Below are 94268 nucleotides of genomic sequence, written 5' to 3'. Positions count from 1 at the left end.
CCAACTCGGCCGTACCGACCAAACCCTTCGTCAGCAGGCTCTCAGCCCCGGATGCCTTCCTAACCGCTGCGGTCGGCCGCGACCGGGTGGTAGCGCAGGTTCACCACCGCCGACGGATCGTCGCCGTTGAGGAGCTCGAGGCGGACGGGGGCGCCCCCGGGGTTGTCGAACAGCCGGACCCCGTCGCCGAGCAGCACCGGCGCGACGTGCAGGTCGATCTCGTCGATCAGTCCGCGCTCGAGGAGCTGCCGGCCGATCGTGGGCGAGAAGACCTCGAGGTTCTTGCCGCCGGCGGCCTCCAGCCCGATCCGGACCGCCTCGGCCACATCGCAGTTCAGGAACGTCGCGCCCGGAGCGGGCTGAGCGTCCTCAGGATGGTGCGTCAGGACGAAGAGCGGACCCTGCCACGCGCCGCCGTAGATGCTGCCGGGATCGGGGAAGGCGTCCCAGCCCTTCCGGCCGCCCAGCACGGCGCCGGTCGTCTCGGCATATTCCTCGATGAGGCCGGGGCGGGAGGAGAAACCCGTCATCCAGTCCATGGCATGGTCCGGTCCTGCCACGAACCCGTCCAGCGACATGGTGAAGTGCCAGAGCACCTTCCCCGCGGCGGTCTGCCGTTCCGTGTCCGGCAGCGACGGGGTGGGCGTGATGCCGATGCTCTCGGGGGTCCCTGCGCTGTCCATGACGTTCCTCTCGTCGGTCTCGTGCCTGAGTCGACCCGTCTCCTGCTCGGAACTCATCGCTGGGCCACCGGAATCTGCCCACCATGACGCCGGTCCGGCCAAGACGAATGCGAGCGCCATAGGCCGCTCAACGCGGCCGAAGATCGCTAGGCTGCGATGATGGAACGCACAAGCGACGGGCCCGAGATCTTCACACCGCGGCAACCTGACTGGGTCTCGCCCGCGACCCGGCCCGCGGATCCGGCCCAGGCGAACGACTACGACAGCTTCGCCGAGGCGTACTCGGCGGAAACCGAGAACAGCCTCCTGAACGCATACTTGGCGCGGCCCGCGATCCTGGCCCTCGCCGGGGACGTGGCCGGCCGCCGGATCCTGGACGCCGGGTGCGGCTCAGGCCCGCTGTCCGCCGCGCTACGCGACCGCGGCGCCGTCGTCACCGGCGTCGACGCCGGCGCCGGGATGCTGGCGCTGGCCAGGCGGCGGCTCGGTGACGACGCGGACCTGCACGTGGCCGACCTGCGTGATCCGCTGCCGTTCGCCGACGGCACGTTCGACGACGTGGTCGCGTCGCTGGTGCTGCACTACCTGGAGGACTGGGGGCCGACGCTGGCCGAGATGCGCCGCGTGCTCAGGCCCGGCGGCCAGCTGATCGCGTCGGTGAGCCATCCTTTCGTGGACCACCTGTGCCAGAGTCCTCCTCGGCCCAGCTATTTCGCGACCACCAGCAATACCGACGAGTGGACGTTCGGCGGGCGGTCCTTTCCGATGGTCTTCTGGCGCCGGCCGTTGCAGGCGATGACCGGCGCCTTCACCGCAGCGGGCTTCCGCCTTGCCGTCATCAGCGAGCCGCAGGTCGACCCGGCCGCCCGCGAGGTGTTCCCCGACGACTTCGATGACGTGTCGACCAAGCTCAGCTTCCTGTGCTTCGTCGTGGAGGTTCCGCCGTCGGCTGCCGCGGGCTCGGACGGCTAGCCAGGCGCCTCACTCAGGAATCGCCGTCGCCTGCACAATGGTCGCCGTGGACGAGAACACGCAGAGCGCAGAGTGGTGGGAGCGGCAAGCCGCCGCGCAAGTGGAATGGTGGCGGAAACGGACGGCAGGGCAGGTGGAGGAGACCCTCCGGCAGGACAACCTGATGTACGGCGGCCTGATCGGCATCGGGGTCGTCTTCGTCCAGCCGTTCCTGACGCCGGGAACCGCCCCCCTCGATCTGTCCGCCAAGATCTGCGTGATCGCGTTCTCGCTGGCCATCCCGCTTCTGGCCGCTCTTGTCGTACTGAACCGGCAGGAGACCTACCGGCGACGCGCGACGACGTCCGTTTTCGTGCGCGTGGCGAAAGGCTCGGCGCTCGGGCTCGGCTTCATCGGGGTGGTCGCCGGTTTCTGGCACATCATGATGATCGCCGGAGTGGTCGTCCTGGTCGGCGGGATCCTGGGTCTGGCCGTTCATTCGGTGGGCTTCGTCCGGGTGGAGGAGGAAGACGACGCCCAGACCACACATCGGGCCGGCTCACGGGACGGAGAAGTCATGACGTACGAGATTCTTCCCATCGGAGCCGTCGAGTCGCCGTTGACGGATCGCGCGAGCGCTCCGAAGCAGGGTGTGGAGGGCGCTCCCGAGGCTTGGCTGGCGTTCGACCCCGCCGTGGCCGATGGCATCCGTGATCTTACGGTGGGCGATGAGGTGTTCGTCCTCACGTGGCTGCACCTCGCCGACCGATCCGTGCTGGCCGTACATCCGCGCGACGATCCACGCAACCCGCTGACCGGTGTCTTCAGCACCCGTTCCGCCGACCGGCCCAACCCCGTCGGCCTGCACCGAGTCCGGGTGCTTGAGATCGACGGGCTTCGGGTGCGGGTGGCCGATCTCGAGGCCGTCGACGGCACCCCGATCGTCGACGTGAAACCGGTCCTGGACGCGACCCGCTAGGAAGTCCCGTGATCGCCGTCAGGAGGGCGGGCGCGCCAAGGCTCGCGATCGTTGTGTCCCGCTGAATGTGAGCCGTCTGATCGTTTGTCCCGCCCGCAACACCCGAAGGAGGCCCTCCAGTCCTGTCGATCCTGTACGGCGGGCCGCGACCTGGTGTGGCTCCCGGATCAGAAGCCTTTGCCGTTATAGGGAGGCCGCCTCCCACACGAAGCCGTCCGGGTCGGTGAAGGGCCCGGCGTCGCTGCCGATGACGAGCCGGTGCGATCCGGTGCCGTCGGAAGCGACGCCGGCGACCTTGGCCAGGGCACGACGCTTGTAGAGCGTCAGCTTGACGGGACTCGACGGATCGGCGAGCTCCACGTACCTGCGGCCGAAGCTCCTCGTCACGGTGAGGCCGCGGCCGACGTAGAACCGCTTGCTCGCGGCCACGTCCGCGACTCCCAGCTGGAGCACGACCTCGTCGATCCGCCGGGTGGCCGGGCCGGTGTCCTTCTTCGCCGAGGTGGCGACCGTCCAGATCGTCCCGTCCGGGGCCTGCACGACGCCGCCGTAGCCCCACAGCGACTTCGCGGCCGGCTTCAACGCCGTGGCGCCGGCGTCGAGGGCGGCGCCGATGAGGCCGTTGACGGTGGCCGGCTGGGACACGATGAGCGACATCGTGAACCCGCGGAAGCCGGTCGTCGGCGCCTCCGAGGCCCGCAGGCGCAGCCAGCTGTCCAACCCGAAGGCGGTGGAGTAGAAGCGCTTGGCGGCCTCGACGTCGGCCACCTCAAGGGTGACGAATTCGATGGTAGCCATGGCTGTCACGCTAGGTGCGGCCCGGTGATCCGCGCTTCTCGATTCCTGACGGCCTGCGGCCGGGCTTCCGGCCTGGGCCGGCCCTGTGGAAGACCGCCGACACGCTCCCGCGCGCCGCGTCGTCGGCGCGCGGGAGCGTCGAGGCGTTCCGGAAGCCGGGTGGCCGGCGAGGCGAGGCCGAGCACCGCTGCCCCGGCTCACCCGGCGACCGGAACCCGGATCAGCAGGTGTATCCAGATGGGAGCCGCGTGTCGCCGTTCGGACGGCTGGCCTGGAAGCCGAAGGACGCCTTCGCCCCGGGCGCCAGCGTGCCGTTGTAGGAGAGGTTGCGCGCCGTGACCGTGTCGCCGGACACCCTGACCTCGGCGCTCCAGTGTCCGGTGATCGTGTGCCCGGCGGGCAGCGTGAACGTGACGGTCCAGCCGTTCATGGTCGTGCTTCCCGCGTTGGTGACGGTCGCCTGGATGACGTAGCCGTTGCCCCACTGGCTCTGGGTGGCGGCGGTGACCTCGCATCCGCCGCCGCCTCCGCCGCTCTGCGTGGTCACGGTGACGGGGTCGGACGGCTGGGAACGGTTGCCCGCGCCGTCACGCGCCCGCACCTGGTAGCGGTACGTCGTCGCCGGAGTGAGACCGGAGTCCGTGAAAGAGGTCGTCGTGGAGGTGCCGACCTGGGTGAAGGCGCCCGATCCGGTGGCGCGGAGGATCTCATAACCGGCCAGCCCGCTGCCGCCGGTGTCCGTGGAGGCGTTCCACGACAGCGTCGCGCCCGTGGCCGTCACGTCGCTCGCCCGCAGGCCGGTCGGGGTGCTGGGCGGGGTGGTGTCGCCGCCGCCCGAGGTGGAGAAGCTGAAGGAGTTCACCGCCAGCCCCGCGCCGCCCACCCAGGGCTCGAACCCGGCCTGGACGCTGGTCAGGTACCAGGACCGCTGGCCGTACCCGCGAGCGACCACGTCGGCGTAGAAGGTGTCGACGGTGAAGTCGATCGACGTGGCCGGGCTGGTGCGCACGTAGGAGATGACGTTCCAGCCGATGTTGCCGAACCACACCTGCCAGGTGGCCCCGGCGAGGTTCACGGTGCCGACCTGGGAGCCGATGGGCTGGATGGAGCCCTGCTTGTTCAGCCAGATCATCAGCTCGGCGCCGGTGTTCTGGCCGTCGGTGCGCGGCGTCGGGTCGAACCACAGGTCGTAGGCGGCGTTGTAGGTGCCGCTGCTCGGATACGTCATGCTCACCGAGCTGCGCAGGGCGGCGAAGCCCGCGGCGTCGGCGCGCATGGGCAGGCCGCTGCCCGTGGTGCAGTTGCCGTAGTGGCAGCCCGCGAAGATCGAGGGGTAGGCGGCCGGGGCGCCGTTGGTGGGGTTGTTGTGGGCGGCCTGGGTGACGGTGAAGCCGCCGGCCTGGTTGACGTCGATGCACTGGGCGGTGTCGGCGCCCCAGACGTTGTTCTGGACGATGTAGCGGCCGTTCTGGATGGCGGTCGAGCCATACTTCTCGCAGATCACGGGCGCGGCGTGGGCCGGGACGGCCGTGGCGGCCGCCGTCGCGACGATCATGCCGAGCAGGGCCAGGATCGCTCTGATCATGCCCTCTTCCTTCCGTTGCCGGTGGACGGTTGGGAGCGCTCCCAGAAGCCGGAGTGTCGTCCTCGCCCCGGCCGTCCGCAAGCTCACGGCTCCCGCGCACCCGCGCCACCTGGGCGAACAGCCCCATGGTCGTGAAAGTTTCACAGCGGTTTGCCGACCCTGTGAAGGTCGTGTTTGACTGCGCTCACTCGTGCGGGGTCACCGCGAAGCGCCGGGCGGGCGGATCGTGAGTGCGGTACGGCATGCCGTACCAGACGCGGAAAGGCACATCCCCCGTGACCATGAGACTCCTTCGCCGCATGGTGTTACTGGCGGCGATGCTCATCGCGACCTGCGTCGTCGTCGGGCCGTCCCCGGCCCAGGCCCACGGCGTGACGATGTTCCCCGGCAGCCGGACGTTCCTGTGCTGGCAGGACGGCCTGCGGGAGAACGGGCAGATCATCCCCTACAACCCGGCCTGCGCGGCGGCGGTCGCGCAGAGCGGCACGACGCCGCTGTACAACTGGTTCGCCGTGCTGCGCTCCGACGGCGGCGGCCGGACCACCGGGTTCATCCCCGACGGGCAGATCTGCAGCGGCGGCACCGGCGGGCCGTACGACTTCACGCCCTACAACGCCGTGCGCAACGACTGGCCGCTGACCCACCTGACGGCGGGCAGGACCATCCAGGTACGGCACAGCAACTGGGCGGCGCACCCCGGCTCGTTCGTCGTCTACATCACCAAGAACGGCTGGAACCCCAACGCGCCGCTGAGGTGGGCCGACCTGGAGTCCATCGGCAGCGTGGCCAACCCGCCGCAGTCGGGCGGGCCGGGCGAGCTGAACTACTACTACTGGAACCTCCAGCTGCCCTCCGGCAAGACCGGCCGCCACATCATCTTCATCCACTGGATCAGGTCCGACAGCCAGGAGAACTTCTACAGCTGCTCCGACGTGGTCTTCGACGGCGGCAACGGCGAGGTGACCGGCGTGGGCCCGGGCGGCTCGACCCCGTCGCCGTCCGTCACCCCGACGTCGACCCCGACCTCCACCCCCACCTCGACGCCCACGTCGACGCCGACCGCCACGCCGACGGGCGCGGGCTGCACCGCGACGTGGCGCACCGTCCCGACCACCGGCTGGCCGGGCCACTTCCAGGCCGAGGTGACCGTACGCAACACCGGGGCGGCGGCGATCAACGGCTGGACGGTCCGCTGGACCTACACCGGCGGCCAGGGCTTCGAGGGCGCCCCGTGGAACGGCGTGCTCGTCGGCCAGCCGCCGGAGGTCGCCGTGCGCAACGCCTCCTACAACGGCCAGCTGGCCCCGAACGCCAGCACGACGTTCGGCTTCAACGCCACCGGCACGGCGCCGTCCACGCCGCCGGCGCTCACCTGCTCGAGCCCGTGATCCCCGTGCCGGGGCGTGCTCGCCCGCGCCCCGGCCGCCCGGGCTTGAGCCCCGCACGCCGGTGGGTCCGCTGGGGGATCCCGGGCCCACCGGCCGGGGCGCCCCGGCGCCCCGGAAGCCGTCTGGCCCGGAGCCCGTCTGTCCCGGAACCCGTGGAACCTCCGGGAACCCGTGGAGGCGATCGCCCCGATACCCGACCCGAACGACGAGCGGAAAGGCGGTCCACATGACCAAAGTCCGCGCCGGCCTCATCCTGGCGCTCCTCGTCGCCGCCGGATGCGTGCTGGTGGCGCTGACGCGGGAGGGCGACCAGGAGCGCGTGCGCCGCCAGCTGGCCGACCGCGTGACGGCGGTCCTCGAGAACGCCTCGCTCGCCGAGCACCACGCGCACGGCCACGGCTTCACCGAGAAGGACGGCCGGATCGTCTGCGCGGTGGAGGTCTTCGGCACCGACCCCGCCGACGTGGCGAGCGTCGCCGAGGTGGAGTGGGTCTACGCGCACCACATGTGCGCGGTGACGGGCGCGGGCGGCACGTGGGCGCGCTCGGTGCGCGCGGCCGGGCCGCTGGCCGTACGGCTGGGCCATCATCCGCAGGTACGGCTCCCGCGCTCGGGCGCGAACTACCGCGAGGAGATCGCCCGCATCATCCCCCGGCGCTACCACGAGCGGGCGTTCGAGGGCTTCGCCGACACCGGCGTGATCGAGGCGGCGCGGCGGCGGTTCGGCGACCGCTGACAGGCGCCCGCTGACAGGCGCCCGCTGACAGGCGCCCGCTGACAGGCGCCCGCTGACAGGCGACCGCTGACAGGCGTGTCCGGCCGGGGAGCCGAAGCCCCCGGCCGGCATCCGGGCGGGATGGATTGCCAAGACAACGAGGTGCGGGTCACCGAGTCGACGGCCTCACCTCCTTCGTCCACAACGCGGCCGTGACGGCTCGCCAAAAGCCGGGAGCGCTCCCACCAAGAGAGCCACCCAACCGGCCCCGCTGTCAACATGCTTGAAACTTTCAACAACCTCGCGGGCATCTTCCCAGCATGCAGCCTGGAGCCCTCACTCGAACCTGGACACCCCTGTGAGTCCCGCCCACTATGGGAGCGCTCCCAACCATTCCCGTTCTCCACTGGAGGGGATGACCCGTGACACAGCATCGCGGCCTGCGCAGATGGGCCGTGACCGCGGCCACCGCCTGCGTGGCGGCCCTCGGTCTCGTGGGCGGGACGTCCGGCACGGCGCACGCCGCCGTCGCCTGCGACGTCACCTATACGGCCAACTCCTGGACCTCGAGCCCGGGCCAGGGCGGCTTCACCGCCAACATCACGCTCAAGAACCTCGGCGACCCGCTCAACGGCTGGACGCTCACCTTCGACTTCCCGACGAGCGGCCAGCGGTACACCCCCGCCGGCTGGGGCGCCGAGTGGAGCCAGTCGGGCACCACCATGACCGGCCGGAACATGCCGTGGAACGGCACCCTGGCCACCGGCGCCTCCACCAGCATCGGCTTCAACGGCACCTGGACCGGCAGCAACCCCAACCCGACCTCGTTCAAGGTGAACGGCACGACCTGCGGCGGCACCCAGGAGACCCCGTCGGTGGTCGTGTCGGCCAGCTCCGTGGCCGTCAATGAGGGCGGCACCGCGACCTTCACGGTCAAGCTCTCCTCCGCCCCGGCCGCCAACGTCACGGTCGTCACCACCCGCAACAGCGGCGACGCCGACCTGTCGGTGAGCTCCGGAGGCTCGCTCACCTTCACCCCCAGCAACTGGAACACCGCCCAGACCGTCACCCTGGCCGCCGCGCAGGACTCCGACACCACGGCGGGCACCGCCGCGTTCACCGTCGGCGGCGCGGGCGTCACCTCCGCCACGGTCAACGCCACCGAGGTCGACGACGACAGCACGCAGGAGCAGGCGATCGTGGTCACGCCCACCTCGATCGTCGTCCCCGAGGGCGGCACCGCCACCTACGGGGTCAAGCTGGCCGCCAGGCCGTCCGCCAACGTGACGGTCACCTCCACGGCGGGCAGCGGCGACGCCGACCTGACGATCAGGTCCGGCGCCTCGCTGACGTTCACCCCGGACAACTGGAACACCGCGCAGAACGTGACGGTCGGCGCGGCCGAGGACTCCGACACCACCGCCGGCACCCGGACCTTCTCCGTCGCCTCCACCGGCCTGACCGCCAAGTCGGTCACCGCGACCGAGGCCGACAACGACGGCAACCCGGGCGGCGGCCACGTGGAGAACCCGTACGCCGGGGCCACCGGGTACGTGAACCCGCTCTGGTCGGCCAGGGCGGCCGCCGAGCCGGGCGGCGCCGCGGTGGCCAACACCTCCACCGCGGTGTGGATGGACCGCATCGCCGCCATCGCCGGGCCGAGCGGCGGCATGGGCCTGCGCGCCCACATGGACGAGGCCGTACGGCAGGACGCCGCCAACGGCGCCGCACCGCTGACGATCCAGGTCGTCATCTACAACCTGCCCAACCGCGACTGCTCGGCCCTGGCCTCCAACGGCGAGCTGCTCATCGCGCAGAACGGCTTCGCCCGCTACCAGAACGAGTACATCAACCCGATCGCCGACATCCTGGACGACCCGCAGTACGCCAACCTGCGCATCGTCACGATCATCGAGCCCGACTCGCTGCCCAACCTGGTCACCAACATCAACTCCTTCGAGAAGTGCCGTGAGGCCAACGGCCCGGGCGGCTACGTCGACGGCGTGCGGTACGCGCTCAACAAGCTCCACGCGATCCCCAACGTCTACACCTACGTGGACGCCGCTCACCACGCCTGGCTGGGCTGGGACAGCAACTTCGGCCCCGCGGTGAACCTCTTCTACAACACCGTGTCCGGCACCACGGCGGGCGTGGACAGCGTGGACGGCTTCATCGTCAACACCGCGAACTACTCCGCGACGAAGGAGCCGTACTTCACGATCAACACCACGGTCAACGGCGTCTCGGTGCGCCAGTCCAAGTGGGTGGACTGGAACTGGTACGTCGATGAGACGTCCTTCGCCCTGGCCCTGCGCGACGCCCTCGTCGCCAAGGGCTTCCGCCAGGGGCTGGGCATGCTGATCGACACCTCGCGCAACGGCTGGGGCGGCGCCGCCCGGCCCACCGGCCCGAGCACCAAGACCGACATCAACCAGTTCGTCAACGAGTCGCGGATCGACCGCCGCATCCACGCCGGCAACTGGTGCAACCAGAGCGGCGCGGGCATCGGCGAGCGGCCCAGGGCCAACCCCGAGCCGGGCCTGGACGCCTACGTGTGGATCAAGCCGCCGGGCGAGTCCGACGGCGCGAGCAGGGACATCCCGAACGACGAGGGCAAGAAGTTCGACCGGATGTGCGACCCGACCTACCAGGGCAACCAGCTCAACGGCAACAACCCGACCGGCGCGCTGCCCGACGCGCCGCTGTCCGGCCAGTGGTTCTCCGCCCAGTTCCAGGAGCTGGTGCGCAACGCCTACCCGCCGTTGAACTGACGCTCCCGTGAGAGCCGGTGAGCGGTACGGCCCGGCCGTACCGCTCACCAGGCCAGCAGCCCGATCCCGACCAGCACCACGCTGGCCAGGCTGAACACCGCACGCGCCGTGTTCCACCTGGTCCAGCGTGGTGCGTAGGCGCTCCAGGGCATGGTCCCCGCGTCGAGGGCGTTGTTCATCGGCACGTTCACGATCATCGTCACGAGGAACGAGCCGACGGCGTTCACCCCGGCGGCCAGGAAGAGCCACAGCGGGTTGCGGCCCGCCAGGAGCATGAACACACCCGCCAAGACGGCCAGGACCGGCGTGCCCATGAGCGCCAGGAACAGCCACGGATTGATGATCTTCCGGTTGACGCTTCGCATGGCGGCCTCGGCGTCGGCGGGTGCGACACCGCTCAGGCCCGGCATCACCGACATGGAGAACGCGTAGTACAGCCCGGCCAGCGCGGCCCCGGTGACGAGGGCCGCGAAGGCGGCGATCAGCGCGAGGGTTTCCATGTCGCCTCCACGTAGTCGGAGAAGTCGCGGGGCGGCCTGCCCAGCGCCCGTTGGACGCCGTCGGCCAGGCTCTCGTTCCGCCCGTCGAGGACCTGGGTGAGTAGGTCCGTCAGCAGCTTGGCCTCCTCGGGGGGCATGCCGTACTGCTGGAGCATGTCGACGTAGTCTTCGGGCTCCATCGGACGGTAGCGGATCGGCCTGCCAGTGACCGCAGCGATCTCCGCGGTCACGTCGGTGAAGGTGAGCAGCCTCGGTCCGGTGAGCTCATACAGCTCGCCCACGTGCCGGTCCTCGGTGAGAGCCGCCACCGCGACGTCGGCGATGTCCTCGGCGTCCACGAACGGCTCGGCCACCTCGTCGGCCGGCAGCGCGAGTTCCCCACCGGCGATCATGTCGGCGAAGGCGCCCTCGCTGAAGTTCTGGTTGAAGAAGGCGCACCGCAGGATGGTCCACTCCAGCCCTGACCGCTGGACGGTCCGCTCACTGACGGCGGCCTGCTCCTCGCCGCGGCCGGACACCAGGACCAGCCGCCGCACGCCGCTGTCAGCGGCCAGGCGGGTGAGTTCCCGGATGGCTTCCGCGGCTCCCGGGAAGGTGATGTCGGGCTGGTAGGCCACGTGGGCCGCGGTCACGCCCCGGAGCGCGGCTGGCCAGGTGGCCCGGTCGTTCCAGTCGAAGGGGATCTCGGTGGAGCGGGAGACGGCCCGCACGGGCAGGCCACGCTCGGTCAGGCGGGTCACGACGCGGCCGCCGGTCTTGCCGGAGCCGCCGATCACGAGGAAGGTCATGGCCTCAGTCAACCGGCGACCCCGTGAGACTCTCCATAGTTGAGAGGCTCACCCGCATGTCCTATCGTCTAACGTCGTGGACGCGTTCACCGGCCTGCTCGACGGGCCCCGCGCCCGCGGCGCGTTCCTCCTGCGGGCGCTGCTGGACCCGCCGTGGTCGATCCGCGTGCAGGACGAGGCGCCGCTGAGCGTGGTGATCATGCTGCGGGGCGACGCGTGGATCCTGCCCGACGTACGGCTCCGCCAGGGCGACATCGCGATCACCCGCGGCCCCGACGCCTTCACCTTCTGCGACGACCCCGCCACGCCCGTCCAGATCGTCGTCGACCCCGGCCAGCACTGCCGCACGCCCGACGGCCGGCCGCTGAGCGAGGAGCTGGGCCTGGGCCTGCGTACCTGGGGCACCTCGGTCAAGGGGTCGGTGTGCATGCTGATCGGCACCTACCAGCTGGACTCGGAGGTGAGCAGGCGGCTGCTGCGGACGCTGCCGCCGCTGCTGATCTCGCGCGGGGTGGACAGCCCGCTCATCGCGCTGCTCGACCAGGAGATCGACAAGGACGAGCCGGGCCAGGAGGTCGTCCTGGACCGGCTGCTCGACCTGCTGGTCATCGCCGTGCTGCGCGGCTGGTTCGCCGAGCGGGGCGACAGGTGGTACCTGGCCTTCGGCGATCCGGTGGTGGGCCGGGCGCTGCGGCTGCTGCACAACGACCCCGCGCACCCGTGGACCGTCGCCTCCCTCGCCGAGCGGGTGGGCGTCTCGCGCGCCACCCTCGCCCGGGCGTTCACCCGGCTGGTGGGCGAGCCGCCGATGTCCTACCTCACCGACTGGCGGCTGACGCTGGCCGCCGACCTGCTGCGCGAGCCGGGCGCGACCGTCGGCGCGGTGGCCAGGAAGGTCGGCTACGCCACCCCGTTCGCGCTCAGCGCCGCCTTCAAGCGGGCGCGCGGCCTCAGCCCGCAGGAGTACCGCACCCGCGAGAAGATCTCCCCGTGAAGGGACGCCCCTACCGCGAGGAGGACCTGCCCGGTCTCATGGCGGCGATGGCCGCTTGGATCGCCGCGGCCGGCCGGTGCGCCTACGACCACGTCGGCGAGCTGGCCCACCGTATCCACCAGATCCACCGTATCCACCAGATCCACCAGATCCACCGGAGCCCGCCGGCCGGCGAGCCGGTCCAGGTGTGGGAGGACGCCTCCGGCCTGGCCGGGGTGACGATCTCGGGGCGCTTCGGCAACGCCTTCGACGTGTTCGCCGCGCCCCGGGTCCGCGGCGGCGAGGCGGAGGAGAGGATGATCGAGGCGGCCGCCGAGGCCACCGCGCGGGGGACGCGGGAGCCGTACCTGCTCACCGACGTCTTCGACTGCGAGCGGACCCGCATGGAGGTGCTGGAGCGGCTCGGCTTCGCGCGGTTCCGGGTGTGGGACCACGTCAACGAGCGGCCCCTCGCCGAGCCGGTGGCCGAGCCGGTCGTGCCCGGCGGGTTCACGGTACGCGCGGCCACCGCGGCCGACGCCGGCGGGCTCGACGCCGCGCACGCCGCCGCCTTCGGGGAGGGCTGGACGTTCAGGGCGGACTCGCCGGGGCGCCCGAGCGTCGTCCAGGCGCCCGACGGGCGGATCGCCGCGTTCGCCGTCGCCTGGACCGACCCGGTCAACCGCGCCGGCCACTTCGAGCCGGTCGGGACGCACCCCGCCTTCCAGCGGCGCGGCCTGGCCCGCGCCGCCATGCTGCACGCCATGCGCGGGATGCGCGAGGCCGGGATGGAGACGGTCACGGTCAACCACGACGCCGAGAACCGGCCCGCCGCCAGGCTCTACCGCTCGCTCGGCTTCGCCGTGACCCACGAGACGTACGGCTACCGCCGCCCGCGGTAGCCGTACGCCCCTCAGGTCGTCGCCAGGGCCACGGTCGGCGACATGCGGGCGGCCCGCATGGCCGGGTAGATCCCGGCGATCGTGCCGATGACCAGCGTGGCCCCCACGGCGCCGCCGATCGCCCACGGCGGCACGACGGGCGGCCAGTCGCGGGAGACGGCGTAGGCGACGGTGGCGAGCGCGCCGAGCACGGCTCCCACCACGCCGCCCAGGCCCGACAGCAGCAGCGACTCGGCCAGGAACTGCAGGCGCACCTGTCCCCGGGTGGCGCCGAGCGCCCGCCGCAGGCCGATCTCCTTGCGGCGCTCCAGCACCGAGATGACCATCGTGTTGGCCACGCCCACGCCGCCGACGAGCAGCGCGACCGCGCCGAGGCCGAGCAGCAGGTTCGTGAACGCGCCGGCCGCCGCGGCGCGCGCCGCGAGGGCGTCGGAGGGCCTGCTGACCTGCACCTCGTTGGGGTTCTCCGGGTTGACCGTGCGGGCCAGGACGCCGCGGACGGCCTCCACGGACTCCTCGGTGGACCGCTCGTAGATCGTCGTCGGGTGGCCGTCGAAGCCCAGGTACTCCTCCGCGGCCGGGAAGCCGACCAGCGCGGACCGCTCGATCTCCGGGGCCAGCGGCATCGGGCCCAGGATGCCGATCACGGTGAACCAGCGGTCCCCCAGCCACACCCGCACCCCGGTCCTGGTGATGCCCAGCCGCTTGGCCGCCTCGGCGCCGAGGACGACGGCGGGCCGGCGTTCGGTGGCGGCGTTCAGCCACGTGCCGCTGACCACCTGGCCCTCCAGCGTGGTCAGCAGCTCGGTGGTGGCGGCCTGGACCGCGATGCCGCCGGTGACCGCCTCGGGGATGTGGTCGGTGCGGCGGATCGTGGCGTCCACCGTGCCGGTGGCCGAGGCCGTCTTGACCGGGCCGATCCGCTTGACCATCTCCAGGGCGCTCGTGGGCAGCTTGGCCTCCTCGCCGAACAGCGTGGTGCCGGGCGCGACCGTCAGCAGGTTGGTGCCGAGCCGGTCGAGCTGGCGCAGCAGCTGCTCGCGCGAGGACGACGAGATCCCGATCACCGCGATCATGGTCGCGATGCCGATCGCGATGCCCAGGGCGGACAGCACGACCCGGGTGGGGCGGGCGCGCAGTCCCGCCGCGCCCACCCGCAGCACGTCGGCGGCGCTGAGCCGGGCGGGCCGCATCCGGGCGCCCGCCGCGGTCGTCGCGGTCGTCATACGATCCTCCCGTCCCGGACCCGGATCTGGCGCGGGCACCATCCGGCGATCTCGTTGTCGTGCGTGATGATCGCCACCGTGGTGCCGGACTGGTGCAGCTCGCTCAGGATCCGCAGCACCTCGGCCCCGGACGCGGAGTCGAGGTTGCCGGTGGGCTCGTCGGCCAGCAGCAGCGGCGGGTCGCCCAGCACGGCCCGGGCCACCGCCACCCGCTGCTGCTCGCCGCCCGACAGCTGGAAGGGCTTGTGGTCCAGCCGGTGGCCCAGCCCGACCCTGGTCAGCGCCTTGGCCGCGCGCTCCCGGCGTTCCTTCAACGGCACGCCCGCATACAGCAGGCCGTCGGCCACGTTGTCCAGCGCGCTCACCCCCGGCGCGAGGTTGAACTGCTGGAAGACGAAGCCCAGGTGGCGAGCGCGCAACGCCGACAGCTCCCGGTCGGACATCTGGGCCACGTCGTGCCCGGCGATGCGCACCGTGCCGCTCGTCGGCTTGTCCAGCGTGCCGATGAGGTGCAGCAGGGTCGACTTGCCCGATCCCGACGGCCCCACGATCGCCACCAGCTCGCCCTGCTCGATCGTGAGGTCCACGCCGCGCAGCGCGTGCACGTGCCCGTTGTAGACCTTCGTCACCGCTCGCAGCTCCGCGACGCTCGTGCCCGCGCTCATCCGGCCGGCACCCCGACCTTCATGCCCTCGCTCAGCCCCTGGCCCTCGACGGCCACCCGGCCGCTGCCGAACGCGCCGAGCTCGACCGGCACGATGCGGGTGCGGCCGCCCTCCACGACCTCGACGCCGAAGCCGCCCTCCCGCAGCGCGAGCAGGGCCTCCACGGGCACCGACAGGACGTTCTCGTGCCGCTCGCTCTCCAGCTCGACCTCGACGGGGGCGTGGTCGAGCCGGGTCTTTGGCCGCTTGTCGAGGGTGATCTCGACGTCGATCGTGGTCGACTCCTCCTCGCGGCTGCCGCTGGTCTCGGCCACCTTGCCGACCTCGGTGATGCGGCCCGCGACCTGCTCGCCTCCCGGCAGCTCGACGCTCACCTTCGCGCCCTCGCGCGCCAGCGCCTGATCCTCGGCGTCCAGGTCGACGTGGATCCGCAGGTCCGTGCCGCTGACCGTGAGGACCTGCTGCCCGGGCCGTACCTTGTCGCCCACCTCGGCCTTGACCTCCTTGACGCGGACGGCGGAGGGCAGGAACACCACCTGCGCGGCGGTGATCCGGCCGGTCTCCGCCAGCCCGCGGTCCTCCTGCCACTCCAGGACGGCGGCGTAGGTGGCGTAGCTGAAGTGGTCGTCCACGTCCAGGTCGTCGCCGTAGCCGAGGGCCTTGAGGTTGCGCTCCAGCTGCGTGACGTCGGGGCCGTCGGACACGCCCCAGTACAGGTCGCGGTAGAGGGGCAGCGTGCCGTACATCAGCGTGACCGGCTCGCGGTCGACCTTGAGCAGCGAGCGGCCGCGCCTGACGACCGCGCCCTGCTCCGGCGCCCAGGTGACCGTCCCGGAGGTCTCCGCGGCCACCCGCCGCTCGTCGGAGTAGGTCAGCGTGCCGTCGACGGTCTTGGTGTCGACCAGGTCCTCCCTGGTCACCTCGGCCGTGGCGAGCGGCCGCGCCGGCGAGGGGGTGGCGGCGTCCGTGCCGCTGTCCTGGAGGAGTACGGCTGCCGCCGCGCCCGCCCCCACGACGACGATCGCCGCGGCGGCGGCCAGGCCGCGCCTCACCCCTTCCTCCCCGGCGCGAACTCCTTGCAGGCCTCCTCCGCCGCCTTCATCTTGCTCTCCATGCCGGGCCTGACCTTGATCTGGAGGCCCTTGCCCGGCTGGGGGTCGTCGATGTCGATGCCGTGCTGGCGCAGGCACTGGGCGTACTTGACCATCTGGTCGTACGCCTTGGGGTCGTTGCGGCCCATCTCGCCCATGGCGCCCTGGAGGTGCTTCTCGCAGGCCTTCTGGGCCTCCTCCATCTTGGCCTGGTCGCCCTGGCGGCCTCTGAACATGAAGCGGCCGCTCTCGTCGGGGTCGGGCATGTCGATCCCGTGCTCGCGCATGCACTGGGCGAACTTCAGCGCCGCGTCGCGGGGATCGGCCGAGGTGGAGGCGGAGGGGGAGGCGGTGGGATCGGCGGTGCCGCCGCCGGCGCTGGCGATGCCGTCGCCCTGGGGGGCGCCGGCGCCGCACGCGGTGATCGTCATGGCCAGCGCGAGGGCCGGCAGGAGCCTGGTCGTCGTCTTCATGGGGGACACTTCAGCGGGCGCGGTGCTAAACACGGGTAAGCGGTGCCGGCTCATGGGGCATGCCCGCTTATCCGGGTCTAACGCCTGCTCGGCGAGGCTTGCCGGTATGCGAGTGCTTGTGGTCGAGGACGAGGAGCCGCTGGCGGAGGCCATCGCGCGGGGGCTGCGGCTGCACGCCATGGCCGTCGACGTGGCGTTCGACGGGCGGGAGGCGCTGGAGCTCGCCTCCTACGTGGACTACGACGTCGTGGTCCTCGACCGCGACCTGCCCGAGGTGCACGGCGACGAGGTGGTGCGGGCGCTGCGGCCCGGCGGGCGGGTGCTCATGCTCACCGCCGCCGGGCTGATCCGCGACCGGGTGCACGGGCTCGGCCTGGGCGCCGACGACTACCTGGTCAAGCCGTTCGTGTTCGCCGAGCTGGTGGCCCGCGTCAGGACGCTGGCCAGGCGGACGCCCCGCCGTACCCTCTCCCCGCTGGAGCGCCGCGGGATCGTGCTGGATCCGGCGCGCCGTACCGTCCACAGGGACGGGCGGGAGATCGCGCTCAACCGCAAGGAGTTCGACGTGCTGCGGGAGCTCATGCTGGCGGACGGGGCCCTGGTCAGCGCGGCGGACCTGCGCAGGAAGGTGTGGGACGAGTACGCGGACGCGGCCTCCGGGGTGCTGCGCGTCACCATCGCCTCGCTGCGCAAGAAGCTCGGCCCGCCGGCCGTCGTCGAGAACGAGCCCGGCAAGGGGTACCGGCTGTGAAGCGGCGGCTCACGCTGCTGTTCACGGGACTGTTCTTCCTGGCCGGGTCGGTGCTGCTGTGGGTGGTCTACCTGCTGGTGGCCAGGGCGCTGGAGCGGCAGTTCGTCAAGGTCCTGAGCACCGGTCCCGTTCCCGGGGGCCGGCTGCCCACGCCGGAGAACGCCGACGTGCTGTTCCGGCAGATCGAGGTCGACGTCCAGCACCGCGCCGACTCCGTGTTGCAGGAGGTGCTGCGCTCCTCGCTGATCGTCATGGTCGGGATCGGGCTCATCGCGCTCGTGCTGGGCTACCTCATCGCCGACCGCGCGCTGCGGCCCCTGGAGCGGGTGACCGAGACCGCCGAACGGCTCTCGGAGAGCAACCTCCACGAGCGCATCGCGCTGCGGGGGCCCAAGGACGAGGTCAAGCGCCTGGCCGACACCTTCGACGCCATGCTGGACCGGCTGCACCGCGTCTTCGAGGGGCAGCGCCGCTTCATCGGCAACGCCTCCCACGAGCTGCGCACTCCCCTGGCCGTCAACCGCACGGTGCTGGAGGTGGCCCTGGAGGAGCCCGGCACGTCGGAGGACCTCAAGGCGACGGCGCGGTCGCTGCTGGGCGTCAACGCGCGCTACGAGCGGCTCATCGAGGGGCTGCTGCTGCTCGCCCAGTCCTCCCAGGAGCTCGACGTGCGCAAGCCGGTGTCCCTGGAGGAGGTCGCCCGCATGGCGCTGGAGCAGGTGGCCGTCAAGCGGTCGGTGACCGTCCACAGGGACCTGCGCGACGTCGTCGTCGAGGGGGATCCCCTGCTGCTGGAGCGGCTGGTGTACAACCTCGTCGAGAACGGCGTGAAGTACAACGTCCGCGACGGGCACGTCTGGGTCCGGGTGCGCGAGCCGGGCGTGGTCGAGGTGGAGAACACCGGGCCCGTGGTGCCGGCCTACGAGGTGGAGGACCTGTTCGAGCCGTTCCGGCGGCTGCACGGCGACCGGGTGCGCTCGGCCACCGGCGCGGGGCTCGGGCTGTCGATCGTGCGGGCCATCGTCGACGCGCACGGCGGCACGGTCGCCGCACGGCCGCGCCCCGACGGCGGGCTGGCGGTCACCGTGCTGCTGCCGGAACCGCCCTAGACTGGCCGATCGTGGAGTTCCGTCCGATCGAGCGCCCGCCCGGCGCCTTCCAGCAGCCGGTGACCGAGCCGCAGCTCGTCGAGATGTGCAGGCGGGCGTTCGGGCAGCGGACCGGCGTGGTGTCGGCGGTCGAGCTCGGCAACGGCCTGTACAACACGACGTACCTGGTGGACCTGGGGTCGTTCCGCTCGATCCTGCGGGTCGCGCCCTGCTCCGGCAGGCAGTTCGCGAGCGAGCGCGGGCTCATGCGCAACGAGCACGCGGCCGTGCCGTACTTCGCGCCCATCGCCTCCTTGCTGCCGCGCACGCTGGCCATCGACTTCACGCACGAGATCGTCGAACGCGACTACATGTTCCAGTCCGTGCTGGAGGGCGTCCCGGCCCCCGACGGCCTGCCGGCCTATCCCCGCTCGGCCTGGGACGGCTTCTACCGGCAGCTGGGCGAGATCGCGCGCACCGTGCACTCGGTGCGCGGCGAGCGCTTCGGGCCGGTGGCCGGGCCGGGCTTCCCGTCGTGGAGCGCGGCCGTCATCGCGGCGCTGGACGAGATCGCGGACGACCTGCAGGCCTGCGGGCTGGAGTCGTCGCTGGTGCGCTCGATCGCCACCTGCGCCGTGTCGGACTCGGCGCTGCTGGATGAGATCACGACGCCGCGGCTGCTCCACGGGGACCTGTGGACCGTCAACGTGATGATCGCTTCCGGTACGGCGGAGCCGACGATCACCGGGGTGTTCGACTGCGACCGGGCGCTGTGGGGCGATCCGGCGGCCGACTGGACCATCTTCCTGGCCTCGCGCAAGCCACGCGCGGCCTTCTGGGAGGGGTACGGCCCGCAGCCGGACTCGCGGCGGTCGCTGTACTACCGGGCCCGGCACGTGGCGTCGATCATCCTGGAGCGGCATCGGCTGGGGAACGCCGACCTGGGCGAGGCCTACCGGATGCTGAGAGAGGTGCTGGCCGAGCTGGAGGCGTGAGCCCTCAGCGGTAGGGGTCGGTGATCTCACGGAGCTTGGTGAGGATGCGGCGCAGGTGGTCCGCGTCGCGCTTGCCGAGGTGGCGCGTCCACTCGGCCTCGACCTCGGCCTCGGCCTTCCTGGCGACCTCGACCGCCGCCCTGCCGCGCGGCGCGATGCGTACGAGCCGGGCCCGCGCGTCGCCCGGATCGGGCACCCGCTCGACGTAGCCCGCCCGCTCCAGCTGGTCGACCAGGAACGTCGCCGTCTGCTTGCTCACCCGCGCCTGCTCGGCCAGGTCCGTCACCCGCGTGCCGTCCGGCCCGATGCGCTGGAACACCCGGCTCTGGGCCAGCGTGATGTCGTCGAACCCCGCCTTGACGACGGCCTCCATGACCCTGGCCTCCATGGCGCGGGCGGGGATGAAGCACAGCATGCCGAGATTCACGAGACCTCTTGACTTTAGACAGATTATCGAACCATTATTGTTCCATTCTCGTACTAGTTTAGCCCCGGCGGCAGGAGCGCGCGATGGACGGCGACGAGGTCTGGCAAGCCATCGACCGGGAGCGGGCCGGCCTCGCCGACTTCCTGGACGACCTTTCCGAGCGCGAGTGGGAGACCCCGTCGCTGTGCGACGGCTGGCGGGTGCGCGAGGTCGCGGCCCACCTGACCCTCGCCCACACCGGGCCGGGCCGCGCCCTCCTCGACCTCGTCCGGGCCCGCGGGAGCTTCGACCGCATGATCCGCGACACGGCCGTCCGTCAGGCGCGGCTCCCGGTCGACGGCTACAGCGGCCTGCTGCGCGCCATGATCGGGTCCCGCAGGACGGCGCCCTTCGTCACGCCCATGGAGCCCCTTCTCGACGCCCTCGTCCACGGGCAGGACATGGCGATCCCGCTGGGCCGCGAGCGCCCGATGCCGGTGCGGGCGGCGGCGGCCTGCGCGGACCGCGTGTGGACGATGGGCTGGCCGTTCCGGGCGCGGCGCAGGCTGCGGGGATTCCAGCTCGCCGCGACCGACTGCTCGTGGTCCGCCGGGGAGGGACAGCGGGTGGAGGGTCCCGTCTCGGCGATCCTGCTGCTGCTGACGGGGCGCACCGCCGCGGTGGCGCAGCTGTCCGGCCCGGGCGCGGCCGATCTGCGCAGGCACGTGGGCTTGGCCGTGGGTCAGGCGTAGCGGCGGACACCGCCGGATGCCGAGGCCGGCGCTCACTAGGGTGATGCCGTGACGTCCAAGCCGCCTGGATGGATACTTCTCCTCGGTTTCTCCGCCACGGCTTTAGCCGTGCTCTATTGGGCCAGCGTCCCGTACCCGTACGGCATCGAGATCATGCTCGTCGGTCTCCTCCTCGGCTTCCCGCTGCTGGTGACCTGGCTCGTCCGCCTGGCCCTGGCCGCGGCCGACGGCACGCTCTCCGCTCATCGCCGGCGCTGGTCGCTCCCCTGCCTCATCGTCGCGGGGGTCGTGCTCGCCCTCGTCACCGATGCCCCCTTCCGCTTCCGGTTCACGGTCTCCGAACCGGCCATGGAGGCCTTCGCCAGGACCGTGGCGGTGCGGGAACCGCCTGATGGGTCCTGCCGGTGGCTGGGCCTGTACCGGGTGTGCTGGGCGTGGCCGTACGAGACCTTGGACGGCAGGCGCGTTCCCGGCAGCGCCGTCATGACGTCGCGGGAATGGGCGATAGAGAGCAACACCGGCTTCGTCTGGCTGCCCGAAGGCCGGCCCGAGGGCACCATGGACGACAGCTACCGGCACATCACGGGACACTGGTACGGCTGGCACGGCTGGGACAGCTGGTGACCTCCCGCACCGGGTGGCCGCAGCGGCTGGGATCTCAGGGCGCCGGCCTGCGGGCCAGGACATAGCCGTGCGGGGTCTTCTCCGTGAGCTCGGGCTGCCGCACGACCGTAGCGACGATCTCGAAACCGGCCTCGCGCAGCAACTCGGCGACCTCATCCGGCCGCTGCCGGTACCAGTCGAGGCGGATCGGCACGCCCCATGCCTCGTCGCGATGGTGCCGCTCGTCACCGACCTGGAAGCCGAGCATCAGTTGCCCGCCGGGCGCGAGCACCCGGTGGAACTCGGCGAACAGCCGGGGCCGCAGCTCCCACGGGATGTGGATGATCGAGTAGCCCGCCGAGGCAGGCGTCGGGAAGGTCCATGTCCAGCATCGACCCACCTCGCACCGCAGCTCCGGATAGGCACGGCGAGCCTCGGCGACCATCCCCGGCGACAGGTCGATGCCGAAATGGGAGCGTCCCGGCCCGCGCGGCTAATGTGCGGCCCATGCACCGAAGCCGCGTCTACGCCATCCTGATCGACACGCCCGAAGCCGAGGCCGCCGACGCGGCCGCCTTCTGGTCCGCCGCCCTCGGCGCCCGCGCCGAGCGCCTCCCCTCCGAGCCGCAGTTCACCACGTTGCACGACGCCATCCCCGGCCTGGTCACCGCCGTCCAGGCCGTCGACGACGCGCCCCGCGTCCACCTCGACATCGAAACCGACGACGTCGAGGCGGAGACCGCGCGCCTCATCGGCCTCGGTGCCACGCAGGTGTCGCAGTGGCAGGAGTGCCGTGTGCTGCGCGTGCCCGGCGGGCACCTGGTCTGCGTCCTGCCCGTGGAGAGCGACAAGGAGGTTTTCGAGGCGCAGGCCAAGACCTGGCCGTGACCGGTTGTCTCCCCGGCGGTGGCACGCGGACCGCTTGCCGTACGGCAATCCGCCGGAAACGGCCGCGCTACACGGAGTCGGCGGGCAGTTCGCCACGAAGCAGCCGGACCACCACCGCCGCGCGCTCGGCCTGCTCAAGGGCCGCTCCGAGGACGGGGTGATCGGCGCACCCGCCAGCCGGCACTGCCGTCGGACGCGGGGGACAGGGTCAGGACACGCGCCGCGCGGTCACGGCGTGCCCCGACCACACCATGCTGATCTCCCGCGCGGGCTCGCCGACGAACGTCAGCTCCACCTCCCCCTTCATCCGAGCGAAGTACCGCGTGCGCGACATCGGCCGCAGCTCGGTCTTCGCCAGGCCCTGGACCTCCACCATCAGGCGCTCCCCCTCGGCGGTCACCCGCATTTGCGAGGTGCGCCCCATGAAGCTGCAGGTGTACAGGCCCACATAGGAGTCGAAGACCTCCGGGTCCGCCGGAACGAAGACACGAGCGGTGGGCATCTCGTACGGCTCGCCGAACGCGATCGCCGCCAGGCCCGACTCGATCTCCGCGTACGCGGCGTTCTCGACGTTCGACAGCACGACGATCGTGAGATCGTCGTCGGGATAGGAGGCGGTGACGCTCACGTAGCCGATGGTCCCTCCCGAGCTCTCCACCCTGGCACGGCCGCCGGTTCCCCGCCCGACGGCGAAACCGTAGGCCGGTTCGCCCAGCAGCAGATCGGTGGCGGCCCGGCTCAGCACCGCACACGAGCGCAGACCCCGGCTCCAGCGGAACATGTCTTCGGCGGTCGAGTGCAGGGCGCCGGCCGCGTGCTGGTTGGAGTTGTCCAGGTACGGCGTGCGGATCATCTCTCCGTCCTGCGACATGTAGCCGTCGGCGTGGCCGGGGAGCACGTCGCCGTACCGCCCGAGCCCGCTGCGCTCCATGCCCAGCGGCTCGAGCAGACGCTCGCGGATGTGCTCGCCGTACGGCCGGCCGGAGACACGTTCGATGACCGCACCCAGCAGGACCCAGCCCGAGTTGCTGTAGCTGACGCGCTCCCCGGGCGTGAAGAGGAGCGGGCGGTCTTTGAAGGTGGCGATCAGCTCCTCCGTGGTCCTGGGCAGGCCCATGGTCCGCGTGAAGTCGTCGGTGGTGATGTAGTCGGGAATGCCCGACGTGTTGGTCAGCAGATGGTGCAGCGTGATGCGGCCGCCGTTCAGGTATCCCGCCAGGAAGGCGCTCAGCGGCGTGTCGACCGAGAGGACGCCTTCCTCCTGGAGCCGCAGGATCGCCATCGCGGTGAACGCCTTGGTCTGCGACCCGATCCTGAAGGCCGTCGTGGGGGTGTTGGGCACGCCGTGCTCGTAGCTGGCCATGCCGTACCCCTGGGACAGCAGCACGCGGTCGCCTCTCGCGACCAGCACCGCTCCGCTGAACCGGCCGAGCCTGGTGTACGCCTTCACCAGCGCGGCCATGCGTGATCCGATCCGCCGGAACATGTCGCCTCCCGATACTCAACGTTGACTATCACTATAGTCAACGTTGAGTATTCGCCGTCCAGGGGAGAGTTGCGTTGACCTCCAGCACCCGCATGCTCGTTCTGGGCCTGCTCCAGCAGCGGCCCATGCACGGCTACGAGATCACCCAGCTCGTCGCGGAGAACGAGCTCGACCGCTGGGCCCCCGTCCTGCCCGGGTCGATCTACCACGCGCTCACCACGCTGGAACGCGACGGCCTCGTGCGTGCCGAGGCCGAGGAGCGGACGGGCGACCGGCGGAGAAGGATCTACGCGATCACCCCGGCGGGGCGGACCGAGCTGGAGGGCCTGCTGCTCGACGTGCTCGCCCAGCCGCCGCACGGGCTCCAGTCGGCGCTGCCCCTGGCCCTGGCGTGGATCGAGCTGCTCCCCCGCGAGCGGGTCCTCGCCCGGCTGGCCGTGGCCATGGAACGGCTGACCGCCGCACGGCAGCGCTACCGGCAGGGCAGAGAGCTGAAGTCGGGCCTGTCACCGCTGGCCGAGGCCGTCTTCGACAACGCGGAGGCGATCATCGACGCCGACGAGTGTCTCCTGCGCCGCCTGCTCGACCTGCTGAGCTGACGAAGCAGGCCGCCGTCGGCGAGCTCAGGCAGGCGGGTCCTCGCCTGCCGCCAGCAGCCGCTGCCCGAGGACGCGGGCGGCCTTCCGCAGCTCGGGGCATTCGACGATCCGGTACGGCGCAGGCAGGACCACGAGCTGCTCGGCGTACCACACCGGGTTGCTGGTGCTGCCGGACAGGCGGGTGGTCCGCTCGTCGAGCGGTTCGAGCAGCCCGAGGGCGCGGGGCAGGCAACGTGCCACGACATCGGCGGGCGCGTCGATGACGACCTCGACCTCGTACTCCCATCCGACGGCCAGGTGCTCTTCAAGCATGGCCACCGGGTCGAGGCCGGCGGGCGGGCTGAAGGTCTCCTCCAGCACCTCCACCGCGCGGACCCGGTCGATCCGGTAGGCCCGCCGGGCGTCGGCGGAGTGGGATCGGCACAGCAGGTACCACCGGCCGTGCCGGACCACGACCGCCCACGGGTCGACCTCCATGTCCCACTCCGATCCGGCCTCCGATCGGTAGCCCAGCCGTACCCTCCGGTGGAGGGAGCAGGCCCGCACGAGGGCGGTCGTGGTCTCGGGGTCGGGGCGGGCGGCGGCGCGGTCGGGGGCGGGAGCCGTGGTGCGGCGGATGGCCTCCACCTGGGCGGCCACCGGCTCGGGAAGCGCCCGCACGATCTTGCCGAGCGCGCTGCCGACCGGATCGGCGGCGTCGCCCGCGTCGTGGTGACCGTCGAGCACGGCCATGACCAGGCCGAGAGCCTCGGCGGCGCTGAACATCAAAGGCGGGAGCCGCAGGCCGCGGCCGACGCGATAGCCGCCGTACGGCCCGCGGACCGACTCGACCGGGATGCCGGCGTCGCGGAGCACGCCGACGTACCGCCGGACGGCCCGCTCCGAGACGCCGAGCCTGTCGGCGAGCCGGTCCGCGGTGATGCCCGGGCTGCCCTGGATGAGTTCGAGGGCCAGCAGCGCCCGTGCCGCAGGGCTCCCGTCGTGCTTCACAGCACCTCATAATCCGGATGGAGAACGTCCGGAACGGACCCTAGCATGCGGGGCATGACCAAGGATTCCGTTCCGGGCAGGCTCGCCCAGCCGTACCGGCCGCGGCGATGAAGGCGGCCGCGGAGGGGCCGGTCTCCGCCGAGCAGCTGACCGTCGTCCCCGCCAACGAGGCGTCCTGGGACGACCTCGCCGCGATCTTCGGCAGGGCCGACTATCCGAGCCGCTGCCTGTGCCAGAAGTTCAAGGTCGTCGGCTGGATCTGGCGCGACTCCACGCAGGAGGGGCGGACCGCGATGCTGCGGGCGCAGACCGCCTGCGGCGACCCGGACGCCACGGCCACCAGCGGACTGGTGGCCTACGTCGACGGGGAACCGGCGGGCTGGGTCGCGGTCGAGCCGCGGACCGCCTACCCCAAGCTGCGCACCCTGCGCGTCCCGTGGAGCGGCCGGGAGGAGGACAAGGACGACGACGACGTCTGGGCGGTGACCTGCTTCGTGGTCCGCAGGGGCTACCGCGGTCGCGGCCTCACCTACCACCTCGCGCGGGCCACGATCGGCTTCGCCCGGGAGCGCGGCGCCCGGGCGCTCGAGGCGTATCCGATGATCACCCAGCCGGGCAAGGAGATCACCTGGGGCGAGCTGCACGTGGGCGCCCGCCAGGTCTTCGAGGAGGCCGGGTTCGAGGAGGTCCACCGCCCCACCCTGCGGCGGGTGGTCATGCGGATCGACTTCGGGCCGCCCGGGGCGGGCTGACGGGAGCGTTCGCGATCCGGCCTTCGAGCCTCGCACGGCCGAAATCACGTTGCGGGTGAAGATCGAGATGCGGAACGCTGGTCGGCGTGAAGATGCACGCCGACCAGCTCACGGTGCCGCTTGAGACGGTGCGCGCGCTGGTAGATGAGCAGTTTCCCGAGTGGCGGAGCCTGCCCGTCAGGAGCGTCGCCGCCCACGGGACGGTCAACGCCATCTTCCGCATCGGCGACCGGCTCTCGGCCCGGTTCCCGCTCCAGCCCGCAGAGGTCGACTCGGTACGGCGATCGCTGAAGGCCGAAGCGGAGGCGGCACGCGAGCTGGCAGGCCGTACCCGGTTTCCCACGCCAGAACCGGTCGCGCTCGGCGAGCCCGGGGCGGGCTACCCGCTTCCGTGGTCGGTGCAGACGTGGCTGCCCGGGACCGTGGCCACCGACGAGGACCCGGGCGAATCGGTCGCGTTCGCGCACGACCTGGCCGATCTCATCGGCGACCTGCGCGCCGTCGACACGCGCGGCCGTACGTTCTCCGGCACCGGCCGGGGAGGCGACCTGCGATCCCACGACGCATGGCTGGAGACCTGCTTCCGCCGCAGCGAACACCTCCTGGACGTGCCCCGGCTCCGCCGGATGTGGGCGGCCATGCGGACCCTGCCGCGCACGGCCGCCGACGTGATGACCCACGGTGATCTCATTCCCGGCAACGTGCTCGTGTCCGCAGGCCGGCTGGCCGGAATCCTCGACGTCGGCGGCTTCGGACCGGCCGACCCCGCCCTGGATCTCGTGAGCGCCTGGCACCTGCTCGAAGCGGGGCCGCGGAAGGCGCTCCGCGACCGCCTCGGGTGCGACGACCTCGAGTGGGAGCGCGGCAAGGCGTGGGCCTTCGTGCAGGCGATGGGCCTGGTCTGGTACTACGTGGACGGCAATCCGGCCATGAGCCGCATGGGCCGCCGTACCCTGGAGCGCATCCTGGCGGACGAATCGCCTGGAGGAATCCAGGGGTCAGGTCAGCGCGGGTCGTAGGCCTTCGGCAGCCGCATGCCGCGGCCGGCCATCGACCGCCTGCCACTGACTGGCACTTATCTTGAGGCAGGCAAGCCGAGGCGGATCACCATGAAGACCGCGCACAGCACCGCCCCTGGACCAGGTCGACAAGGCCGAGATGCTCCGCGCCATGCGAGCCGCTGCCGCGGCCGCCTGGGACCGGCGCCGCCGACCCCTGATCTTCGTCGAGCACCGCCTGGAGAAGCCGGGCCCGATCACAGCATCGAGCCGGTCCAGTCCTCCCTGGCGGCGGCGTAGACCGCGGCCAGTTGGCCGTCGAAGTACGGGGAGACGCTCGTGTCGTAGCGCAGGTCGCCGTCGGTGTCGGAGACGCTGATGGTGATGCCGTTGAGATGGCCGCGGCGAGAGCCGCCGTCATAGGAGGCCAGCCAGGATGAGCCGAGGGAGCCCTCACCGGTGAACCGGGAATCGACGCCGATGGGATGGTCCGCGGGCAAGCCGGTGAGCCTCATGGCGAGCGTCGAGCCGCTGGACGATTCGATCGTCTCGCCCGTGTAGGGCTGCTTGCCGTCCGGGTGGGGGCCGGCCGGGTAGCCGAAGACGTCGACCGAGGTGTCCAGCGTCAGGTTGTAGGCCAAACCCTGTCCGCCGACGTTGTCGCCCAGCCTGCCGATGTCGGTCAGCCCACCCGAGGGAGAGGAGACGACGCCGTTGTAGACGTTGACGAAGGCGTAGTCGCGGTCGTAGTCGCTGTACCAGCGGAAATCGTAGTGAGTGAAGGCCTGCTCCCCGACGTAGAGACCCCATGGGGTCGTGCCCGCGGAGTAGCCGGGAACGAAGACCCACTTGTCGAGTGTGATGGCGCTGCTCTGGGTGTCGTACACACAGTGCCCCGCGGTGGCGACCACGTTGCGATAAGTCGACTGCATGGCGGTGCCCGTGCACCAGTGCGGCTGGCCGTCGGCGCCGACGAAGAACACCTTGCCTGAGGTGACGGGCGTTTTGGTGTTCGGTGAACCGGAGACGCTCGGCACCAGGGGCGGGATGTAACCGGGCTTGGTGTCGGCCGGGACGTCGGTGGCCGAAACCCGCTCACCGACGACCGCGGTCTGGACGCTGTACGGCGTGGCGTTCCTCAGGTTGGCCCCGTCGTCTCCAAGCCAGAACGCCGCGACCTGCTGAGCGGCCGCCACATCAGCCACCAGCTTGTCCGCCGCCTCATTGGCGGCCCGAGCCGGTGCGGCCACGAACCCGGAGGTCAGCAGGCCGGCAGCCAACACAACCAAGACACGCTTCATTCATCATCTCCAGGTCTGTTCCTGTGAAGGCGGATTGATCAAGCCATAGGAACAGATGTTCGGTCAAGCTCCACGGCGAGTGATCATGCAGCCGTCCCGAACACTCGACCAAACCCCGGAAGCGCCGTCCACGTGGGCATTGACCGCATGTAACAGCAGGCCCAGGGCTCAAGAGATGTCACTCTGAGTGATCACCACAGGCGCGGCGGCGATAATTCACAGGGAACTGTAAGACGAGTCGGTACAGCCCGCCCGTCCGATATGACGTCTCTGCCGATCATGATCGCGAACAATGTCACGCGTACGCTTTCGCGCCACCCATCATCACGTACACCCCGGAAATCCCGCTTCCCCGAGATCTTCGGGAACCACCGCCGGTATGGCTCGGCCTTTCCGGAGTCGACGTCGATCCGGCAGACACTCGGCCGTAGGAGATCAACGTCTGTTCAAGATCTACAAGTCAGACCATAAGGTAGATCAGAACGATCATTCACCGCGGCGAGGACGGGCGACTCGTTGAAGCGGCGGAGACGTTGCTGTCAGCGCTGCTGTCACCAAACATCAAAAGCCCCGAACGAAGATCCGTTCGGGGCAACACACCTGATGAAGAGCGGTGGTCAGGGGCGGGCTCGAACCGCCGACCTTCCGCTTTTCGGAAGTTGCGATCATCCATCTGAGACACTCCGACCACAGGCCAGATGGCGGCATGCGCCGATCTCCGTGTGGACTGGGTGCCGGACGTTGCCGTCACTGTTGCCGTCACTTCTCGATCAGTCTGCACATGGACGGTCTGAGATGCGAGAGAGATCAAGTACATGCCACGTCTTGTGATTCTGAGTGTTCCAGTACAGAACTGGCTCACCTCCTGGCACCGCCGCTCCCCGGAAGACTTCGGGGATCGCACTATCCTCTCGGAGCCCGCCGATTCGACCTGACCTGTTGGTGCATCGGTCGTAGAGGATCGGCTGTGGAGCTGGATGGGTGTTCGTGAAGCTTCTCTCACCTGCACCATACACATACGGCGGTTCGAACAGACCGAAGCGGTCGTTCATCAGAGCCTCACCGGAAGCCGCGGCGATCTCCCGCCTGCCCGACCCATCTTTGCGCTGAATGACGAGCTTGGTCATCTCGAATCTGCGAGCGGCAACGCCGGCCACACACCATTCAGGCCCACACGAGCTGTCACGGAGCCCCAGCACGGACACGAGCTTGGCTTTCGGACGCACAGGAAGAGGCACGGCAGCCCCACTGTCCAACGACACCCGATATGCCCGGCTGCCACCAGACCAGACTGCGTGATCATCAATAATTGAGAGTTCATCGCTGAACGGGAGCTCACCGTGACCTGTTAGCCAGGCCACCAGCTCCATGGGGCCTCCGGAGCGCGGCATCGTCCACAGTTCCACGTGGCGCTTACCTGAATTCCAAGGTTCCGATCGGTAGACCCCCGCAGTCCACACGATCCGGTTCTCGCTTACCCCGACGCTCATGACTTCAAAGCATGAACCGCATTCAGCCCACTCGGGCGCTGTAGCCAGGACGCGAAATTTCTTTTTTCGTAGATCGTATGAATAGAAGATAGGACGCCACTCGACCGAGGTAATCATGAGCGCCTCATCCTCGCCAAGCATCGCCAGTGGCTGAACCTCCGTTCCCCCCGGCCCCCTTGCGGGCAGAGTTATCATTGCCTCTGGCCACAGGTTGGCCGCCGGCTCCAGCCGAGGAGGTTCCGGAAGGTTTTTCGGGGGCGGAAGCGGCCGTTGATCGGTATCCGCGCCTGCGCACGAAACGGCAAGTGAGACCGCGATTATCAACCCCACAGCGATCCTAGGGTCGCGAACTCGCGTCATATCACACTTGACCGATCACGATGCCACTCCATCGGGGAGTAGCCCTCGGCTTCACCGCTCGGATTGTCTAACCGCATGATCCCGCAGCATATCCTGGGCTTTGTCAGGACTCCAGCCGCACTTCGAGATCCGAGCTGGTCGAAGTCCCGAACATGAGACGGCCACCGCCGAGACCATGGGGTTGTGAAGCTCAAAAGTGATCGGACAGTGGCTGTGCCGTCCGCGGTAGCCCAGGTCGTTTCGACATGTTGGGACGGTCCGCTGGATGAGCTGTCCTCTCAGGTGCTGGCGCCGTACTTCGTGCGGCGCGAGCCGCGATTACGGGCGCGGGCGGCCCTGGAGGGACTGCTGAGCGATCCGGAACGGAAGAACGGCTGGTCGCCCGGCCGAGACGCCGGAGCTGAGCCCCCGCTTGCCGTCAACGAGATCCGTCGCCTCCGCGCTCGTCTTCATCGACCCCAGCACCCTGCCGGGCATTATCTGGTGATCGCGGTCTCGTCGACCTCGGTGATCTTCCAGTCGGTCGTGAAGTGGACCGTGCGCCGGGTGGCGTTCAGCCCTTTCATCCGTTCGGCCAGCTCATGAGTGGCGTCCGCGCCGTCGCGTTCAACGCTGGACTATGTGGCCGGGATCATCCGGCGGCACCGCAAGGCGAGCGGCTTGCCCTGGCGGCGACTCAACCCCAACCGACAGACCCTGCCGGGTGTGCTGGGCTACCTGCGCAAGGGCCAGGCCTCCTCGGAGTTGGCGCCGGAGGCGAGCGCGGTTTCGCCCTTCTTGCCGAACGCTGGACGGCCCTATGACACACCACGCTCAGCCCCAGCCGGATCGGCGACCTTGTACGCGCCGCGCTCGCCCTCGTCCACTTCGAACACAGACGGATCAGTTGAAACCCATTGAGAAAACGTCGATCATGAGGATAGGGGAGTGCATATGCTCCCTCTTTGCAACTTAGGGGGACACATGGATGACTTCATCAGCAACGCAGCCGCCAATCTGGTGGGCACATTTGTAGGTGCCGGGCTTGCTTTTCTTACTGCATGGGCAGTGGCGCGACGCCAGCAGGCGTTGTCGGAGATCAGCAAACTCCAGCGCCTGATCGACAGAATTTACAGAAGCCGCGCATTAAGGAAAGTCCCGAGAACTGCAGCCCGATCGGCGGAACTGAATGAATACGAGCGCGCCGATTGCGAGCGGGTAACGCGCTCCATCTTCACTATACGCAGTCTAATTGAGGACGCAGCGAACACATTCAATGCAGGAGCATCCACAGTGTCGGTGCTCGACGATATGTATGGAGCGACTCTCGATTATTTGAACGCGATCGAGATCGACGATCGCAATTATATAAATGAAGTCATGCGGCTACGGGAAGCGCTTCTTGAAGGAGAGAGAAGACTCAAGCAGCTACACCCAAAACTAGTTCTTCGCGAACCGGGCGGCATCGAGCCTGAGGTCGCATAGAAAGAAGAAATCTCGACATCACGTGCGACAAGGAAGCTGCGCAGTGACGCGGCAACCTGTGATGCTGGCATGCCAGCGAAGATCTCACAGGTTTGGCGTCGAAGTCGAGCAGGAACACACTCAGCCCTTTTTATCCTCTGGGCGGGAGTCTGCTGATCACGGCATGATCGCGAAGTCCGCGTTTACCTGATAACGTAGAGAAGCCCCTGGTAGACGGGTTGATCAGGCTATTACGGCCTGACAAGCCCAGGGCGTCGTCGCCCTCGTCTTCCAGCTGCTCGCGTTCTTTCTCTCAGGCCGCTTTCTCCCGGGCGTGCTGCTTGACCAGCTCGGCCTTCTCGGCTCGCATCCGGGCCAGCTCCTCCTGCTCCGACTCCTCCAGCGTTCTGCCCCCGTTGCCGTTGCCCTGCTCGTCCAGCCGATCCATCCGCACCCACTTGTGCAGCGTGTACGGGCTGATCCCCAGATCCCGCGCCACCTGGGCGACAGGCTTGCCGGCCTCCTTGACGATACGCACCACGCCCGCCCGGAACTCCGGATCAAAGCGCCGCCGCCTGACTGCTGCCACGACCAAACCTCTCCCGGTTCGATCTCCACACTACGAGGGAAGACCAGAGGACGTTGCCGTCAGCGCTGTCGTCAGAGCAATGAAAACGCCCCGGAGCGATGATCGCTTCGGGGCATTCGTGCTGGTCACGAGCGGTGGTCAGGGGCGGGGTCGAACCGCCGACCTTCCGCTTTTCAGGCGGACCAATCACCCTGCTCAGATAGCGGCAACCCTGATCAGAAGGTGGTGGACGGTAGCCGAAGTGAGCCCGTGTGCAGGGACGTTGCTGTCAGCGCTGCTGTCATCGCCCTTGCGGGATCACGACCTTCGTCCGCTACTGTCGCCCGAGTCGATCTACCAGCAAGCGGGGAACGGAGAGGCCGTCGTGACGCAGGCATCTCATGCGGAGACGCGCCTTTCTGCAGAGGCACTCCGCGTCGGGGCGGTCCTGGCCGCCTCCGGGCCGGTCATCCTGAAGACCTCCAGGGTCAGCGCGGCAGAGCTGAACGTCGGGATCTGCTGGGGAGCCGACTCCGTCGCTCCCTTCCGCATGACGACGAGCCCGTGGTGGCAGCTGCTGTCATGGGGCGAACTCCTGCTGCCGGTGGTCCTGGCCGGTCTCCTGTTGTGCGCCTCGCGCCGGACCACGCTCCTCGGGAGCGCGGCGGTCTGTGCCGTCCTTGTGTTCAGGCTGCTCGCGATCTCCCTCCCGTCCGTTACCCACCCCCTCACCGACCGGCCCCTTCCCGTCGATGAGCCCTGGCCGTCGATCGTCTGCTACACCGTGGCCATCGTGGCGCTGCTTGTGGCGGCACGTTCGCCCCTGCCTCCGGTGCGGAAGGGCATCGTGCTCTGGGCGGCGGCCATCGTGGCGGCTGCGTGGACGGTCGGCCGGCTCTCTCTTCCGACCGGTGAGTCCACCTCCTTCGGCTGGTTCGCCTCCACACCGCCGGCGGAACTGCTGTGGAAGCAACCCGGGGCGTGGTCCTGCAAGGCCGACGTGGACGGTGTGCTGATCGTGCTCATCGCCTTGGCCGCGGCGGCCGGCGGCGTCATGGCAGGCCGGACGCGGCACCGGGTCGCATGGGGAATCGGTGCGCTCCTCCTCCTCGCCGCTGTCGAGGGGTTCGTGACGGTTCTCATCGTCGCGGGCGGCGAATACCTCGCATACGCGACCAAGATGACCCGATGGCACCTCCTGGTCGCAGCGGCGCTCGTCATCGCGACCACTTTCTGGGATCGACCACCAGCGACCGAGCTTGAAGAGCCTCACCCGCTGTAGAGGCGGACCGGGAACGGTGGAGACCCCTTCATTACGAGTACTGAGCAATCTTGAGGTAGGGATCGTTCGGCTTGAATACCTCGGCTGGCTGTGGGTGCCCAAGTGTGATCGCGTAAGAGGGTGTTGCTGTACAGCAACGAGTTACTGCTTCTCGTTGTCAACGCTGCTAGCCAGCGCCTCTTCCACCGCAGCGAGATTTCTCTGAGTGGCTAACGTGTCGGGATGCTCCTCCCCCAGCACCCGACGCCGCTCCTCCAGCATCGCGATCACCAGCGCGGGTTTGGTGGCGAAGGCCACCTGCTCGGGGACATGCGCCTGCGTCCGGCGCGCCGGGTCGGCGGCCCAGGCTTCGGGCAGGTACAACCGCCGGTTGATGAAGGCGTGCCCGGCCGGGCCGGCGTAGGTGAGCATGGGCATGACCTGGCAGTTCTCCACCTGTCCGGTCAGCCCGCAGTACTGGCGGGCCACCCCTGCCGACTTGACGCCCTTCTTGATCGCGGCCGTGTCATCGGCGATGAGCACACCCTCGCCGCAGCCCAGATGCTCGATCACGCAGCGCGTCGGCCTCCCACACCGCCCGCGACAGCAGGTGCTCGAACCGGTTGGCGGTGGGATGGCCGATGTGATCGGACAACTGCCAGGAGTTCTTCCGCGGCACCTCGCCCAGCAGCGCCCGGACCAGGTCGGCGAAGACCTGACGCGGCTCGGGCCGCTTGAACAGCGGGCCGGCGATCCGATCGGTCACCGCCCGCAGGTCGGCCTCCCAGGACATAACGAGATCGTAGGTCAGCAACAAGGTCACACACCGACTATCCGCCGATCACCCCCGTTGCGCAGGCAAACCCCAAGATCTACAGATGTAGTACCGGCTACCTACGAGAACGACTCGACCTCCTCAGATTCGAGACTAGCCAACATCAGTAGGCGGTTGGCCTAGCTCTTTGGCGCCTCGATTTGATGAACTGATTTGGCCAGCCTCCCCACTGCATAGACTTGCACGAGCGTACCGACATCCGATTTGCCGTAAAATTGAGTGGCACGCTGTCGATCGAAACATTCGCTCCGCTGACGGGCATCAGGCGGTTGATTCACCGTGATACAAATTTGCGTAGAAGTTATGGTTGAGATCCGCCCAACAAGGGTGCGCTCGACCGCAGTACTTGTGCACCCAGACACAATGACTATGCCAATAAAAAGAGCCATTCCAGCTGCATGTCCACTCTTCACATTCCACCTCAGGAATTATATATGAGATTAGCTGTGGCTGAACTTTATATATTCAGCCACAGCCACATCTCGCTTATTGGCCCGGGAAGTTCAGCTCCCACTCTTGGAGCACCTTAGTATATTCACCAGGAGCCTTTTGTTTAACCCCTATATTCTGCTTTGTGATGTCGACCTGGTCGGGCGATGCGGGGAGCTTGAATATTTCTCGAGAATCGATCGTCACCATATTTCCGAGCTTGTCTCTAACCGGGCGCCCGCTTGCACCTACCACCGGAAGCCTCTTGGGCACCGCAGCGAGATTGATCGTCCCGTCTTGGTTAACCCATGCGGGCGACGTTGGGGGCTCACCAAGGGTGACTGGCTCTGAGCCTGCCAAGGCCATCGAAACATGGCCGCTCCAGTTCCAGCCGCCATGCCATTCGCCGTTATATACATAAGAACCGGTACTATTGCCTATGGATCCACTCCCACATCTCCTCATTATCCGGAGATATGATAGAGTTATCTCCCAACTATGGGAGTAAATAGTATTATAGTAAAAGCCGGAGTCCGAGCAGACGGCCCAATCGGAGCCTGTCCATTTGAATAGCGTCATCGCAACCGCAATATTCCCTGCCGACTTATTTATTCGCTCCCAGCAGTGGAGGGGATACGGTACGCTCACTACATAATCGGCAGATGTGTAAGACCGCGCTAACGGATCTGCGCCAGAGTTTGAGATGATTGATTCGGACCAGGTGCAGTCAGTGTCGCTTCGGTACACATGGGTGTATACCGCAGCAGTCTCAGCCGCTGCCGGTGACGCCGCGATAATCACCAGGAAGATTGCGAGAATCGCGGAAAGCGAGACCTGTCGCCGTAACGTAACTGCGAGCTGCATCTTTCGTTCCCTTTCACAAGGAGGGCTGTTTCGCCCTCTGGCGGCACCTGCGATCACATGAATTCACTTAAACTCGCACAGACGACGCCGTCAAGCCAATAATAGGAAACTCCAGTTTCCTATTGCTTCTTCTGCACATGGCGATCCGGGTTGTCACCACATAGGACCTCGTGGGGCATCACCTCGTACGCCGTCGACCCACCGCGAAGCGGCAGCGGCCCGGCGACGGAGCGTCAAGCCCGGCTTGGCGTGTCCGTGCACCGGCCGCCGTTCCCCGATCATGTGTTGCCCTACCGGTTACAGCCGGGCTTGAGGCGCAGGAGCCGGGCCGCTGGGCTTGCCTGGGTCGAGGGCGTACGAGGTGATCAGATTCCACGTCAGCCACTCCGCACGCTCGGCCATCGCGAGATGATCACCTCGGGGCCGGAGATCCCCGCCGGAGGCGCCGTTCTAACCGGCATCGGCTGCGGCGGGTATGGCTGCCGCCGGCCGTACCCGTGGTGAGCGTTGATCGGTTCAGGCCTGTTCGGTGTGGCGGGTCAGCGCGTGGGCGGCGCGGGCCGCGACCGGCCGGAGAGCCGCAGCGCGGCCCGCTGGCCGCCCCGACGCGCGCCGGGCCGCCGCAGGCGGCACGGCCTTGAGACTGTAGAGAAAGTTCTCATTCACTCGGGTCGGGCTGAGGGCTGACGATCGAGCCTTTGCCGGGCTTGGTGGTGATCAGGCCCTGTTCCCGTAGGGACTCCATGGCCTTTCGGACGGTGACCCTGGCGACGTCGAACTCCTCCTGAAGCTTCACTTCGGAGATGAGCGTGAGGGGCGGATAGGTGCCGTCCTTGATCCGCTTGGCTACGACGTTCGCTATCTGCTCCCACTTGTAGAGCCTCGGGTCCCAATCGATCACAAGACGACTGTAGGTAGCCCTCTACCTGCGAACATAGAACAGGAATTCCTAGGAATGGTGTAGACAGGTTAGGACAGGTTGGCTTACGCTCAAGGCATGGCGTCGGTGAGCGATGGTTGGGCGGCCCTTCGGGTGGGGTCCCCATGGAGGACTCGCTCGCCGATGCCGGCCTATCACGACCTTCATCCACTACCCCCGCGAGAGGACAGCATCCACCTGGACTGGCGCCCCGAGACCCAACGCGCCGTGCGCGTCAGGGTCATTGAGTACACCTGCGCGTGCCTGCCGGTGGTCTATGAGCTGTGCGGGGCGGGCGGATTGTTCTTCGTACGGCGCAGCAGACACCGGAGGGGCACAACGGAAATAACCGAATCGGCCTGGGCAATATGGAGGGAAACGGAAGACCTCTGGCGCCGCATTCTGGCTGGTCAAGCCCGATAGACGGCGTGTCGCGGTAGCCGTACAAAATCGCGGACAACTCCATCACCACGCATTTCCGCAGGCCATCGGACGGCCTGCCTTTTGGCGTGCCTGTGCGCTGGCAGTTTTTCTGCCAGTGGGCCGCATCCCCCGCCTTATCGTCGAAGCACGGCGACGACGAGAAGGAGGGGTGGAGACCATGGCAACCGAGCTGCTGACCACCGGCCAGCGGATCGCGCGGGCCCGCCACCGCAAGGGCTGGGATCAGGCCACCCTCGCGGCCAAGATCGGCCGTTCGGTCTCGTGGTTGTCCAAGGTCGAGAACGGGCGCCTGCCGCTGGACCGCATGAGCGTGCTCGGCCAGCTCGCCGAGGCGCTCGGCGTGGAGGTGCCCGAGCTGACCGGCCAGCCGTACCGGCACGAGACGGAAGACCTCGACTCCGGCCACTCGGCCATCCCCGGGCTGCGGCTCGCGCTCCAGCAGGCCACCATGCCGGGCGGGGCCGGCCTGCTGCGGGACCGGCAGCCGCGGAGCCTGGAGGAGCTGGAGGCCCACGTCCGGCTGGCGGAGCGGCTGCGCCAGGACGCGAAGTTCACCGCCCTCGGAGAGGTGCTGCCCGGCATCATCACCGACCTGACCCTGATCACCGCCGACAGCTCAGCCGACCGGGACCGGGCGGAGGCGTTGATGCTGCGCGCCTGCCACATGGCGCGCGTGTCCTCCAACCTGCTGGGTCATCACGATCTGGGCTGGACGGCGGTGCAGCGGGAGCTGGTGGCCGCGCAAGCGGTCGGCTCGCCGGACCTCATGGCCGCGGCGGCCTGGGATTTGTGCGGCGTGTGGCTGCACGAAGCACAGCTCGACCCAGCCAAGAACGCGGCGCTGTCCGCGCTTGACCAGCTAGAGCCGTACGTCGGTACGGATGACACGATCAAGGCGATGTGGGGCGCGCTGCACCTGCGCGCGGCCGTCGCCTACTCCCGGCTGTGGGACCAGCGGGAAGCCGAGAGCCACCTTGCCGAAGCGAGACGAGTCGCTGAAGTTCTCCCGAGAGACGGGAACGTCTTCCAGACCCAGTTCAACCGGGTCAACACCACCATTCACGCCGTAGAAGTCAGCATGGAGCTGGGGCGGCCCCGTGATGTGATCACGCGGGCGGAGCATGTAGAGATCGCCGAGATTGCCTCCTCGGAGAGGCAGGCGCATTACTGGACCTGCGCAGCAGCGGGATACCACATGAACCGCAAAGACAACGAGGCGGTGGACGCGCTCCTTCGCGCGGATCGCATTGCACCTCAGCACGTCCGTAACCGCCCTTTGGTCCGCAACATCGTGCGTGACCTGCGAGAAAGCGGGCGGCTTCTGCGCCGGCGCGAGCTGCTGAGCCTCGCCAAGGCGATGAGGCTGCCTTGATCGAATCGTCGGTGAGCCTTCCCCGCGCAAGGGCTCCCCATCCACCAGCCACCCGGAACGAATGGGGACGTACTCGTGGGTCTCAGTGAGATCGAACGGCAGATCTTGTTGCGTGAGCTGGCGGAGCTGGCGGCCGACCTGGCCGAGCTTCAGCGGCGCACGGTCGAGATCACTGCCCGGATCGAGTCCGAGCGTCTAGCTCGTCCAGCCTGATCGCCAGCTTCTCCACGTGCTGGCGGATCTCGCGGATCTGCTCCGACAGGATGCGGAACTCCTCGCTGCGCTCGGTCTCGGCGGGCGGCGCGGCGTCGGGGGTCCGGATGACGAAGCTTCCGGACCCCTGCCGCGTCTCGATCAGTCCTTCGTCGCGCAGTACGGCCAGCGCGTTGCCGATGGTCATCATGGCCACGCCGTACCTGTTGGCCAGCTCGCGTGCGACGGGAAGCTGCTCCCCCACGGCGTACCGGCCGGCCGCGATGTCGCGCCGGATGTCGTCGGCGATCCGTAGGTACGGCCTGCGCCGGTCGGTGGGTGCCATAACCACACGATATCGGTTCTAGATGTCTAGGTCTCCAGACAACCTGTAACGAAGTTGAAGAGGCAACCAAGCTGTGTCGGTTTACATAGCCAGATATCTAGGTATCTTTATAGCTAGCACTGTCACTCTCGAAGGAGATCACCTCATGCGCACCGTCCCGATCCCCGTGGACACCAGCAAGCTCACGATCACCTGCGTCAAGGCGCCCCGGCCGCGCCTGGTCAACAAGGACACCGGCGAGATCAAGACCGACAAGCACGGCAACACCGTCTACGAGATCACCGCCTCGGTGGAAGACGAGTTCGGCCGGATCGAGCTCGTCAAGATCGCCACTACCGGAGAGCCGTCCATCGCCGCCGGAGACCAGATCACCCCGGTCGGCCTGCTCGGCTACGTCTGGGAGATCTCCGGCCGGTGGGGCATCTCCTACCGCGCCTCGGCGCTCCTGCCCGCAAGGGAGACCGCCGATGCGTGACCTGATGCTCTGGCTCGCAGTCCTGGCCGCCACGGCGGCCGGGCTGTGGGCCTGGCGCCGCTGGCACTACCGGTCCTTCTGGCTGCTCGTCGGCTACCCGATCACCGCCATCTCGGTCCGCGCTTCCTGGCGGCGGGTGGCGCTGGGCTGCGGGCTGACCAAGAAGCGGCAACGCTGGTGGTTCACCACCGTCCCGGGCCTGGTCGAGTCGACCGGCGTCGTCCGCGTCAAGCGCCGCTTCCAGCGGGTCGCCGTCGACACCAAGCCGTTCATGTGGCTGCCCAAGCCGACCCGGTACGGCTGGCGCGTCACCCTGCACACCCTGGAGGGCCAAACACCCGGCGACTACGCCGACGCGGCCGAACGCCTCGCCCACTCCTGGGGCGTGCATGCGGTCCGGGTCTCCTCCCCGCGCCCCGGCCGGGTGGTCCTCATGGCCACCATGCGCGACCCGCTGGTCAAGGTCGACCGGCTCCCGGCCGCTGCCGAGCTGCTGCGGGTCACCGTTGGCCGCCTGGAGACCGGCGCCCCGTGGGTCGTCGACTTCCGCGTCATCCCGCACTGGATGAACACCGGAGCGACACAATCGGGCAAGTCCAACCTGGCCAACGCCCTGATTCAGGGCCTCGCGCCGCAACCGGTGGCGCTGGTCGGCTTCGACCTCAAGGGCGGGGTGGAGTTCACGCCCTACTCGCCCCGGTTCTCCGCCCTGGCCACGACCCGCCGCGAATGCGTCGCCCTGCTGGAGGACCTGGAAGAGGTCATGGCCGACCGGATGACGCTGTGCCGTACGGCGGGCGCCCGCAACATCTGGCAACTCCCCGAGCAGCGGCGGCCGGTCCCGATCGTGGTCCTCATCGACGAGCTGGCCGAGCTGTACCTGATGGCCGACAAGAGCGAGAAAGACGAGATCGCCAAGACCTCGACCGCGCTGCTCCGGGTCGCGCAGCTCGGGCGGGCGTTCGGCATCTACCTGTTCTGCTGCGGCCAGCGGATCGGCTCCGACCTCGGCCCCGGCGTCACGGCGCTGCGGGCGCAGTGCTCGGGGCGGATCTGCCACCGGGTCAACGACCCGGAGACCGCCACCATGACCCTCGGCGACCTCGACCCGGCCGCGCTGGTCTCGGCCCGCGCCATCCCGGCCGACACCCCGGGCGTGGCCATCGTCGCCCACCAGGACGGCCAGTGGTACCGCGCCCGCTCCTTCTACGTCTCCGAACAGGACGCCGAGCACGCGGCCCAGACCTACGACCACCTCGCGCCGTCCTGGGCGGAGATCACCGGCGCCGACTACGCCGAACTCCTCGATACCGTCCCCGAACCACGAAAGGGCTGAACCCGCCATGCGACGCCTCGCCGCCTGGCTGCTCAACAGCGGCCCCGTCCTGGTCCTGGCGCTCATCGCCGGCGCGGGCTCCTTCGCCCACATCCGTGACACCGCCGCCGAGCACGGCCAGACCGGCTGGATGTCCTGGGCCGTGGCCGTCTGCATCGACCTGACCTGTGTCATGGCAGCGCGGGAACGCCAGCGGGACAAGCAGAGCGGGCGGGTACGGCGCGGCCCGGTCTCCTGGCCGGTGCTCGTCCTGACCGGCGGGATCGTGTTGTCGCTGGCGGCCAACCTGGCCCAGGCCGAACCCACCGTGTGGGGCTGGATCACCGCCGCGACACCGGCGGGCGCCTTCCTGGTGGCGATCTCGATGCTGGAACGGCGCGCCTCGGCAAGCCGTCCCCAGGACGTCCCGCAGACGTCCCCCGCCACCGTGACGGCGTCCTGCTCTGTCCCCGAGACGTCTTCGGCCGTCCCGGACCGTCCGCAACTCGTCCCCGGCAGCGAGGACGAACCGCAGGACGAACGGCAGGACGGTCCCGCTGCGGCCCTGGTCGACTACGCCCGCCGCGTCGCCGCCGAACACCACGCCAAGCACGGCAAGCCCATCACCCGCGACGCCCTGCGCGCCCGCCTGGGCGTGTCCAACCAGCTCGCCTCCGACCTGCTCCGCGCCCTGCGGACCGCCTGAAGGGATCACCTGATGTCCGACCGTCGTACCGCCCTCATCACGGGACTGCGGGACCTGGCCGACTTCCTGGAGGCCAACCCCGACGTGCCCGCCTCGCCGTACTCGCTCACCTTCAACACCTTCCCCGCCAAGGGACCCGACGCCGAGATGTGCGCCGAGGTCGACAAGGTCGCCGCCCTGCTCGGCTCCGAGATCGACCCCGATCACCTGCCGCACGGCCACTACACCACCGTGCGCTGGTTCGGCCCGGTGGAGTACCGCTTCACCGCCATCCTGGCCGCCGCCCGCGCCCGCTACCGGGCCGAAGACAGCTACCGCGGCTGCATCCAGCCCGACACCGACACCGGAGGTACCTGATCATGCGTATCCGCCTGGAGGGCAACCGCGCCGAGATCGCCCTCGGCATGGCCTATCTGCGGGAGGTCTTCACCGTGACCTCGATGTCGCGGGCCTACCCCGACCGGGCCCGGCCCCGCGTCTACCGCCTGTACGTCACGATCACCCCGCGCAAGAGGTGATCACCATGCTGACCTACTTCGCCTGCTGCACCTGCAACGGCACCGGCCTCGACGGCGACCGCGAGACCTGCCGCGACTGCCAGGGCACCGGCGTCGACAACCACGGCGCATAGCCGTGAGCCCGCTCACCTGGCTGCACAACCGCCAAGTTCCGCGCCAGGTGAGCGGCCATCCCACCAGACCGGATCCGGATAGGACGGACACCATCATGCCCCACCGTGCCCACCAGCACGCCATCGCCGGGATGATCACCCGGCTCCACGATCCCGACTACGACCGCTGGGCCGCCCAGATCAAGCGCGCCGGCGGCTGCCGACAGCCCATCCACCTGCGCGGCAAGGTCGAGCACTACGACCGCGCCACCGGCGCCCTCCTGCACTGCTACAGCACCGCCCTGGAGCCCGGCGGCGTGCTGCGCGTTCCGTGCAAGACCCGCCGCGCCTCCCGCTGCCCGGCCTGCGCCGAGGTCTACCGCGCCGACACCTTCCACCTGGTACGCGCCGGGCTGGTCGGCGGCAAGGGCGTGCCGGAGACGGTCAGCACGCACCCGGCCCTGTTCGTCACCCTCACCGCGCCGTCCTTCGGCGCCGTCCACACCCGGCGCGAGAAGGGCGGCACGGTCCTGCCCTGCCACGCCCGCCGCGACGCCCCCGTCTGCCCACACGGGCGGGTCCTGTCCTGTACGGCACGGCATGCGGGGGATGACTCCCGCCTGGGCGAACCGCTCTGCCCCGACTGCTACGACTACACCAGCTCGGTGCTGTTCAACGCCCTCGCCCCGGAGCTGTGGCGCCGCTTCACCGAGGCCCTGCGCCGGCGCTTCGCCCGCACCTCCGGCCTGACCCTGCGCGAGCTGCACGACCAGCTCACGATCTCCTTCGCCAAGGTCGCCGAATACCAGCGGCGCGGCGTCGTCCACTTCCACGCCGTCATCCGCCTGGACGGACCCGGCGGCCCCTCGGCCGCTCCCCCGTCCTGGGCTACCGCCGACGCCCTGGCCGATGCCGTACGGCACGCCGCCGCCGCGGTCACCGTCTCGGCGGCCGGGCACACGCTGCGCTGGGGTGCCCAGCTCGACATCCGGCAGATCGCCCTGGACGGCGACCTCACCGAGCAGGCCGTCGCCGCCTACATCGCCAAGTACGCCACCAAGGCGGCCGAATGCGTCGGCACCCTGGACCGGCGCATCACGCCGCTGGAGAACCTGGCCGCCCTGCCTATCCGGGAGCACGCCCGCCGCCTCATCGCCGAGTGCCTGCGCCTGGCCGCCCGCGAGGACCTGGCCGACCTGCGGCTGGCCCAGTGGGCGCACATGCTGGGCTTTCGCGGCCACTTCGCCACCAAGTCCCGCCGCTACTCCACCACCTTGGGCGCCCTGCGCGCCGCCCGCGAGGAACACCGGCGCACCGAACAGATCACTACCGGCCGCCTGCCGCTCTTCGAGGAGGACACCGTCCTCGTGATCGCCCATTGGGAGTACGCCGGGCGCGGCCTGTCCGCCGGTGACCAGCTCCTCGCCGCCGCCCTCACCGGAACACCGCTTGGAGGCTCCGCATGACCGACCTCGTGCTCACCGTCGACGAGGCCGCCGAGCGGCTCCGCGTCTCCCGGTGGACCCTCTACACCCTCATCCGCTCCAAGCAGCTCCGCACCATCAAGATCGGCCGCCGTCGCCTCGTGCCGGTCGACTCGCTGACCGAATGCATCCACAACCTTGGGGAGGTGGCCTGATGCCCAAGCCCATGCTCGGCACTCCCGGGGAAGAGCCCAAGCCTTCCCGTAAGGGCCGCCGTATCCGCAAGCGCGCCAACGGTGAGGGGAGCATCTGGCCGCGCAAAGATGGCCGGTACGGCTACGCCGCCTTCGTACCGACAACCGCGGGCACCGTCAGGCGTGTGCAGGGTTCGGCGCGCACTCAGGAAGAGGCCCGCAAGAAGCTGACCGAACTCCTCAGCAAGGCCGACGAGGGCATCCCCGTATCCTCGGAGAACTGGACCGTGGCCGACTTCCTGACCTACTGGCTCAAGCACATCGTCAGCCAGGAACGGCGCCCCAAGACGTACCAGGGATACGAGAGCGTCGTCCGCCTCCACCTCATTCCCGGCCTGGGCAAGAAGCGTCTCGGCAAGCTCAACGCTCAGGACGTCCGTCTCTTCATCAACCGTGTCCGCTCGGAGTGCCAGTGCTGCCGGAACGGCTGGGACGCCTCTCGCGAGAAGCCGGTGTGCTGCGCTCTCAAGGGCGGTCAGTGCTGCGAGTCCCGGCTCTCGACTCGGATGGTCCAGTCGATCCACGCTGTGCTGCGGAATGCCCTTGAGTGCGCCGTCCGTGAGGAGATCATTGCTCGCAACGTCGCCAAGCTCGTCAAGGTGCCGGTGCCGAAGTACAAGGTCAATCGCGGCCTCACCGTCCCGCAAGCGCGGGCCGTCCTCAAGGCGGCCAAGGATCACCGGCTCTACGCGCTGTACGTCCTGGCGCTGTGCCTCGGCCTGCGGCGTGGAGAGCTCCTCGGCCTGCGCTGGGAGGATGTCGACCTCGACGCCGGCAAGCTGGAGGTGGTTCAGAGCCTCCAGCGGGTCGGCGGCCGTCTTCAGTTCGTCCGCCCCAAGACCTCAGACTCCGAACGTACCGTGCCCCTGCCGCCAATCTGTGTGGAGGCTCTTCGGGAGCACCGCAAGCAGCTCTTCGCCGAGCGGTCCGAGCGGTGGCAGCAATGGCAGGAACACGGCCTGGTCTTCCCCTCGCGCGTCGGTACCCCGATGGAACCGGACAACCTTCGGCGAAGCTGGGAAGCAATCCGCAAGGCCGCCGGCCTCGGCGACATGCGGTTTCACGACCTCCGCCACACCTGCGTGACGCTCCTGCTCAATCTCGGCACGCCACCCCAGGTGGTCCGCGATATCGTCGGCCACAGCGACATCGAGGTCACCATGACGATCTATGCCCATGCATCCCTCGACGACAAGCGCAATGCCCTCAGAAAGCTGGGCGACACCCTGATATAGGGACCCCTCCTGGTCCGCTACCGTTCCAACCGCTCCGGCTACCAGCTGGAGCGGTTGTCGGTTTCAAGAGTCACTCTCTCGTCAATGGACAGCGAACTCAGAATGGAGGTTCGTCTGGAAATGAGTCGACTTTAGGCCAGGTCTCGCTAGGAAGTGGCAAGTTGGTGACCACATACAGGTTAAGGATATCCTCGCGGTCCATAAACATAATCTGACTACGCTTCGTAGCATCCAGCCTGTTCCCAAGCCAGTTACGAGCAGCCTTCGTGATCTCGCCGCCAGCAACTATGAACGCATGATCCACCAGGACGCGTTTGCCTATCTCCGGGTCAAATATCTCATGCCCAAGCATCATTAGTGCCTGATTAAGGATTTCGGCAATATTTGCATTGCCGTTCTTTGTGGCCCCGGACGAATCAAGCTTCCCCTTCTTGGCTTGGATCCCAAAGTATAGAACGTGTGTAGTCGGCAATGTGTACTTCATCCACACATCCTTGCCGTACTCAAGAGCCTTGTCCTTGTGACCGGCGACGGTTACACGGTGGAACCCGAGCTGACGGAACAGTGGTAGCAGGATCTCCTCGATAAGCGAGTCCTCAGATGCCGCTTCGAGGTACGTAACCAGTTGCTCACGCCGCTTAATCTCTGCAGGAGAGAGCGCACGATGGGGATTGGGTACTGGAGCAGCGACAGAGTTAGAGGGAACGTGACGTAGATAGCATTGCCCATCGGATGCATAAAAGGCTTCGAACCCCTCATGACGGAGCACGACATTAAATGCTTCGAGAGCCTTCGCACGATCAGGCCCTTCGTTCGTCGCATCCGCGGGGTCCATGAGCCTGCGGATGACCCTCACGAAGGTCTCGGGGAGCTTGTTTGGGCCAGGCCGCGGTTCCTTCAGTATCTCAGTGAGAACGTCTGCGACCCATCGCGCCCGGGTAGATCCATCGTGGCGATATTCAGTTCCAACGTCTTCAAAGAACTGAGTGAGGTAATAGCTACTTCTATATTCAAAGTAGCATTCCTCTTCCCCTTGAGAGTTGCCGCAGATCATTTCCGCGATCTGAGAGATCGTCTTCCGCCTGAACTCCATCGACAACTCCCTGCATAGATCAACACTGCCGAGGGCATCTGAAGATCATGGGTGGCAGCGTCCGGCTGGCGCGCTGGTCCAGCTGATGTGCTTCGATCACGGTAACCAACGATGCCGACAGTCTGAGCCGTAATCATCAGAGCTCTGCTCATGATCCGACGGTAGGCAACGAACGTTGCTGTCAGCGTTGCTGTCACCAGAGATCAAAAAGCCCCGAACGGTGATCCGTTCGGGGCAACACACCTGATGAAGAGCGGTGGTCAGGGGCGGGGTCGAACCGCCGACCTTCCGCTTTTCAGGCGGACGCTCGTACCAACTGAGCTACCTGACCCGGAGCGGTCCTGACGGGACTTGAACCCGCGACCTCCACCTTGACAGGGTGGCGAGCACTCCAAACTGCTCTACAGGACCTTGCTTGTTCGCTTGGCCTCACCGGCCTCGCTTAGCTTACCAGCTCTCCGGAGGTCTTCGACCATCCGTTTTCCCCGGTAAACCGGTGCCCCCAACGGGATTCGAACCCGTGCCGCCGCCTTGAAAGGGCGGTGTCCTAGGCCGCTAGACGATGGGGGCTCAGGATTCGCATCCTGTTCCCGACGCCTTCCGTCGGAGACCACTGAAGCATAGGGGACGTTTGCCCCTCTTGCCAAAGTGGAGGCGTCGCGGCGCCGGTGACCGATCCCGTTGGCGACGGGGCGCTCGTAGGCTCCGGAGAAATCATACGGCCAGGCTCCACCTCCACGTGACGCCGGATGTTGACCGACTGCTCCCCCAGGCCGCCGAGGGTGACGTCGTCCCAGGCCTGCAGGCGGTGCGTCTCCTTGTCGAAGTACAGGACGGACGCCTCCACGGGCGTGGGCTGCTCGTGCTCCAACGCCCGCAGGCCCGCCCCGCCGGTCGAGCCCTGGACGAACACGCGAGTGCCGGACGGCAGGATCGAGGTGTACCGCCGGTGGCCGTGTCCGGCGAGCACGATCGGGGTCTTCCCGGACAATCCCCTGCCGACGGTCGGATCGTGCACCGCCACGATGTCGGGGGCCTGCGGGAGCCGTACGGCATGCTCCCGGCCGAACTGCTCCAGGCGCGCCGGGTCGTTGTCCTCGGCCACGGTCTTGTCCGGGGTGAACCGCGGGTCGCCGAGCCCGTAGATGCGCAGGCCGGCGACGGTCTTCATGGCGTCGTCCAGCACGACCGCGTTCTTCTGCCGCGCCACCGCGCGCTCCGTGGTCCGCGAGTCGTGGTTGCCCCTGACGAAGACGTACGGCACGCCGAGCTTGCCGATCTCGCCGACGAATGCGTTCTCGGCCTTGGTGCCGTGGTCGGAGATGTCGCCCGTGTCCACGATGAGGTCCACCTTGAACTGGTCCTTGAGCGAGCGGATGACGTTCCACGCGATCGGGTTGAGGTGGATGTCGGAAACGTGGAGGACCCGGATGGAGTTGGGGTCGGGGTCGTAGACGGGCAGGCCCGAGACGGTGTCGTACAGCTTGGACACGTTCGTCACCAGCTTGGTGAGCTGCAGCCGGTACGACTCGAAGCGCGCCACGATCGACTCCGCGCTGCCGATCAGCGACGGCGCGGCGGCGATGAGGCCGCTGTAGCGCGGTTCGACCAGCGCCTGCGGCCGGAAGGTCGCGGACGCCGCGACGCCCGTTCCGGCCAGCACCACCGCGGTCGCCCCGAGACCGACGAACGACAGCATCGGCCGGCGGAACACCAGCAGGACGGCGATCAGCGCCCCGGCGCCCGCGCACAGCGCCGTGCGGACGATCACGGCGCGGACGGCGTCGCGCAGGTCGCGTTCGATGATCTCCGGCAGCCGGTCGGTCAGGCGCGGGTCCTCGATGAGGGCCTTGGCCTGCTCCTGGTCGATGTTCTCCAGCGTGACGCGCAGCTGGAGCGGGGCGTCGTGCGTCCGGAACGTGAGCGTGCCCAGCGGACTGGCGTCCACGACCGTCTGGCCGTGCCAGGCCGGTCGCAGCGTCAGCCCGGTGTCGACGGGACCGACGGGGGCGCGCACGGTCCCGCTGAGGAACACGCCCAGCCAGGCGCCCGCGCCGGCGACGAGGAGCAGCGCTGCGATCTTGAGGAGCTTCATGCGGTCTCGAGGAACTTCGCGATCTCCGGGGACTTCACGACGTCGGGGGACTTCATAGGATGGCGAGCGTGATCGAGGTCTCGCGGGAGAAGTTCGAAGAGCTGGTGGCCGAGGCTTTGGACACCATCCCTCCGGAGCTGACCCGTGTGATGAGCAATGTCGTGGTCGTGGTCGTGGACGATCCTCCCGAACCGGACTTGCTCGGCCTGTACACCGGTGTCCCCCTCACCGAGCGCGGCGACTGGTACTCAGGAGTTCTGCCCGACCGGATCGAGATCTACCGCAATCCCATATGCCAGATCTGCGATACCGAGGAGGACGTGGTGGAGGAGGTGCAGATCACCGTGGTACACGAGATCGCGCACCATTTCGGGATCGACGACGAGCGGCTGCACGAGCTCGGCTGGTGACCCCGGGGCCGGTCTTCGCCAGCCTTAACCCGAATGCCCGGCCTTAACCAGCCGCCCAGCTTTGAGCTGAATGCCCGGTTCAACCCGACATTTCGGCATCTGTGATTACCTTTTGCAAGCGACTGGCTGCTTTCGGTTGCGACAGGCTCTCTCGATCAGGCACCTTGGGTGACATACTGAGCACTCTGAGCTGTCACACGGCGGGCGGGGACTATGGGGAAGCACAGGCGTGCTCCCGAGAAGAAGGCCACGTACGGCGAGGTCATCGCCATCAGGGAGTTCCGCGCGCTCTGGTACGGCCAGGCGCTCTCCCTGCTGGGCGACCAGCTCGCCCAGGTCGCGCTCGCCGTCCTCGTCTATGAACGCACCAGGTCGCCCCTGGCCACGGCCGCCGTCTACGCGCTGACCTACCTGCCGCAGATCGTCGGCGGGCCGTTCCTGGCCGGTCTGGCCGACCGGTTCCCGCGGCGCAGGGTCATGATTTCCTGCGACATCCTGCGCGGTGTCCTGGTCGCCCTGATGGCCGTCCCTGGCATGCCCCTGCCCGCCGTATGCCTGCTCGTCTTCTTCGTCGTCCTGCTCAGCGCCCCCTTCTCCGCCGCGCGCGCCGCCCTGCTGCCCGAGGTGCTCGAAGGCGACCGGTACGTCGCCGGCTCAGCCCTCCAGAACATGACGAACCAGGCCATGCAGATGCTCGGCTTCGCGGCCGGCGGCGCGATGATCGCGATCCTGGGCCCCTACCGGGCGCTCGCCATCGACGCCGCCTCGTTCCTGTTCTCCGCGTTGATCCTGGCCTCAGGGGTACGGCGGCGCCGTACCGCGGCCAAGAGCGGGCGGCGGGCATCCATGTGGACGATGACGAAGGCGGGCGCGACCCTCGTGTTCGGGGACAGGAAGCTGCGCACGCTCGTGCTGTTCGCGTGGCTATGCGGCTTCTACGTTCTTCCTGAAGGCATCGCCGTGCCGTACGCCATCGCCCTGTACGGCGGAGCGAACACGCCGCCGGGCATCGAGGCGACGTGGGAGCGCGGGCACGTGCCCTCGAAAGACAGCGGGAGCGCAGGATCTGCGGAAGGCGGCGGGACGGAGCCCGTGGACATCGACGGGACGGCTCTGACCAGCGGCGCCACGCCGTTCGACACCGGAGGGATCGACTGGGGCGCGATCTTCCTCGACGGCGGCGCCCTCCCGGTCCCCGTGATCGCCGGGCTGCTCATGGCCGCGATGCCGACGGGAACGGTGCTGGGGGCGTTCCTGTTCAGCAGGTTCGTCTCCCCGTCGGGGCGGCTGCGGGCGATGGGATGGCTGGCGATGCTCAGCTGCGCGCCGCTCATCGGGTGCGCGATGCGGCCGCCGCTGGCGGTCGTCCTGGTGCTGTGGGTGGCCTCCGGCATCGGAGGCGCCTACCAGCTCGCGGCGAACGCCGCCTTCGTCCAGTGCGTCCCCGCCGAACGCCGCGGCCAGGCCTTCGGCCTGGTGCAGTCCGGTCTGATGGCGGCGCAGGGCATCGGCATCCTCGTCGGCGGCCTGGCCACCGAGAAGCTCGGCCCGGAACCCGTCGTCGCGCTCGCCGGCGTCAGCGGGCTGACGGTCGCGGCGGTGCTCGCCATGGTCTGGGCCGAGTCTCGCGGAGACCTCCTCACCCGCGTGCGCGCCCAAGCCACGGCGTGATCACTGCTGCGGCTTGCGGTCGCCGGGGTACTCGGTCGGCGTGGAGGGGTACGTCGTAGGCTCGGAAGGGTGGCTCGTGGGGTCGGAGGGGTAGGTCGTCGTGCCGGACGGGTAGTCGGTGGTCCCCGTCCACGGCGACTGCGCCTTGCCCTGCTGCTTGGCCAGCAGGTCCTGCACGATCGAGGTCTCCCTGCCCTCCTCCGGCAGCAGCAGCCAGGCGACCGCGTAGACCGCGATGCCGGTGCCGCCGAAGAAGCTGAGGATCGCGAGGGCGATCCGGAGGACGTTGGCGTCGATGCCGGTGTAGGCGCTCACGCCGGAGCACACGCCGGCGATCATCCGGCCCTGGTGGGTCCTGCGAAGCTGCTTGGTCTCGTTCATGTCTCCAGACTGCCCCCAGGGCCTGCGTTCGCACATCGGGATTCCCCCTGGTAGAACCCTGGTAGCCCCCTACGTGAGGAGAGGACCGTCCATGGATGACTTGCTCCGCATAGACGACCGGCTCGACGGCGACCAGCGGCTGATCCGCGACACGGTCCGCTCCTTCGTCGCCGACCGCGTCCTGCCGTACGTCGCCGACTGGTTCGAGGAGGCCACCTTCCCCGCCCGTGAGCTGGCCCCCGAGCTCGGCTCCCTCGGGCTGCTCGGCATGCACCTGACCGGGTACGGCTGCGCCGGGACCGACGCGATCTCGTACGGCGTGGCCTGCCGCGAGCTCGAGGCCGGCGACTCCGGGCTGCGCTCGTTCGTGTCGGTTCAGGGTTCCCTGGCCATGTTCCCGATCTGGAAGTACGGCTCGGACGAGCAGAAGGAGGAATGGCTCCCGCGCATGGCCACCGGGGAGGCCATCGGCTGCTTCGGCCTGACCGAGCCCGACCACGGGTCCGACCCGGGCAGCATGCGCACCTACGCCAAGCGCGACGGCTCCGACTGGATCCTCAACGGCTCCAAGATGTGGATCACCAACGGCTCGATCGCCGACGTCGCCGTCGTGTGGGCGCAGACCGACGAGGGAATCCGCGGCTTCGTCGTGCCCACCGACACACCCGGCTTCTCCGCTCCCGAGATCCACAAGAAGCTGTCGCTGCGGGCTTCGGTGACCTCCTCGCTCTACTTCGACGACGTCCGGCTCCCCGGCTCCGCCGTACTCCCCGGGGTGACCGGCCTGCGCGGCCCGCTGTCGTGCCTGTCGGAGGCGCGTTTCGGCATCCTGTGGGGCGTCGTGGGCGCCGCGCGCGCCTGCCTGGAGGCGGCGATCGAGTACTCCAAGACGCGCGTCCAGTTCGACAAGCCCATCGGCGCCTTCCAGCTCACCCAGGAGAAGCTGGCCTGGATGTACGTCGGCCTGGCCCAGGCCTCGCTGACCGCCTTCCACCTGGGCGCCCTGAAGGACGCGGGCACCCTGGAGCCGCGGCAGATCAGCTTCGGCAAGCTGGCCAACGTCCGCGCGGCTCTGGACATCGCGCGCCAGGCCCGCTCCATCCTCGGCGGCAACGGGATCACGCTGGAGTACCCTGTGATCCGGCACATGAACAACCTGGAGAGCGTGCTGACGTACGAGGGGACGCAGGAGATCCACACGCTCGTCCTCGGGGAGGCGCTCACCGGGTTGGCGGCTTATCGGTAGATGTGGTAGGGCTACCGCGTGCGCTCGCGCTATCGTGGCGTCGCGCTGCAGGCGGTAGCCTCTGTACCCTGCTTGTTGCGAGGGGCGTTAGCTCAATTGGCAGAGCTGCGGACTTTTAATCCGTAGGTTCCGGGTTCGAGCCCCGGGCGCCCTACCACTTGACACCCTGTCTGACCTGCGATTTCTCGGTTCCCGACCGCCCTCTGTGAGGCGAAGACGGCCGAGTTGGCGCTCGTCACATGCTCTTTGGCACGTGCCCCGCCATGCGCGGTGTCGGCCATCGATCATCCAGGGCCGGATCGTCAGGCCAGACCCGAGCGACACTGCGCCTACCGATAATTCCATCCATGCAGCTCAAGCGGCATGTGAGTATCCGTGAAGGACGCCGCCGAGCCGGCCTCGTCGGCGTATGTTCAGGTCGATGATTCGCGCGGGATCGATGATCGGGCCCGGAGCGGGACGCAGCGGGGCTGCTTGGTTCAGGGCCTGGTGGGCTCGGTGCTGGTTGTAGAAGCGTTCCTGCTCGCGCAGGGCGTACCGAAGGTGGCGTTCGTTCCATACGAGGCAGCGGTCGAGGAGTTCCTGGCGGCAGGACTGCACCCACCGTTCCATGATCGCGTTCATCCGCGGCATCCGGATCCCTGTGAGCATTGTCTTGATGCCAGCCTCGGTGAGGATCTCGTCCATGAGGGCGGGAACTTCCCGTCCCTGTCCCGGAGCAGGAAACGCGCTCGGCATCCCACATCGTCCAGGTCCATCACCAGGTTCTTCATCACCTGCATGACCCAGTCGGCGCTCGGGTGAGCGGTGGTGCCCAGCACGCGGACGCGCCTTGTGGCGTGCTCGATGGCGGCCAAGATGTACTGGCGTTGCCCGTTCAGGGTAACGGTCTCGAAGAAATCGCAGGCCAGTATGGCGTCGGCTGGGCAGCGCAGAAAGTCGGCCCAGGTAGTGGATGCCCGCTCGGGCGCTGGATCAAGACCTTCCTGCTTGAGGATCTCCCACACGGTGGACGGTGCGACCTTGATACCGAGCGTGGTGAGCTCACCGTGGACCCGCCGGTGGCCCCAGCCGGGGTTCTCTCGGACCAGGCGCAGAATGAGTGCGCGGATGGAGCGGACCGTGGGCGGGCGCCCGGGCCGCTTCGGCCAGCAGGTACGGGCATGACGCTGTCTCATGAGATCGCGGTGCCAGCGCAGGATGGTGTCTGGTCGGACGAGGAGCCGCAGCCGGCGCAGGAGATCGTGGGGCAGCAAGGTCAGGAGCGCGGCGAGAAAGGCCCGGTCCTCGATCGCGAATCTCACCCGGGGGTCGTCGCCGAGCTGTCGTCGCAGGACGGTGATCTGGTGGCGCAAGGCAAGAATCTCGACATCCTTGTCCCGATCGCCCATGGGGAGCAACGCAACGCGGCGATGGCGTTCATGCCGGTCAAGTAGGCCAGGCGAAGGAGCACGACTGATCATCATGCCGCACGTTCTTCTCCTGATGGTCGGAGCCCGCGCACGCCACGCGAAGGCCTGCATCGCCATGACCTGGGTGGATGTAATTATCGGCAGGCGCAATCCCCGGCAGCCATCACGTGCAGTTCATCGACGCCGTCCACCGCGACCACGCCGAAGTCGAAGACCGCATCCACTGCAACAAGGCCACGGGTCTGCGCAACCTGCCCTCCAAGAGCTGGAACGTCAACGTCGGGTGGGTACTGGCGGCCAACCTCGCCGCCGATCTCGACGCCTGGACCCGCCTGCTCGGCCTGCACGACGACCCCGAACTCGCCCGCGCCGAACCACAGACCCTGCGCTACTGCCTATGGCACCTGCCCGCCCGCCTGGTCTGTCACGCCCGCCGGCGGATCGTGAAGATCAGTGCCACCTGGCCGTGGAAGCACGCGTTCCTGACCTGCCGGCAGCGGCTCTGCGCCCTGCCGGCACCCACCTGACCATTGCCAACGCGTCCCCCCGATCCAGGATGGAGGAGCCCCGATCTCATCGCGGCCTGTGGAACCGCCCGCCCGAGCGTCCCGGGCAGATTGCCGTGCCACCATCCGCAGCGCACGGGACAACCAGGCGGAAACCTCCATCAGCCGAAACTGATCAGAAGGGACGGCCACCCCGTGAGTCAGCGAGGCCAAGGACGCGACCAGACGATCGTCGACGTAGACGAGGTATGGGTACACCATTGCTCAGGAGACCGGTAAGCTCCGGGTATGGGCCGAGAGTTCGCCGAAATCTTGCGCGGCCTTATGAACAATCGCAACTTGTCACCTAGGGCCATGAGTCGAGCTTCCGCGCGGGCCGAATCGACAATCAATCAGCTCCTCAGCGGGAGGATTGAGCCCCGAGCCGAAATCCTTGAAGACATCGCACCAGTCCTGCAGATGAGCCTTACCGATTTGCTTGCCATCGCAGGCATCTCGATTGAGTCCGCGCCAAGCCGAGCCGCACCTTTTCCAGCATCTGCTGAGATTGGCCAACTGGTCGCTGCGGCAAGCTATTTAACGCCACAGCAGATTCAAGGACTTATTGACCATGCGCGCGCCCTCAAGGCGGAAAACGAAAGCAAGGAGCCTTGAATCTCAATGGGGACTGTATAACAGTACGTAGTTTGTACGTAACGGCGTGACCCTCGGTACCCGAGGAGGCACTGTGAGTGGAGCTACTTCCGAGCCCATGGAGGCCAATGTGGCCAGTGAGGTTTTCTCAGCAGGCAAAGCGGGGGCTTTTAGCGCCGGATGATCATGGATGTGGAGGTGTCGTCAATCGCCTGACATGGGAGCGGAGTCCTCGACAGGAGCGGGTATGTGACCATCCGTGCTCAACCAAGGACTCCACGTGATTTCCTATCGTGCCATCCTCACGTCCCCATGGCGGCCGTTTCGTACGCCTCGAAGCTGCTAGGCGCTGATCCTGCTGGTTAACTCGCGACACGCGACTGTAGGTTCGTGACCTGAGTCTTTGACGTCCGGGATCATGCAGTGCGCGGCCGGGTTCCCCTCCTCCCGGTCGCGGATGGAGTGGTCGATGTCGATGCGACCCCGGTCCTGGCCGGAACCGGACCCGGTGATCGCGGCAGCGATCCGGTCGATGTATCGCGTCAAGCGGCAGCCGCCGCTGCCTGTCCGGGTGCGGGATGAGCTGGGCGAGTTGTTCGCCGATGAGGAGTTCGCCGCAGCGTGTGGGATCGAGGGCAAGCCGGGCTGGTCACCGGGCCGACTGGCGTTGATCACGGTGTTGCAGCGGGTGGACAACCTCACCGACCGGCAGGCCGCCGACACCGTGCGGACGGACTTGAGCTGGAAATACGCGCTCGGGCTGGCGTTGGACGATCCCGGTTTCGACGCCAGTGTGCTGAGCGAGTTCCGGACTCGGGTCATCGCCCACGGGCTGGAGGAGAAGGCGCTGGACCTTGCGCCTGCCGAGAATTCCATCCGCGCAGCTCAAGCAGCATGTGAGTACTCGTGGAGGACCCCGCCGAGCCGATCTCGCCGACGTATCTTCAGGTCGTCGGTTCGCTTCGGATCGGTGATCGGATCCGGGACGGTACGCAGTGGTGCCGCTTGAGCCAGGGCCTGATGGGCTCGGTGTTCGTTGGAGAACCGTTCGTACTCGCGCAGGGCGTGCCGCAGGTGGCGTTCGTTCCAGATCAGGCAGCGGTCCAGCAGCTCACCGCGGCACGACTGCACCCACCGCTCCATGACCGCGTTCATGCGCGGCATCCGGATCCCGGTGAGCACGGTGAGCACGGTGAGCACGGTCTCGATGCCAGCCTCGGACAGGATCTCGTCCATGAGCGTCGGGAACTTCGCATCCCGGTCTCGGATCAGGTAGCGCGCCCGGCAGCCCGCATCCTCCAGATCCATCACGAGATTCTTGACCGCCTGGATGACCCAGCTCGCGGTCGGATGCGCTGTGGCGCCCAGCACGCGCACACGCCGAGTAGCGTGCTCGATGACCGCCAGGATGTACTGGCGCTGCCCGTTCAACGTGATGGTCTCGATGAAATCGCAGGCCAGCAGGCCGTCAGCTTGCGAGCGCAGGAAGTCGGCCCACGTGGTGGACGCCCGCCCAGGAACCGGATCAAGCCCTTCCTGCTTGAGGATCTCCCAGACCGTGGACGGTGCGATCGTGATGCCGAGCGTGGTGAGCTCACCGTGCACCCGCCGATATCCCCACGCCGGATTCTCGCGCACCAGCCGCAGGATGAGGACACGGATAGAGCGAACCGTGGGCGGGTGCCCACGCCGCTTCGGCCGGCAGGTACGGACGTGACGCCGTCGCATCAGATCGCGGTGCCAGCGCAGCACGGTATCCGGCCGGACAAGCAGCCGTACCCGGCGCAAGACCTCCCGCGGCAGCGAGGTCAGCGGCGCGGCCAGGAAAGCTCGGGCCTCGGGCGCGAACCTCACCCTGGCATCGGCGCCGAGCTGCCGTTCAAGCACGGTGACCTGGTGGCGCAGGGCGAGTATCTCGACGTCCTTGTCCCGATCGCCCACCGGCAACAGCCGCAGCGCGGCGAAGGCGTTCGTAACGGCGAGATAGGCCAGGCGAAAGAGCACGGTCGATCATCATTCCGCATGCCTCTCCCTCTCCTGAGGGCCGGAGCTCACGCACGCCAAGCAAGGCCCACACGGCCGTGAGCTGGGCGGACGCCATTGCCGGCAGGCGCACCTGCTAGAACCACCGCTTGATGCCCATCACGCGCTCTTCGTTCCATGCCGTGGAGGCCGCAGCCGCCTGGGACTGGCCCGGCTGTCAGTCATCGGGCCGGCGATGGTTCAGATGCGCTCGTCGGATCCGGGCATGGGCGGCGGCGAGTTCGGTTCGATTAGTTACTCCCAACTTCGCGTAGATATGTGCCAGATGGGTCTTGACCGTGCCACGGGAGATGAAGAGCCGTTCAGCGATCTGGGGGTTGGAGAGCCCCTCGGCGGCGAGTTGGGCGACGGTACTCTCGGTGGGGGTGAGGCTGGCCCAGCCTCTGTCCGGCCGGTCTCGTGGACCGCGCATTCGGCGAGCCAGGGTGACCGCGTCGAGGCGAAGCTCGCGTCCGTGGCGGACCGCCTCGGCATGGGCGGGATCAGCCAGCAGGTCCGACACCGACGAGGCCAGCGGTACCCTGCGGGCGGCATAGCCATACTCGTCACGGGCGGCGTGCGCGGCTGCGGCGAGGATGACGGCGAACGCGGGAGACCTGCAGGTAACGGCGGCAGCGGCGAGGTGTTCGAGGCTGTCGATGACGTCGAGGGTCAGGCCTGCCTCGCTGCGGATCCGGAGTGCTTCCTGATGTTGGTGGTACGCCGCTTCCGCGTCGGGGGCGAGAAACGCTGATTGTTCCTGCACCTCAGCTCGCAGCCGTGGCCGCTCTGTGTGCTCGGCGACCGCGGCCGCCTCCGACAGCGCCGCTGTGGCCCGCTCGAGGTCGCCGGTGAGCCGCAGTGCCGACGCGAGTTCGAGCTGCGTTTCTGCAAGGCTGACTCGATGGTCGACGGCTCCCTGCCTGGCCAGCCGGATGCCGCGTAGGCACCAGTCGATCGCGTCGGTGTGCCGGCCCTCCCACGCCGCGATGCGTGCGTGTGTCAGCTCCCAGCCGGGCACGAGTGCAGGGCCGTCCTGCCTGTCCATGAGCTGGTCGATCGCCTCGATGGCCGCATAAGCGTCAGCGATCCTGCCACGCATCGCCACGAGTTCGGCGAGGATGACCGAGACGTGACCGATCCGGTGGAGATCATGCAGGGGCCGTGCGCAGTCGACGGCCTGCTCTGCGATCTCAATCGCCCGGTCGAGAGATCCGATGCGCGCATATGCGGAAGCCAGGTAGCCGAGTGCGGTGGCGGCGACGCCGCGATCGGCGCGGTCGCGCAGGGTCGCGGACACCGGTTCCAGGAGCCGGATCGCGTCGACGTGGTCGTCGTCGAGGCAATGCAGGATGCCCAGCAACACCTGCGATGCGCACGCGTTGAAGACATCGCCGGCCGAGACCGCGGCCTCGGCGTTCTCCTGAGCGAGCCGTCGCGCCTGTCGCGGGTCGTCGGCGAGGAATCGGAGGGCGAGCAGGATACGGGCCAGGCGCGCGGTGGCCTCATCGTCGTACTCGGTCGCGACCTCCAGCGCCCGTATGAGAGCGTCGCGGTGATCAGCGTCCGGCGCCGCGGTGTCGGCCACGAGTGCCAGGGCGACCTCGGCCCGCGCCTGGGCCGCCGATCGTTCGCCTCCACCGGCGTGAACGACCGCGGTGAGCAGCGAGACGCCCTCTGGGCGACGCGACTCGAGGTGCCAGAACCAGGCCAGGCCGGTTGCGATAGCCCGCGCCCCCGACAGGCGACCGCCGGACAGACCCCACTCGATGGCCGCGACCAGGTTTCCGTACTCCGGCGCCAGAGTCGCTCGCCAGACGTCCTTGTCGGCCTCGCGCAGGCAGGCCTGGCGCTCGAGGAGGTCGCGATACGTATCCAGGTGCCGATTACGAACAGCGGTTTCCTCGTCGGCTTCGACGAGCCGTTCGCGCGCGAAGGCAGCGATGACATCGAGCATCGAGAAGCGAGCGGGGCTTGCCTCCGGATCGGCGATGACCAAGCACGCGTCGACGAGGTCTCGGAGGCACCTCAGCACAGCCACGGCTTCGAGCTTGGCGTCGCCGCACACGGCCACCGCCTGCTCCACAGTGAAGCCGCGCCGGAACACGCTGAGCCGCCGAAAGACGGAGCGATGGCGCTCGCCGAGCAGGTCGTAGCTCCACTGCACAGATCCGGCAAGGCTCCGCAGCCGGTACGGCGCCCGGGACTCGGAGTCGTCCAGCAGTTCGAGCGGGCGCGCGAGAAGATCGACGATCTCATCGGTGGACAGCGTCGTCGTCCAGCCCGCGGCCAGTTCCAACGCGAGTGGAAGCCGATCGACGCGGTCACAGATCCGGCGGGCGGCACCGCTGCCCGACAGCCGCGCTCCCGCCGATTCCGCGCGGGCGCAGAACAGGCTGAGAGCATCCTCCAGCGTCAGCGGGCCGACGCGGTACAACCGCTCCCCCGCTACGCCGACGGGTGTCCGGCTGGTGGCGAGCACGCCGATGGTCGGCGTGCCGTACAGCAGCTCTTCGACCAGGCCGCCCACTCCGTGACGTACCTGCTCGCAGTTGTCCAGCACAAGGAGGCTCCGCGTCCCATCCAAGGCGTTGACCACGGCGAGCTGCTCTGTTCCCGGTGACGCGGTGATGCCGAGGGCGTTCGCGACGACGGCGGCGACCGCCGTGTCGTCGAAGGTCTCCTCGAGGCCGATCCAGTGCACCCCATCCGGCCAGTCCTGTCGCGCACGATTCCCGGCCACCGCGGCAAGTCTCGTCTTCCCGCTCCCGCCCGGCCCGGTCAGCGTCACCATCCGTCCTGCCTGGAGCGCGGTCGCCACGCTGGCGAGCTCCTGGTCACGCCCGACGAAGCTCGTGCCGAACTTCGGCAGGCGTGCCGCCTGCCTCAACACGCTCCCGGGATGGGTGGTCATGCCCACCATCCTCCACTGTCGGCGTCGATATCTGCCAGTTGGCGGATGTTGTCTCCCGACAGGCCCTGAAGACTCGTCAGCAACATCCGATGTGCCGATATCGGCACGTGAACAAGGAGGGACACCGGTGTCAGAACGGAAGGTCTTCGCCAACATGTCCGTCTCCCTCGACGGCAGGATCACCGGGCCCGGGGGGCTGCACGACATGGCCTGGATCGGGCCGCACGCCACGACCGAGCAGAGCCGCGATGCGGTACTGACGCTGGCGCAGCGCAGCACCACCGTGTTGCTCGGGCGGGGCAACTACGAAGGATTCGGCGGCTACTGGCCCACGGTCGTCGACATGGAGGAGGCCGACCCGCGTGATCGAGAGTTCGCCCGGTATCTCGATGAGGTCGAAAAGATCGTCTTCTCCCGCACGCTGACCGCTACCGACTGGAAGAACTCCCGCCTGGCGAGTGCTTCCCTCGTCGACACCGTGCGTGAGCTGCGCGGTCAGGAAGGTGGAGACATCTGGGTCATGTCCAGCAAGGCTCTGCTGGCGCAGCTTCTCGAGCATGGCGAGATCGATCGGCTGGAGGTCCAGGTCGTGCCGCAGATCCTCGGAGACGGCATCCGCTACTTCGAGGACGGCACCGCCCCGTGCTCGTGGACCTTGACCGATGTGACCACCACGGACTCCGGCGCCGTGTGGCTCACCTACGACTATCAGAGGTGAGCATCGGTCTCGGGCCGGACCGCCCGCGCACCCGGCCCGAGACCGGTCGCGCCGACAAGGCGCCTAGGTCCTGCCGCTGGGGATCGGGATCCGATGATCGTGAAAGCGTTTTTCGACGGCGGGCGTCGTAGGCTGTCCGCCGCGGCGGCCGGAGCGCCGGTCCGGCAGAAAGCGTCCCGAATTTCCCTTGTGCGGGCCGCAGCCGATGTTGCCTTCTCCCGCCTCCGGGCAGGGGTTTGATGTGCGCGTCAAGCAGCTTTCCACCGAGCTTCCCACCGACAAAGAGCTCTCTTACGCCGTCGTCCTGGAGCCCGGCGACGAGGTTGTGGAGAGCCTGACAGCGTGGGCCGACGACAAGGGCATCAGGGCCGCACGGCTGACCGGAATCGGCGGATTCCGGCAGGTCGTCCTGGGCTTCTTCGACCCCGAGACCAAGGAACTCCACAAGATCCCGGTCAACCGCCAGACCCAGGTACTGGCCCTGGTCGGCGACTTCGCCATGGCCGAGGACGGCAGACGGCCCCAGCTGCACGCCCACGTGGTCGTCGGGCTGCCCGACGGCGAAGCGCGCGGCGGCCACCTGCTGGCGGGCGAGGTGTGGCCCACGTTGGAAGTGATCGTCACCCAGTCGCCCCGCTACCTGCGCCGCCGCCACGACCCGCGCACCGGTCTGGCCCTCATCGACCTCGACGCCCGCACCTGATCGGAGACGATCGAGCATGTTCGTCCACCGCACCGACGCGGGCGCCGCCTGCCGACCCGCTCCAGCGCCTGCGCGAGCAGGCCGCCGGCGTGCGAAGGATCAGGGATGGGCTCGCCGTCGCGGCAGGGTATGGGTTTTCCTCTGCCGATGAGGGCGAGGTCGCGTCCGCCGGATCCTGCCTCGCCCGGGTCCGGGTCTCCAGCTGGTCGATGACGGCGCGCGCGAGCGCGCCGCGGGCCCGCAGCCACTCCTCCAGGGTCTGCTCGCCGGGTCGGCGGGCCCGTCCTGATCGGGAACTGCCGACGGGCGCTCCCACGACCGCCAGGCTGCACGCCCTAGCCGGCGTCCCGCCAGCCGCCGGAAAACCACCTGCCGCCTCCGGTCAGACGGCGACCACACCCCGCTGGACGTCTCCGTCGGCGACACCCCCAACATCCGCATACCGATCCGGATGGTGTCCGTCGACACCTCGGAAAGCAGGAACACGCCGGCGCCTCGCCGACCACCCAGGCCACCCTGGAGCGCCGCCGCACCCGGCTGCAGGACGACACCTACGCTGGCCGACCACACGCGCGGCGCGACTGGCGGTCTTCAGGTGGATCACCTGCTACAACACGAGAAGAGACATTCGACCCTCTGGAACCTCAGCCCGATCGACTATGAGCACCGACCCGATGGAGTGCTCGAAGCAGCATGAACCCCGTGCCCACACTCCGGGGAACGCCCATCGTTCGCTCACTCCTTGGCTAGCAGATCGATGGCCAGCGGGGTCGGCTTGTGACCGTTGATGCCGACCAGGTCCTGCGGACACGCCGAGACCACGAACAGGCAGTCCATCGCCGCCTCGAACGTGATCGCATCACCGGGGCGGCTGATCGAGTTGAGCCAGCTCAGCCGGCCGCCGTCGGCTACGGGGATCCGCATGAACACGTTGACGGGCTGGGGGACGACCGGGACGGCCAGGCCCAGCTTCGCCAGGCTCGCGGTCAGGTTGTCGGCGCAGGAGGCGTGGCCGGGCGCGCCCAGGTCGCGATAGCGCGCCGGGTCGCAGGCCGCGATGAGCATGTCGTGCTCCCCCGGCGAGGTGTCCGCAGCGAGGGTGAGAATGGGCCTGCGCCGGTCGGTGACGAACGGCTCTCCGATCGCGGGGAACAGGCGACTGGTGGCGGCCCGGGTATGGGAGGCGCTGAGGTGCTCGCTCACGTCGTCCGCGGCGAAGGCGAACACGTCGCCGACCTGGCCGCCTTCGAGGTCAACCACGCGAACGCGCTGTCCTGCCCTGACCTTTACCGCCCGCCCTTCTGCGGCGGGCACGATGACTCGCATGCCCCCAGCCAATCAGCGAACCAGTAAGCAAAGCCATGGAGATTGTTATCGGATCCGGCTCTTGCGATAGAGAATCACACAATGCTTGGCTCGGTGAGCTCCTCCATCGCAGGACGGCGAACGCTGGGGATTCCTCCATCCGCATGGCGGCCAGGACTCTGGTTTTCTGGAGACCCCACGCGCTTCAACGGGAGGACCCATGTCGGTGCGCTCGCCGTACTGCCTCAACGGCATCGATCCGGCCGGCCTGCCACGCGAGCGGATCTTCGATCTGTTGATCGGCAGCGTGGTGCCCAGGCCGATCGCCTGGACCTCCACGGTCGGCCCGGACGGCATCCGCAACCTCGCGCCCTTCAGCTTCTTCACCGTCGTGTCGACCGTGCCGCCGATGGTGTGCCTGGTCATCGAGGCAAGGGCGGGTGGAGCGGTCAAGGACACGCTGCGCAATATCGAGGCCACCGGCGAGTTCGTCATCAACACCGTGTCCACCTGGCACGCCGGTCCCATGTACGCCAGCGGCCGGGCGTACGCACCGGAGGTGGACGAGTTCGCGGCCTGCGGGGTGACCCCGGCTCCTTCGTCGCGGGTCCGCCCGCCGAGGGTCGCCGAGGCGAAGATCAGCATGGAATGCGTGCTCCGCATGGCGCTGCGCCCCGGCGGTGACACGATGGTCATCGGCGAGGTGGTCGCGTTCCACGTCGACCCCGGCGTGGTCGACCCGGACGGCCGGATCGACATCGGCCGGTTGAGCCCGCTGGGCCGCGTCGACTCCCGCTTCGTTCACCTGGGCGCGCCGTTCCGGCCGTGATGTGACGCGGCCTCGACACGGGCCGCGCCCGCCAGGAGCGCGTCGTCCCGGCCTTCCGCGGCCGAGAGCAGGAGCCCCGCGCCACCGGCTCCCCATGCGCCGATCGGCAGGCTGACGCCCGGCATGCCCAGATAGCTGAACAGCATGGTGGTGCGCAGCGTGCGCCGGTTGACCCGATCGTACAGGTCGTCGTCGGCCAGCAGCCCGGCCAGCGGGGGAGCCGGGTGACGGACGGTGGGGCAGGCCAGGAACGCGCCACCGAGCTCCTCAGCGATGCCCTCTCGGAGCGCCCGCATGGCCCGGTAGACGGGACCGGCGTCCCGCTGCCGCGCCTCGTATCGGGCGAGTCGGCGCAAAATTCCAGGGTCGACGTGCGCGCCGTCGCCCGCTCGGAGCAGGTGCCCATAGCGTGCGTGGGCTTCTGTCTCGACGATCGGCGCGTGCTCTGCCAGGACCCGGAGCGCCGCCCGCAGGACGGGTACGTCCCGCTCCTCAATGTCCGCACCCTGCCTCGCCAGGAGCGTCAGGCGGTCCTCGAACGGCCCGCGCACCTCTGGCGTGCAGTCGCTGATCAGCTCACCCTGGGGAACGACAAGGCGAAGCGGCCGGTCGTCCGGCGGAACCGGCACCCTGCCGGTGAGGATGGCGTCAGTGGCGATCACGTCGCGCATGGAGGTGGCGAAGATGCCCACGGTGTCGAGGGTGGGAGCGAGCGGCACCATGCCGTCGGTGGCGTATCTGCCCTCGCTGGCCTTGTAGCCGATCACGCCGCAGAAGGCGGCCGGCACGCGTACCGAGCCCGAGGTGTCGGTGCCGAGGGCGACCGGCACGATCCCGAGAGCCACCGCGACGGCGGATCCGGAGGACGAGCCGCCGGGGATCAGCCGCTCACCGCCGCCGTTCGGGTTCGGCGGCGTGCCGAAGGAGGGGTTGATGCCGAGCCCCGAGAAGGCGAACTCGCTGAGGTTCGTCTTTCCGACGCAGACCATCCCCGCTGCGGCAAGTCTGCGGACCACGGTGGCGTCGCGCTCGGCGGGCGGCAGGGCAGCCCGGGTGCGCGAGCCTGCGGTCGTCACCGTGCCTGCAAGGTCGAACAGGTCCTTGACGGCGACCGGTACCCCGTCCAGAGGGCTCCTGGCCCGTCCGGCCGCGAGCCGGTCGCGGGCCGCAGCGGCCTCGCGTGCCGCGCGGTCGGCGGTGAGCTCGATGAAGGTGCCTGCGGCCCGAGGGGAGCGCGCCTCCTGCAAGGCGCGCTCGGCCACCTCACCCGGGTCAAGCTCACCCGCCGCCATGCGTTCGCCGATGGCGACACCGTCGTACGGTGGGTTGAGCGTCATGACAGAGCTCTTTTCCGGGTTGTGGTGACGGGACCGGTCAAGGTGCGCTCGGCCGGGGCGCTCGCGGCATCGGCGAGCGGTCGCCCTCTGGTCTCCTCGCCGAGTGCGAGCGTGACCAGCAGGCCCGCGACGTTGACTGCCGCCATCACCCACATGACGGCGCCGATCCCCGCGCCCGACAGGACCAGCGGGAGCAGGAAGGTGCTGGTGGCCGAGCCGATGCGGCTGATCGCGACAACCACGCCGGTCGCCGTGGCACGTACGGCGGTGGGGAACAGCTCGTTGGGGTAGATGATCTCGATGAAGTTGCACGCCCCCGAGGTGACGGCGTACGTGGCCAGGGCGGCGAACAGCAGCCACGGCGGCGCGCCGGGCGCCAGGGCCATGAAGGCGAAGGTCGCCGTCATGACCACGAACGTCCACGTCAGCAGCGGCCGACGGCCGACCCGGTCCACCAGGAGCAGTCCGGGCACGCCGCCGACCAGGAAGAGGGAGCTGATGATCAGCTCGGCGGCGTAGACGTTGGAGGGGGCGATGCCGATCTCGGCGAGGATGTCCGGTCCGAAGCTGTAGACGGCGAACAGGGGGATGACGTGCGCGGTGTAGAAGACGCCGATGAACACGATCCTGCGCAGGTAGACGCCGCGGAACACGGCTGGCAGCCCGACGGGAGCGGGATCCTCGCGGATGTCGGCGGCCCTGGCCTCGTCACCCCAGACCCGGCGGCAGATTCGGTCGGCCTCCTCGGTCCTGCCCTGGCTGAGCAGCCACCGTGGCGACTCCGGCGTGCCGAGCCGGAACGCCATCGTCGCCACGCCGAATACGGCGGGAGAGGCAAGCATGTACCGCCAGGCGTCGTCGCCGAGGTGCGACAGTGCCCAGCCACAGCCCGCTGCCGCCGCGGCTCCTGCCGCCCACACCACGAACAGCGCACCGAGCAGCCGCCCACGGTGCCGGCTCGGCACGAACTCGGCCAGCAGCGAACTCGCGATCGGATAGTCGGCACCGATGGCCATGCCGAGCAGGAACCGCAGCGCGACGAGCTGCCACACCTCACCGACGAAGGCCGAAGCCAGCGAGGTGAGCGTGAGGACGGCCAGGTCGAGCAGGTACATCACCTGTCGGCCGACCTTGTCCGTGACGTACCCGAACACCGCGCCGCCGACGAAGATGCCGATCAGCGCCGCGGCGGCGGTCAGCCCTAGCTCAGCGCCGCTCATGTCCAGCGCGGGGCGCATGGTGATGAGCGCGACGCCGATGATGGTGAGCGCGTAGCCGTCCAGAAACGGGCCGCCGGCGGAATAGAGCGTGAGCTTCTTATGGAACCGGCTCAGCGGTGCGTCGTCGATCAGGAAGACAGGTGACGTCATCGTGAATCACCTCGGTCGTGGCCATGCGGGTTGTGGGTTCAGCAAAACAGCGGCATGTCAGCTGAGGGAATGGAGGAAGTCACAAGGAGTCATCGGCTCTGGTGGAGATGTTTCCAAGAAGTTCATCGGTGGATGAGCTCTCCAAAGAGAGGGACGGGACATGGCGTTTCGCACCGCCGCCCGTTCAGGCCATCCGCGTCGAAATCGACGCCTTGTTCACCGAGGGCCGTGGCCTGTCGATCTGACTCGAAAATAGGCCCTTAGCTGGGCAGGCGGCAGCGAACCTCAGCCGGTGATCGTCGGATGAGGCAGCGAGCGCGGGCAGTGGTCAGGCGGCAGGCTGCTCGTTGGATTGATCGAGAATGACCCTCTTACCGGTGAGGCGTTCGAGCTGACGGACCAGGTCGCGCTCTCGGCGCCGTCTGTTGATCTTCGATTCGTGGAAGTCGGCACCGAGATCCTGATAGTGGGCCTCAGGGTCGGACAGCAGATGCCAGATGATGGTGAGGATGCTGTTGCCCAGGGCGACGATCGCGCGTTTCTTTCCCCGGCGTCTGACGAGCCTGCGGTAGCGGGCGCCGAGGAAAGTGTAGGTGCGGCCGGCGACGATCTCGCCGAGAGTGACGGCCGGCCAAGGGTTGCCCTTGCCGGTGGAGCTGCCTTTCTTCGTGCCGGCGGAGTTCTTGTCGATCGGGGCGAACTTGGCCCAGGACACCAGATGACCGGCCGTGGGAAGGGCGGCCATGGTCACGCCGATTTCGGCGATCAGCTCGTGGGCGGAGGTCACCCCGACCTCGGTGATCTCATCCAGAGGTCACCCCGACCCCGGTGATCTCATCCAGGCGTTCGGCCACCGCGGTATGACCTGGCTGGTGAGACAGCGTGCGCAGTGGGGCCAGGCCAAGGTGCACCCCACGACGGCGACGCCACCTGCCGGCGCTCGGTCTTTCGATGGCCGACCCGCTACAACACCCGCAGAAGGCATTCGCCCAACGGGCACCTCAGCCCCGTCGCCTACGAGCAGCTACACGGCAAAGACCGAGTAGCCTGACCCTGGCCGCATGACACACTCCAACGCGTGTCCACTTCTGTGCGGGAAGGCCCGACCAGCCCGGCCGCCCCTCCGCCCCCCGCCCCCGAATGCGGCCACGAACTGCTCATTGGCGAACAACTCACCCAGCTCATCGCGCGCCCGAACCGGCAACGGCATCTCCCGCCGTCCTCGATGCATCGCCCGGATCGCTTCGGCCACATGCGGCGACGGCTCCGGCCACGGACACGGCTGCACAGACACCGAAACACTCCAACAGCAGCCGGGACGAGGGGAAACCGGCCACCCTCATGATCCACACCGACCACCGTCAGGTCACGGACCACAACCAACGCGCCGCGAGTTAACCAGCAGGGTCGTTGATGAAGACGCCGCCAGGCCGCGTCCGCCCGAACAGCTCCTCATACAGCTACGCCAGGGCCTCTGGTGGCAGGTAGTGCAGCGCGGTGGTCGACATGGCAGCGTCCGTTTGCAACTCAGGCCGAGGCTGCCCGACCAGCCGGGAGTGCTCAGATCAGCCTCGGCGAACCGTACGCCGCCCGGATGGCCGGCACGGGCGAGGACCAGCAGGAGCGAATCCATGTCCACGGCGACGATCTCGGCCGCGGGCAGGTGCCGGGCCACCCGCGCGGACAAGGAGCCGGGACCGCACCCGAGATCAAGGATCAGCGACTCGGGCACATTCCGCAAGGCGTGTGCGAGTGCGTGGCAGATCGTCGCGAAACGCCCTTCACGGTCGGCGGCGTACCGTTCCTGCTGCGCGTCCCACCGTTCCAGCCACATGCGCGCGCGGGATGGGGAGACAGGATTCACGGGCCGGCTTTTCGGAGGGGGGACTCGCAATGAAAACAGTTGTCGTTATCATGACATAGGCTCAGCATCAGACAGGGATCGAATCGCCCGAATGATCCGGATGATCCGAAACGAATCGCGCCCCCTGATCGAACCCAGCTCCGCTGCGTGCGCGTCCCGCCCGGCTCCGGCCGCTTCGTGGCCCGTGGCGGCGGTAGCGTTCACGATGCGGGCGCGTTCCACGGCGCTTCGGTCAAGGTGGTCGAGAAGACCACCTTGACCCCATCGGCCGGCCACCTGGCATATCCGCGCGGGTTGGCGGGTGACCGACGGCCGGCACCCCATGAAGCCCCTCGGGTCGACCCGGCCGCTTTGGCGGTGTCATATCCAGCCATATCTGAATCGTGACGCCACGCGAAGTCGGCGGCCCGGACGACAAGCGCCCGGCTGGGTGCCGGGGCCGCCGTCCCGGCCGCCCCGGCCATCGTGGTGATCGTCGACAACGACAGCATCCACCTGACGCCGAGGAATGTCATGGCCGGGCAGCAACGGTGATCAAGGGCATGTAGTAACCAGCAGGCTGCTGCTCGTCCACCGGGACACCGTCAGCTTCCACCCAGGCGTGCGCGCCGAACGGCTCGATGCGTACTCCCACATGCCAGGTTGGCCACATGCCGCGTAACCGGCACAACAACGCCACGGCGATGGCCCGCTGCAGACATCCCTCACCAGCACAGCGAGCGCTGAGTCCTGTAACCGCCTTGCGAGCCCGTGCGGCGTGCGCGTAGCGAGCCGGGCGAGCGCCTCGGCGGACGACTTCCAATATCCGGCGGATCTGCCGAGGACTTCTTGACGCGATGATACGGGCGGCGCCAATCGCCAACCATGCCGCCGGTCGGCTGCGCCAGGGCACCCCAGGACGGTCATAGGCAGCGACGAAGGTCATTGCTCCACCACCAGCCCTTTGTCCCGCATCTCTTCCAGGAAAGCAGCTACATCCATACACGCTCGTTCCGCCGATACGTTGTATCGGAGTCGCAGCTCGGCTACCGCTCGCTCAAGGTCGCCGTTATCGAGCAGCACTCCAAGGACGAGAGCCCCACATGAGTTGAGCTGCCAATAACGACCAGCTCGTTCGTCGAGTAGGACGGCACCGTGATCAGCAGACGTCAACGAAACGTCCTCTCTCAGGTGTAGAGCCACTGTGAACCCTCCGTTTGCGTGCGAAGCCATGCCTCGCAGGCGAGCGTGTGACCGAACTCGTCGACGGGCGTATCAGGGGCCTGCGGTCCCAGCAGCACGCGCCGCAACTGTTGTTCGTCTATCAGGCCGAGTTCGGCAAGTATTGAGTCATCGCATAGTGCTAGAAGGTCGGCTCTGTTACGGCGGAAGCCTTCGTGTATCTCCTGGTCGACATGGCCTTTGGTGGTTCGTGCCAGGAGGTGGTCCGGCATGTGGCCACGCATGCTCTCCACGAGCAATGGCTTGTAGCGCCACGGGTCGCCACGATCCTCCAACCGCACCCGTAAGACAGCGTCGAGCACATCCCCATCGCAGTAGGGATAGACCTGCCACACCCGCGAGCTGCTGGGGATCTGGTTAGACTGCCGGCAGATGATGCCGGCTTGCCAGAGCTGCAACACGGTCTGATGTTGGGCCGGATGAGGAGAAACAGATCCAGCCTGCTCGGCAGTTCTTCGTAGTATGCGCTGGATGGCGTCAACCGCTTCAGCAGTGGCCCATGGAGGTATTCGCGCTGGCAACCCCCAAAGCCCTGGTTCCGGGACGCCAGCGACGGTAGCGGCATTGGCGAGCCATGTGCTATAGGGAGTTCTGGCGAACATCATGCGCGCGACGGTACGTAGGGGCCAGCGCCACCGTGCTCTCCTGCCTCTCAGATGCGACATCGCCGCCAAAGGCCGCCGACGCATCAGATCTGGGAGGTACGACCAACCGAGCTGGAACAGCTGATCGCCGCCGATTCCGGACATGTGGATGCGGCTTCCCATTGCGGCCAGCAGTTCGCTGCGGCGAGCCCAGATCCCGAAGCTATGAAGCGCGACGAAAGGGAAGTCAAGTCCATATCCGCTACGGTCTACCAGGTCATAGTGGAGACCGAGCTCCTCCCTCGTCACGGTTTTATGGACGGCATGCGGCAGGTGGCGAGCGGCTCGCTCGGCCCAGTGCGCGTCTTCATTGGCAGGATCCTCCGACACCGCGGTCAACGCTGTCATCTCGTGATCTGCCAGAAAGCACAGCGCTGTGGAGTCAAGCCCACCCGAAAGGTCTGCCGATATTCTTTCGGGCACCAAATGGCTGCGGACTGATCGCCTCAAGGCGGCATAGACCTCGCGAGCTCCCGCCGACAACGGAAGCTCCGGTTCCGGAGGAACCCAATATCGGATTTCTGAAGCACGACCTTGTCGGTCGATGAAAAGACAATGGTCTGGGCGGACCGCGTGTACTCCTCGCCACAGGGGAAGCAGGTCCAGAGGAAGCTCGAGCAGGCGAGTAGCTAATGCCTCCTCATCAAAGGAGGCTCGTGTGACAAGCGCCAGTACATCGGCCCGGTTCGCAGCCAAGGTAACCGTGTTAAATGTCGCATGGAAAACTCTGGCCTGGCCGGAGAGCGTGCCTTGAATTCTCAGGCGTCCCTCCTCGTTGACAGCGAGATGGCACCGGTTTCGATGTCCGTCCACACCGATCCGCTTCGGACCTAGTATCGCCGTCTGCGCATCTCCGGTCGCCTCGATGTTCGTCCACTCGTCCGGCCAGCAGCCCATGAGCCATGGACGGCCGGATCGGTGGCGATACACATGCTGCGCCTGAGAGCGCAGCACTCGGACTGCGGGAACAATGGCGGGGTGATCTGGAAGGACCACAAACCACGGTTCCCGCAGTGGGCGAGTGCTCAATGCCGTGCCGAATGCCATTATGGTTCACCGTCGTCGGCTGCGTTCCGGTCCGCTACGTGTGAACCAGGGCGTCCGACGTCAGTTTCGAGTTATCCGCCCATTCTCCCCCAAACGATTTCTCGGTTGAAGTGGGTGAGTCCACGCGTCTGCTTGGCGAAATCTCCCGCATCCACCACGATGGGCGGTTCGTAGATCTCCTTGCAAAGCTCATGAACTACATTCTGGTCCATTTACGCCTCCTGTCAGCACTCATGAGATGATCCCGGTCCGTCGGCCGCAAGTCGTCGGCCGAGCCTGCCGGTTTCTTAACGCTCCCTGCACAGGCAATTCTGGACCATGAGGCGAGGACACGGACATCTTTTCAAAGGGTTTTGAAGCTTGGGCTACATCCACGGCAGAGGAGTATGAGTTTGGCCTGGTGACCGCGTGACGCTGCTAAGCGCCTATCCAGAAGTTCTGCGCGTGACCGGGTGTGAGAACGCCAGGGACGACGGCGTTGACAGGGGCCTCGCCGGGGGTTGGATCGGGGTTGCCCACATCGTCCGCCCACCGGCGAGGTCGTGGTCAGTATGCGCCCGCCTGTTGTGTTCGCCAATGCTTCGGCCGTCTCGATCGAGCATCTGCAGGCCAAGCTGCGTGGCCGGTGACGGCCGGCGGTGCGGGCGGCGGCGAGCAGCTCAACATGCTCGGCCACCAGCAGCGCCACCTGCTGGTCGCTCAGCCGGGAGGGGCAGGGGGCGATGGCCTGGCCGGTGTGGCGGTCGGTGATGGAGGCGTGGACGGGTATGGCGCTCACCGGGTACCTCGACATGGGGTCTGGGTGGCGACCTGCCGGCACACCTCGCAGACGCGGGAGTAGCCGAGCCCGTAGGTGGGCAGCGCGGCAGGTCCTCGCTGCGGTGCAGGCCGTAGCAGTGGGGGCACTGGTAGCGGGTCATCGGGCCACCTCGCTGAGGGCGAGCAGGTTGCGCCACCGCGGCTTGCGCGGCTCGGGCCGAGGCTCAGGGGCGGGCAAGCCGTCCACCGCTCGCCGCTTAGACCGTGTCCTACGTGGTGGGCCGGATGAAGTGCTTGTAGCAGCACACAGTGGCGGCGGGGCTGAGAAAGGCCAGGCAGTTGCCGGAATAGCGCTTGTAGCGGAGGTGAGCCTGCGGTAGCCGGTCAGCCAGGAGATGGTGCGCTCGATCACCCAGCGGTGCCGGCCTGACCGCTGGCGGGATTCGACTCTCTTGCGGGCGATGCGGACGGCGATGCGCTTGCCCCGCAGCCATCGCCGCACGTCATCGCGGTCGTACGCCCTGTCCGCGTGGAGCTTGCCGGGCTTGGTGTGCCGGCCGCGGCCGGGGTCGCCCGTACATGGGCGCAGTCCAGCACGACACGGGACAGGTCAAGCAGCTCGGCGACGAGCTGATCCTGCACCGCCTGGTGCGGCCGGCCCCACACGCCGGCGCGTGACCAGATCAGAAACCGGCGGTGCGCGGTGGACTTCGCTATCCCGAAACACGGCGGCAGCGCCCGCCACGCACATCCGCTCACCAGCACAGAGACGACCGCCGCATACACCGCTTCATCAGGCGTGTTTTGAGTGCCGCCGCCTTGCGGACGCACCTGCGCCGGCGGCAACAGCGGCCGGTGACGAGTTCGAGCCCGTGGTGACCGAAGTGGCGTCCGGGCTTCCGAAAGGTGCGATTCTGCAAGCCCTCGATGAGATGGTGGCGCGTGACATCGTCCGTCCCGTGGAGTCATCCGGACGATTTCGCTTCCGTCATCCCCTGGTGCGGCGTGCCGCCTACCTCTCGGCAGGCGCAGGGTGGCGGCTCCGAGCTCATGCCCGCATCGCGGGATATCTGGCCGACGTCGGCGCGCCCGCGACCCAGCGAGCACATCATGTGGCCTGGTCCGGGCGCATGGGGGATGAAGCGGATGTCGCCACCTTGGTTGAGGCGGCGCACCCTGAGCGGCTGGGGATCGCGTACGTCCGACGGTTCCCCAGCAAGGCTTGATCTGACCGGATGACGTTATCGGCAGGCGCAGCTGGCTGCCAACGCGCCGGCCGAGACCCCTATCCCGGCAACCTACGAACCTTCGTCGCCCGGTTGGTGATGAGCGGCACCGGCGCTGATCTCTCGAAAGAGTTCGGCGGACCAGCTTGCCGACCACCTCCTCATCCAGGATCTCCCCCGACAGGCCGAGGTAGGGGTAGACGGTGGCCTTGGCTGCGGCGGTGCCCTCCTTCTTCGTCTTGGACGTCGTGCGGTCGCGGGGGTCGTAGGCGTAGGTGTAGATGTCCTCGAGGTAGGCGCCGGGGGTGTCGGCGTTGGCGATCTTGGCGTGGTCGCGGGAGCGGTGCAGGTTGCCCTGGTAGTTCAGGGTGTGCTCGGCCACCAGCGTGCCGTTCGGCTTGTTCTCCAGCGAGTGGGCCAGCACCCCGGACAGGAAGTAGTCGTAGGTGACGGTGTTGCCGTTGGCCTTGGTCTCGCTCAGCCGCTCGGCCCGCGGGGTGTAGGCGTAGCGGGTGACCTTCGGTGCGGTGTCGGTGGCCGACTTCTTGTTGACCACCTCATCGACCAGGTCACGGACGTCGTAGCGGTAGGTGGCCAGCGTCTTGTCATGGGTGCGCTCGATGACCGCGCTGTTTTCGTTGTAGCGGTAGGCGGTGGTGTTCTTCAGCGCCCCGTCGAGGTACTCCTTGATCGTATCGATCTGGTTCAGGCCGGTGTAGCCGACGTCCCACACGTCGATCTTCGCGGTGGGCGCATGGTCCTCGATCTTGGTGAGGTTGGCGTTGGGGTCGTAGAGGTAGCGGAAGTCCTTCTTCTCCTCATCGGCCTGCCCGCTCGTGTCGCGCACCAGCTTCACCGCATCAGCGATCACGGTGCCGTTGGCCTGGTCCGTCAGCGTGACCGACTGGCCCAGCCCGGCGGTGAAGGTGTAGGAGCCCAGCTCCACCCAGGTACCGGCGTTCCTGGTCTGGTCGACGGTGACGCTGGCCGTACCCGACTCGTGCTTGACGGCATAGGTGGCGTCGGTCGCCGTCGCCCCGGCCGGGTAGGTGACATAGACCTTGTAGGTGCCGGGGGCATAGGTGGTCAGGTTCCAGGTGAAGGTCGACTCACCGGTGCCCGTGCTGCCCAACCATCCCACCTACCGGCAGATCCTGGACGTCTTCGCCGACGTGGAGCGGCCCCTGCGGGCTCGCGACCTGTGCCAGGCACTGGACCCGCCCATCGTCCCGAAGAACACCGTGAAGATCCGCGCCAAGCTCAAACGCCTGGTCGGCCAGGGCATCCTCGTGGAGACCGAGCCGGGAGTATGCGCTCAGTCTCCTCCCTCAAGACCCCGGCCCGGGCGTGACTCGTCTATGGGCCGGCCCCAGGGCGGCGGCGAGACGCGAAGCGAGACTCGCGAGGGCGGCACGCAGCTCCGGGCCGCCCTCGACGCGGAAAGGGAACGGCACGTTCGGCAGCCACTCCTGCGCGTACATCGTCGGATTGCTCGTGCTGCCGACGAGCACGCACCCGTCCCCCGACGGTTCGAGCCTTCCCATCGGCGGCCGGATCCAAGGCGCCACCTCGGCCAGGGGAGCGTCGAACACGACGCGCGTGGCGAACTCCCACCCGGTGCCCAGGTTCTCCTCCAGCGCCGCCACCGGGTCGAGGTCGTCGGGCGGCTCGAACGTGTGCGTACTCCGCTGAACCTGGAGGACGCGGTCGACCCGGTAGGTGCGGACGGCGTCCGCGCGGTGGGAGTGGCACAGCAGGTACCAGCGCCCGTGACGGACGACGACCGCCCAGGGGTCCACCTCGGCCTCCCACTGGTTGCCGGACTCGCTCCGGTAGGCGACCACCACGCGCCGCCGGTCCGCGATGGCGGCCACGAGCGCGCTGGTGGTGGCGGGATCCGGACGGGCCGAGAACCGGTCGGGCGCCGCCGACGCGTACTCACGCAGCGCCGCCGCCTGCCGTCCGACGTTCTCGGGCAGGGCCCGGATGACCTTGCCCAGGGCGGCGCCGACGAGGTCGTCGGCATCGGCGGCCGCCGGCTGGCCGTTGAGCACCGCCATGACCAGGCCAAGCGCCTCGGGTTCTGTGAAGGCGACCGGAGGCAGCCGCGTCCCGCGCCCGAGCCTGTACCCGCCGTACGGGCCGCGAGCCGACTCGACGGGGATGCCCGCCTCGCGGAGGATCCCGACGTACCGGCGCGCGGCCCGCTCCGTGACGCCCAGACAGGCGGCGAGCTCGCCGGCCGTCACGCCAGGGCGGGCCTGGAGGAGCTCCATGGCGCGCAGAGCCCGTGCGGTGGGACTGAGATCGGGCGGCACACGAGCACAGTACGAGATCACGTCATGAACAGGAAGTAGAACGTCCGGAATCGCTCCTAGCCTGACGTCCTGTCCGAGTTCCGTCCTCACCGGAACGTGCCGAAGAAAGAGAACCGATCATGGATATCCTGCTCATCGCCGGCCTGTGGCTCGACGGATCCGCGTGGGACGACGTCGTGCCCGCCCTCCAGGCGCTCGGCCACCGCCCCGTACCGATCACCCTGCCCGGGCAGGACGACGGATCCGCCTCGGCCACTCTGGATGACCAGGTGCCAGCCGTGATCGCCGCCGTGGAGTCGGCCTCAGGGAAGCCCATGGTGGTGGGGCATTCCGCCGCTTGCACCCTGGCCTGGCTGGCCGCCGACGCGTGCCCGGAGCGGGTCGCCAAGGTCGCGTTCATCGGCGGCTTCCCGGCCTCGGACGGGCAGCCCTACGCCGACTTCTTCGAGGTGAAGGACGGCGTCATGCCCTTCCCCGGCTGGGGTCCGTTCGAAGGACCGGACTCCGCCGACCTCAGCGAGGAGGCAAGGAGGGACTTCACGTCCGCGGCGATTCCCGTCCCTGCCGGGGTGGCGAAGGGCGTGGTGCGCCTGACGGACGAGCGACGGTTCGACGTACCCGTCCTCGTCGTGTGCCCCGAGTTCACCCCCGCCCAGGCTCAAGAGTGGATCGCCGCCGGTGACGTGCCCGAGCTGGCCAAGGTCAAGCACCTTGAGCTTGTGGACATCGACTCGGGCCACTGGCCCATGATCACACGGCCTGCCGAGCTCGCCCGGCTCCTGGCCGCCGCGGCCCCTGAGGTCTGACACAGATGCCGACCATCGCTCCTCGCCGATCAGCCAGGTCGGCGTAGCGATCCCGGCCGACAGCAGAGTGCCTTCGCGCAGCATGTCCACCACGGCGCGGGACGACCCCGCAGCGTCAACATCTGGCCACCGCCACCCTGGTCGCCAGCTTCGCCACCGGCAAGAAACTGGTCGACGAGTCCGCTGCCCGCGCCGCGGTCAGCGAGGTGATCGCGACAGAGTGACCACCAAACCGACACCACGACCACGACGGCTCCGTCCGGCATCAGCCTGGCGGGGCCGTTCTTGTCGTCCATAGAGACGCCACGAATGTGGCCTACGTGGACAACTTGGACGTCCTACAGGTGGGCTGCAGAACACGCCGGATGAAGCGGGGTTCGCGGCCATCGTCTACGTGCTGGTGAGCGGGTGTGCGTGGCGGGCGCTGCCGCCGTGTTTGGGGATAGCGACGTCCACTGTGCACCGCCGCTTTCTGATCTGGTCACGCGCCGGCGTGTGGGCCAAGTCGCACCAGGCCGTACTGGACAACCTCGCTGCCGCCGACCTGCTCGACCTCTCCCGTGTCGTGCTGGACTCCGCCCGCGTGCGGGCCAAAGGGGGGGCGGCCTTGCCGGTCCGAGCCCCGTGGACCGGGGCAAGCCGGGCTCCACGATGCACCTCCTGTCCGACCGGTCCGGGCTGCCCGTCGTGGCCGGTGTCTCATCTGGCAACACCCACGACAGCGAGAGCCTCAAGCCCCTCGTGACCGAGCTCCACATGAGACGCAGCCCTCGCCACGGCCGGCACATCAATTCTGGCAAGCTCCACGCAGACAAGGCTTACGACCGCGATGACCTGCGCCGATGGCTGCGCGGCAAGCGCATCGCGGTTCGTATCGCCCGCACGGGAGTCGAGTCCGGTCAGCGATGAGGCCGGCATCGCCAGTTCGCCGAGATGCTCCTTCACCGTCGCGGCGCGCAAGACCTGGACGGCTGGGCCACGCGAGCGGAAACCAGCCCCGCCCGTGAACTGCGCGACTTCGCCGCCGGGCTTCGTCGCGACGGGGTGGCGGCCAGGGCCGGGTTCATCCTGTCCTGCGGTTCCAGGGCCGTCGAAGGCAACGTGAACCGCATCAAGATGATCAAACGGATCATGTACGGGCGAGCGAACCCCGACCTACTCCGCATACGCGTCCCGCACGGCTACTGATCACGAAAAGCGGGCCAGACCTGACACGCACCTGGCCATTGACACGCTGTGTGGGAGACGTCACCAGGCCGGGAACCGCAGGGGCGAGCGGGGCCATGACCATTGCCCGCGCTGTCCGTCGTGCAGGACCGGGGCAGGATCTCGGTACGTATGTCGCTGCCTGCTAACGAGCTTGAAGGCGTGATGTCGTCGGGCTGACAGATGGCGGCCGTGGCGGTATGCCTGGTTGATGAGGTATCCGCAAGGCGGAGGGCTGACCACCGAGCGGCGGGCTTTCCGCGAGCGTATCCGGCTGCGAGCCGCTGAGATGTTCGCCGGCGGGGTGGACACCGCGGTGATCGCCAAGGAGTTACGCGTCAGCGTGCGCTCGGTGCAGCGCTGGCGCCACGCCTGGCAACACGGCGGGGCACGGGCCTTGCGGTCTAACAGCCTGTCGGGCATCGCCCAGATGCTGCGCCGGCATGGCTGGAGTCACCAGATCCCGGCTCGGCGTGCGGTCGAAGGAGACCCCCAGGCCGTGGACGTGACCTGGCCGGGTGGCTGAAACACACCTGGCCCCAGATAAAAGCACCGCGGCGGCGCTCGGGGCCTGGATCGTCGTCGAAGACGAAGCCGGATTGGCGATGACGCCGCCGCGACGGCCGTACCTGATCCCGCCGCGGCCACACCCCGGTGGTCACCGTCCGCGGACGCAGCCGGCGCCGCTTCTCGATCGCCGCATTGGCCTGCTCCACATCCGGCACGCGTTCCCGGATCATCTACCGGCCCAAACGCCATCCCGACCACAAAAGCGGCCGGCGCCGCAGCTTCGCCTGGAGCGACTACCGCGACCTGCTGATCGCCGCCCACCGGCAACTCGGCGCGCCGATCGTGCTCATCTGGGACAGCCTGAACGTGCACCGCGACGCCCGCCTGACAACCTTCATCGACTCCTGCGCCTGGCTCACCGTCTCCTATCTGCCGCCGTATGCCCCCGACCTCAACCCCGTGGAAGGCATCTGGTCGGTGTTACGCCGCAGCAGTCAGGCCAACACCGCCTTCACCGACCCCGGCCATCTCCTCAAGGCGCTGCGCCGTGGGCTCCGCAAGATCCAATACCGCAGCCGCCTTATCGAGGGCTTCCTCGCAGCAACCGGCCTCACCCTGACGACATCACGCCTTCAAGCTCGTTAACTACAGGGTGATTACAGGGAATCTTCGCCAGGACCGGCCATGCTGATCTGGCCTCGAGGTACGGCGACCGCGACTGGAGAGATGGACCCACGCCGCATCTCGCCGCTGGAGGCCCGGCTCTCCCCCTGACCAGAGCGGGGCCTCCAGACCCGAGCATCGAGGCTTGCTTTCCTTCCCGAGATCTCACTCGGGCTCCTCCCAACCCCGGAAAGGCAACAACACCCACGATGCGTATGCCACAACTTTCCCCCAAGCGCGCAAGCCTCGCGAGGCTGACTGGCGCGCTGGCCGCCGCCGCAGCTTTTGCCCTCGCCGCAGGCGGCACCGCCTCGGCCGCTGTCGATGACGATGCCTTCACTCGGCTGTTGCAGCTCAATCCCGGCCTGAGCGCCGCCGAGCTCGAAAGGAGCATGCGCGAGGCCGCCGCCACCACCGGGCTGACCTATGACAAGGCGATCATGACCGCCCTGGCCGAAGCCGAAAGCCACGCACGGTCCGGCGGCTCGGCCGGCACGCAGAGCGACCCTTCCACCTGTAACAGGGTTTACGTCGGCACAGCGGCCTACAAGGGGGATATCTTCTACTCCGCGTCCTCCACTTATGGCGTCTCCCATGGACACACCGGAATCTACTCCGAAAGGGCCTGGATCACCGAGGCCCGCGGCTCGGGCGATCTAAGCGGAGAATTCTATTACTCGGGGCGTCAATACTGCTCGAAGATCGAGAAGATGTTCGTCTCCACCAGCCAAACCAACCGGGACAGTGCGGGTAACTATGCGTCCGCATACCTGACCGGCAAGCCCTACAACAGCAACTTCGCCTGGAACAAGGGCGGCGACATCTCCACTCTCAACTGCTCGGAGTTGGTGTACAAGGCGTACAAGCGGTCGGTGAACATCGACCTCGACGGGGATGGCGGTCTGGGGGTCTACCCAAACGACATCAAGAATTCCTCGCTGACGGTCACATACTCGGTCATCGGTTAGCGAAGCGAGCCGCGCTGTTCGGCGGAGCGGTCCACTGAGGTCACGTGGGGGCTTGGGGAGTCGCGACATCTCTCCAGGTCCCTGCTGGACGAGAGTGAGGATAGTGAGGATGTTGAGGAGAACGGGACGCGCGATCGCCGCGGCGGTGGCAATGGCGGCGGTGGCCCTGACGGGATGCACGTCCCGCTCGTCCTCGGGCCCGCAGGAACTCTTCGACCGCGCCGTGGTACCAGAAACCAAGGTCAGGCTGGGCGATGCAGTCATGGCGTTCTTTGTCGGGCCACAGAACTCCGAAATGTACTCACCGGTCGGAGAAGTGCACGAGCCGGGGTATCTGGTTCTCGTCGACGCCGACGGCTCCTTCCGCGCCGTGAAAACCAAACGCATGGACATGATGACCCCGGTCTGGTCCGGCCACGGCCTGTACTTCGCCGACGAAGGCAGCGATTATCGCCTGACGGCATCAGGGCTGACGAGGGTCGCGAACCCCAAAATCACCGCGCAGAACCTGATGTTCGCGTTGCCGAAGGACGGGTCTGTAGGGGTCTACAACAACGGGTTCGGCGCAAACGGTGGCTACAGCAACCAGGTCGCCGTAACCACCGAAGGCGACGCCCGCTTGTATGACGTGCAGGGCAACTACTTCACCGGCGCCTCCTGCGACGGCCAGATCTTCGGGTTGACCAACAGACCCGGCACCCATGAGAGCGAAGCCGCCAAGCTGCCCGGCATGACCTCGACGGCCGACCCGGCCGCGCGACCGCAGATGCTGGCCCGCCTGTATCCGCAGTCGGCGGGCGGGGGCGAGAAGGTCATCGCCTGGCGACCGCACTTCGGCGGCGGTACTCCGGCTGGGCAGGTTCCCTGCCACGACGGCGTGATCACTTTCCTGTCCTGGGACACCGACGCCGATGGTCGCGAACAGCCGAGGATCGTCTCCTGGGACACCGTCAGCGGTGACTACCAGGCGCACCCTTTGATCTTCGACGATGCCACGAAGCTGGACTTCGATGACTTCGGCTACATCGTGCAGGACCGGCAGGACGGTCAGTTGCACTGGGTCTATGCGGATGGCCGGGTCTTTTCCACCGATGTCGCCACGGGGAAAACCGCCACCCTCTTCAACACCGCCCTTGGAACAGGTGTGACACGCCCGATGCAGACGCTCTTCGCATTCTCCGGCACTCAGCTCCACGCTCTCAGCGCGATCCGGGGTGCCGATGGTGACATCACATACACCGTGTTCAACCGTGCCGATGGCAAGACCCTGCGCAAGGTGTCCGTCTCCATTCCCAACACTGGAATAAACGTCTCTTACCTCAACCTGTCACGCATGACCGTACGCCCCGAGACGTGACCAGCGGGATCCGTATAGATGATCTTGCAGATGCGCCTCTCTATGATCGCGGGAAGGGCGCACCTGGAACGACGGAGATCCCGGCCGGCTGCCTGACGGCAACGCCAGGCGGCGCATCGGCTCGGCCCTGGGCGGGGCCGGGGACGCTCACGTCAAGGCCTGCAGTACGATCGCCCTGATCTGCGGCTCGATCTTGGCCTTGGTGTGCGCCATCACAACGACGCCGAGTTCTTCGGCGGGATCGGCCCACCAGGTGGTGCCGCCCGCTCCCGGCCATGTCACCTCCCCGACCGAACCCGGGGTGGGCGCGCCACCGATCCGGCGACGTACCGCCAGCCCGATCCCGAAGCCATATCCCGGATTCCAGCCCGGCCTGTGCAGGCGGCTGGTGTCGGTGCCCGGAGCGAGCTGGTCGGACAGCATGTACTCGACTGTCTTGCGGGCCAGCACCGGCTTTCCCTTGTCCAGCAGCATCTGGACGAATCGCAGGTAGTCGCCCGCCGTGCTCACCAGCCCCGCTCCACCGGAGTGGAAACGCGCGATCGACAGGTCGGGCAGGACCTCCGGCGACGCCGGTTGGGCGAAGCGGTCCCGGCGCTGCTTCGGAATGCCGAAGGTGGTGTCCGTCATACCGAGTGGTGCGAAGACCTCGTCCTGGAGGAAGTCTCCGAGCGACGTGCCCACCAGGCGCTCGATGATCAGGCCTGTGAGGTCGAGACCCCAGCCGTAGTGCCACATCGCGCCCGGTTCGTGCAGTGGAGGCAGCCTGCTCAACCTGTCGATGAACTCTTCGCCCGTCAGGCCGGTCATCCCGTCGCCCACAGCCTCCGCGTAGAGCTTGTGCACCCGCGAGTCACCGAGCAGCCCTTCCGGGATGCCGGCGGTGTGCCGGAGCAGGTCAAGCACGGTGGGCTGTACCGTCCACCCCGCGAACTCGGGAAGATACGTGCCGATGGGCTCGTCCAGCACGAGCCGGCCGCGCTCGACCAGCAGCAACGCGCCAACCGCCGTGACCGGCTTGGTCATCGACGCGATCCAGAACAATGAGTCCGTCGTCATGGGGACATCGCGGGCCTTGTCCCGATGGCCATACGCCTTGAGGAGGACCACGTGCCCGTGATACGCGATTCCCACTACTGCGCCCGGCAGCCGGCCAGCCGCCATCTGCGCCTCGAGGAACTCCGTCAGCCTATCCATGATCATCGCTATTGCCGTACCTCAGCCACGCGTTGGTCCCGCCTACGTCGACCACGCCGGCACCTGTTCACCACAGCAACGCACCGCAGTGTGGCCCGGCTCTCCTCGCATGGGGGGCATGAGAGCCGGGCCACGGCGCAGCCGCGAAGTATGGGGTCCATCGCATGGCTGCGTCCCTTGGGGTGAGATGCACGGTAAGGGTCGCAACACTCGCTGAAAATCCGCTGTAACACCGGCCGGCACTGGCCACGTATGCGCCGTTTCTCGCGTTCTTCACCGCGGCCTGCCAGGCCGCGGGCGGTCCCGCGCGTGGGGGCTGACACTCAGCCTGCAGGTCGTGGCCGCCGCCGGGATCACGGTGACCACGAACGTGGCCGGCCCGCCGACCCCCGCCCGTGCTCCACGGTCGCTGGTCCAGATACTCCATCCAGGCCAGTCCCTGCACAACTTGTCTTCGCCCCCGGCGAGTCCTTCAGGTTCTCAGAAAGGGTCGACACGTAACGCTCCGCGAAATGTCATGCCGTTCGGCACCGAGAACCAGGCGCGAGATCCTCGCAGAGCCCGCTACAGCGAGGCCATATTCGAGCCGTGTTCCGCAGCGCGAGGCTCACTACTCCGCGGGCGCGGCGTTGTGCTCGAACGCCTGCTTGATGACGCTGAGCCCACCGTCCATGGCGGCGGCAAGGGGTGCGGCGAGTTCGTCGTCAGCACGTCGTGGATCCACACCAGCCGGCTGCGATCGTCGCCTTCGGCGACGACCTGAAACGAGAAGTTGTCGTGGGTGGGCCCCACCCACCGTCGCCGCCATCAGCCTGAACAACGCCCGGGCGAAGTCCGGGTCCATGAACCGGCTCATCTGCTCCAGCACCGGCTCGGGGCCGAGGTCCTCGGGCTCAGGCGGCGACGTCGTGCTCGTGGATGGCGCTGGAGGCCCCGTGCAGGTACGGCGCGCGAATCACGTCACCGGCGCGCACCTGCGGCCCGAACGCCAGCGAGTTGATCGCCGGGAACAGCGGACGCAGGATCGTCCATTCCGCGCCCGAGGCGATGACGGCCTCTCCACGTCGGCTCCAGGGAAGCCATGACGTCACCGGGGATCCGGACCACACAACTCGCTCGGGTGTCGATTCCGGCGTTCTCCGTTCGTATGGGGGGTTGAGGGACCGTCCGGCCCTTCCCGCAACGCGAACGGAGAATCGCCATGGCCAACCCATCTGTCCTGCTCGCCGATCTAGGGCTGGTGGAGTCACCACGCTGGCATGACGGTCGGCTCTACTTCTCGGACTGGACGTCACGCGAGATCGTCATGCTCGGCGCCCACGGAGAGCACGGGGTCGTGGCACACGTGGACACGCTGCCGCTCTGCGTCGCATGGTCGCCCCAGGGCGAATTGATCGTCGTCGACGGGCGGCGCGGATTGCTGTTGTGCCGGGAACCCGACGGTTCCCTGTCGACTCGGGCCCACCTGTCCCACCTCGCGACCAGCTGGAACGACATCGTCATCGACGGCCGTGGCAACACCTACGTCAACCGCATCGGCTTCGACATGCTCGCAGGCCAGCCATTCGCTCCCGGGTACGTCGCCCACGTCGCGCCTGACGGCTCGGCGCGCGTGGTCGCGGAGGGCATCGCCTTCCCCAACGGAATGGCCGTGACGGAGGACGACGCGACTTTGATCGTCGCCGACTCCTACGGCAACCAGTTGCTGGCCTATGACATCCAGATGGATGGCTCCCTGGCCAACGGCCGAGTGTGGGCCCCTCTCGGCAACGGTGTCCCGGATGGGATCTGCCTCGACGCGGAGGGTGCGGTCTGGTACGCGGACGTGCCCAACCAACGGTGTGTGCGGGTTCGAGAGGGCGGGGAGATCGCCGAGGTGATCGAACTTGATCGCGGCGCCTTCGCCTGCGTGCTGGGCGGTGAGGACAGGTCGACGCTCTTCATCACGGCGGCCGAGTGGGTCGGCCCGCCCGTGATGGTGCCCCCGGGAACCGGTCAGGTGCTCGCGGTCCAGGTGAGCGTGCCCGGAGCCGGCCGTCCATAGAAGAACGTGACCGCCAGGAACACCGGGTAACGCATCACTCCGGCGACCTGCTCCTGGTGACGCACGTCCGCCTCCAGTTCGGCGGGGTCGGCGCCGAACCGGAGGCCGATGTGACGAAACCCGTGGGTGGGCCGGCCTGGACGACGCGCCGGCCCACCCCATCGCCGTCAGCCGGTGAAGCCCTGGGCGACGAGCTTGCTGGCCGGTCCGTCGTAGACCTTGGGCGCGTCCCAGCCGAGGTTGCGGTAGGCGACCACGTCACCGTTGACGGTCAGGATCTCCGCCCGGCCGTCACCGTCGATCTCTGCGAACGCGGTGCTCCTCGGTACGGCGAAGCCCTGGGCGACGAGCTTGCTGGCCGGTCCGTCGTAGACCTTGGACGCGCTCCAGCCGAGGTTGCGGTAGGCGACCACGTCACCGTTCCTGCCGAGGGACAGGACCTCGTCGCGGCCGTCGCCGTCGAGGTCGGCGAACCTCGTCCGGGCCGGGTCGGTGAAGCCCTGGGCCACCNGTGCTCCTCGGTACGGCGAAGCCCTGGGCGACGAGCTTGCTGGCCGGTCCGTCGTAGACCTTGGACGCGCTCCAGCCGAGGTTGCGGTAGGCGACCACGTCGCCGTTGCCGCCGATGCTGATGATCTCATCCCGGCCGTCGCCGTCGATGTCGGCGAAAGCCGTACGCAACGGGTCGGTGAAGCCCTGGGCCACCAGCTTGCTGTCGGGTCCGTCGTAGACCTTGGGCGCGCTCCAGCCGAGGTTGCGGTAGGCGACCACGTCGCCGTTGCCGCCGATGCTGATGATCTCATCCCGGCCGTCGCCGTCGAGGTCGGCGAAAGCCGTACGCAACGGGTCGGTGAAGCCCTGGGCCACCAGCTTGCTGTCGGGCCCGTCGTAGACCTTGGCCTGGTCCCAGCCGCGGTTGCGGTAGGCGATCACGTCGCCGTTGCCGCCGAAGCTGATGATCTCATCCCGGCCGTCGCCGTCGAGGTCGGCGAACTTGACCTGCGCCGGAGTGCCGAAGCCCTGGGCGACGAGCTTGCTGGCCGGTCCGTCGTAGACCTTGGGCGCGCTCCAGCCGAGGTTGCGGTAGGCGACCACGTCGCCGTTGCCGCCGATGCTGATGATCTCATCCCGGCCGTCGCCGTCGATGTCGGCGAAAGCCGTACGCAACGGGTCGGTGAAGCCCTGGGCCACCAGCTTGCTGTCGGGTCCGTCGTAGACCTTGGGCGCGCTCCAGCCGAGGTTGCGGTAGGCGACCACGTCGCCGTTGCCGCCGATGCTGATGATCTCATCCCGGCCGTCGCCGTCGATGTCGGCGAAAGCCGTACGCAACGGGTCGGTGAAGCCCTGGGCCACCAGCTTGCTGTCGGGTCCGTCGTAGACCTTGGGCGCGCTCCAGCCGAGGTTGCGGTAGGCGACCACGTCGCCGTTGCCGCCGATGCTGATGATCTCATCCCGGCCGTCGCCGTCGAGGTCGGCGAAGCGCGTCCTGAGCATCGAGGCCACATAGGGCCACAGAACGTCGACGATGATCTGCGCGTCACCGGCTTGGGGCTGGTAACGCTCGGGGAATGCGGATACCTGAACCGCCTGGCAGATCTCTCCGATGGGCGCGGTCATCCAGCTGTTGTTCGGATAGCGGGCGAGCATCTTGTTGAGGAAGGCGTTCGTGGCCCAGATCGGGTCGAGCCGCTGCTCCCGGCTCCCCCAGGAGGCCCGCTGCTGGAACAACCCCAGACTGTCGTGGTCGATCTCCTCGGCGATGTTGTCGATGCTCGACTCCACGATGGTGGTGGTGATGGCGATCACCGCCGCCCGGGGATGGAGGCCGCGATCTTGCACCGCCTTGATCACCATGCGTGCGCACGAGACGCGGTAGGCCTGCATGTATCCGCGCATCTTGGCCTGCAGCCGCCCGTTGAGCTGTGCGGCCAGCGCCGAGTCCAGCGGGGTGGCGCCGCCGGGATCGCATGGCGCCAGCAGCCGCTGGGCGTCGACGGCGCCCGCGCTGGGCGAGGCCACCGGCGAAGGCGTCTCGCTCGTGCCGGGTTCCGGAGCGGGAGTGGCCGCGACCGTGGTCGCCGTGAAGAAAGCTAAGAGGGCATGCGTGAGTTTCATCCGGTCACCCCGTGAAGCCTTGCGCGACGAGTTTGCTGTCGGGTCCGTCGTAGACCTTGGGCTGCTCCCAGCCCCGGTTGCGGTAGGCGATGACGTCGCCGGAGCGGAGGTTCGAGACGATCTCCTCCCGGCGGTCGCCGTCGACCTTCGCGAAGTGCGTGCGCGCGACGTCGGTGAAGCCTTGCGCGACCAGTTTGCTGTCCGGTCCGTCGTAGACCTTGGCCTGGTCCCAGCCGCGGTTGCGGTAGGCGATCACGTTGTCGCCGCCTGTGATGATCTCGTCGCGGCCGTCGCCGTCGAGGTCGGCGAAGTACGTCCGCGTCGGGTCCCTGAACCCTTGGGCGACGAGCTTGCTGGCCGGTCCGTCGTAGACCTTGGGCGCGTCCCAGCCGAGGTTGCGGTAGGCGATCACATCACCGTTGACCCCGATGGTGATGATCTCGTCCCGTCCGTCGCCGTCGAGGTCGCCGAACCTGGTCCAGTCGGGCGCGGCGAACCCTTGGGCGACGAGCTTGCTGGCCGGTCCGTCGTAGACCTTGGGCGCGTCCCAGCCGAGGTTGCGGTAGGCGACCACGTCACCGTTGCGCTGCAGGGAAAGGATCTCGTCGCGGCCGTCGCCGTCGAGGTCGGCGAACTTCGTCCGGGCCGGGTCGGTGAAGCCCTGGGCGACGAGCTTGCTGGCCGGTCCGTCGTAGACCTTGGGCGCGTCCCAGCCGAGGTTGCGGTAGGCGACCACGTCACCGTTGACCCCGACGCTGATGATCTCGTCCCGGCCGTCGCCGTCGAGGTCGGCGAAGCGGGTGCGGGCGCCGTCGGACGTCGGGCAGTTGTAGCTGCGGATGACCTTGGCGGCGCCGATCGCCACGCCCGCGGGCTGGCCGTTGAAGTAGGCCGCGAGGGTGTTGGACGGGGTGCCCTCCCACTGCTGGTAGTGCAGGTGCGGCCCGCTGCTGTGGCCGGTGCTGCCCACTCTGCCGATGAGCTGCCCGGTGGCGACCGTCTGCCCGGTGACCACGGCCGGCTGCTCGATCATGTGGAAGTAGGAGGTGCCCCAGCCCGGGTATCCCGCGGGCCCGTGGTCGATGACGACGTACCAGCCGGCGCCTTGCTTGTCCGGGCCGCCGGGGCTCCCCACCGGGCCGCTGTCGGGATCCCAGCCGGCGAACCGTACCCGGCCGGCGTAGGAGGCCAGGATGGGACTGCCGGCGCTCAGGATGGGGCTCTCGCCGGTGGGGCTCGACACCTGCACGAAGTCGAGGCTGTTGGGGTTGGGGCTGTGGTCGCTCCGGGTGAAGCCGCGCCACTCCTCGTTGCATGAGAAGGGCAGCTGGAATTCAGGCCGCGGCGCGGCGTGGGCGGGTGCGGGGTGAAGCAGCACGCCCAAGGCGGCTCCGGCCGCCAGGATGGATAACGTCCTTCGCATGGTCACTCCGTGAAGCCCTGGGCGACGAGCTTGCTGTCGGGGCCGTCGTAGACCTTGGGCGCGTCCCAGCCGAGGTTGCGGTAGGCGACCACGTCGCCGTTCGCGCCGATGGACAGGATCTCCGCCCGCCCGTCACCGTTGATCTCGGCGAAGTGGGTACGGGCCGGAACGGAGAAGCCCTGGGCGACGACCTTGCTGGCCGGTCCGTCGTAGACCTTCGCCGCCGTCCACCCGAGGTTGCGGTAGGCCGTCACATCGCCGTTGACCGTCAGGATCTCGTCGCGCCCGTCGCCGTCGATGTCGGCGAACTTCACGTGCTGCGGAGTGCTGAAGCCCTGGGCGACCAGCTTGCTGTTCGATCCGTCGTAGACCTTGGGCGCGTCCCAGCCGAGGTTGCGGTAGGCGACCACGTCGCCGTTGACCGTCAGGATCTCGTCGCGCCCGTCACCGTCGATGTCGGCGAACTTCACGTGCTGCGGAGTGCTGAAGCCCTGGGCGACCAGCTTGCTGTTCGGCCCGTCGTAGACCTTCGCCGCCGCCCAGCCCTGGTTGCGGTAGGCCGTCACATCGCCGTTGGCGGCGATGGACAGGATCTCGTCGCGCCCGTCGCCGTCGATGTCGGCGAACCGTACCCGAGCCGGGTCGCTGAAGCCCTGCGCGACGAGCCTGCTGTCCGGCCCGTCGTAGACCTTCGCCGCGTCCCAGCCCCGGTTGCGGTAGGCGGTCACGTCACCGTTGGCGGCGATGGACAGGATCTCGTCGCGCCCGTCACCGTCGATGTCGGCGAACTGGGTCCGGCCCGTCGCGGGGCAGTTGTTGCTGATGACCCGGGTGCTGTACGGCTGGCCGCCCTCGGACAGGCGGTACTCGACTCCGTTGAAGACCGGGTAGACCCACTCGTTGAGGTAGTCCCAGCCGTCGCCGTCGTAGTCGTAGTGCTGCTCGTAGTGCAGGTGGTTGACGCCGTGGCCGCCTTCGCCCGAGTCACCCAGATGACCGAGCAACTGGCCCTGGGTCACGTTCTGGCCGACGCTGACCCGGCGGTCGAGCAGGTGCGCGTAGAGGCTGTAGTAGCCGCTGCTGTGCTGGACGACGACGTTGTGGCCCAGACCGTTGTCGAAGAGCGAGCGGATGACCCGCCCATCGTGAGAGGCGAGGACCGGCTCCCCGCGCAGCGGCGGGTTGTACATGTCGAGGATCTTGCTCATGGCCCGCGCATGGGTGGGCCCGGTCTCCATCCGCACCTCCTTGCCGCAGGCGAAGGGCAGTTGCATCGGCGGCCTGGCGGGTAGGGCGGCCGCAGGCTGGGCAAGGCCGCATAGGGCGGCGGCGACGAGAGCCAGTGTTATCCGGCGAGTGGACAAGAATCTTCCCTTCTCAAAGATGTCGTCTCATCTGGTGAGCCGGCGGTGGCGCATGAGGGCCGCGGCGAGTGTGACGAGGCAAGCCGAAGTGATCGGATCACCAGGCATGACACGGATCGGCGTGCTAGTGGAGGTTCTGGCCGAGGACCTTGCTGACCGGTCCGTCGTAGACCTTGGGCGCGCTCCAGCCGAGGTTGCGGTAGGCGATCAGGCTTCCGTTGCCGACGCTGTTGGCGATCTCGTGTCGGCGGTCGCCGTCGATCTCGGGGAAGTGCACGGTGTCGGCGTCGCGGAAGCCCTGGGCGACGAGCTTGCTGGCCGGTCCGTCGTAGACCTTGGGCGCGTCCCAGCCGAGGTTGCGGTAGGCGATCACGTCGCCGTTGACGGTCAGGATCTCCGCCCGGCCGTCGCCGTCGATGTCGGCGAACTTGACCTGCGCCGGAGCGCCGAAGCCCTGGGCGACGAGCTTGCTGGCCGGTCCGTCGTAGACCTTGGGCGCGCTCCAGCCGAGGTTGCGGTAGGCGATCACGTCGCCGTTGCCGCCGATGCTGATGATCTCGTCGCGTCCGTCGCCGTCGATGTCGGCGAACCTGACCCGCACCGGGTCGGTGAAGCCCTGGGCGACGAGCTTGCTGTCGGGCCCGTCGTAGACCTTGGCCTGGTCCCAGCCGCGGTTGCGGTAGGCGACCACGTCACCGCTCCTGCCGACGGACAGGATCTCGTCGCGTCCGTCGCCGTCGATGTCGGCGAACCTGACCCGCACCGGGTCGGAGAAGCCCTGGGCCACCAGCCGGCCGGCGGGGTAAGTCGTGCCGCTCCAGCCCCCCTCGTTCCGCCACGCGTAGACGTCGCCGTTGGTTCTGACGGAGACGACCTCCTGCCGGCCGTCGCCGTCGAGGTCGGCGAAGTCGTTCGTGATGACGTTCCGGTACCGGAAGGCCCGGTACCGATGAGTGGGATGTCCGTCGATCACCCCGGGGCCGTTGACGCCGTCGTCGGCGAACTCGGTCGTGATCGCCGCCCCGGAGAAATCGCCGAACCGGCGGCGCAGAGAGTTCCTGGCGCCGTCCTGCCCGCCGAATCCGTAGTAGGTGAAGCGGGGATACGCCGGCGCCCACCCTTCGAACAGCACGACGTGGCCGTCCTCCCGGTCGCCGACCACCCCGTCGTCGACGGTCAGGTAGTCGCCGGGACGCAGGTCCTGCCACGGGATGGCCGTGCCGTACCCGCCCAGATCGAAGGAGGCAGGGCTGGACGTGAGATGCAGGGCCATCGACACGAATCCGGAGCAGTCCCGCCGGTAGCGGTGTTGCCCGTCGATGTCGGCGAGCCACAGCGTGGTGTCCGGACCGTCGTAGCGGGGCGGATCCTGCGCGTACCAGTGACGTGCTCGCTCCAGAATCTCCGACCTCGTGATGGGGCCGGCGGCGGCCGCCTCTGCCGGTACGGCCAGCCCTACCCCGGCCAGGAGGGCGACAGCGCAAGAGATCAGGCGACGCCTGGCTCGTGAGTTTCGCATGATACCTCTCGGGAGAGTTGAGACTCCTCAGAGGGTCGGCCACCATGCTGAAATTTCTCTGTAACGGCGCGAGCTCTTCAGAGAGCCGGGAGCGTGCCTTCGAGAAGTACGGCAAGCCGATCCGCAGGTGAGACGACTGCGTATGAAGTCGCGCGCCTCAGCCATGGTGAGCCTCATTGGCCGAACGCTTCGCTGGAGGCATGACGGACACGGCTTTGGCGCCGGGCGCGACCGGCAAGGCTGATCGCAACCCGGCATACGACGAGAAGATCGCCTCATGGGCATTCGCGCCCCACCCGATCTCGGTCTCGAAGGCTCGCCGGTTCGCCCGCGCCAGACTCGTCGCCTGGGGACTCAAAGAAGCGGCCGAAGTGGTCGAACTCCTGGTCAGCGAGCTCGTCACGAACGCCCTGCAGCACGCGAGAGGTCCATGCAGGCTCACCGTCTGGGTAACCGGCAACCTGCTGCGCTGCGACGTTCAGGACGGGAGCGTCACACCGCCGCGCCTCCGGGAAACCGCGGAGGACGAGCACGGCAGAGGGCTGCAGATACTCGACGCGCTGGCCTGTTGCTGGGGCAGCGAATCGACGCCCCGGGGAAAGGTCGTCTGGTTTGAACTCCCGCTTTCGCCGTCCACGGCCACCCCTGCCTGACCTCCCGAATGTCCCCAATGGCACGCAGGAGCCGTGGGGCGGTTCAAACAATCGGGCACGGCCCGCGACAAGTCGCTCCATGCCGTCGGGGAGTACACTGCGCCGAAGGTCTCCTGAATCCAGACCCGACCGTCGAAACTTCAATTAATACACCGGTGCCGGTGAGGTGGTCATGGACTTTCGGCTTCTGGGACCTGTGGAGGTGTCGGCCAACGGCCGGCTTGTTCCGTTGGGAGGCGCCAAACCACAGGCGCTGCTCGCTGCACTACTACTCGATCACGGCCGTGTGGTCCCGATCTCCCACCTGATCGACGTGCTATGGCCGCAGAACCCTCCGGATACGGCGCGCGCGGTCATCCAGACCTACGTCAAGACGTTGCGCCAGTCCCTGAGGCGGCATGGCATCCACGAGGCGATTCTCACGCGGTCTCCTGGATACATGGCTCGAATACCTCCCAACTCGCTCGATCTGCACGTCTTCGAACAGCTGGTGACTCAGGCGCACGCGAGCGCCGACCTCGAGAAGAAGTCGGAGCTCCTCGGCAAGGCGTTGGCGCTGTGGCGCGGACCGGCCATGGCGGGACTGGACCACACCCTGCTGGCGGGAGAGGCCGCCAGGTTGAACGAGCTACGCCTGAGCACGACGGAGGAACGCATCGCCGTCGACATGGCGCTGGGGCGGCACGAGCTGCTGTTGCCCGAGCTGACGGCGCTCGTCGAGCGGCATCCAACGAACGAGCGACTACGGGCGCACCATCTTGTCTGCCTGCACGAGGCCGGCCGCGTAGCCGAGGCCCTGGCGTCCTATCGAAGGGGCCGGGACCTGATGGTCCAGGAACTCGGTATCGAGCCGGGCCCAGAACTGGCCAGGCTCCACAGCGCGATCCTGCGGGGCGATGCGGAACTGCTGCAAGCCTCCTCGAGGAAGGGACGGCCACGCGCGGTCCCGGAACAGCTACCGATCACACCCCCCGACTTCACCGGACGCCTGCCCCAAATCGAGGCCCTGACGGCGGCCATGACCTCGGTCGCTCCAGCCTGGGCCGCACCCATCCAGGTGATCTCGGGAAAGGGCGGCAGCGGTAAGTCCGCGCTGGCCATCCGGGTCGCTCGACAGCTCGCGCCCGATTTCCCAGACGGTCAGCTGTACGCCGAGCTTCGCGGGATGACCGAAACGCCGGCTGAGCCGGGGGAAGTGCTGGGGCACTTCCTCAAGGCGCTCGGCATGGATCCCGCCCATGTGCCGCGCGGGTGGCGTGAGCGCGCGGAGCGTTTCCGCGGGCTGCTCGCCGGCCGGCGCGTGCTGCTGGTCCTGGACGACGCCGCCTCGGCCAGCCAGGTGGAAGCATTGCTTCCCGGCGTCGCATCCTGCGCCGTCCTCATCACCTCACGTGATCGGCTGCCTGGCCTGGCCGGCGCCCATCGCATGGATCTCGACGTACTGGAGCTCGACGAGGCGATCGAGCTGCTCGGCCGGATCGCCGGCCATGAGCGCGTCAACGCCGACAAGTCCGCCGCACAGGACATCGTGGAGTATTGCGGCCGGATGCCACTCGCCATCCGGATCGCCGGGGCCCGTCTGGCGACCCGCCAACGCTGGCCCCTCGCATTGCTGGCCGACCGCCTGGCCGATGAGCGCAGGCGGCTGGACGAGCTGTCCATCGGCGACCTGGAGATGCGAGCCAGCTTCCTGCTCAGCTATCGCGGTTTGGATCCCCAGGCCCGTACGGCGTTGCGGCGGCTTGGCCATCTGGGCGTACAGGAGTTTCCGCTGTGGATCGTCTCCTGGCTGCTCGAGACCACCGATGAGGAGGCGGAGCGGATCGTCGAGCGGCTGGTGGACGCCCACGTCGTCGACTTCTGCCGCGTCGACGAGCTCGGCTGCGTGCGTTATCGCCTGCACGACCTCCTGCGCATCTACGGCAGGGAGCGTGCGGAGGCCGAGGAGTCGCCGGACGTGCTGCGTGCCGCCGTGGAGAGGGTGCTGGGCGGCTGGCTGAACCTGATCAGCACCGTCTGCGCGCAGTCTCCTCCGGATGAGATCCAGTGGTGGCGGACCGTGCCGACCTATCCGGTGTCGCAAGCGACGACTCAGCTGGTGGTCTCCGCTCCCCACACGTGGTTCACCCTCGAACAGCCGGCACTGGTCGTCGGGGTGGAGCGGGCCGCCGCGCTGGGTCTGCACGACCTGGCTTGCCACTTCGCTTCGGCCCGGCTGGGACCGTCCTTCCTGGGGGTCAACAGGTTCGAGTCGCGAGAGCGGATCAATGCCGCAGCGCTGGCCGCCGCCCGCCGTGCCGGAGACCAGTACGGCGAGGCTGTCATGCTGAGCGAGCTGGGACAACTCCGTCACCTGCAGGACAGTTTCCTCGAGGCGAGCGAGCACTTCTCGGCCGCGCTGGCGAGGTTCCGCGCACTCGGCGACATCCGCGGGCAAGCCGTGGCGCTGACGGGACTGGGTACCGTCTACCGGGAGCCCGGCCGTCTCGCCGAGGCTTCGGGCTTCCTCGGTCAGGCCATAAAGCTTCTCCGTTCGCTGGGCGAGCGAGCCGGCATCGCGCACGTGCAGCGTTTGTCGGGCTCCATCTGGCTGGAGCTCGGCGACTACGAGGCGGCGTGGTGCGCCATGCAGGAATCGCTGTCCACCTACCGTGAAGTCGGCAGCCGCCGCGGCGAGGCTCTCACCCTCCGCACCATCGGACTGTTCCATCGGGCGCGAGGCCGGTTGGAGGAATCCGCCGACAGCTGCGCCCAGGCGCTGGCCATCTTCCGCCAGCTGGGCGACACGCTGATGGAGGCCTATGCCGTCCGTGCCCATGCCAAGGCGCACCTGCGGATGGGCCTTCTCGGAGATGCCCTCACGCCGCTGGAGTGGAGTCTGTCGGTTTGCCGGGCGATGGGTGATCGATGGGGTCAGGCCATCACCCTCCGCACGCTCGGCGAGCTCCACCTGGCGGCCGGCCGTCTCGACGAGGCGGCGGCCTGCCTGGCGGAGGCGGAGGAGAGGTGGCGATCGATGGAGTGCCACCTTTGGCTCGCGCGCACTCATCGCGATCGGGCGCTGCTGCACGAGGCCAGAGGCGAGCACCATCTGGCCGACGCCGTACGGCAGCGAGCGCTGCGGGTGTTCCGGCAGCACGGCGCACGAGAGTACATCGAGCTCACGCAGCCTATAGCGGAATTCCAGGGCGTCGGCCGACCCTGCCAGAAGTCACCGTGGGTGGCGTACAGACCGGGCGCGGCATGACCCCGGCGAGATCACCGCGTCACCGGGGAGCAACTTCGCATCCCACTCAGCCGGCGTGCCGGCATGGAGGGTGACGACAACAGCCTTCACCGGACACCTCCTGGACGTGGATCGGGAGTCGAGACCACCGCTGTGCGCTGCGATCGCAGCCGCGAAGGCACGGACGACGGGGTGACAGAGTTCTTTCGCCGAAGTTTCAGCGCCAAAAGCCATATTTGGTAAGGCACCACCTCAGATGCGGGCGACGGCGGTGTGCACGAGGTGAGGGATGACTCCGCCGATCGGCGTGGGCCCGCACGGCCCGGCTCCCGTTCCGCAGTCAAGGGAGCCGGGCCCTTCTCACACGAGTCCGCCGTCTCCGCCCCACCTGACCGATGACAGGAGGTCTCCATGAAGAACTCGCTCCGCGCGATTCTCGTCACAGCCTTGGCGATGGTTCCGCCAGTGGCGATGTTCACCCCAGCCCAAGCGGCTAACCTGGGCTATGCCATCTCGCGGGGAACGACCCTATACAAGGGCGATTACCTGCACAGGAGCATCCACAACTATGCCGTGGAGCTGATCATGCAGGGGGACGGCAACCTCGTCCTGAAAGCCACGACCGGCCGCGTCTGCTGGGCGAGCGGCACCAACCCCGGCGGAGTGAAGGCCGTCTACCAAAACGACGGAAACTTTGTCGTCTACAACAGCAGCGGCAGGGCATTGTGGGCGAGCAATACAGTCGGTGCGACCTGGGAGACCGGTTCGACGGTCAGCATCAATGCCGGTGGCACGCTGTACGTGGGCTATAAGAGCCTGCTGACGAAGGGTTTGGTCGGTACGGCCGAGTTGGG

89 protein-coding genes, 5 tRNA genes and 4 pseudogenes are annotated in these 94268 nt (G+C 68.2%); 51 read left to right on the top strand and 47 right to left on the bottom strand.

Features of this window, described 5'->3' with window-relative positions; genetic code table 11:
* Window positions 1–59 precede the first annotated feature (59 nt).
* On the bottom strand, window positions 60–683 hold the full coding sequence (locus BSB02_RS15985; protein ID WP_084959632.1) for a dihydrofolate reductase family protein: 624 nt from the start codon (window positions 681–683) through the stop codon (window positions 60–62).
* 159 nt (window positions 684–842) lie between these two features.
* Between BSB02_RS15985 and BSB02_RS15980 the strand changes: the two genes are divergently transcribed.
* Together BSB02_RS15980 and tsaA are read left to right on the top strand one after the other, a co-directional pair.
* The gene (locus BSB02_RS15980; RefSeq protein WP_084959650.1) at window positions 843–1655 is read left to right on the top strand and encodes a class I SAM-dependent methyltransferase; all 813 of its coding nucleotides are present in this window, start codon (window positions 843–845) and stop codon (window positions 1653–1655) included.
* Window positions 1656–1701: 46 nt separating this feature from the next.
* Window positions 1702–2613, top strand: a complete 912-nt coding sequence (gene tsaA, locus BSB02_RS42250) for a tRNA (N6-threonylcarbamoyladenosine(37)-N6)-methyltransferase TrmO (RefSeq protein WP_240506449.1) — start codon at window positions 1702–1704, stop codon at window positions 2611–2613.
* Between the two features lie 183 nt (window positions 2614–2796).
* On the opposite strand, the gene BSB02_RS15970 is transcribed toward tsaA, so the two are convergent.
* On the bottom strand, window positions 2797–3411 hold the full coding sequence (locus tag BSB02_RS15970; protein ID WP_084959630.1) for a VOC family protein: 615 nt from the start codon (window positions 3409–3411) through the stop codon (window positions 2797–2799).
* A gap of 220 nt (window positions 3412–3631) precedes the next feature.
* On the bottom strand, window positions 3632–4996 hold the full coding sequence (locus tag BSB02_RS15965) for a GH12 family glycosyl hydrolase domain-containing protein (RefSeq protein WP_084959628.1): 1365 nt from the start codon (window positions 4994–4996) through the stop codon (window positions 3632–3634).
* A gap of 299 nt (window positions 4997–5295) precedes the next feature.
* Between BSB02_RS15965 and BSB02_RS15960 the strand changes: the two genes are divergently transcribed.
* From BSB02_RS15960 to BSB02_RS15950, 3 genes are all read left to right on the top strand, one after another.
* Complete coding sequence (locus BSB02_RS15960; RefSeq protein WP_240506448.1) at window positions 5296–6384, top strand: lytic polysaccharide monooxygenase; 1089 nt, start codon at window positions 5296–5298, stop codon at window positions 6382–6384.
* 226 nt (window positions 6385–6610) lie between these two features.
* Window positions 6611–7120 carry a hypothetical protein gene (locus tag BSB02_RS15955; RefSeq protein WP_084959624.1) on the top strand — a complete coding sequence of 170 codons (510 nt, stop codon included), beginning with the start codon at window positions 6611–6613 and terminating at the stop codon, window positions 7118–7120.
* Between the two features lie 401 nt (window positions 7121–7521).
* The gene (locus BSB02_RS15950; protein ID WP_206184716.1) at window positions 7522–9870 is read left to right on the top strand and encodes a glycoside hydrolase family 6 protein; all 2349 of its coding nucleotides are present in this window, start codon (window positions 7522–7524) and stop codon (window positions 9868–9870) included.
* 44 nt (window positions 9871–9914) lie between these two features.
* Here BSB02_RS15950 and BSB02_RS15945 read toward each other — a convergent pair whose 3' ends face one another.
* The gene (locus BSB02_RS15945) at window positions 9915–10370 is read right to left on the bottom strand and encodes an anthrone oxygenase family protein (RefSeq protein ID WP_084959622.1); all 456 of its coding nucleotides are present in this window, start codon (window positions 10368–10370) and stop codon (window positions 9915–9917) included.
* A complete protein-coding gene (locus BSB02_RS15940; RefSeq protein WP_084959621.1) occupies window positions 10352–11158 on the bottom strand; it encodes an NmrA family NAD(P)-binding protein in 807 nt (268 codons plus the stop codon). Before BSB02_RS15940 ends, BSB02_RS15945 begins: the two co-directional genes overlap by 19 nt.
* A gap of 76 nt (window positions 11159–11234) precedes the next feature.
* On the opposite strand from BSB02_RS15940, the gene BSB02_RS15935 reads away from it, so the two are divergent.
* Both BSB02_RS15935 and BSB02_RS15930 read left to right on the top strand, forming a co-directional pair.
* Complete coding sequence (locus tag BSB02_RS15935) at window positions 11235–12152, top strand: AraC family transcriptional regulator (protein ID WP_084959619.1); 918 nt, start codon at window positions 11235–11237, stop codon at window positions 12150–12152.
* Window positions 12149–13033, top strand: a complete 885-nt coding sequence (locus tag BSB02_RS15930; protein ID WP_084959617.1) for a GNAT family N-acetyltransferase — start codon at window positions 12149–12151, stop codon at window positions 13031–13033. Before BSB02_RS15935 ends, BSB02_RS15930 begins: the two co-directional genes overlap by 4 nt.
* 11 nt (window positions 13034–13044) lie before the next feature.
* Here BSB02_RS15930 and BSB02_RS15925 read toward each other — a convergent pair whose 3' ends face one another.
* From BSB02_RS15925 to BSB02_RS15910, 4 genes are read right to left on the bottom strand one after another with little or no spacing between them, the layout of a single operon-like run.
* The gene (locus BSB02_RS15925) at window positions 13045–14259 is read right to left on the bottom strand and encodes an ABC transporter permease (protein ID WP_084959615.1); all 1215 of its coding nucleotides are present in this window, start codon (window positions 14257–14259) and stop codon (window positions 13045–13047) included.
* Window positions 14256–14924 carry an ABC transporter ATP-binding protein gene (locus BSB02_RS15920; protein WP_084959613.1) on the bottom strand — a complete coding sequence of 223 codons (669 nt, stop codon included), beginning with the start codon at window positions 14922–14924 and terminating at the stop codon, window positions 14256–14258. The genes BSB02_RS15925 and BSB02_RS15920 overlap by 4 nt, the downstream gene beginning before the upstream one ends.
* Window positions 14921–15976, bottom strand: a complete 1056-nt coding sequence (locus BSB02_RS15915) for an efflux RND transporter periplasmic adaptor subunit (protein ID WP_084959611.1) — start codon at window positions 15974–15976, stop codon at window positions 14921–14923. The genes BSB02_RS15920 and BSB02_RS15915 overlap by 4 nt, the downstream gene beginning before the upstream one ends.
* Window positions 15973–16488: a hypothetical protein gene (locus BSB02_RS15910; RefSeq protein ID WP_084959610.1), complete on the bottom strand. Its 516-nt coding sequence runs from the start codon at window positions 16486–16488 to the stop codon at window positions 15973–15975. The genes BSB02_RS15915 and BSB02_RS15910 overlap by 4 nt, the downstream gene beginning before the upstream one ends.
* Before the next feature lie 106 nt (window positions 16489–16594).
* On the opposite strand from BSB02_RS15910, the gene BSB02_RS15905 reads away from it, so the two are divergent.
* Genes BSB02_RS15905 through BSB02_RS15895 form a run of 3 tightly spaced genes read left to right on the top strand, consistent with a single transcriptional unit; the run spans window position 16595 to window position 19322 of the window.
* Window positions 16595–17239, top strand: coding sequence for a response regulator transcription factor (locus tag BSB02_RS15905; protein WP_084959608.1), 645 nt, complete (start codon window positions 16595–16597; stop codon window positions 17237–17239).
* Entirely contained in the window at window positions 17236–18348 is a 1113-nt protein-coding gene (locus BSB02_RS15900; protein ID WP_084959606.1) for a sensor histidine kinase, read from the top strand. Before BSB02_RS15905 ends, BSB02_RS15900 begins: the two co-directional genes overlap by 4 nt.
* An 11-nt stretch (window positions 18349–18359) precedes the next feature.
* A complete protein-coding gene (locus BSB02_RS15895; RefSeq protein ID WP_084959604.1) occupies window positions 18360–19322 on the top strand; it encodes a phosphotransferase family protein in 963 nt (320 codons plus the stop codon).
* Window positions 19323–19326: 4 nt separating this feature from the next.
* Here the strand turns inward: BSB02_RS15895 and BSB02_RS15890 are convergent, their stop codons facing one another.
* Window positions 19327–19749: a MarR family winged helix-turn-helix transcriptional regulator gene (locus BSB02_RS15890; protein WP_240506447.1), complete on the bottom strand. Its 423-nt coding sequence runs from the start codon at window positions 19747–19749 to the stop codon at window positions 19327–19329.
* An 83-nt stretch (window positions 19750–19832) separates the two neighbouring features.
* Here BSB02_RS15890 and BSB02_RS15885 point away from each other — a divergent pair, with 83 nt between their 5' ends.
* Window positions 19833–20480: a maleylpyruvate isomerase family mycothiol-dependent enzyme gene (locus BSB02_RS15885; protein WP_084959600.1), complete on the top strand. Its 648-nt coding sequence runs from the start codon at window positions 19833–19835 to the stop codon at window positions 20478–20480.
* Between the two features lie 108 nt (window positions 20481–20588).
* Window positions 20589–21104: a hypothetical protein gene (locus BSB02_RS15880; RefSeq protein ID WP_084959598.1), complete on the top strand. Its 516-nt coding sequence runs from the start codon at window positions 20589–20591 to the stop codon at window positions 21102–21104.
* A gap of 34 nt (window positions 21105–21138) precedes the next feature.
* Here BSB02_RS15880 and BSB02_RS15875 read toward each other — a convergent pair.
* A pseudogene (locus BSB02_RS15875) lies at window positions 21139–21549 on the bottom strand (class I SAM-dependent methyltransferase); the annotation flags it as partial.
* A 41-nt stretch (window positions 21550–21590) separates the two neighbouring features.
* Here BSB02_RS15875 and BSB02_RS15870 point away from each other — a divergent pair.
* Window positions 21591–21971 (top strand): VOC family protein, encoded by a 381-nt coding sequence (locus BSB02_RS15870; RefSeq protein WP_084959595.1) that lies wholly within the window; start codon window positions 21591–21593, stop codon window positions 21969–21971.
* A gap of 208 nt (window positions 21972–22179) precedes the next feature.
* On the opposite strand, the gene BSB02_RS15865 is transcribed toward BSB02_RS15870, so the two are convergent.
* Entirely contained in the window at window positions 22180–23457 is a 1278-nt protein-coding gene (locus BSB02_RS15865) for a serine hydrolase domain-containing protein (protein ID WP_084959593.1), read from the bottom strand.
* A 74-nt stretch (window positions 23458–23531) separates the two neighbouring features.
* Between BSB02_RS15865 and BSB02_RS15860 the strand changes: the two genes are divergently transcribed.
* On the top strand, window positions 23532–24056 hold the full coding sequence (locus tag BSB02_RS15860; protein WP_084959590.1) for a PadR family transcriptional regulator: 525 nt from the start codon (window positions 23532–23534) through the stop codon (window positions 24054–24056).
* Between the two features lie 24 nt (window positions 24057–24080).
* On the opposite strand, the gene BSB02_RS15855 is transcribed toward BSB02_RS15860, so the two are convergent.
* Window positions 24081–25046, bottom strand: coding sequence for a helix-turn-helix transcriptional regulator (locus tag BSB02_RS15855; RefSeq protein ID WP_084959589.1), 966 nt, complete (start codon window positions 25044–25046; stop codon window positions 24081–24083).
* Window positions 25047–25153: 107 nt separating this feature from the next.
* Between BSB02_RS15855 and BSB02_RS15850 the strand changes: the two genes are divergently transcribed.
* Window positions 25154–25798 carry a GNAT family N-acetyltransferase gene (locus BSB02_RS15850; RefSeq protein WP_084959587.1) on the top strand — a complete coding sequence of 215 codons (645 nt, stop codon included), beginning with the start codon at window positions 25154–25156 and terminating at the stop codon, window positions 25796–25798.
* Between the two features lie 92 nt (window positions 25799–25890).
* A complete protein-coding gene (locus BSB02_RS15845) occupies window positions 25891–26817 on the top strand; it encodes an aminoglycoside phosphotransferase family protein (RefSeq protein WP_084959643.1) in 927 nt (308 codons plus the stop codon).
* A 236-nt stretch (window positions 26818–27053) separates the two neighbouring features.
* Here BSB02_RS15845 and BSB02_RS15840 read toward each other — a convergent pair whose 3' ends face one another.
* Entirely contained in the window at window positions 27054–28079 is a 1026-nt protein-coding gene (locus BSB02_RS15840; protein ID WP_240506450.1) for a trypsin-like serine peptidase, read from the bottom strand.
* Between the two features lie 2051 nt (window positions 28080–30130).
* Between BSB02_RS15840 and BSB02_RS41480 the strand changes: the two genes are divergently transcribed.
* Both BSB02_RS41480 and BSB02_RS39650 read left to right on the top strand, forming a co-directional pair.
* On the top strand, window positions 30131–30532 hold the full coding sequence (locus BSB02_RS41480) for a hypothetical protein (protein WP_206184714.1): 402 nt from the start codon (window positions 30131–30133) through the stop codon (window positions 30530–30532).
* Window positions 30533–30910: 378 nt separating this feature from the next.
* Entirely contained in the window at window positions 30911–31411 is a 501-nt protein-coding gene (locus BSB02_RS39650) for a hypothetical protein (RefSeq protein WP_143590732.1), read from the top strand.
* Window positions 31412–31703: 292 nt separating this feature from the next.
* On the opposite strand, the gene BSB02_RS15835 is transcribed toward BSB02_RS39650, so the two are convergent.
* Both BSB02_RS15835 and BSB02_RS15830 read right to left on the bottom strand, forming a co-directional pair.
* Entirely contained in the window at window positions 31704–31979 is a 276-nt protein-coding gene (locus BSB02_RS15835; RefSeq protein ID WP_158088644.1) for a transposase, read from the bottom strand.
* A gap of 135 nt (window positions 31980–32114) precedes the next feature.
* Window positions 32115–32171: transfer RNA gene (locus tag BSB02_RS15830), tRNA-OTHER, on the bottom strand.
* 70 nt (window positions 32172–32241) lie between these two features.
* Between BSB02_RS15830 and BSB02_RS15825 the strand changes: the two genes are divergently transcribed.
* Window positions 32242–33240 (top strand): hypothetical protein, encoded by a 999-nt coding sequence (locus BSB02_RS15825; protein WP_084959581.1) that lies wholly within the window; start codon window positions 32242–32244, stop codon window positions 33238–33240.
* Window positions 33241–33489: 249 nt separating this feature from the next.
* On the opposite strand, the pseudogene BSB02_RS43555 reads toward BSB02_RS15825, so the two are convergent.
* From BSB02_RS43555 to BSB02_RS15815, 3 genes and pseudogenes are all read right to left on the bottom strand, one after another.
* A pseudogene (locus BSB02_RS43555) lies at window positions 33490–34042 on the bottom strand (IS701 family transposase); the annotation flags it as partial.
* 498 nt (window positions 34043–34540) lie between these two features.
* Window positions 34541–35347, bottom strand: coding sequence for a hypothetical protein (locus BSB02_RS39645; RefSeq protein WP_143590730.1), 807 nt, complete (start codon window positions 35345–35347; stop codon window positions 34541–34543).
* Between the two features lie 658 nt (window positions 35348–36005).
* On the bottom strand, window positions 36006–36248 hold the full coding sequence (locus BSB02_RS15815; RefSeq protein WP_084959578.1) for a GntR family transcriptional regulator: 243 nt from the start codon (window positions 36246–36248) through the stop codon (window positions 36006–36008).
* A 619-nt stretch (window positions 36249–36867) separates the two neighbouring features.
* Here BSB02_RS15815 and BSB02_RS15810 point away from each other — a divergent pair.
* A complete protein-coding gene (locus BSB02_RS15810) occupies window positions 36868–38082 on the top strand; it encodes a helix-turn-helix domain-containing protein (protein ID WP_143590728.1) in 1215 nt (404 codons plus the stop codon).
* Between the two features lie 169 nt (window positions 38083–38251).
* On the opposite strand, the gene BSB02_RS15805 is transcribed toward BSB02_RS15810, so the two are convergent.
* Window positions 38252–38620 carry a GntR family transcriptional regulator gene (locus tag BSB02_RS15805; protein WP_084959575.1) on the bottom strand — a complete coding sequence of 123 codons (369 nt, stop codon included), beginning with the start codon at window positions 38618–38620 and terminating at the stop codon, window positions 38252–38254.
* Between the two features lie 145 nt (window positions 38621–38765).
* Here BSB02_RS15805 and BSB02_RS15800 point away from each other — a divergent pair, with 145 nt between their 5' ends.
* From BSB02_RS15800 to BSB02_RS15770, 8 genes are all read left to right on the top strand, one after another.
* Complete coding sequence (locus BSB02_RS15800; RefSeq protein WP_169729396.1) at window positions 38766–39095, top strand: SCO3933 family regulatory protein; 330 nt, start codon at window positions 38766–38768, stop codon at window positions 39093–39095.
* A complete protein-coding gene (locus BSB02_RS15795; protein ID WP_084959573.1) occupies window positions 39088–40431 on the top strand; it encodes an FtsK/SpoIIIE domain-containing protein in 1344 nt (447 codons plus the stop codon). The genes BSB02_RS15800 and BSB02_RS15795 overlap by 8 nt, the downstream gene beginning before the upstream one ends.
* 7 nt (window positions 40432–40438) lie before the next feature.
* Window positions 40439–41116 carry a DUF2637 domain-containing protein gene (locus BSB02_RS15790; protein ID WP_084959571.1) on the top strand — a complete coding sequence of 226 codons (678 nt, stop codon included), beginning with the start codon at window positions 40439–40441 and terminating at the stop codon, window positions 41114–41116.
* Between the two features lie 12 nt (window positions 41117–41128).
* Window positions 41129–41473, top strand: a complete 345-nt coding sequence (locus BSB02_RS15785) for a hypothetical protein (protein WP_084959570.1) — start codon at window positions 41129–41131, stop codon at window positions 41471–41473.
* Window positions 41474–41475: 2 nt separating this feature from the next.
* On the top strand, window positions 41476–41634 hold the full coding sequence (locus tag BSB02_RS40590) for a hypothetical protein (RefSeq protein ID WP_158088641.1): 159 nt from the start codon (window positions 41476–41478) through the stop codon (window positions 41632–41634).
* Window positions 41635–41842: 208 nt separating this feature from the next.
* A complete protein-coding gene (locus BSB02_RS15780) occupies window positions 41843–43192 on the top strand; it encodes a replication initiator (protein WP_084959568.1) in 1350 nt (449 codons plus the stop codon).
* Window positions 43189–43365, top strand: coding sequence for a helix-turn-helix domain-containing protein (locus BSB02_RS15775; protein WP_084959566.1), 177 nt, complete (start codon window positions 43189–43191; stop codon window positions 43363–43365). Before BSB02_RS15780 ends, BSB02_RS15775 begins: the two co-directional genes overlap by 4 nt.
* The gene (locus BSB02_RS15770) at window positions 43365–44639 is read left to right on the top strand and encodes a tyrosine-type recombinase/integrase (protein WP_240506446.1); all 1275 of its coding nucleotides are present in this window, start codon (window positions 43365–43367) and stop codon (window positions 44637–44639) included. The genes BSB02_RS15775 and BSB02_RS15770 overlap by 1 nt, the downstream gene beginning before the upstream one ends.
* Window positions 44640–44736: 97 nt before the next feature.
* Here BSB02_RS15770 and BSB02_RS15765 read toward each other — a convergent pair whose 3' ends face one another.
* The 5 genes from BSB02_RS15765 to BSB02_RS15745 all read right to left on the bottom strand — a co-directional run bounded on the left by BSB02_RS15765 (window position 44737) and on the right by BSB02_RS15745 (window position 47827).
* Window positions 44737–45732, bottom strand: coding sequence for a PDDEXK family nuclease (locus BSB02_RS15765; RefSeq protein WP_084959564.1), 996 nt, complete (start codon window positions 45730–45732; stop codon window positions 44737–44739).
* A 257-nt stretch (window positions 45733–45989) separates the two neighbouring features.
* Window positions 45990–46063: transfer RNA gene (locus BSB02_RS15760), tRNA-Phe, on the bottom strand.
* A 5-nt stretch (window positions 46064–46068) separates the two neighbouring features.
* A tRNA-Asp gene (locus tag BSB02_RS15755) sits at window positions 46069–46143 on the bottom strand.
* An 86-nt stretch (window positions 46144–46229) separates the two neighbouring features.
* Window positions 46230–46302, bottom strand: a tRNA-Glu gene (locus tag BSB02_RS15750).
* Entirely contained in the window at window positions 46280–47827 is a 1548-nt protein-coding gene (locus BSB02_RS15745) for a metallophosphoesterase family protein (protein ID WP_169729395.1), read from the bottom strand. Before BSB02_RS15745 ends, BSB02_RS15750 begins: the two co-directional genes overlap by 23 nt.
* A 59-nt stretch (window positions 47828–47886) precedes the next feature.
* On the opposite strand from BSB02_RS15745, the gene BSB02_RS15740 reads away from it, so the two are divergent.
* Both BSB02_RS15740 and BSB02_RS42245 read left to right on the top strand, forming a co-directional pair.
* Entirely contained in the window at window positions 47887–48237 is a 351-nt protein-coding gene (locus BSB02_RS15740) for a metallopeptidase family protein (RefSeq protein WP_206184713.1), read from the top strand.
* A 213-nt stretch (window positions 48238–48450) separates the two neighbouring features.
* Complete coding sequence (locus BSB02_RS42245; protein ID WP_240506445.1) at window positions 48451–49908, top strand: MFS transporter; 1458 nt, start codon at window positions 48451–48453, stop codon at window positions 49906–49908.
* On the opposite strand, the gene BSB02_RS15725 is transcribed toward BSB02_RS42245, so the two are convergent.
* Window positions 49909–50289 (bottom strand): PspC domain-containing protein, encoded by a 381-nt coding sequence (locus tag BSB02_RS15725; RefSeq protein WP_084959560.1) that lies wholly within the window; start codon window positions 50287–50289, stop codon window positions 49909–49911.
* A gap of 91 nt (window positions 50290–50380) precedes the next feature.
* Between BSB02_RS15725 and BSB02_RS15720 the strand changes: the two genes are divergently transcribed.
* Both BSB02_RS15720 and BSB02_RS15715 read left to right on the top strand, forming a co-directional pair.
* A complete protein-coding gene (locus BSB02_RS15720; RefSeq protein WP_084959558.1) occupies window positions 50381–51535 on the top strand; it encodes an acyl-CoA dehydrogenase family protein in 1155 nt (384 codons plus the stop codon).
* Between the two features lie 81 nt (window positions 51536–51616).
* A tRNA-Lys gene (locus BSB02_RS15715) sits at window positions 51617–51692 on the top strand.
* 197 nt (window positions 51693–51889) lie between these two features.
* Here the strand turns inward: BSB02_RS15715 and BSB02_RS41475 are convergent.
* Entirely contained in the window at window positions 51890–52222 is a 333-nt protein-coding gene (locus tag BSB02_RS41475; protein ID WP_206184712.1) for an integrase core domain-containing protein, read from the bottom strand.
* A gap of 476 nt (window positions 52223–52698) precedes the next feature.
* Between BSB02_RS41475 and BSB02_RS41470 the strand changes: the two genes are divergently transcribed.
* From BSB02_RS41470 to BSB02_RS43550, 4 genes are all read left to right on the top strand, one after another.
* Window positions 52699–52971 (top strand): hypothetical protein, encoded by a 273-nt coding sequence (locus tag BSB02_RS41470; RefSeq protein ID WP_206184711.1) that lies wholly within the window; start codon window positions 52699–52701, stop codon window positions 52969–52971.
* Window positions 52972–53114: 143 nt separating this feature from the next.
* Window positions 53115–53474, top strand: coding sequence for a transposase (locus BSB02_RS15705; protein WP_240506444.1), 360 nt, complete (start codon window positions 53115–53117; stop codon window positions 53472–53474).
* Window positions 53475–53741: 267 nt separating this feature from the next.
* Complete coding sequence (locus tag BSB02_RS15700; protein WP_143590726.1) at window positions 53742–54107, top strand: helix-turn-helix domain-containing protein; 366 nt, start codon at window positions 53742–53744, stop codon at window positions 54105–54107.
* A 448-nt stretch (window positions 54108–54555) separates the two neighbouring features.
* On the top strand, window positions 54556–55095 hold the full coding sequence (locus BSB02_RS43550) for a transposase (protein ID WP_420855859.1): 540 nt from the start codon (window positions 54556–54558) through the stop codon (window positions 55093–55095).
* A 1191-nt stretch (window positions 55096–56286) separates the two neighbouring features.
* Here the strand turns inward: BSB02_RS43550 and BSB02_RS42990 are convergent.
* On the bottom strand, window positions 56287–59022 hold the full coding sequence (locus tag BSB02_RS42990; protein WP_158088640.1) for a LuxR C-terminal-related transcriptional regulator: 2736 nt from the start codon (window positions 59020–59022) through the stop codon (window positions 56287–56289).
* Window positions 59023–59149: 127 nt separating this feature from the next.
* On the opposite strand from BSB02_RS42990, the gene BSB02_RS15680 reads away from it, so the two are divergent.
* Both BSB02_RS15680 and BSB02_RS15675 read left to right on the top strand, forming a co-directional pair.
* Window positions 59150–59740 (top strand): dihydrofolate reductase family protein, encoded by a 591-nt coding sequence (locus BSB02_RS15680; RefSeq protein ID WP_158088639.1) that lies wholly within the window; start codon window positions 59150–59152, stop codon window positions 59738–59740.
* 241 nt (window positions 59741–59981) lie between these two features.
* Window positions 59982–60443 carry a PPC domain-containing DNA-binding protein gene (locus BSB02_RS15675; RefSeq protein WP_206184710.1) on the top strand — a complete coding sequence of 154 codons (462 nt, stop codon included), beginning with the start codon at window positions 59982–59984 and terminating at the stop codon, window positions 60441–60443.
* Window positions 60444–61178: 735 nt separating this feature from the next.
* Here the strand turns inward: BSB02_RS15675 and BSB02_RS15670 are convergent.
* A complete protein-coding gene (locus BSB02_RS15670) occupies window positions 61179–61769 on the bottom strand; it encodes a DUF1989 domain-containing protein (protein WP_084959551.1) in 591 nt (196 codons plus the stop codon).
* A gap of 199 nt (window positions 61770–61968) precedes the next feature.
* Here BSB02_RS15670 and BSB02_RS15665 point away from each other — a divergent pair, with 199 nt between their 5' ends.
* Window positions 61969–62577, top strand: a complete 609-nt coding sequence (locus tag BSB02_RS15665; protein WP_084959549.1) for a flavin reductase family protein — start codon at window positions 61969–61971, stop codon at window positions 62575–62577.
* On the opposite strand, the gene BSB02_RS15660 is transcribed toward BSB02_RS15665, so the two are convergent.
* From BSB02_RS15660 to BSB02_RS15620, 11 genes and pseudogenes are all read right to left on the bottom strand, one after another.
* A complete protein-coding gene (locus tag BSB02_RS15660) occupies window positions 62550–63914 on the bottom strand; it encodes an amidase family protein (protein WP_084959546.1) in 1365 nt (454 codons plus the stop codon). The two genes, BSB02_RS15665 and BSB02_RS15660, sit on opposite strands and share 28 nt — an antisense overlap.
* Window positions 63911–65284: an MFS transporter gene (locus BSB02_RS15655; RefSeq protein ID WP_084959544.1), complete on the bottom strand. Its 1374-nt coding sequence runs from the start codon at window positions 65282–65284 to the stop codon at window positions 63911–63913. Before BSB02_RS15655 ends, BSB02_RS15660 begins: the two co-directional genes overlap by 4 nt.
* Before the next feature lie 328 nt (window positions 65285–65612).
* Entirely contained in the window at window positions 65613–66086 is a 474-nt protein-coding gene (locus tag BSB02_RS15650; protein WP_276206333.1) for a transposase, read from the bottom strand.
* 564 nt (window positions 66087–66650) lie between these two features.
* On the bottom strand, window positions 66651–67118 hold the full coding sequence (locus tag BSB02_RS43545) for a class I SAM-dependent methyltransferase (protein WP_084959541.1): 468 nt from the start codon (window positions 67116–67118) through the stop codon (window positions 66651–66653).
* Window positions 67119–67659: 541 nt separating this feature from the next.
* Entirely contained in the window at window positions 67660–68073 is a 414-nt protein-coding gene (locus tag BSB02_RS15640) for a lasso peptide biosynthesis B2 protein (protein ID WP_084959539.1), read from the bottom strand.
* On the bottom strand, window positions 68070–68360 hold the full coding sequence (locus tag BSB02_RS15635) for a lasso peptide biosynthesis PqqD family chaperone (RefSeq protein ID WP_084959537.1): 291 nt from the start codon (window positions 68358–68360) through the stop codon (window positions 68070–68072). The genes BSB02_RS15640 and BSB02_RS15635 overlap by 4 nt, the downstream gene beginning before the upstream one ends.
* A complete protein-coding gene (locus BSB02_RS15630; RefSeq protein ID WP_084959536.1) occupies window positions 68315–70060 on the bottom strand; it encodes an asparagine synthase-related protein in 1746 nt (581 codons plus the stop codon). Before BSB02_RS15630 ends, BSB02_RS15635 begins: the two co-directional genes overlap by 46 nt.
* A 71-nt stretch (window positions 70061–70131) precedes the next feature.
* A complete protein-coding gene (locus tag BSB02_RS43540; protein WP_143590722.1) occupies window positions 70132–70272 on the bottom strand; it encodes a lasso RiPP family leader peptide-containing protein in 141 nt (46 codons plus the stop codon).
* An 816-nt stretch (window positions 70273–71088) separates the two neighbouring features.
* A pseudogene (locus BSB02_RS15625) lies at window positions 71089–71668 on the bottom strand (transposase).
* A gap of 1230 nt (window positions 71669–72898) precedes the next feature.
* A pseudogene (locus BSB02_RS43875) lies at window positions 72899–73186 on the bottom strand (golvesin C-terminal-like domain-containing protein); the annotation flags it as partial.
* A gap of 187 nt (window positions 73187–73373) precedes the next feature.
* Window positions 73374–74363, bottom strand: a complete 990-nt coding sequence (locus BSB02_RS15620) for a helix-turn-helix transcriptional regulator (protein ID WP_084959535.1) — start codon at window positions 74361–74363, stop codon at window positions 73374–73376.
* Between the two features lie 119 nt (window positions 74364–74482).
* Here BSB02_RS15620 and BSB02_RS15615 point away from each other — a divergent pair, with 119 nt between their 5' ends.
* The 8 genes from BSB02_RS15615 (at window position 74483) to BSB02_RS15580 (ending at window position 79873) form a co-directional block, all read left to right on the top strand.
* Entirely contained in the window at window positions 74483–75169 is a 687-nt protein-coding gene (locus BSB02_RS15615) for an alpha/beta fold hydrolase (protein ID WP_084959534.1), read from the top strand.
* A gap of 349 nt (window positions 75170–75518) precedes the next feature.
* The gene (locus tag BSB02_RS43535) at window positions 75519–75914 is read left to right on the top strand and encodes a transposase (RefSeq protein WP_143590734.1); all 396 of its coding nucleotides are present in this window, start codon (window positions 75519–75521) and stop codon (window positions 75912–75914) included.
* Entirely contained in the window at window positions 75821–76078 is a 258-nt protein-coding gene (locus BSB02_RS43530; protein WP_084959533.1) for a transposase, read from the top strand. The genes BSB02_RS43535 and BSB02_RS43530 overlap by 94 nt, the downstream gene beginning before the upstream one ends.
* Before the next feature lie 24 nt (window positions 76079–76102).
* On the top strand, window positions 76103–76357 hold the full coding sequence (locus tag BSB02_RS41460; RefSeq protein ID WP_084959532.1) for a transposase: 255 nt from the start codon (window positions 76103–76105) through the stop codon (window positions 76355–76357).
* A gap of 229 nt (window positions 76358–76586) precedes the next feature.
* Window positions 76587–76901, top strand: coding sequence for a helix-turn-helix domain-containing protein (locus tag BSB02_RS15595; protein WP_206184709.1), 315 nt, complete (start codon window positions 76587–76589; stop codon window positions 76899–76901).
* Between the two features lie 128 nt (window positions 76902–77029).
* Window positions 77030–77530, top strand: a complete 501-nt coding sequence (locus BSB02_RS15590) for a transposase (protein ID WP_084959531.1) — start codon at window positions 77030–77032, stop codon at window positions 77528–77530.
* Window positions 77531–77757: 227 nt separating this feature from the next.
* Window positions 77758–78516, top strand: coding sequence for a hypothetical protein (locus BSB02_RS15585; RefSeq protein ID WP_143590720.1), 759 nt, complete (start codon window positions 77758–77760; stop codon window positions 78514–78516).
* A gap of 109 nt (window positions 78517–78625) precedes the next feature.
* The gene (locus BSB02_RS15580; protein ID WP_084959529.1) at window positions 78626–79873 is read left to right on the top strand and encodes a hypothetical protein; all 1248 of its coding nucleotides are present in this window, start codon (window positions 78626–78628) and stop codon (window positions 79871–79873) included.
* Between the two features lie 147 nt (window positions 79874–80020).
* Here BSB02_RS15580 and BSB02_RS15575 read toward each other — a convergent pair whose 3' ends face one another.
* Window positions 80021–81076, bottom strand: coding sequence for a serine hydrolase domain-containing protein (locus BSB02_RS15575; RefSeq protein ID WP_084959528.1), 1056 nt, complete (start codon window positions 81074–81076; stop codon window positions 80021–80023).
* 887 nt (window positions 81077–81963) lie between these two features.
* Window positions 81964–82161, bottom strand: coding sequence for an SDR family oxidoreductase (locus tag BSB02_RS15570; protein WP_084959527.1), 198 nt, complete (start codon window positions 82159–82161; stop codon window positions 81964–81966).
* Between the two features lie 110 nt (window positions 82162–82271).
* Here BSB02_RS15570 and BSB02_RS15565 point away from each other — a divergent pair, with 110 nt between their 5' ends.
* Window positions 82272–83114 (top strand): SMP-30/gluconolactonase/LRE family protein, encoded by an 843-nt coding sequence (locus tag BSB02_RS15565; protein WP_084959526.1) that lies wholly within the window; start codon window positions 82272–82274, stop codon window positions 83112–83114.
* A 167-nt stretch (window positions 83115–83281) separates the two neighbouring features.
* Here the strand turns inward: BSB02_RS15565 and BSB02_RS43525 are convergent, their stop codons facing one another.
* From BSB02_RS43525 to BSB02_RS15540, 5 genes are all read right to left on the bottom strand, one after another.
* A complete protein-coding gene (locus BSB02_RS43525) occupies window positions 83282–83623 on the bottom strand; it encodes an FG-GAP repeat domain-containing protein (RefSeq protein ID WP_143590718.1) in 342 nt (113 codons plus the stop codon).
* Window positions 83624–83625: 2 nt separating this feature from the next.
* The coding region (locus BSB02_RS43520) for an FG-GAP repeat domain-containing protein (RefSeq protein WP_420855860.1) at window positions 83626–84608 on the bottom strand (983 nt) is incomplete at its 3' end.
* Window positions 84609–85233: 625 nt separating this feature from the next.
* Window positions 85234–86652 carry a VCBS repeat domain-containing M23 family metallopeptidase gene (locus tag BSB02_RS39610; protein WP_143590716.1) on the bottom strand — a complete coding sequence of 473 codons (1419 nt, stop codon included), beginning with the start codon at window positions 86650–86652 and terminating at the stop codon, window positions 85234–85236.
* Between the two features lie 2 nt (window positions 86653–86654).
* Window positions 86655–87890 carry an FG-GAP-like repeat-containing protein gene (locus BSB02_RS15545; protein WP_158088637.1) on the bottom strand — a complete coding sequence of 412 codons (1236 nt, stop codon included), beginning with the start codon at window positions 87888–87890 and terminating at the stop codon, window positions 86655–86657.
* Window positions 87891–88140: 250 nt separating this feature from the next.
* Window positions 88141–89535, bottom strand: a complete 1395-nt coding sequence (locus BSB02_RS15540; RefSeq protein WP_084959522.1) for an FG-GAP repeat domain-containing protein — start codon at window positions 89533–89535, stop codon at window positions 88141–88143.
* Window positions 89536–89735: 200 nt separating this feature from the next.
* Here BSB02_RS15540 and BSB02_RS15535 point away from each other — a divergent pair, with 200 nt between their 5' ends.
* The 3 genes from BSB02_RS15535 to BSB02_RS15525 all read left to right on the top strand — a co-directional run.
* Complete coding sequence (locus BSB02_RS15535) at window positions 89736–90188, top strand: ATP-binding protein (RefSeq protein WP_084959521.1); 453 nt, start codon at window positions 89736–89738, stop codon at window positions 90186–90188.
* A gap of 172 nt (window positions 90189–90360) precedes the next feature.
* Window positions 90361–93435 carry an AfsR/SARP family transcriptional regulator gene (locus tag BSB02_RS15530; RefSeq protein ID WP_143590712.1) on the top strand — a complete coding sequence of 1025 codons (3075 nt, stop codon included), beginning with the start codon at window positions 90361–90363 and terminating at the stop codon, window positions 93433–93435.
* A gap of 390 nt (window positions 93436–93825) precedes the next feature.
* The coding region (locus BSB02_RS15525) for a hypothetical protein (RefSeq protein WP_476756185.1) at window positions 93826–94268 on the top strand (443 nt) is incomplete at its 3' end.

This window comes from Thermoactinospora rubra, assembly GCF_002093975.1.
Lineage (GTDB): Bacteria > Actinomycetota > Actinomycetes > Streptosporangiales > Streptosporangiaceae > Nonomuraea > Nonomuraea rubra_A.
The sequence above is the reverse complement of the archived record's forward strand: the minus strand, read 5'-3'. Positions and strand labels throughout refer to the sequence as shown.

Excerpts from the sequence above, each read along its gene's own strand:
- BSB02_RS15740 (WP_206184713.1), top strand. The coding sequence starts at position 47,887 with ATGGCGAGCGTGATCGAGGTCTCGCGGGAGAAGTTCGAAGAGCTGGTG.
- BSB02_RS15540 (WP_084959522.1), bottom strand. The coding sequence starts at position 89,535 with ATGCGAAACTCACGAGCCAGGCGTCGCCTGATCTCTTGCGCTGTCGCC.
- BSB02_RS15960 (WP_240506448.1), top strand. The coding sequence starts at position 5,296 with ATGGTGTTACTGGCGGCGATGCTCATCGCGACCTGCGTCGTCGTCGGG.
- BSB02_RS15585 (WP_143590720.1), top strand. The coding sequence starts at position 77,758 with ATGCGTATGCCACAACTTTCCCCCAAGCGCGCAAGCCTCGCGAGGCTG.
- BSB02_RS15925 (WP_084959615.1), bottom strand. The coding sequence starts at position 14,259 with ATGACGACCGCGACGACCGCGGCGGGCGCCCGGATGCGGCCCGCCCGG.
- BSB02_RS43550 (WP_420855859.1), top strand. The coding sequence starts at position 54,556 with ATGTCGATGCGACCCCGGTCCTGGCCGGAACCGGACCCGGTGATCGCG.
- BSB02_RS41460 (WP_084959532.1), top strand. The coding sequence starts at position 76,103 with ATGCTCCTTCACCGTCGCGGCGCGCAAGACCTGGACGGCTGGGCCACG.
- BSB02_RS15615 (WP_084959534.1), top strand. The coding sequence starts at position 74,483 with ATGGATATCCTGCTCATCGCCGGCCTGTGGCTCGACGGATCCGCGTGG.
- BSB02_RS41475 (WP_206184712.1), bottom strand. The coding sequence starts at position 52,222 with ATGGACGAGATCCTCACCGAGGCTGGCATCAAGACAATGCTCACAGGG.
- BSB02_RS15635 (WP_084959537.1), bottom strand. The coding sequence starts at position 68,360 with ATGGCTTCGCACGCAAACGGAGGGTTCACAGTGGCTCTACACCTGAGA.
- BSB02_RS15905 (WP_084959608.1), top strand. The coding sequence starts at position 16,595 with ATGCGAGTGCTTGTGGTCGAGGACGAGGAGCCGCTGGCGGAGGCCATC.
- BSB02_RS15530 (WP_143590712.1), top strand. The coding sequence starts at position 90,361 with ATGGACTTTCGGCTTCTGGGACCTGTGGAGGTGTCGGCCAACGGCCGG.
- BSB02_RS15660 (WP_084959546.1), bottom strand. The coding sequence starts at position 63,914 with ATGACGCTCAACCCACCGTACGACGGTGTCGCCATCGGCGAACGCATG.
- BSB02_RS15970 (WP_084959630.1), bottom strand. The coding sequence starts at position 3,411 with ATGGCTACCATCGAATTCGTCACCCTTGAGGTGGCCGACGTCGAGGCC.
- BSB02_RS43530 (WP_084959533.1), top strand. The coding sequence starts at position 75,821 with ATGCACCTCCTGTCCGACCGGTCCGGGCTGCCCGTCGTGGCCGGTGTC.
- BSB02_RS15870 (WP_084959595.1), top strand. The coding sequence starts at position 21,591 with ATGCACCGAAGCCGCGTCTACGCCATCCTGATCGACACGCCCGAAGCC.
- BSB02_RS15920 (WP_084959613.1), bottom strand. The coding sequence starts at position 14,924 with ATGAGCGCGGGCACGAGCGTCGCGGAGCTGCGAGCGGTGACGAAGGTC.
- BSB02_RS15850 (WP_084959587.1), top strand. The coding sequence starts at position 25,154 with ATGAAGGCGGCCGCGGAGGGGCCGGTCTCCGCCGAGCAGCTGACCGTC.
- BSB02_RS15965 (WP_084959628.1), bottom strand. The coding sequence starts at position 4,996 with ATGATCAGAGCGATCCTGGCCCTGCTCGGCATGATCGTCGCGACGGCG.
- BSB02_RS15745 (WP_169729395.1), bottom strand. The coding sequence starts at position 47,827 with ATGAAGCTCCTCAAGATCGCAGCGCTGCTCCTCGTCGCCGGCGCGGGC.
- BSB02_RS15800 (WP_169729396.1), top strand. The coding sequence starts at position 38,766 with ATGCGCACCGTCCCGATCCCCGTGGACACCAGCAAGCTCACGATCACC.
- BSB02_RS15580 (WP_084959529.1), top strand. The coding sequence starts at position 78,626 with ATGTTGAGGAGAACGGGACGCGCGATCGCCGCGGCGGTGGCAATGGCG.
- BSB02_RS39645 (WP_143590730.1), bottom strand. The coding sequence starts at position 35,347 with ATGCAGCTCGCAGTTACGTTACGGCGACAGGTCTCGCTTTCCGCGATT.
- BSB02_RS15630 (WP_084959536.1), bottom strand. The coding sequence starts at position 70,060 with ATGGCATTCGGCACGGCATTGAGCACTCGCCCACTGCGGGAACCGTGG.
- BSB02_RS15535 (WP_084959521.1), top strand. The coding sequence starts at position 89,736 with ATGACGGACACGGCTTTGGCGCCGGGCGCGACCGGCAAGGCTGATCGC.
- BSB02_RS15805 (WP_084959575.1), bottom strand. The coding sequence starts at position 38,620 with ATGGCACCCACCGACCGGCGCAGGCCGTACCTACGGATCGCCGACGAC.
- BSB02_RS15785 (WP_084959570.1), top strand. The coding sequence starts at position 41,129 with ATGTCCGACCGTCGTACCGCCCTCATCACGGGACTGCGGGACCTGGCC.
- BSB02_RS15885 (WP_084959600.1), top strand. The coding sequence starts at position 19,833 with ATGGACGGCGACGAGGTCTGGCAAGCCATCGACCGGGAGCGGGCCGGC.
- BSB02_RS15865 (WP_084959593.1), bottom strand. The coding sequence starts at position 23,457 with ATGTTCCGGCGGATCGGATCACGCATGGCCGCGCTGGTGAAGGCGTAC.
- BSB02_RS15565 (WP_084959526.1), top strand. The coding sequence starts at position 82,272 with ATGGCCAACCCATCTGTCCTGCTCGCCGATCTAGGGCTGGTGGAGTCA.
- BSB02_RS15910 (WP_084959610.1), bottom strand. The coding sequence starts at position 16,488 with ATGAAGACGACGACCAGGCTCCTGCCGGCCCTCGCGCTGGCCATGACG.
- BSB02_RS15980 (WP_084959650.1), top strand. The coding sequence starts at position 843 with ATGGAACGCACAAGCGACGGGCCCGAGATCTTCACACCGCGGCAACCT.
- BSB02_RS43545 (WP_084959541.1), bottom strand. The coding sequence starts at position 67,118 with ATGTGGCTGGAACGGTGGGACGCGCAGCAGGAACGGTACGCCGCCGAC.
- BSB02_RS15575 (WP_084959528.1), bottom strand. The coding sequence starts at position 81,076 with ATGATCATGGATAGGCTGACGGAGTTCCTCGAGGCGCAGATGGCGGCT.
- BSB02_RS15720 (WP_084959558.1), top strand. The coding sequence starts at position 50,381 with ATGGATGACTTGCTCCGCATAGACGACCGGCTCGACGGCGACCAGCGG.
- BSB02_RS39610 (WP_143590716.1), bottom strand. The coding sequence starts at position 86,652 with ATGCGAAGGACGTTATCCATCCTGGCGGCCGGAGCCGCCTTGGGCGTG.
- BSB02_RS15655 (WP_084959544.1), bottom strand. The coding sequence starts at position 65,284 with ATGACGTCACCTGTCTTCCTGATCGACGACGCACCGCTGAGCCGGTTC.
- BSB02_RS15640 (WP_084959539.1), bottom strand. The coding sequence starts at position 68,073 with ATGACCTTCGTCGCTGCCTATGACCGTCCTGGGGTGCCCTGGCGCAGC.
- BSB02_RS40590 (WP_158088641.1), top strand. The coding sequence starts at position 41,476 with ATGCGTATCCGCCTGGAGGGCAACCGCGCCGAGATCGCCCTCGGCATG.
- BSB02_RS15665 (WP_084959549.1), top strand. The coding sequence starts at position 61,969 with ATGTCGGTGCGCTCGCCGTACTGCCTCAACGGCATCGATCCGGCCGGC.
- BSB02_RS43540 (WP_143590722.1), bottom strand. The coding sequence starts at position 70,272 with ATGGACCAGAATGTAGTTCATGAGCTTTGCAAGGAGATCTACGAACCG.
- BSB02_RS42245 (WP_240506445.1), top strand. The coding sequence starts at position 48,451 with ATGGGGAAGCACAGGCGTGCTCCCGAGAAGAAGGCCACGTACGGCGAG.
- BSB02_RS15770 (WP_240506446.1), top strand. The coding sequence starts at position 43,365 with ATGCCCAAGCCCATGCTCGGCACTCCCGGGGAAGAGCCCAAGCCTTCC.
- BSB02_RS15545 (WP_158088637.1), bottom strand. The coding sequence starts at position 87,890 with ATGGAGACCGGGCCCACCCATGCGCGGGCCATGAGCAAGATCCTCGAC.
- BSB02_RS15700 (WP_143590726.1), top strand. The coding sequence starts at position 53,742 with ATGGGCCGAGAGTTCGCCGAAATCTTGCGCGGCCTTATGAACAATCGC.
- BSB02_RS15780 (WP_084959568.1), top strand. The coding sequence starts at position 41,843 with ATGCCCCACCGTGCCCACCAGCACGCCATCGCCGGGATGATCACCCGG.
- BSB02_RS15940 (WP_084959621.1), bottom strand. The coding sequence starts at position 11,158 with ATGACCTTCCTCGTGATCGGCGGCTCCGGCAAGACCGGCGGCCGCGTC.
- BSB02_RS15595 (WP_206184709.1), top strand. The coding sequence starts at position 76,587 with ATGAGGTATCCGCAAGGCGGAGGGCTGACCACCGAGCGGCGGGCTTTC.
- BSB02_RS15985 (WP_084959632.1), bottom strand. The coding sequence starts at position 683 with ATGGACAGCGCAGGGACCCCCGAGAGCATCGGCATCACGCCCACCCCG.
- BSB02_RS15845 (WP_084959643.1), top strand. The coding sequence starts at position 25,891 with ATGCACGCCGACCAGCTCACGGTGCCGCTTGAGACGGTGCGCGCGCTG.
- BSB02_RS41470 (WP_206184711.1), top strand. The coding sequence starts at position 52,699 with ATGACGCTGTCTCATGAGATCGCGGTGCCAGCGCAGGATGGTGTCTGG.
- BSB02_RS15765 (WP_084959564.1), bottom strand. The coding sequence starts at position 45,732 with ATGGAGTTCAGGCGGAAGACGATCTCTCAGATCGCGGAAATGATCTGC.
- BSB02_RS42990 (WP_158088640.1), bottom strand. The coding sequence starts at position 59,022 with ATGACCACCCATCCCGGGAGCGTGTTGAGGCAGGCGGCACGCCTGCCG.
- BSB02_RS15775 (WP_084959566.1), top strand. The coding sequence starts at position 43,189 with ATGACCGACCTCGTGCTCACCGTCGACGAGGCCGCCGAGCGGCTCCGC.
- BSB02_RS15725 (WP_084959560.1), bottom strand. The coding sequence starts at position 50,289 with ATGAACGAGACCAAGCAGCTTCGCAGGACCCACCAGGGCCGGATGATC.
- BSB02_RS15795 (WP_084959573.1), top strand. The coding sequence starts at position 39,088 with ATGCGTGACCTGATGCTCTGGCTCGCAGTCCTGGCCGCCACGGCGGCC.
- BSB02_RS15945 (WP_084959622.1), bottom strand. The coding sequence starts at position 10,370 with ATGGAAACCCTCGCGCTGATCGCCGCCTTCGCGGCCCTCGTCACCGGG.
- BSB02_RS15790 (WP_084959571.1), top strand. The coding sequence starts at position 40,439 with ATGCGACGCCTCGCCGCCTGGCTGCTCAACAGCGGCCCCGTCCTGGTC.
- BSB02_RS39650 (WP_143590732.1), top strand. The coding sequence starts at position 30,911 with ATGGATGACTTCATCAGCAACGCAGCCGCCAATCTGGTGGGCACATTT.
- BSB02_RS15955 (WP_084959624.1), top strand. The coding sequence starts at position 6,611 with ATGACCAAAGTCCGCGCCGGCCTCATCCTGGCGCTCCTCGTCGCCGCC.
- BSB02_RS15810 (WP_143590728.1), top strand. The coding sequence starts at position 36,868 with ATGGCAACCGAGCTGCTGACCACCGGCCAGCGGATCGCGCGGGCCCGC.
- BSB02_RS15670 (WP_084959551.1), bottom strand. The coding sequence starts at position 61,769 with ATGCGAGTCATCGTGCCCGCCGCAGAAGGGCGGGCGGTAAAGGTCAGG.